104 protein-coding genes, 1 tRNA gene and 3 pseudogenes (1 of these 108 running past the window's edge) are annotated in these 115343 nt (G+C 64.0%); 47 read left to right on the top strand and 61 right to left on the bottom strand.

What is annotated here, in order from left to right; genetic code table 11:
• A protein-coding gene (gene motA, locus EDE08_RS14610) for a flagellar motor stator protein MotA (protein ID WP_165935960.1) crosses the window boundary here: on the bottom strand, positions 1–533 show its 5' portion. It extends 364 nt beyond the left edge of the window; the window shows 533 of its 897 coding nt (coding positions 1–533); its start codon is at positions 531–533; its stop codon lies off the left edge, out of view.
• 142 nt (positions 534–675) lie between these two features.
• Between motA and EDE08_RS14605 the strand changes: the two genes are divergently transcribed.
• The 4 genes from EDE08_RS14605 (at position 676) to EDE08_RS14590 (ending at position 5083) form a co-directional block, all read left to right on the top strand.
• Positions 676–1464 (top strand): DUF1217 domain-containing protein, encoded by a 789-nt coding sequence (locus EDE08_RS14605; RefSeq protein WP_131869529.1) that lies wholly within the window; start codon positions 676–678, stop codon positions 1462–1464.
• A 3-nt stretch (positions 1465–1467) separates the two neighbouring features.
• On the top strand, positions 1468–2196 hold the full coding sequence (flgF, locus tag EDE08_RS14600; protein WP_131869528.1) for a flagellar basal-body rod protein FlgF: 729 nt from the start codon (positions 1468–1470) through the stop codon (positions 2194–2196).
• A 102-nt stretch (positions 2197–2298) separates the two neighbouring features.
• Positions 2299–3639 carry a flagellar protein export ATPase FliI gene (gene fliI / locus EDE08_RS14595; protein ID WP_131869527.1) on the top strand — a complete coding sequence of 447 codons (1341 nt, stop codon included), beginning with the start codon at positions 2299–2301 and terminating at the stop codon, positions 3637–3639.
• 808 nt (positions 3640–4447) lie between these two features.
• Positions 4448–5083 (top strand): MarR family winged helix-turn-helix transcriptional regulator, encoded by a 636-nt coding sequence (locus EDE08_RS14590; protein WP_131869526.1) that lies wholly within the window; start codon positions 4448–4450, stop codon positions 5081–5083.
• A 1085-nt stretch (positions 5084–6168) separates the two neighbouring features.
• Here the strand turns inward: EDE08_RS14590 and EDE08_RS14580 are convergent.
• The gene (locus EDE08_RS14580) at positions 6169–7701 is read right to left on the bottom strand and encodes a porin (protein WP_131869525.1); all 1533 of its coding nucleotides are present in this window, start codon (positions 7699–7701) and stop codon (positions 6169–6171) included.
• 534 nt (positions 7702–8235) lie between these two features.
• On the opposite strand from EDE08_RS14580, the gene EDE08_RS14575 reads away from it, so the two are divergent.
• Positions 8236–8715 carry a MarR family winged helix-turn-helix transcriptional regulator gene (locus tag EDE08_RS14575; RefSeq protein WP_131869524.1) on the top strand — a complete coding sequence of 160 codons (480 nt, stop codon included), beginning with the start codon at positions 8236–8238 and terminating at the stop codon, positions 8713–8715.
• Positions 8716–8799: 84 nt separating this feature from the next.
• Here the strand turns inward: EDE08_RS14575 and EDE08_RS14570 are convergent, their stop codons facing one another.
• Entirely contained in the window at positions 8800–9882 is a 1083-nt protein-coding gene (locus EDE08_RS14570) for an alpha/beta hydrolase family protein (RefSeq protein ID WP_131869523.1), read from the bottom strand.
• A gap of 643 nt (positions 9883–10525) precedes the next feature.
• Between EDE08_RS14570 and EDE08_RS14565 the strand changes: the two genes are divergently transcribed.
• From EDE08_RS14565 to EDE08_RS14555, 3 genes are all read left to right on the top strand, one after another.
• Positions 10526–11590, top strand: a complete 1065-nt coding sequence (locus EDE08_RS14565; RefSeq protein ID WP_131869522.1) for a ketopantoate reductase family protein — start codon at positions 10526–10528, stop codon at positions 11588–11590.
• A 486-nt stretch (positions 11591–12076) separates the two neighbouring features.
• The gene (locus EDE08_RS14560) at positions 12077–12883 is read left to right on the top strand and encodes a CxxCxxCC domain-containing protein (RefSeq protein ID WP_502700600.1); all 807 of its coding nucleotides are present in this window, start codon (positions 12077–12079) and stop codon (positions 12881–12883) included.
• A 104-nt stretch (positions 12884–12987) separates the two neighbouring features.
• Positions 12988–14502 (top strand): helicase HerA domain-containing protein, encoded by a 1515-nt coding sequence (locus EDE08_RS14555; protein WP_131869520.1) that lies wholly within the window; start codon positions 12988–12990, stop codon positions 14500–14502.
• A 10-nt stretch (positions 14503–14512) separates the two neighbouring features.
• On the opposite strand, the gene EDE08_RS14550 is transcribed toward EDE08_RS14555, so the two are convergent.
• The 11 genes from EDE08_RS14550 to EDE08_RS14500 form a co-directional block, all read right to left on the bottom strand.
• A complete protein-coding gene (locus EDE08_RS14550; RefSeq protein WP_131869519.1) occupies positions 14513–15601 on the bottom strand; it encodes a HoxN/HupN/NixA family nickel/cobalt transporter in 1089 nt (362 codons plus the stop codon).
• 129 nt (positions 15602–15730) lie between these two features.
• On the bottom strand, positions 15731–16471 hold the full coding sequence (locus EDE08_RS14545) for an ABC transporter ATP-binding protein (RefSeq protein WP_131869518.1): 741 nt from the start codon (positions 16469–16471) through the stop codon (positions 15731–15733).
• The gene (locus EDE08_RS14540; protein ID WP_165935961.1) at positions 16468–17316 is read right to left on the bottom strand and encodes an ABC transporter ATP-binding protein; all 849 of its coding nucleotides are present in this window, start codon (positions 17314–17316) and stop codon (positions 16468–16470) included. The genes EDE08_RS14545 and EDE08_RS14540 overlap by 4 nt, the downstream gene beginning before the upstream one ends.
• Positions 17316–19139: an ABC transporter permease gene (locus EDE08_RS14535; protein ID WP_131869516.1), complete on the bottom strand. Its 1824-nt coding sequence runs from the start codon at positions 19137–19139 to the stop codon at positions 17316–17318. The genes EDE08_RS14540 and EDE08_RS14535 overlap by 1 nt, the downstream gene beginning before the upstream one ends.
• Before the next feature lie 55 nt (positions 19140–19194).
• Positions 19195–20352: an ABC transporter substrate-binding protein gene (locus EDE08_RS14530; protein ID WP_131869515.1), complete on the bottom strand. Its 1158-nt coding sequence runs from the start codon at positions 20350–20352 to the stop codon at positions 19195–19197.
• Positions 20353–20410: 58 nt separating this feature from the next.
• Complete coding sequence (locus EDE08_RS14525) at positions 20411–20986, bottom strand: alkylhydroperoxidase domain protein (protein ID WP_131869514.1); 576 nt, start codon at positions 20984–20986, stop codon at positions 20411–20413.
• On the bottom strand, positions 20983–21597 hold the full coding sequence (locus EDE08_RS14520) for a CMD domain protein (RefSeq protein ID WP_165935962.1): 615 nt from the start codon (positions 21595–21597) through the stop codon (positions 20983–20985). Before EDE08_RS14520 ends, EDE08_RS14525 begins: the two co-directional genes overlap by 4 nt.
• A 38-nt stretch (positions 21598–21635) precedes the next feature.
• Positions 21636–22670 carry a putative FMN-dependent luciferase-like monooxygenase gene (locus EDE08_RS14515; protein ID WP_131869512.1) on the bottom strand — a complete coding sequence of 345 codons (1035 nt, stop codon included), beginning with the start codon at positions 22668–22670 and terminating at the stop codon, positions 21636–21638.
• 52 nt (positions 22671–22722) lie between these two features.
• Positions 22723–23121: a carboxymuconolactone decarboxylase family protein gene (locus tag EDE08_RS14510; protein ID WP_131869511.1), complete on the bottom strand. Its 399-nt coding sequence runs from the start codon at positions 23119–23121 to the stop codon at positions 22723–22725.
• 60 nt (positions 23122–23181) lie between these two features.
• The gene (locus EDE08_RS14505; protein ID WP_245524793.1) at positions 23182–24834 is read right to left on the bottom strand and encodes an ABC transporter ATP-binding protein; all 1653 of its coding nucleotides are present in this window, start codon (positions 24832–24834) and stop codon (positions 23182–23184) included.
• Between the two features lie 223 nt (positions 24835–25057).
• The gene (locus tag EDE08_RS14500) at positions 25058–26182 is read right to left on the bottom strand and encodes a PLP-dependent cysteine synthase family protein (RefSeq protein WP_131869509.1); all 1125 of its coding nucleotides are present in this window, start codon (positions 26180–26182) and stop codon (positions 25058–25060) included.
• A 190-nt stretch (positions 26183–26372) separates the two neighbouring features.
• On the opposite strand from EDE08_RS14500, the gene EDE08_RS14495 reads away from it, so the two are divergent.
• On the top strand, positions 26373–26882 hold the full coding sequence (locus EDE08_RS14495; protein ID WP_061026987.1) for an Lrp/AsnC family transcriptional regulator: 510 nt from the start codon (positions 26373–26375) through the stop codon (positions 26880–26882).
• A 10-nt stretch (positions 26883–26892) separates the two neighbouring features.
• On the opposite strand, the gene EDE08_RS14490 is transcribed toward EDE08_RS14495, so the two are convergent.
• The 6 genes from EDE08_RS14490 to EDE08_RS14465 form a co-directional block, all read right to left on the bottom strand.
• Positions 26893–28320 (bottom strand): NAD(P)-binding domain-containing protein, encoded by a 1428-nt coding sequence (locus EDE08_RS14490; protein ID WP_165935963.1) that lies wholly within the window; start codon positions 28318–28320, stop codon positions 26893–26895.
• Between the two features lie 31 nt (positions 28321–28351).
• Entirely contained in the window at positions 28352–29185 is an 834-nt protein-coding gene (locus EDE08_RS14485; protein WP_502700609.1) for an ABC transporter permease, read from the bottom strand.
• Positions 29186–29187: 2 nt separating this feature from the next.
• Positions 29188–30168, bottom strand: a complete 981-nt coding sequence (locus EDE08_RS14480; protein ID WP_207913012.1) for an ABC transporter permease — start codon at positions 30166–30168, stop codon at positions 29188–29190.
• An 18-nt stretch (positions 30169–30186) separates the two neighbouring features.
• Positions 30187–31791, bottom strand: a complete 1605-nt coding sequence (locus tag EDE08_RS14475; protein ID WP_165935964.1) for an ABC transporter substrate-binding protein — start codon at positions 31789–31791, stop codon at positions 30187–30189.
• 28 nt (positions 31792–31819) lie between these two features.
• Positions 31820–32524: an SDR family oxidoreductase gene (locus EDE08_RS14470; RefSeq protein ID WP_245524792.1), complete on the bottom strand. Its 705-nt coding sequence runs from the start codon at positions 32522–32524 to the stop codon at positions 31820–31822.
• A 172-nt stretch (positions 32525–32696) separates the two neighbouring features.
• Positions 32697–33479 (bottom strand): MetQ/NlpA family ABC transporter substrate-binding protein, encoded by a 783-nt coding sequence (locus EDE08_RS14465; protein WP_131869504.1) that lies wholly within the window; start codon positions 33477–33479, stop codon positions 32697–32699.
• 450 nt (positions 33480–33929) lie between these two features.
• On the opposite strand from EDE08_RS14465, the gene EDE08_RS14460 reads away from it, so the two are divergent.
• A complete protein-coding gene (locus tag EDE08_RS14460; RefSeq protein WP_165935965.1) occupies positions 33930–35720 on the top strand; it encodes a peptide ABC transporter substrate-binding protein in 1791 nt (596 codons plus the stop codon).
• Between the two features lie 579 nt (positions 35721–36299).
• Here EDE08_RS14460 and EDE08_RS14450 read toward each other — a convergent pair.
• The 9 genes from EDE08_RS14450 to EDE08_RS14410 form a co-directional block, all read right to left on the bottom strand.
• Complete coding sequence (locus tag EDE08_RS14450; RefSeq protein WP_080659892.1) at positions 36300–36461, bottom strand: DUF2934 domain-containing protein; 162 nt, start codon at positions 36459–36461, stop codon at positions 36300–36302.
• Positions 36462–36791: 330 nt separating this feature from the next.
• Positions 36792–37538, bottom strand: a complete 747-nt coding sequence (locus EDE08_RS14445) for an SDR family NAD(P)-dependent oxidoreductase (protein WP_131869502.1) — start codon at positions 37536–37538, stop codon at positions 36792–36794.
• A gap of 51 nt (positions 37539–37589) precedes the next feature.
• A complete protein-coding gene (locus EDE08_RS14440) occupies positions 37590–38552 on the bottom strand; it encodes a carbohydrate kinase family protein (protein WP_131869501.1) in 963 nt (320 codons plus the stop codon).
• A 32-nt stretch (positions 38553–38584) separates the two neighbouring features.
• Positions 38585–39277 (bottom strand): L-fuculose-phosphate aldolase, encoded by a 693-nt coding sequence (locus EDE08_RS14435; protein ID WP_131869500.1) that lies wholly within the window; start codon positions 39275–39277, stop codon positions 38585–38587.
• Positions 39278–39296: 19 nt separating this feature from the next.
• Positions 39297–39956 (bottom strand): hypothetical protein, encoded by a 660-nt coding sequence (locus EDE08_RS14430; protein WP_349627653.1) that lies wholly within the window; start codon positions 39954–39956, stop codon positions 39297–39299.
• A gap of 126 nt (positions 39957–40082) precedes the next feature.
• Positions 40083–40652 carry a peroxidase-related enzyme gene (locus tag EDE08_RS14425; RefSeq protein WP_131869498.1) on the bottom strand — a complete coding sequence of 190 codons (570 nt, stop codon included), beginning with the start codon at positions 40650–40652 and terminating at the stop codon, positions 40083–40085.
• A 14-nt stretch (positions 40653–40666) separates the two neighbouring features.
• Entirely contained in the window at positions 40667–42979 is a 2313-nt protein-coding gene (locus tag EDE08_RS14420) for a molybdopterin-dependent oxidoreductase (RefSeq protein ID WP_131869497.1), read from the bottom strand.
• Positions 42976–43734: a CoA transferase gene (locus EDE08_RS14415; RefSeq protein ID WP_131869496.1), complete on the bottom strand. Its 759-nt coding sequence runs from the start codon at positions 43732–43734 to the stop codon at positions 42976–42978. The genes EDE08_RS14420 and EDE08_RS14415 overlap by 4 nt, the downstream gene beginning before the upstream one ends.
• A complete protein-coding gene (locus EDE08_RS14410; protein WP_207913022.1) occupies positions 43734–44543 on the bottom strand; it encodes a CoA transferase subunit A in 810 nt (269 codons plus the stop codon). The genes EDE08_RS14415 and EDE08_RS14410 overlap by 1 nt, the downstream gene beginning before the upstream one ends.
• A gap of 246 nt (positions 44544–44789) precedes the next feature.
• Between EDE08_RS14410 and EDE08_RS14405 the strand changes: the two genes are divergently transcribed.
• From EDE08_RS14405 to EDE08_RS14390, 4 genes are all read left to right on the top strand, one after another.
• A complete protein-coding gene (locus tag EDE08_RS14405; RefSeq protein WP_131869495.1) occupies positions 44790–45944 on the top strand; it encodes an ABC transporter ATP-binding protein in 1155 nt (384 codons plus the stop codon).
• Positions 45941–47737 (top strand): ABC transporter permease subunit, encoded by a 1797-nt coding sequence (locus tag EDE08_RS14400; protein ID WP_131869494.1) that lies wholly within the window; start codon positions 45941–45943, stop codon positions 47735–47737. Before EDE08_RS14405 ends, EDE08_RS14400 begins: the two co-directional genes overlap by 4 nt.
• Positions 47738–47762: 25 nt before the next feature.
• Positions 47763–48857, top strand: coding sequence for an extracellular solute-binding protein (locus EDE08_RS14395; protein WP_131869493.1), 1095 nt, complete (start codon positions 47763–47765; stop codon positions 48855–48857).
• A 113-nt stretch (positions 48858–48970) separates the two neighbouring features.
• Positions 48971–49786, top strand: coding sequence for an IclR family transcriptional regulator (locus EDE08_RS14390; protein WP_131869492.1), 816 nt, complete (start codon positions 48971–48973; stop codon positions 49784–49786).
• A 105-nt stretch (positions 49787–49891) separates the two neighbouring features.
• On the opposite strand, the gene EDE08_RS39655 is transcribed toward EDE08_RS14390, so the two are convergent.
• The 3 genes and pseudogenes from EDE08_RS39655 to EDE08_RS39100 all read right to left on the bottom strand — a co-directional run.
• The gene (locus tag EDE08_RS39655) at positions 49892–50878 is read right to left on the bottom strand and encodes an ATP-binding protein (RefSeq protein WP_502700608.1); all 987 of its coding nucleotides are present in this window, start codon (positions 50876–50878) and stop codon (positions 49892–49894) included.
• Positions 50876–51061: pseudogene (locus tag EDE08_RS39650) on the bottom strand (histidine kinase dimerization/phospho-acceptor domain-containing protein); the annotation flags it as partial. The gene EDE08_RS39655 and the pseudogene EDE08_RS39650, both read right to left, overlap by 3 nt.
• Positions 51062–51874: 813 nt before the next feature.
• Positions 51875–52174: pseudogene (locus tag EDE08_RS39100) on the bottom strand (response regulator); the annotation flags it as partial.
• Between the two features lie 327 nt (positions 52175–52501).
• Here EDE08_RS39100 and EDE08_RS14370 point away from each other — a divergent pair.
• Both EDE08_RS14370 and EDE08_RS14365 read left to right on the top strand, forming a co-directional pair.
• On the top strand, positions 52502–53647 hold the full coding sequence (locus EDE08_RS14370; RefSeq protein WP_207913014.1) for an aldo/keto reductase: 1146 nt from the start codon (positions 52502–52504) through the stop codon (positions 53645–53647).
• Positions 53648–53842: 195 nt separating this feature from the next.
• Positions 53843–54760 carry a LysR family transcriptional regulator gene (locus EDE08_RS14365; RefSeq protein WP_131869489.1) on the top strand — a complete coding sequence of 306 codons (918 nt, stop codon included), beginning with the start codon at positions 53843–53845 and terminating at the stop codon, positions 54758–54760.
• Between the two features lie 27 nt (positions 54761–54787).
• Here EDE08_RS14365 and EDE08_RS14360 read toward each other — a convergent pair whose 3' ends face one another.
• Positions 54788–55762, bottom strand: coding sequence for a helix-turn-helix domain-containing protein (locus EDE08_RS14360; RefSeq protein WP_165935966.1), 975 nt, complete (start codon positions 55760–55762; stop codon positions 54788–54790).
• A gap of 239 nt (positions 55763–56001) precedes the next feature.
• Here EDE08_RS14360 and EDE08_RS14355 point away from each other — a divergent pair, with 239 nt between their 5' ends.
• The 3 genes from EDE08_RS14355 (at position 56002) to benB (ending at position 58820) form a co-directional block, all read left to right on the top strand.
• Positions 56002–57339, top strand: coding sequence for an SRPBCC family protein (locus EDE08_RS14355; RefSeq protein ID WP_131869487.1), 1338 nt, complete (start codon positions 56002–56004; stop codon positions 57337–57339).
• Between the two features lie 56 nt (positions 57340–57395).
• Entirely contained in the window at positions 57396–58136 is a 741-nt protein-coding gene (locus EDE08_RS14350) for an SDR family oxidoreductase (RefSeq protein WP_131869486.1), read from the top strand.
• Positions 58137–58328: 192 nt separating this feature from the next.
• Positions 58329–58820: a benzoate 1,2-dioxygenase small subunit gene (gene benB, locus EDE08_RS14345; RefSeq protein WP_131869485.1), complete on the top strand. Its 492-nt coding sequence runs from the start codon at positions 58329–58331 to the stop codon at positions 58818–58820.
• A gap of 78 nt (positions 58821–58898) precedes the next feature.
• Here the strand turns inward: benB and EDE08_RS14340 are convergent, their stop codons facing one another.
• The 5 genes from EDE08_RS14340 to EDE08_RS14320 all read right to left on the bottom strand — a co-directional run bounded on the left by EDE08_RS14340 (position 58899) and on the right by EDE08_RS14320 (position 64027).
• Complete coding sequence (locus tag EDE08_RS14340) at positions 58899–59996, bottom strand: NAD(P)H-dependent flavin oxidoreductase (protein ID WP_131869484.1); 1098 nt, start codon at positions 59994–59996, stop codon at positions 58899–58901.
• Between the two features lie 42 nt (positions 59997–60038).
• Entirely contained in the window at positions 60039–60755 is a 717-nt protein-coding gene (locus EDE08_RS14335) for an SDR family NAD(P)-dependent oxidoreductase (protein WP_131869483.1), read from the bottom strand.
• Positions 60756–60936: 181 nt separating this feature from the next.
• On the bottom strand, positions 60937–61638 hold the full coding sequence (locus EDE08_RS14330; protein WP_245524802.1) for a response regulator: 702 nt from the start codon (positions 61636–61638) through the stop codon (positions 60937–60939).
• A 201-nt stretch (positions 61639–61839) separates the two neighbouring features.
• Entirely contained in the window at positions 61840–62742 is a 903-nt protein-coding gene (locus EDE08_RS14325) for a helix-turn-helix domain-containing protein (RefSeq protein ID WP_131869481.1), read from the bottom strand.
• A gap of 202 nt (positions 62743–62944) precedes the next feature.
• Positions 62945–64027 carry a pyridoxal phosphate-dependent aminotransferase gene (locus tag EDE08_RS14320; protein WP_245524791.1) on the bottom strand — a complete coding sequence of 361 codons (1083 nt, stop codon included), beginning with the start codon at positions 64025–64027 and terminating at the stop codon, positions 62945–62947.
• Between the two features lie 435 nt (positions 64028–64462).
• Here EDE08_RS14320 and EDE08_RS14315 point away from each other — a divergent pair, with 435 nt between their 5' ends.
• Entirely contained in the window at positions 64463–65809 is a 1347-nt protein-coding gene (locus tag EDE08_RS14315) for a glycosyltransferase (protein WP_131869876.1), read from the top strand.
• A 305-nt stretch (positions 65810–66114) separates the two neighbouring features.
• Here the strand turns inward: EDE08_RS14315 and EDE08_RS14310 are convergent, their stop codons facing one another.
• Positions 66115–66411 carry a hypothetical protein gene (locus EDE08_RS14310; protein WP_131869479.1) on the bottom strand — a complete coding sequence of 99 codons (297 nt, stop codon included), beginning with the start codon at positions 66409–66411 and terminating at the stop codon, positions 66115–66117.
• Between the two features lie 613 nt (positions 66412–67024).
• On the opposite strand from EDE08_RS14310, the gene EDE08_RS14305 reads away from it, so the two are divergent.
• Entirely contained in the window at positions 67025–67747 is a 723-nt protein-coding gene (locus tag EDE08_RS14305) for a response regulator (RefSeq protein ID WP_131869478.1), read from the top strand.
• A 148-nt stretch (positions 67748–67895) separates the two neighbouring features.
• Here the strand turns inward: EDE08_RS14305 and EDE08_RS14300 are convergent.
• The 4 genes from EDE08_RS14300 to mnmA all read right to left on the bottom strand — a co-directional run bounded on the left by EDE08_RS14300 (position 67896) and on the right by mnmA (position 70718).
• Positions 67896–67972, bottom strand: a tRNA-Met gene (locus EDE08_RS14300).
• A gap of 277 nt (positions 67973–68249) precedes the next feature.
• Positions 68250–68606: a hypothetical protein gene (locus EDE08_RS14295; RefSeq protein WP_131869477.1), complete on the bottom strand. Its 357-nt coding sequence runs from the start codon at positions 68604–68606 to the stop codon at positions 68250–68252.
• 45 nt (positions 68607–68651) lie between these two features.
• Positions 68652–69290 carry a class I SAM-dependent methyltransferase gene (locus EDE08_RS14290; protein WP_061881319.1) on the bottom strand — a complete coding sequence of 213 codons (639 nt, stop codon included), beginning with the start codon at positions 69288–69290 and terminating at the stop codon, positions 68652–68654.
• Between the two features lie 243 nt (positions 69291–69533).
• Entirely contained in the window at positions 69534–70718 is a 1185-nt protein-coding gene (gene mnmA, locus EDE08_RS14285; protein WP_131869476.1) for a tRNA 2-thiouridine(34) synthase MnmA, read from the bottom strand.
• A 351-nt stretch (positions 70719–71069) separates the two neighbouring features.
• On the opposite strand from mnmA, the gene EDE08_RS14280 reads away from it, so the two are divergent.
• The 9 genes from EDE08_RS14280 to EDE08_RS14240 all read left to right on the top strand — a co-directional run bounded on the left by EDE08_RS14280 (position 71070) and on the right by EDE08_RS14240 (position 80909).
• Positions 71070–72662, top strand: coding sequence for a flagellar hook-length control protein FliK (locus EDE08_RS14280; RefSeq protein WP_131869475.1), 1593 nt, complete (start codon positions 71070–71072; stop codon positions 72660–72662).
• Positions 72663–72675: 13 nt separating this feature from the next.
• Positions 72676–73383: a flagellar hook assembly protein FlgD gene (locus EDE08_RS14275; RefSeq protein ID WP_061881322.1), complete on the top strand. Its 708-nt coding sequence runs from the start codon at positions 72676–72678 to the stop codon at positions 73381–73383.
• Between the two features lie 441 nt (positions 73384–73824).
• Positions 73825–74100: a CtrA inhibitor SciP gene (gene sciP / locus EDE08_RS14270; protein WP_002714638.1), complete on the top strand. Its 276-nt coding sequence runs from the start codon at positions 73825–73827 to the stop codon at positions 74098–74100.
• A 181-nt stretch (positions 74101–74281) separates the two neighbouring features.
• On the top strand, positions 74282–75898 hold the full coding sequence (gene fliF, locus EDE08_RS14265) for a flagellar basal-body MS-ring/collar protein FliF (RefSeq protein ID WP_131869474.1): 1617 nt from the start codon (positions 74282–74284) through the stop codon (positions 75896–75898).
• A 45-nt stretch (positions 75899–75943) separates the two neighbouring features.
• A complete protein-coding gene (fliG, locus tag EDE08_RS14260) occupies positions 75944–77035 on the top strand; it encodes a flagellar motor switch protein FliG (RefSeq protein WP_028180684.1) in 1092 nt (363 codons plus the stop codon).
• Complete coding sequence (locus EDE08_RS14255) at positions 77035–77658, top strand: FliH/SctL family protein (RefSeq protein ID WP_131869473.1); 624 nt, start codon at positions 77035–77037, stop codon at positions 77656–77658. Before fliG ends, EDE08_RS14255 begins: the two co-directional genes overlap by 1 nt.
• 3 nt (positions 77659–77661) lie before the next feature.
• The gene (gene fliN, locus EDE08_RS14250; protein ID WP_057027996.1) at positions 77662–78012 is read left to right on the top strand and encodes a flagellar motor switch protein FliN; all 351 of its coding nucleotides are present in this window, start codon (positions 77662–77664) and stop codon (positions 78010–78012) included.
• A gap of 49 nt (positions 78013–78061) precedes the next feature.
• Positions 78062–79447 carry a sigma-54-dependent transcriptional regulator FlbD gene (gene flbD, locus EDE08_RS14245; RefSeq protein ID WP_131869472.1) on the top strand — a complete coding sequence of 462 codons (1386 nt, stop codon included), beginning with the start codon at positions 78062–78064 and terminating at the stop codon, positions 79445–79447.
• A gap of 313 nt (positions 79448–79760) precedes the next feature.
• Positions 79761–80909 (top strand): M20 family metallopeptidase, encoded by a 1149-nt coding sequence (locus EDE08_RS14240; RefSeq protein ID WP_131869471.1) that lies wholly within the window; start codon positions 79761–79763, stop codon positions 80907–80909.
• Positions 80910–81049: 140 nt separating this feature from the next.
• Here the strand turns inward: EDE08_RS14240 and EDE08_RS38450 are convergent, their stop codons facing one another.
• The 4 genes and pseudogenes from EDE08_RS38450 to EDE08_RS14225 all read right to left on the bottom strand — a co-directional run bounded on the left by EDE08_RS38450 (position 81050) and on the right by EDE08_RS14225 (position 83825).
• Positions 81050–81205: a hypothetical protein gene (locus tag EDE08_RS38450; RefSeq protein WP_165935967.1), complete on the bottom strand. Its 156-nt coding sequence runs from the start codon at positions 81203–81205 to the stop codon at positions 81050–81052.
• Between the two features lie 94 nt (positions 81206–81299).
• Complete coding sequence (locus EDE08_RS14235) at positions 81300–81881, bottom strand: flavin reductase family protein (RefSeq protein ID WP_131869470.1); 582 nt, start codon at positions 81879–81881, stop codon at positions 81300–81302.
• A gap of 33 nt (positions 81882–81914) precedes the next feature.
• Positions 81915–82127, bottom strand: a pseudogene (locus EDE08_RS39095) (hypothetical protein); the annotation flags it as partial.
• Positions 82128–82658: 531 nt separating this feature from the next.
• The gene (locus EDE08_RS14225) at positions 82659–83825 is read right to left on the bottom strand and encodes a cytochrome P450 (protein ID WP_131869469.1); all 1167 of its coding nucleotides are present in this window, start codon (positions 83823–83825) and stop codon (positions 82659–82661) included.
• 456 nt (positions 83826–84281) lie between these two features.
• Between EDE08_RS14225 and EDE08_RS14220 the strand changes: the two genes are divergently transcribed.
• Positions 84282–84533, top strand: a complete 252-nt coding sequence (locus EDE08_RS14220) for a hypothetical protein (protein WP_131869468.1) — start codon at positions 84282–84284, stop codon at positions 84531–84533.
• A 363-nt stretch (positions 84534–84896) separates the two neighbouring features.
• Here the strand turns inward: EDE08_RS14220 and EDE08_RS14215 are convergent, their stop codons facing one another.
• From EDE08_RS14215 to EDE08_RS14195, 5 genes are all read right to left on the bottom strand, one after another.
• Positions 84897–85766, bottom strand: a complete 870-nt coding sequence (locus tag EDE08_RS14215; protein WP_207913018.1) for a L,D-transpeptidase — start codon at positions 85764–85766, stop codon at positions 84897–84899.
• A 261-nt stretch (positions 85767–86027) separates the two neighbouring features.
• Positions 86028–86447 carry a putative quinol monooxygenase gene (locus EDE08_RS14210; protein WP_131869466.1) on the bottom strand — a complete coding sequence of 140 codons (420 nt, stop codon included), beginning with the start codon at positions 86445–86447 and terminating at the stop codon, positions 86028–86030.
• Positions 86448–86509: 62 nt separating this feature from the next.
• The gene (locus EDE08_RS14205; RefSeq protein WP_245524790.1) at positions 86510–87361 is read right to left on the bottom strand and encodes a VOC family protein; all 852 of its coding nucleotides are present in this window, start codon (positions 87359–87361) and stop codon (positions 86510–86512) included.
• Positions 87362–87462: 101 nt separating this feature from the next.
• Positions 87463–88182: an SDR family NAD(P)-dependent oxidoreductase gene (locus EDE08_RS14200; protein ID WP_131869465.1), complete on the bottom strand. Its 720-nt coding sequence runs from the start codon at positions 88180–88182 to the stop codon at positions 87463–87465.
• 235 nt (positions 88183–88417) lie between these two features.
• The gene (locus EDE08_RS14195; RefSeq protein ID WP_283810557.1) at positions 88418–91198 is read right to left on the bottom strand and encodes an ATP-binding protein; all 2781 of its coding nucleotides are present in this window, start codon (positions 91196–91198) and stop codon (positions 88418–88420) included.
• Positions 91199–92081: 883 nt separating this feature from the next.
• On the opposite strand from EDE08_RS14195, the gene EDE08_RS14190 reads away from it, so the two are divergent.
• Positions 92082–94580 carry an autotransporter outer membrane beta-barrel domain-containing protein gene (locus EDE08_RS14190; protein WP_131869463.1) on the top strand — a complete coding sequence of 833 codons (2499 nt, stop codon included), beginning with the start codon at positions 92082–92084 and terminating at the stop codon, positions 94578–94580.
• A 50-nt stretch (positions 94581–94630) separates the two neighbouring features.
• On the opposite strand, the gene EDE08_RS14185 is transcribed toward EDE08_RS14190, so the two are convergent.
• The 5 genes from EDE08_RS14185 to EDE08_RS14165 form a co-directional block, all read right to left on the bottom strand.
• The gene (locus EDE08_RS14185; RefSeq protein ID WP_131869874.1) at positions 94631–95992 is read right to left on the bottom strand and encodes a metal-dependent hydrolase family protein; all 1362 of its coding nucleotides are present in this window, start codon (positions 95990–95992) and stop codon (positions 94631–94633) included.
• A 170-nt stretch (positions 95993–96162) separates the two neighbouring features.
• Positions 96163–96366, bottom strand: coding sequence for a hypothetical protein (locus EDE08_RS14180; RefSeq protein ID WP_028181690.1), 204 nt, complete (start codon positions 96364–96366; stop codon positions 96163–96165).
• 31 nt (positions 96367–96397) lie between these two features.
• Positions 96398–96820 carry a hypothetical protein gene (locus EDE08_RS38445; RefSeq protein ID WP_165935968.1) on the bottom strand — a complete coding sequence of 141 codons (423 nt, stop codon included), beginning with the start codon at positions 96818–96820 and terminating at the stop codon, positions 96398–96400.
• 154 nt (positions 96821–96974) lie between these two features.
• Positions 96975–97466 carry a septal ring lytic transglycosylase RlpA family protein gene (locus EDE08_RS14170; protein ID WP_131869461.1) on the bottom strand — a complete coding sequence of 164 codons (492 nt, stop codon included), beginning with the start codon at positions 97464–97466 and terminating at the stop codon, positions 96975–96977.
• Positions 97467–97802: 336 nt separating this feature from the next.
• Positions 97803–99008 (bottom strand): LLM class flavin-dependent oxidoreductase, encoded by a 1206-nt coding sequence (locus tag EDE08_RS14165; protein WP_131869460.1) that lies wholly within the window; start codon positions 99006–99008, stop codon positions 97803–97805.
• A 258-nt stretch (positions 99009–99266) separates the two neighbouring features.
• Between EDE08_RS14165 and napE the strand changes: the two genes are divergently transcribed.
• The 11 genes from napE to EDE08_RS14110 all read left to right on the top strand — a co-directional run bounded on the left by napE (position 99267) and on the right by EDE08_RS14110 (position 108280).
• Positions 99267–99452: a periplasmic nitrate reductase, NapE protein gene (gene napE / locus EDE08_RS14160; protein WP_131869459.1), complete on the top strand. Its 186-nt coding sequence runs from the start codon at positions 99267–99269 to the stop codon at positions 99450–99452.
• Between the two features lie 26 nt (positions 99453–99478).
• A complete protein-coding gene (locus tag EDE08_RS14155) occupies positions 99479–99793 on the top strand; it encodes a chaperone NapD (RefSeq protein ID WP_131869458.1) in 315 nt (104 codons plus the stop codon).
• Between the two features lie 16 nt (positions 99794–99809).
• Entirely contained in the window at positions 99810–102323 is a 2514-nt protein-coding gene (gene napA / locus EDE08_RS14150) for a nitrate reductase catalytic subunit NapA (protein ID WP_131869457.1), read from the top strand.
• Complete coding sequence (locus EDE08_RS14145; protein WP_165935970.1) at positions 102320–102790, top strand: nitrate reductase cytochrome c-type subunit; 471 nt, start codon at positions 102320–102322, stop codon at positions 102788–102790. The genes napA and EDE08_RS14145 overlap by 4 nt, the downstream gene beginning before the upstream one ends.
• Positions 102787–103428 (top strand): NapC/NirT family cytochrome c, encoded by a 642-nt coding sequence (locus EDE08_RS14140; protein WP_131869455.1) that lies wholly within the window; start codon positions 102787–102789, stop codon positions 103426–103428. The genes EDE08_RS14145 and EDE08_RS14140 overlap by 4 nt, the downstream gene beginning before the upstream one ends.
• 161 nt (positions 103429–103589) lie before the next feature.
• On the top strand, positions 103590–104705 hold the full coding sequence (locus EDE08_RS14135) for an ATP-dependent DNA helicase (RefSeq protein ID WP_131869454.1): 1116 nt from the start codon (positions 103590–103592) through the stop codon (positions 104703–104705).
• 100 nt (positions 104706–104805) lie between these two features.
• Positions 104806–106164, top strand: coding sequence for an alpha/beta hydrolase (locus EDE08_RS14130; RefSeq protein WP_131869453.1), 1359 nt, complete (start codon positions 104806–104808; stop codon positions 106162–106164).
• A gap of 189 nt (positions 106165–106353) precedes the next feature.
• Positions 106354–107058, top strand: a complete 705-nt coding sequence (gene msrA / locus EDE08_RS14125) for a peptide-methionine (S)-S-oxide reductase MsrA (protein WP_131869452.1) — start codon at positions 106354–106356, stop codon at positions 107056–107058.
• Between the two features lie 28 nt (positions 107059–107086).
• A complete protein-coding gene (gene msrB, locus EDE08_RS14120) occupies positions 107087–107506 on the top strand; it encodes a peptide-methionine (R)-S-oxide reductase MsrB (protein ID WP_131869451.1) in 420 nt (139 codons plus the stop codon).
• Between the two features lie 106 nt (positions 107507–107612).
• Entirely contained in the window at positions 107613–107777 is a 165-nt protein-coding gene (locus EDE08_RS14115) for a DUF3309 family protein (protein ID WP_035677634.1), read from the top strand.
• A 209-nt stretch (positions 107778–107986) separates the two neighbouring features.
• Positions 107987–108280: a hypothetical protein gene (locus EDE08_RS14110; RefSeq protein WP_027560969.1), complete on the top strand. Its 294-nt coding sequence runs from the start codon at positions 107987–107989 to the stop codon at positions 108278–108280.
• A gap of 217 nt (positions 108281–108497) precedes the next feature.
• Here EDE08_RS14110 and EDE08_RS14105 read toward each other — a convergent pair whose 3' ends face one another.
• Positions 108498–109040: a DUF4112 domain-containing protein gene (locus EDE08_RS14105; RefSeq protein WP_131869450.1), complete on the bottom strand. Its 543-nt coding sequence runs from the start codon at positions 109038–109040 to the stop codon at positions 108498–108500.
• A gap of 58 nt (positions 109041–109098) precedes the next feature.
• A complete protein-coding gene (locus EDE08_RS14100; protein ID WP_131869449.1) occupies positions 109099–109524 on the bottom strand; it encodes a DUF5413 family protein in 426 nt (141 codons plus the stop codon).
• Between the two features lie 173 nt (positions 109525–109697).
• On the opposite strand from EDE08_RS14100, the gene EDE08_RS14095 reads away from it, so the two are divergent.
• From EDE08_RS14095 to EDE08_RS14085, 3 genes are all read left to right on the top strand, one after another.
• Complete coding sequence (locus EDE08_RS14095; protein WP_502700607.1) at positions 109698–109910, top strand: hypothetical protein; 213 nt, start codon at positions 109698–109700, stop codon at positions 109908–109910.
• A 37-nt stretch (positions 109911–109947) separates the two neighbouring features.
• The gene (locus EDE08_RS14090) at positions 109948–110178 is read left to right on the top strand and encodes a hypothetical protein (protein ID WP_131869447.1); all 231 of its coding nucleotides are present in this window, start codon (positions 109948–109950) and stop codon (positions 110176–110178) included.
• Between the two features lie 248 nt (positions 110179–110426).
• Positions 110427–110702, top strand: a complete 276-nt coding sequence (locus EDE08_RS14085) for a hypothetical protein (protein WP_245524789.1) — start codon at positions 110427–110429, stop codon at positions 110700–110702.
• Between the two features lie 207 nt (positions 110703–110909).
• On the opposite strand, the gene EDE08_RS14080 is transcribed toward EDE08_RS14085, so the two are convergent.
• Together EDE08_RS14080 and EDE08_RS14075 are read right to left on the bottom strand one after the other, a co-directional pair.
• Positions 110910–112502 (bottom strand): hypothetical protein, encoded by a 1593-nt coding sequence (locus EDE08_RS14080; protein ID WP_131869446.1) that lies wholly within the window; start codon positions 112500–112502, stop codon positions 110910–110912.
• Between the two features lie 37 nt (positions 112503–112539).
• Positions 112540–113832: an adenylosuccinate synthase gene (locus tag EDE08_RS14075; protein ID WP_131869445.1), complete on the bottom strand. Its 1293-nt coding sequence runs from the start codon at positions 113830–113832 to the stop codon at positions 112540–112542.
• 426 nt (positions 113833–114258) lie between these two features.
• On the opposite strand from EDE08_RS14075, the gene EDE08_RS14070 reads away from it, so the two are divergent.
• Positions 114259–115191, top strand: coding sequence for a DMT family transporter (locus EDE08_RS14070; protein WP_131869444.1), 933 nt, complete (start codon positions 114259–114261; stop codon positions 115189–115191).
• Positions 115192–115343: the final 152 nt, after the last annotated feature.

The raw sequence follows: 115343 nt of genomic DNA, 5'->3' as shown, positions 1-115343 counted from the left end.
ACGATGCCGAGCGCCGGCAGCGCTTCGGACACCGTCACCAGCGCATGATAGGGCGCCAGCTTGCCTTTCACGATGGTATGGATCTCCTCGTCCATCAGCGCCTCGATCTCGTGGGTGCGCGCGTTGCCCATGATGATGAGGCGGACATAGTCGCAGATGAACTGGAGCAGCGAAGGGTCGCCGAGCACGCTCGGAAACGCCTTGAAGATCTCGGAGGACGAGGGATCGTCGATATGCGCCTCGACCTCGTTGCGGCCCTTCCCCCGCAGCTCGCGCATCAGGGCATGCAGGGCCCCGAGCAGGTCGAGATAATAACGCTGCCCCGGCACCGCGCCGGTAATGGCCTGCATGCAGGCAACGCCGGTGTCCACGACCGTCTTCCAGGGATTGGCCACGATGAAGGTGCCGACCGCGGTGCCCATGATGATCACGAATTCCCACGGCTGCATGAGCACGGCCAGATGCCCGCCCATGGCTGCAAAGCCGCCGAGCAGTGCCGCTACCGTGATGAAAATCCCCACGAAACTGCCCAACGCGCCGCTCCATCGCCGATCCCATCGGGAACATCTAGTCGGCCACGCTTGCGCGAGGCTGGCTTCTTCGTCGCCAGCCTCGCGCAAGCAATTCGCGGCAGTTTGAGGCGAAGCCGCAACAGCGGCCAGAGGGGCGCGCGTCATGCTATCCACCATCGCGGACTACACCCGACTGACCAAGGACATGGGCAAGTCGCTGACGCAGGTCGCACAGCAGCCTGACGTCAGCCGCGAGACCGACTATTTCCTCAGCCATATCGGCAACGTGAAGACCATCGACGATTTCCTGAAGGACTATCGCCTCTATTCCTACGCGATGAAGGCCTACGGCCTGAGCGACATGACCTACGCCAAGGCGTTCATGCGCAAGGTGCTGACCGAAGGCGTTGCGAGCAAGGACGCCTTCGCCAACAAGCTGACCGACACCCGCTACCGGCAATTCGCGACCGCGTTCAATTTCGCTGCCCTCGGCGACAAGGCAACGCAGACCACGGCAGCCACGACCGGCACCGCGACCCAATACGTCACGCAGACGATGGAGGAGAAGGCCGGCGATCAGAACGAAGGCCTGCGCCTGGCGCTGTATTTCACCCGCAAGGCTTCCACGATCACGACCCCCTACCAGATCCTCGCCGACAAGGCGTTGACGCAGGTGGTTCAGACTGCGCTCGGCCTGCCGTCGACGATCAGCTCGGCCGACATCGACGCGCAGGCCAAGCTGATCGCGAGCAAGATCGATCTCGCCGACTTCCAGGATCCGGCCAAGGTCACCAAATTCGTGCAGCGCTTTGCGGCGATGTGGGACGCGACCCAGGCGCAGAACGACATCTCGACCAACCCCGCGCTGGTCCTGATCGCCGGTGCCACGACGTCGATCAGCATGGATACCAACATGCTCACGACACTTCAGAACATCAAATTCAACAGGTAAGCCATGCAATCGGCCCTCTATGTGGGATTGTCGGCGCAGGTCGCCCTCGAAAAGCGCCTCCAGACGATCGCCAACAACGTCGCCAACGTCAACACGGCGGCGTTCCGCACCGACGTGGTGAAGTTCGAGACCGTGCTCTCCAAGGCGGGCCCGACGCCGGTGGCGTTCTCCTCGCCCGGCGACAACATCATCTCCCGCGAGATGGGCAGCATCACCGAGAGCGGCAACCCGCTCGACGTCGCCGTGGTCGGACAGGGCTGGATCGCCTTCGCCGGCCCGAACGGCACGGTCTACACGCGCGACGGCCGCCTCCAGATCGCTCCCAACGGCGACCTTCAGACCGTGAGCGGCTTCCCCGTCGTCGATTCCGGCGGCGCGCAGATCACGCTCGACCCCAACGGCGGACCGATCTCGATCGCGCGCAGCGGCGCGATCACCCAGGACAACAACGAGATCGGCACCATCGGCCTGTTCAACATTCCGCCCGACGCCAATCTCGAACGCTACGGCAATTCCGGCGTGACGCCCGACCGCCCTGCCACCGCCATCGCCGATTTCTCCCGGGACGGCTTCAAGCAGGGTTATGTCGAGGGCTCCGGCGCCAATCCGATGCTCGAATTGACGCGGCTGATCTCGGCCTCGCGTGCCTTCGACGGCACCAATTCGATGATCGAGGGCACCGAGAGCTCGCTCCAGAACGCGATCCGGACACTCGGCGAACCCGGCAAGTAGACTGCGCCTCGCGCTTTAGGTTGTTATTTAAGCATGATCTTTTCGGAAAACCGCTGCACACCTTTCCGGATCATGCTTCAGGATTGAGGTTGGACGGTTTCCTTGAACGCTCTTCGGCAACTCGAGTGGGCGCTGCTGGAGCTTCAGCAGAGCACTCCCCTGGCAAGCGTCAGCGGCACGATCTCCGAGATCGCACCGACGCATTTCCGCGTCTCCGGCCTGTCGCGCTTCGTCAGGCTCGGCGAGCTCATCGGCGTCAATTCGGCCGGAAAGCGCCAGATCGGCGAGGTGGTGCGGATCGACAGCGACGGCATCGTTGCCAAGCCGTTCGACCGGCAATTTGCCGGCGGACTCGGCTCGGTCGCCTACCGGATGCCGCCTCTGTCCTTCGCGCCTGATCCGAGCTGGAAGGGCCGCGTCATCAACGCCCTCGGCGCACCTCTGGACGGACAGGGCCCACTCATCCAGGGACCCCAGGCGGTCTCGGCGGAAGCGGAGGCGCCGTCGGCCATGAAGCGCGCTCGCGTGCACAAGCCGCTGCGCACCGGCGTACGCGTCATCGACCTGTTTTCGCCGATCTGCGCCGGCCAGCGCGTCGGCATCTTCGCCGGCTCCGGCGTCGGCAAATCGACGCTGCTTGCGATGCTCGCCCGCAGCCAGGGCTTCGACACCGTCGTGCTGGCCCTGGTTGGCGAGCGCGGCCGCGAGGTGCGCGAGTTCATCGAGGACGTGCTGGGCTCCGATCGTCACCGCGCCGTCACCATCGTGTCGACGGGCGACGAAAGCCCGATGATGCGGCGGCTGGCGCCGAAGACGGCCATGGCGGTCGCCGAATATTTCCGTGACCGGGGCGAATCGGTCCTGCTCATGGTCGATTCGATCACGCGTTTCGCCCATGCCGCCCGCGAGGTCGCGCTCGCCGCCGGGGAGCCCGCGGTCGCGCGCGGCTACGCGCCGACGGTCTTCACCGATCTGCCGCGTCTCTTGGAGCGCGCCGGTCCAGGCGAGGAGGGATCCGGCACGATTACCGGGATTTTCTCCGTGCTGGTCGACGGCGACGATCACAACGAGCCGATCGCCGACACCATCCGCAGCACGCTCGATGGGCACATCGTGCTCTCCAGGCACATCGCCGACCAGGCGCGCTATCCGGCCGTCGATGTTCTGGCGTCGGTCTCACGCCTCGCCCATAACGTCTGGGATCCCGAAGAGCGCGAATTGGTGAGCAAGCTGCGCGCCATGATCGCGCAATACGAGGACACGCGCGATCTTCGCTTGATGGGCGGATATCAGTCGGGACGTGATTCGGGTCTCGATCAGGCGGTCGACATGGTTCCGAGAATCTACAACGCGATGCGGCAAGGCGCTTCGGCTCCGCCGAGCGCCGATCCGTTCCGCGAGCTCCGGGACATGCTCAAGGGTGACCAGCGAACGGAAGGGTGAGGCGGCGTATGACAGGCGCCTGCCGCCAGTCACGCTCGTGGTTTTCGACAGGAGATTGCGCATGGCGTTGCGCTTCCCGCGCATGCGTTCCCAGATCCATCACCGATTTCCGTCATGAGCCCGTCACCGTTCGGGTGAGCACCGCGCGCCGCTGGGGTGCAAGCGATCAAGCGCGACGATTCCGCGAGCACGGCGACGACAACCGCCACGTGCAATTCCTGCGAGTTCCCTTGAGCGATTCTCCACCGAAACGCACAAGTTGTGGATGACGTGCCGACACACATCATCGACGTGCACAAGCTTCGGTCAATTTGCGTCGACGACAGACAACAACATGCCCTGCAATCAGCCGTTCGCAAAGTCGAGCGCATGTTGCCGTCGGGTAGCGCATTGCGTTCACCATCATGTGTCCCGAAGAGCGCGATTGTCTTGAACGTTACGGCCGCTTACGACGACATCCAGTCTCAGCGAGCGTCTTGACTTGATTTTGTTGAGAAGCTCATTCATCGTTTCGCTCGAGTATAAGAAACGTCTGCCTGTGACTTGAACTTTGGGGGCTTCGGTTGAACCACTCCGATCCACCGTCTGCCGGTGACGGCAATCCGGGCTCCCGCGCGACGACGACGCTGCTGGCATGCCATCGACGCAGCCTCTCGTTCCGGACGATGCGTTCCGCAACGGCCAAGGTGCGGCGCGTTGCGGTCCGTGCCTTTGAACGAGAGTTCGGCACGACAGGCTCGTCGCACACTCATGGCGCAGAGCGCCCCCGGGGCGCCGCAGACAAAGTTCCGGGGACGAGGTAGATTCCATGCCGTTGGCGCGAGAAGCCGTCGAGCTGCTGGTTCAGGCGGCGAGGGCTTGGTATTTCGAAGGCGATCAGCATGGATTGCGCGATCGGGAGTGGATGGCGCTGCGCTTTCTCGGCCGCGCCAACAGATTTTCGCGCACCCCGTCCGCGCTGGCCGGCTTCATCGGCGCCACCCGAGCGACTGCATCGCAGATCGTGAAGACTCTGGAGGGCAAGTCTTTTCTGGTGCGAAAGCCGTCGCATGAGGACAAGCGTTCTGTCGTCCTGCACGTCACCGCCCAGGGCGAGAAATGCCTGAGCCAGCACGACCCGATCAATCACGTGGTGAACGCGGTCACTTCGCTCGGGACCGACGAGTGCATCAGGTTGCGCGACTCTCTCCGCGAGGTCCTCAATCACCTCGATGCAGCCCATCAGCGGCTCAATGCCAGTATCTGCCGGGACTGCATGTTTCTCGCAGAGCGCGGTCCGGGCACCGGCAAGGGACGTGCAACCGTTGAATTCATGTGCCGGCTCTATCGTGCGCCGGTCTCGCTCGAGGAGACCGAGCTGCTCTGCACCAGTTTCGAGCGTACGCGCGACCGCCCCAAGATCGAGCAGCATCTCGACCCCGCGCGCGCGGCGAGCCGAGGGTGATGCGGACGACCCGACCGCAGTCTGGGATGACGACCAAGACTTGCAGAAGATCGCAGCGGAAGAATCTCTTCGAGACGCGCACGTGTCCCTCCCGGGAGCACGTCGGCATTGCGAGCGCAGCGAAGCAGATCCGGTGTGTGTCTCTGGAGGGATTCCAAAGTTTCATCCAGCGCGCGTCTGCTCCTCAAGCCTGGTTCCAACTCGCAATTGCGGAGCACAGGCGCCATCGCAGTCCCAACACCGCATTTCAACTTGCAGACATGCCTTCGCGTTCTCGCAGCCGAATTCGCCCGAGCTTTGCTTCGTCGCTCACCCTCTTGAGCAAGAGGGCACAGGGAAGGCCGGGTGCCGGCCGGCACCCGCGGTCTGCTGCGCATAGAGCACACGCAGAAAACCGCACAGCAGCATACAGGTGAAGCCCAACACACGGCCTTCCCTGCGCGATGGTCGGACGGCTTATGCCGCGCTCTCCCGGGAGCCGAGTTCGTTCTGGCCTCCCTCACACTCGCGAAATTCACCGACCTCCGCGCCGGTTGACGCGACTGCCGCATCCGCAAGAGCTTGACCGTAGCAACGACGGCCAGGACCACACGGTTTTGCCGTACGCGCGGCCCGCCATTTCGCCGCAGTTTTTCCAGCCCTGTCGACGGAGCCGGAAACTTACAGGCGAGACGAAGCCTGGCAGCGCCGTTCGTCCACGCGCAGCCACGAGCTCACCGGGGACTACCCTCCCTGCCCGCACCTTTCGCGCCCGACGCTGCCGCGTCCACCGCAAGCCCGGCTCGCGACAATGACGACCTCATGATCGCCCCTCAAGAATGAGCCGGGATGGGCGACACATACGACAAATCCGAATTTCGGTAAAGTAGAATATTTTCGCGTCAGCCGGTTGACAGAGGGCGACACAGCAAAGCCCCCTCTCCCGGGGTCGCGCAACGTCATCCGACAATCGCGCCCGAGGCGCGGACGCCCGGATGTTCGCCGCGCGCGATCGGACACTGATCCAATTGCATGGCGCGTACCGTAGAACAAAAAAACACCCGGCGGTTTCCCGCCGGGTGTTCGTCGAAATGCTTCGACAGATCTTACCAGTTGCGCTGGGCGCGGAGCAGCAGCGTGAAGCTGTCCTGGTCCTTCAGCTCGTACACAGCGGTCGGCTTGGCCGTGTTGGCAGCCGGGCTGAGCACGGCAGTGCCCGAGTACTTCTGGTCGAGACGGGTCCAGTTGAAGTCGCCCGAGAAGGTCAGGTTCTTGACCGGGGTCCAGCGAGTGATGATACCGATCTGGCCGACGGCGAAGTCAGGGTTACAACCGGTGACACCGGCGAGACCGCCGAACACGCCGCCAGCACCGTTGGCGCCGCAGAGCGTGGTCTTGGCGAGCGTGCCGAACTGGGCCTGAGCGTAAGCACCGTAGAGCGCGGTGTTCCAGTAGGGATCCCAATTATGGGTGTAAGCACCACGGAAGCCCCAGGTCTTGACGGTTTCCTGCGAGCCGCCGGTCACGAACACGGTATCCGGAGCATTGGCGAAGCCGACGCTCTGATAGGCAATGCCCGAGCTGCCGTACATCTGGTAGGAGCTGCCCGCCAGGTTCTGGAAGTTGTAGCGGGTCGCACCGTCGGTGTAGACGCCCTGGATGTTGATCGAGTCACCCGCGCCGGTCGGGATGTTCTTGATCGACAGAGCGAGCTGAACCGCCCAACCCCACTTGTCCTCGGGGTGGCCAGTGGTCTCGGTCGCGCCGTAATAGGCGACGTGGTTGTCATGAGCGGCAACCGACGCCTGGAACAGACCCCAAGCCTGGTCGACACGGACCATACCGACGAGGTTCGGCGAACGCGAGCCGCCGACGGCGTTGGAGCCGTACGAACCGCCAACCATGCCAGCGGCAGTCGCGCCGTTCAGGTTGAGGTTGCCGGCCTGGTAGTAGGCCGTCGCATCTTCGGCCGAGAAGGCCGCCGTGATGCCCTGACCGAAGTCAGCAGTGTAGGTGAACTGGTTGACACCAGTGACCGTGCCGGAACCGCCGACGAGGCTGTCGATGTTGTTGCCGGGATAGTTGGTCCAGGGCGCGTCGAACTGCGACACGGCCTTACCCATGGTGAAGCCGGCGAACTGGATGAAGGCATAGTACACGCCGAGCGAACCACCCGAGGTGCCGCCGTCAGACGGATTGCCGACAGGAGACGCCCCAGAATAGGCCGTAGTACCCGTACCGGAGCCCGTACCGGTGTAGCCACCGGTCGTCCAGGTGAAGACCGCGTCGAAGTAGGTGCGGACGACGCCGTATTCGGTCGCGGTGCGCGTGTCGATGTTGAGATCCTGACGAGCGCGCATCGAGTAGTAGTTGCTCAGACGGTTGTGCGCACCGGCGGGAGCGCCGTTCGAGATGCCGTAGTTGCTGTTGGTGTTGAACGCGACTTCAGCGCGCAGGTAACCACCCAGCTTGATGCAGGTGTCGGTGCCCGGGATGTAGTAGAAGCCGGCGCCGTACAGCGAGCAGATCTTCACGTATTCGACGGCCTTGGCCTTCACGGGAAGATCGGCTGCGAATGCGCCGGAGACGGCCATCAGGCTGGCTGCCGAGCCGAGAAAGAGCGTCTTCGTCAACTTCATTGGTAAACCTCCACGTCGGTTCAGGGGGCTCGGCTCCTCGGCGGAGGCCGCTTAACCCTCTTTAATTTCCGTTCAATTCAGATCCGCACTGAAGGTCCGGACTGAAACGACAGCGAGGTGCCCCCCCTCCGTCGTACCTCACGTATAGTTTATAAAATTCATTGCCTCAATTTGTTGATCCAGTGAATTGAAACTTCGATTGGGGGTGTTGCCTGAGCGCAACAGGCGGGTCGGCCACATCCAATAAGTGTCTTAAAACAAAGGAAAAAGCCCCCAGGGGGCATCCCGGGGGCTTTCTTGGAGGTCTCACATCGCTGCCTGTCGCAACGGTCAAGAGCAGCAAATTCTGAGTGTGAGGAGACGTAATCTAATTAATTGTTTTTTGCAAGCATCGATGCGTCGGGTTTGGCTTTTGCGATGCGGCATCTACCGTTCCATCTTTACGCGAAGTCCGAGACGGCTCCGCAATATCCGGTTAAAACACTGCTCCAGGGCACAACAAGAAGAACGATCAGAGCAGAATGGGGCAGCTGGATGATCGAGAAGAGACTCGACAGGGCGATCATGGACTTCGTCTGGAACGTCGTCGAAATTCACTCGCAGCTGGAGAACATTCACACCAGCTGGGCCGGACTGCTGGGCATTACCCAGCCGCAATGGCTGATCCTGATGGCGATCACCGAACTGGACGAGGGGCGCGGCGTCGCCGGGATCGACATCGCCAACAAGCTGCGGGTCCACCCGGCTTTCGTGACCAACCAGACCAAGACCCTCGAAAAAGGCGGCTTTCTGTCACGACGACCGGCGGCGGACGATGCCCGCTTCGTCCTGATGTCGCTCACGGCGAAGGCGACGACCGAGATCGAGAAATTATCGAAGCGAAAGCTCGCCCTGAATTCGACGATGTTCAACGATCTGGACGAGAAGACCCTGGCTGAATTGAACGCCTCGCTCGCAATGATCGCCAAGAACGCCCGGCTGGCTGCACGATTGCTGGCTATCGACGCGTCCTGAGATCGGGCCGATACCGAGCCCAGAATGCGAGCCGGACGCTGCTGTCGTCGCGCCGCGAGGTCCTGCAATGCCGCCGGACCCAGGTTAGAGGTGGGTCACCGGGTCGAGCTTGCGGGCAGTTCCAAGCTTGCTGTCGAGCCACTCGACAATGAAGTCGTCGACGGCGACGAAATTCTCGACCTCGCCGAGGGGGTGCGGGACGTTGTTGGGCACGACGACCGAGCAATCGGCTCCAATCCGCCGGTAGTCGGCTTGCAGCTCGAGAGCATCCTGCTCCCATACCATGGAGCGACTCCCGACGACCATGAGCAGCGGGCACGGGACTCGACGCGGCGGCAGCATTGCCTCTCTCGAGACCTCGTCAGGGGAGGCCTGCCCGAAGCCGGTCATCCAGCGAAGTGACGCCTGACACATGACCGGCCGCACAAGCCCGCCGTCGCACACGGCGGCCGCGATCCTGCGATCCGAGAACGCAAGGCGGGAGGCATGAGCGGCGCCCGCCCCTTCGCCGTAGATACCGATCCGCCGCGGGTCGACATCGGGGCGGGCTTCGAGGTAGTCCAACCAGAACTGAAGCCTGTGCTCCGGCTTGAAGGAGCGATGAACGGTCGAATTGCCGGAATCGACGAGCAGCAGCGACATGGTCCCGCAGAGCGAGGCGGGCAACAGCCTGCTCATCATCGAGCCCAAGGTGGCATCGTCGTCGCTGACGCAGATCACCGCCGGCGCGGCAGAGCCGCGACGAAGCGCGGGCAGGAACAAGCCAGCCAGGGCGCCTTGATCGAAGCAGTCGATCTTGACGCGCTCAATCGGCAGACCCGCCTCTGTCTCGAGGCCTCTCAGGCCGGTGCCGACCTCGTCTGCGAGGTCGGCACTCTCGACATCTCCCGGACTACTCAGACTTCTGACGACTTCGAGGGCCGTCAGCGAGCACAGCCACGCTTCCCCGGCAATCTGAGCCGAACGCGTTTCGCGCGCGGATTCGGCCAATATCCGGTAATCGTCGGCGACCCTCAGCCAGTCCGAAATCCACAGATGCCGGTGCGACTCGTGCGCAAGCTCCATGACGGACAGGCTTTCGAAAAACTGCGAGGCTCGATCCCGCAAGTGAGCCAGATTTCGTCCGGCGCCGTCGCACGAACGGTGAGGCGAAGTTTCACCTTCCATGTCAGCCCCCGAACGCCGCCACCAACGATCGCGCGGACCTGCGTCCAGACTGGCCGGCGTCACGCTCTGCGCGGCGCCGCGCAGCAAAGCTGCTGCGCGAAGCGATCCTCATTCCAAACGAACGGGCCTGGACACAAAGTCCCGGCCGGCTCACCCCAATCGTCACGTCCCAGCTCCGTCGCTGATACACAGTTTAGCGCCACGCAACCGGCGAGGTTTACGCAGCGGGCTTTGTCGTTTCTTGTTGCGACCGGCGAGTCAAAACCACTCGTGCCGACACAAGAGTCATGCCTGTGTAAGCTTCGATTGTGAAAGCACGATGTGGTGAAGGGTGCAGCGCATTACCATCGTGTGCCAATCCCGCAGGAAGGCGCCAAGATCTTTCATTATGACAGTCTTTCGCGAAGGGTGTGTGACGACGACGGTCGCGCCCGCGAGGAGTGGAATAGCCGAAACGCCAACCCAATTCGGGAAGCTCAATCGTCTTGAAAGAACAAGGTCCGAGCCGCAGCCTCCGGGGCAGTGGCGCTCCTTGTATGCATTATCCCAGTTGCCAACTTCACGCCGTTCGCCTTACATGCCGACAACTCGCCCGCGGAGAACGGGCAGGGCTGAAAATTGTACACATTCAAAGGGACGGAGCATGGCGCGCAACATATTGATTCTGGGGGCTTCCTACGGCTCCCTGCTGGGCACGAAGCTGCTGATGGCAGGGCATAACGTGACCCTGGTCTGCCGCGCCAAAACCGCGGAGCTGATCAACCGGGATGGTACCGAGGTGCGCATCAAGTTGCGCGACGAGGCGGTCCATCGGGCGATCTTCTCGCGCGACCTGCCCGGCAAGCTCGATGCGGTCACGCCGGCCAATGTCGACCTTTCCCGTTACGATCTGGTCGGCCTTGCGATGCAGGAGCCGCAATACACCAACCACACGGTGCGCGTTCTCATGGTCAAGATCGCCGCGGCAAAACTGCCGTGCCTGTCGATCATGAACATGCCGCCGCTGCCCTATTTGAAGCGGATTCCGGCGCTCGCCGACATGGATCTCGAGGAGGCCTACACCAATGCGCAGGTGTGGGAGCGGTTCGAGCCGGGTCTGGTGACGCTGTGCTCGCCCGATCCGCAGGCGTTCCGTCCGCCGGAAGAAGCCGCCAACGTGCTTCATGTCGGGCTACCCACCAACTTCAAGGCATCGGTCTTTGCCGACGAGAAGCACAACAAGCTGCTGCGCGAGCTCGAAGCCGACATCGACGCCGTGACGCTCGACGGCCACGACGTGCCGGTGAAGTTGAAAGCGTTCGACTCGCTATTCGTGCCGCTGGCGAAATGGTCGATGCTGCTGACCGGCAATTACCGCTGCATCACGCCCAGCGAACCGCAGTCGATCCGCGATGCCGTGCACGGCGATCTCAAGCGTTCGCAGACGATCTACGACCATGTCGATGCGATCGTCCGCCGGCTCGGCGCCGACCCGCAGGACCAGGTGCCGTTCGCGAAATACGCCAAGGCAGCCGAAAGCCTGCTCAAGCCGTCCTCGGCCGCGCGCGCGGTCGCGAGCGGTGCGCCCTTCATCGAGCGCGTCGACCTCCTGGTGAAACTGATCTCGCATCAGCTCGGCGTCCCGAACGCCGAGATCGACCGCACCGTCGACACCGTGGACCAGAAGCTGAACGAGAAGATCGTGCAGGGTGGATCGGGCGCGCAATAACGCGCCCGATCAGGGACGATTGAAGCCAGATCAGGCCGGTCACGCCGACCAGCGCGACCGCGCCGAGTGCGGGATCGCCTCTTTGCATCGCCGCTCAGTCCAGCTTTGGCCCGGCACTGTTCCCGCTGTGGCGCAAATTCAACGATAGTCGTTGCACCTCATGGCTACGCGATCGGGTCGCGCCCCCGCGCGCGCGGACGGCTGATATCACGACTGCGTGAGACGGCCGCAGCTGCTCGTCAGATCCCGGCGCTTCGCGGGCAAAGCGAGCCGATTTGACGCGAAATCAGCTCCCGCACGTGCAGGTCCTTCATTCGCGCAAACGTTGCATGCGCGCAGGACGGGCACGGCGTCTTGCCCAGCCAGAGAGAGATGAGCACCATATCTTTCTAGATCAGGTTTTTATTACCTGTTAGCCGGTCCGCTTGTTCCGGCTGTTCGCAATGCACCGAGAGCCAGACAAGAACAACAAGAATGGATCAGGCGATGCGGAGCGTCGTCCGCGCAGTGGAGGCGGGCGCGACGACGATGAAGGGCGTGATCGACGCCACCGGACTATCCCGTCTCAAGATCGAACGCGCGTTGAATGCGCTGGAGAAGCAGAAGCTGCTGGTCCGCGACGGACAGGGCTTTCGCGCGACCGGCCTGCCGAAGACGATCCGGCCGGCCCGGCAATGCGGATCGTGCAACGCCTGCTGCGATATCCTCGAAGTGGCCGCGGTCGACAAGCCGGTGAACCAGCTGTGTCGGCATTGGCAGACGGGCACGGGGTGCACGATCTACGACCGCCGCCCGCAAATGTGCCGCTCATTCGCGTGCGCCTGGCTGCAAGGCCATCTCGACGACGACTGGTTTCCCGAGACGGCCGGCCTCGTCGTGCATTTCAGCCAGGACGCCGTCAATGTCACCGTCGACGACGGCTGCCCGGATCGCTGGCGCGGGGAGCCATATTTCAGCAAGCTCGCCGAATGGTCGTTGAATGGCATCAGGCGGATCGGAAACCGCGGCTATGCCACCCTCGTCGTCTCCGCCACCGAGCGATTCCTGCTGCTTGGACGCACTATCGTTCCCGATCCGACGCCGTTCGGCACCGCCTTCCTGCCGCTCACGGCCGACACATTCCGATTCTGGAAGGCGACATCGCCGGAGCATTTGCAGCGGCTGCACGAGCGAATCGCCGAGATCGAGCGGATCAGGCAGGAATTCGGCTCCTGCGCGATCCCCGAGACCGAGGACGATGATCCGCAAGCCCCCTATCGGCCCGCGCTTCTACGGTTGTCGGGGCACGCCTGAACCCCGTCGTGGGCAACACGGCATGATTCGCCCGCGCCGCTCGACGCGCCGCGACGGGATTGATAAGCCCCAGTCCGCGCATGATGGGGACTTGAGTCGGGGACATGACGGTTGCGATCGAGATGGGGCAGACCACGGCAGGCGCCGCGGCCGCCATGGACCTCGAGGAACTGCTGGCGACCCGCCTCCTGGTGCAGGGCAATTCGGGCTCCGGCAAATCGCACCTGCTGCGGCGGCTCCTGGAGCAGAGCGCGCCGTGGGTGCAGCAGGCCATCATCGATCCCGAGGGCGACTTCGTGACGCTGGCCGAGCGCTTCGGCCATCTCGTGATCGAGGCCGAGGACCATACCGAGCGCGGCCTTCAGGTCGCGGGCGAGCGTGCCCGGCTGCACCGCGTCTCCACCGTGCTCAATCTCGAAGGGCTCGACGCCGAGAACCAGATGCGGCGCGCCGCAGCCTTCCTCGGCGGCCTGTTCGACGTCGACCGCGACCATTGGTATCCGATGCTGGTCGTGGTCGACGAGGCGCAGCTGTTCGCGCCGGCCGTTGCCGGCGAAGTCTCCGACGAGGCGCGAAAACTGTCGCTCGGCGCCATGACCAATCTGATGTGCCGCGGTCGCAAGCGCGGGCTCGCCGGCATTATCGCGACCCAGCGGCTGGCGAAGCTCGCCAAGAACGTCGCGGCGGAAGCCTCCAACTTCCTGATGGGACGGACCTTCCTCGACATCGACATGGCGCGCGCCGCCGATCTGCTCGGCATGGAGCGGCGGCAGGCCGAAGCCTTTCGCGATCTCGAGCGCGGACAGTTCATGGCGCTGGGACCTGCGCTGTCGCGCCGTCCGCTGCGCCTGAACATCGGCCCGACCGATACAAGTCCGCGCAATTCGACGCCGCGGCTGATGCCGCTGCCGGAGGCGATGCTGGAAGATGCGCGCGCGGTGATCCTGGCGGCACCACCGCCCGATGCCAGCCGGCCCCAGCGCCGCCCTGCGCCGGATCTGCTGGAGCAGCTTCGCGCAGCGAAGGCGGCCGCCGCGCCGGAGATCCGGCCCGAGGTGGCCGAGGTGCCGGTCAGCGCAGAAGAACTCGCCGAGCGGCGCGAACGCGTCGCCCGCACCTTGCGCGCCGTGCTGGCGGAGCCCGATGCCGGCTTCCGCGCCATCGGCGTGCTCTATCAGGAGTTCGTGGTCCGCTGCCGCATCGAAGGCCTCGGCGCGGCGGTGCCGGACCTCAACGAATTCCGCCGCATGCTGGCGCATGCGCGCGCCGGGCTGGGGACTGATCTCACTGAAGACGACGCCTGGCAGGACGTCGCGCTGCGCGCCTCGATCCTGCCCGACGACATGCAGGGCGTGTTCATGATGATCGCGCGCGCAGCCAAGGAAGGCTGGCCTTGTCCCGGCGATGCTGCGATCGCCCGCGCCTACGGCTCGCATTCGCTGCGCCGCGCGCAGCGGCTGCTCGGCTACATGGAGGAGCAGGGCCTGATCGTCTGCCAGCTCGACGGTGGCGGACGCCGGATCGTGACCTTGGTGGAGCTCGCCTGGGCGACGGCGCCGGGTGATCCCAACGCCGATGACTTGCCGGTGGAACAAGTCCAGAGCGCGGCTTCGCTCTGAACCGGTAGAATCAGGGACGTCTTGCCACGACGGCCTCGGTCGCATCGAAGCCTTCTACCGCGTCCGCGGAACGTCGCCCGTCGTCCGAGAACATGCGGCGATAGAGCACGATCGAGGCGAGCCATGCGATCGCGAACAGCGCGATCACGGCGAAGCCGACATTCGCCAGCGACTCGTTCAGGCCGTCGACCAAAGTCCACATGCCGCCGGAGAGACCGAGCCGATCGCTGATCAGGCCGAGCGCTTCGATGCCGCCGATGAACAGGGCGACCGCGACCGAGGCGCCGGTGATCGTGAGATTGTACCAGAGCTTGCGCAGGGGATCGACGAAGGCCCAGCGATAGGCGCTGACCATCAGCGCCGAATCGGCGGTGTCGACCAGCGCCATGCCGGCGGCGAACAGCGCCGGGAAGACCAGGACATCGGCGAGCGAGGCGCCGCGGGCGGCTTCGCTTGCGGAGATGCTGAGCAGGCCGATCTCGGTGGCGGTGTCGAAGCCGAGGCCGAACAGGAACCCGAGCGGATACATGTGCCACGGCTTCGTCACCAGGCGGAACAGCGGCCCGAGCAGCCGCGCCAGCACGCCGCGCCGGGCGAGAAGCGCATCAAGGCCTGCGGCATCGTGAACGCCCTGCTCTCGCGCCATGCGAAACGTCCGCCACAGGCCGGCGAAGATGGCGAGATTGATGGCCGCGATCACCAGCAGGAACAGCGCCGACACCGACGTGCCGATCAGACCGCCGATCTCCTTGAGCAGGCTGTCACCGCCAAGACTCACGACGCCGAGCGCCAGCAACATGGTCGCGACCACGACCACGGTGGAATGGCCGAGCGCGAAATAGAGGCCGACGCTGCGCGGCGCGCCGCCCGCCTGCATCAGCTTGCGCACGACATTGTCGATGGCGGCGATGTGATCGGCATCGACGGCGTGGCGGAGGCCGAAGACCCAGGCCAGCAGCGCCGTTGCCATCACCGTCGGCCGGTCGCCGAACAGCGAGAAGGCCCAGGCCCATGCGGCGACGTTGGCGGCGACGAGCCCGCCGAGCAGCACCACCGTTCCGGGCTCGGCCGCCCGCACCAATTTCGTCACGAAGTTCATTCCGTCCCGCCACACACCCTGTCGCGCCAACGGTATGATTTTTTCATAGATTGGTCACACTGGCTAGTCCCGGAGAGGGTTCGTCATGCCCGCTCAGCCGCCCGAGGGCGCGTCAGCGCCTTCGAAGTGCTACGCTGCCTCGGAGCCGCCGAGATAGGCATCGCGCACCCGTGGATCATCCTTCAGCGCCCGCGCCGGGCCTGACAGCACGATCCTGCCGGTCTGCAGCACATAGGCTTCATGTGCGATCTCGAGCGCGAGGCTGGCGTTCTGCTCGACCATGAACACCGAGACGCCCGCCTGGTTGATGCTGCGGATCAGTTCCAGCACGCGGTCGACGTAGAGCGGCGACAGGCCCATGGTCGGCTCGTCCATCACGATCATGCGCGGCCGGCTCATCAGCGCGCGCGCCATCGCCACCATCTGCTGCTCGCCGCCGGACAATGAGCCGGCGCGCTGCGACAGCCGCTGACCGAGCTTCGGGAACAGCGTCAGCATCCGGTCGAGATCCAGCGCTACGGCCTCACGGTCGTTGCGCACGAAGGCGCCCATCAGGATGTTCTCGCGCACGCTCATGTCCGCGAACAGCCGCCGCGCCTCCGGCACCGAGGCGATGCCGCGGCGGACGATCTGCGGCGTGGAGAGGCCGATCAGTGAGGCGCCGTCGAACGTCACCTCGCCCGAGCGCGGTTTGACCAGACCGAGAATGATCTTCATCGTCGTCGACTTGCCGCTGGCATTGCCGCCGAGCAGGCAGACGATGTGGCCGCGCGCAACCGTGATCGACAGGTCGAAATGCACCTGGGCCTGGCCGTAGAAGGTGTTGACGTTGAAGAGGGACAGCAGCGGTTCGGGCGAAGGATTCGTCATGCCGCACTCTCCTGCTCCGTCGTGCCTGATAGCCCGTGGCCGAGATAGGCCTCGATCACCTTGGGATCACCACGCACCTCTTCGCCCGGCCCTTCCGCGATCTTCTTGCCCTCGTCCATGACGACGACGCGGTCGGACAGGCGCATCACCATCTCTAGCTTGTGCTCGATCAGGAGGATGGTCAGCCCTTCCGCCTTCAGCTCGGCGACGAGGCCCTGCATCTCCGCGGTCTCCGTCGGGTTCATGCCGGCGGTGGGCTCGTCGAGCAGCAAGAGGCGCGGCCTCAAGGCGAGCGCCCGCGCGATCTCGACACGGCGGCGGTTGGCGTAGGACAGGCTGTAGGCGGGCTGGTCGATCCGCGGCAGCAGCCGCTCGCCGAAGCGGGCGAGAATGGCCTTCACCTCCTCGCGCAATCGTTCTTCTTCCGCCTTGACGCCGGCGGGCCGCAGCAGCGCAAGGCCCAACTCCAGCAGCGGGCCGATCACCGGCACCGTCGGCTTCACGGCACGCAGTCGCGTATGCGCGCCGATCAGAACGTTGTCCATGACGCTGAGATTGCCGAACACGCGCCCGAGCTGGAAGGTGCGGGCGATGCCTTCGGCCGCGAGCCGTTCCGGCGAGAGACCGGTGATGTCCTGGCCTTCGAAGCGGACAGTGCCGTCATCGGGCCGATCGAGCCCGGTCACGAGATTGAACAGTGTCGTCTTGCCGGCGCCGTTCGGGCCGATGATGCTGATGAGCTCGCCCTTGCCGAGGTCGAGATCGATCGCATCGACCGCGGTGAGGCCACCGAAGCGGCGCGTCAGGCCGCGCAGGGACAACATGGGCGCCTGCTGCTCCGCCATCAGATCGTCCCCAACAGGCCCTGCGGCCTGAACCGCACCAGCAGCAGCAGCACGATGCCATAGATCAGGATGCGGTACTCGGCCGCGATGCGGAAAAGTTCGGGCAAGCCGACCAACGCGACCGAGCCGACGATCGCGCCGACGACGTTGCCGAGGCCGCCGAGGATCACGACCGTCAGCGCCAGGATGGATTGCTGCGTGTTGAAGGTCTCGTGGTTGATGTAGGAATAGAGATGCGCGGCGATGCCGCCGCTGACGCCGGCGGAGAAACCGCCGAAGATGAAGGCCAGCGACTTGTAGCGGTTCAGGCTGAGGCCATAGGCACGTGCGGCAATGTCATCGTCGCGGATGGCGCGAAAGCTGCGGCCGAGATGCGAACCGAGCAGCCGTCCTTGCACCAGGGCCAGCACGAGCATCACCGCGAAGCTGAACCAGTAGACCGAGAGCGGGCTGATCAGGTCATAACCGAACAGCGACAACGGCGGGATGCCTGAAATGCCGATCGGACCACGGGTGACGCTCTCCCAATTCAGGATCACCAGCGAGACGATTTCGCCGATGGCGAGTGTCGCAATCGACACATAGTGCCCGCGCAGGCGGAACGACGGCGAGATCAACAGCGTGCCGAGCCCAGCACTCATCAGGCCACCGCCGATGACGGCAAGGCCGACCGGAACGGCCAGCGTCAGTGACAGCAGCGCGGAGGTGTAGGCGCCGATCGCGAGCAGCGCGGCGTGACCGAGCGAGACCTGGCCCATCGTGCCCGCCACCAGCGTCAGGCTGAGCGCGAGCATGCCGAGCAGCCAGGCGTTGATCAGGGTCTGGAGCACGTAGGAGGACACCGGGAAGAACGGCAGCACTGCGAAGGCAGCAGCCGCGACCAACAGGGCCCAGCGCGGAATGCGGACCGGACGGCTCGGCGCGATGAAGGTGCCGGTGAGCGGCTCGGGCGGAGCCTGCCGCGCGCTTGCGAACAGGCCGTTCGGGCGCAGCACGAGCACCATGACCAGCAGCAGGAACGCGAACAGATTGCGATAACTGGTGCCGAACACGGCGACACCGTAGCTCTCCACCAGTCCGAGCAGCAGGCTGCCGATCACCGCGCCCGGCACGTTGCCGGCGCCGCCGACCACTTCCGCGACGACGCCTTTGAGCGTCGCCTGCAGGCTCATCGCGGTGTCGATCTGATTGTAGTACATGCCGACCAGCATACCGGAGACGCCGCCGAGCGCGGCCGCGATGCCGAACACCGCCTGATTGACGCGGTTGACGTCGACGCCCATCTGCATGGCGGCGTCGCGATCCTGCGCGGTGGCGCGCACCGCCCAGCCGAGCTTGGTGTAGCGCAGGAACACGAACAGCAGCAGCGCGCTGGTGAGCCCGACGCCGGCGATCAGGAGGTCAAGGGGTCCGATGGTGCCGCCACCGAGCTGGAAGCGAACGTCCGGCAGCTGGCTCGGCAGCGCGCGCGGATTGGGCGAGAAGGTCAGCATCACCAATTGATCGAGCACGAAGCTGATGCCGATGGTCGCGAGCAGCGGCGCGATGCGCACCGAGTTCTGAAGCGGACGCAGGCCGAACCGCTCGATGATCAAGCCGACCATTGCGGCGGCCGCCGCCACCACGATGATGGTCAGCGGCAGCGGCGTGTGCAGCCGCACCACCGCGACCCAGCCGATATAGGCGCCGACCAGATAGATCGATCCTTGCGCGAAGTTGATCAGCCGGCTGACGCCGAAGATCAGCGCGAGCCCGACCGCAACGAGGGCGTAGACATTGCCGACGATCAGCCCGTTGATCGTGTAGTCGAGCCAGGAAGACACGCAGCGTTCCTATTGAAGGGAGAAAGCGGCCGGAGCGCCCGCTCCGGCCATCAGGTCAGGTCGGCTTGCCGTCCCACAGCGTGAACTGGCCCTTGCGCACCACGAGCTCGGCGTTCATGGCACCCTTGACGCGGCGGCTCTCGACGTCGAACGTCGCCTGGCCGTAGATGACGCTGGAGACGTCCTTCACCTTGGCGAAGGCGTCGCGGATGGCCCGGCGGTCGGTGCCGCCGATCTTCACCACGGCAGCGGCCATGTTCATCGCGTCATAGGAATAGGCGTTGAAGGCGTCGGGCTCCTGTCCGTTGTACTTGGCCTTGAAGCCCGCGATGAACTTCTTCACCTCTGGCCGCGGATCTTCCGGGAAATAACGCGTGCCGAGATGGACGTCCTCGACCGCTTCGCCGCCGAGTTCCAGGAATTTCGGCGAGTACACCGAGCTTGCCGCGCAGATCGTCTGCTTCAGGCCGACCTGGCGGGCCTGGCGGGCGATCAGTGCACCGTCGGAATAATAGGAGATCAGGATCAGCCCGTCCGGACTGGCGTCGCGCACGCGCACCAGCGTCGAGCGGAAGTCGCGCTCCTCCGCGATGTAGCCCTCGGTCACCGCGATCTCGGCGCCGTACTCCTTCGCCGCCTTGACGAAATGGTCGCGGCTGGTGCGGCCCCAGTCGGTGTTGAGGTGCAGCACCGCGAGCTTCTTCAGGCCGAGGCGCCTGACGGCATAGGACGCCAGCAGCGGCTGCTCGTCGGCCTGGCTGACGGACGTGCTCCACATGAAGTCGCCGCCCTTGGTGAAATCGGGGTGTGAGTTGGTGAAGCCGAACTGCACGAGGCCGCCGCGCTGATAGATCGGCGAGGCCGCCATCGAGGCAGGACTCGAGAAATCGCCGAGCTCCATGACGATGCGGGGATCGGAGACGAATTTCTGGGCGATCGCCACCGACTGGCGCGGATCGCTCTGGCTGTCCTCGAACTGGTAGGCCAGCTTGCGTCCGTTGATGCCGCCGGCGGCGTGAATCTCATCGAGCGCGAGGTCAAAGCCCTGCTTCCACTGGGCGCCATATTGCGCATTGGGCCCGGTCAAGGGGCCGCTGACGCCGAGCAGGATCGGTTCGGCGGATTGCGCCAAGGCGGCGCGCGAAAAGGCGGCTCCCGCCATCACGGCGGCGAGTGAGCCCCTGACCAGGGTACGGCGATCGATGTTGCTCATGCACGGCTCCATCCATTCAATGTTGAAACAGCAGCAATTCTCGTGCCGGTGAGATTGCCTATTTCGAGGGCTCGCCGAGCGACAGCATCAGCCGGTTCGCCCAGTTGAAGAACGAGGCGCCATTGATGACGTCGACGATCTCGGCATCGTCGAGGCCCGCACGGCGCAGCTCCTCGATATTGTCGGGACCGAACGCGATCGGCGTCGCGGCCAATGCCACGGACGCCTTGACCACGGCATTCCAGCGTTCGCCGAGATCGGCCTTGATGCCTTCGTCGAGCAGGCGCTGCACGTCGTCGCGGCGTTTGGAGTAGGTGCTCGCGAACCGCGCATGCACGGAGGCGCAGTAGATGCAGCCGTTGTAGCGCGAGGTCGCAGCCGCCGCGAGCTCGCGCTCCGCGCGCGGCAGGCCGTCGGCGACGTTGTAGAAGATGTCCTTGTCGGTCCTGGTGCGGGCCTCCAGCACCTCGGGATCGCGCACCAGGAGCCGGAAATATTCCGACTTGGCGCGGGCGCGGTCGACCAGACCGGCGAAGTGCCGTTCGGTCAGCTCGGTCTCGGGCAGCGGATCGATCCACGAGACCCAGCCGAGCTCGTCCTGGGTGAAGACGACCGGCGGATTGACGGTGCTCATGATGCGACCTCCTGGGCGTATGCCGCTGCGAGCGTGCGCAATCCGCTGACGACGCGCACCTGGAACGACAGGAACGCAACGAGCTGGGAGAACGTGACGATGCCGGTGGGCGACCAGCCGGCCGTCAGCAGCGCCTTCATGTCGGCGGACGCAGCATCGCGCGGGTGGAACACCAGGAGATGCGCGTGCTCCAGTGCCGCGACCAGCCGGGCGCCGAGGACAGGTTTGCGCTCGGCGCTGACGCGATAGATCAGCCCGGCCTTGTTCTCGATCGACAACGGACCGGCCGGATAGGCGCCGTACGGCCCGGACGTCCTGCCGCGCGCGATCTCGCCCTTGATCGCTTCGAGCAGGGGCGCTCCATCCGCGCTCGTGGCAAGCTTCTCGCGATAGAAGGCGGCGACGGGGGACTCGCCATGAAGCCCGGTCACGAAGGCCGCGACCGCCGCGCGCTCGGAAAGCGAGAACTCGCTCGAATCGGTCGGATCGAACAGCGAGAGATAGCTCTTCTGCGCGTTCTCGCGCGCCTGCGGACGCCGCGCGCGGATGGCGTCGAGAACCGATCCCGGCTCGATCCCGGCGAGCGTGTCGATGATGTCCAGTGTACCCATCAGTCAGCCTCGTGCAGCGCGAACATGTTTCATTCCGGCTAGCCCGCCAGCGCCACTTCGGGTGCCGTCCGGGTCCAGCCCAGCGCCGGCGCGACCTTGTCGGCGACGAGCTCGATCGATCGCAGCACATAAGGATGCGGCGCATCGACCGAGTGCACCTGGAAGACGAGATCGGTCACCCGCTCGAGCGTGGCATCGGTGCGGAGCGAGGCGATCACCTCATCGGCGGCGCCGACATGGGTGTCGAACGCAGTGATCATCTCCTCCAGCGTCTCGCCCGGCCTGGCGTGACCTCCCTTGAGGAACTGCGGCAGCGCGCGCCGCAGTCCGATGTCTGCGAAGCGCATCGCCTCGCGATGGTCGTCGGCGACGAAGACGCTGCGCGAGGCCATGATGCGGGGCTCGCATCCCGGCGGCAGCGCTGCGAGATAGGCATCGATGATCGGGTTCTGGATCTCGGCGAGCGTGGCTTTCGGCGCCTCCTTGGCCCGCGGCTGGGTGCGCGACAGCAACAGGCCGTCGCCGGCCTTGCCGGCGCGGGCACCGCCCGCGACCGAGAATGTCGCCTGCCAGATGCGCTTGTCCAATTGTGGCCGCAGCGGATAGAGCGTGTCGCCCCCGTCGAGCGGCTGGCCGACCAAGGCCGTGCGAACGATTTCGAGATTGCGCGCAAAGATCTCGTTGCGCTGCGCGCTGTCGAGGCCGAAAGCGGCAAAGGCCGAAGGATTGCCGCCGGTGCCGACACCGAGCTCGAAGCGGCCGTTGCAGAGCAGATCGAGCACCGCGGCGTTCTCCGCAACCCTGACCGCATTCTCCAGCGGCAGCGTGACGATGCCGGTGCCGAGGCGGATGCGCGAGGTCTGCGCGGCGACGTAGCCGAGGAACGTGAAGGGCGATGGCAGGCCGCCCTCGCGCTCGTGAAAATGATGCTGCGCGATCCATGCGGAATCGAGCCCGGCCTTCTCGGCGTGCACGATCTGCTCGGCCGCAAAGCGATAGCGGTCCGCCGGCGGCGCCTCGTCGAGCAACCGCGTGAAAAATCCAAGTCTCTTCGGCTTTGCCGACCGTGTCATGCCCACCATCGTTCGCTCACGAGCCTCCGGAGTCCAGTCTCTTGCCGTGCCATCACTCAGCCTTGCCCCCGGTCTCTATTTCCGCGAAGACGCGCCGTGCGACGCGGACTGCGTCCAGAGTCGCCGGCCAGCCGCAATAGGGCCCGGTGTGGATCAGGATTTCCCGGATTTCCTCCCGCGTAAAGCCGTTCCGTATTGCGCCGCGCAGGTGGATCGCGAGCTCGTGAGGCCGGTTGAGCGCCGTCAACATCGCGAGATTCATCATCAGCCGCGCCTTGATGTCGATGCCCGGGCGCTTCCACACCGTGCCCCATCCGGCCTCGGTCATGACCTCCTGCATGGCCATCGCGAAATCGTCGTTCTGCGCTTCCGACCAGGCGCGGTCGACATAGTCGTCCCCGAGCACCTTGCGTTTCAGCGCCATGCCCTCGTTAAAATGAGCCGACGTCATCTCGTCCATCTCCTTGCGGAACCCTGCCTCGCGCAAACCTGTGTCGTCGTCCCGGACTGCCTATGCATTGCCGACCGCCACATGTGCGGAAGGCTCCACCCAGCGCTGCCCCGGGATCGAGCCGAGCAGCAATTGCGTATAGGAATGCTCGGGCCCGGCGAACACGGACGCCGTCGGCCCCTGTTCGACGATCCGTCCGTTCTGCATCACCGCGACGAAGTCGCAGATTTGCGCGGTGACGCGCAGATCATGGGTGATGAACACCAATGAAATGCCGAGCCGCTGACGCAGCTCGGCGAGCAGATCCAGCACCTGCGCCTGCACGATGACGTCGAGCGCGGAGACCGGCTCGTCGGCCACAACCACCTTTGGCTCGAGCGCCAGCGCACGTGCAAGGCCGATGCGCTGGCGCTGGCCGCCGGAGAACTCATGCGGATAGCGCTCCAGCGCGGCGGGATCGAGACCGACCATGGTGAACAGCTCGGCCGCCCGTGCGTAAGCGGTGCTGCGGGGAACACCGAGCTCGAGCAAGCCCTGAGCCACCAGATCGCGCGCCCGGCGCCGCGGATTGAGCGAGGCGAAGGGATCCTGGAAGACCATCTGCATGGCCTGCGAACGCTTGCGCAATTCGCGCGGCTTGAGCGCGCCGTAATCGATGCCGTCCAGCCAGATCTTGCCTGCGTCGGGTTCGAGCAGGCGGACGATGCAGCGCGCCAGCGTCGACTTGCCCGATCCGCTTTCGCCGACGACGCCGATCGCGGCGCCGCGCGGCAATTCCAGACTCACCTCGTTGACGGCCAGCGTCTGCCGTTTGCCGAAGCCGAACAGGCCCGGTGAGGCGTAGACCTTCGAGACCTTGTCGAGCACCAGCACGTTGTCCTGAGCCTGCGGGCGCGGCGGCGGCGCGATCAGCTTCGGGACCGCGGCGATCAGCCGGCGGGTATAGGGATGCTTCGGTGCCCCGAGCACCTGCTGCGCCGTGCCCTGCTCGACGATGCGGCCGGACTGCATCACCGCGACGCGATCGGCGATATCGGCGACGACGCCGAAATCATGGGTGATGAAGAGCACGCCCGTGCCGGTTCTGGCCTGAAGCTCGCGGATCAGGGCGAGGATCTGCGCCTGCGTGGTGACGTCGAGCGCGGTGGTCGGCTCGTCGGCGATGAGCAGGCGCGGCTTGAGCGCCAGCGCCATCGCGATCATCGCGCGCTGACGCTGCCCGCCGGAGATCTGGTGGGGGTAGGACCGCATGACGCGCTCGGGATCGCGGATGTGAACGCTTTCGAGCAACGCAAGGACGCGGGCGCCGATCTGCTCGCGGCCGAGATCGGTGTGAAGCTCGAACACTTCGGCGATCTGCCGTCCGATCCGCTTGATCGGATTGAGTGTCGTCATCGGGTCCTGGAAGATCATGCCGATGCGCGCGCCGCGAATGCGGCGCATCGCGCTTTCCGGCAGGGAGGCGAGATCCTGCCCTTCGAACAGGATGCGGCCGCGCGCAATCGAAGTCGAAGGCGGCAGCAGGCGCATCACGGCGCTTGCCGTCATCGACTTCCCCGAGCCGCTTTCGCCGACGACGCAGACGACCTCGCCGGGCTTCACGTTGAGCGAGACGCACTCGGCGGCGAATGCGCGATCGGCCCCGGGTGGAAGGCTCACCGCGAGGTCGTCGAGTTGGAGCAGCGGCGCATCGCGGTCCGCACTGACTGACAAGCCCATCGCACTCACGCCGCAACCCCCGCGATCGTCATAAGCCTTTGATGATCTCCAGCAGGCCCGGGTCCGATGATGTCCATAGCTTCCGCCCTGCACAAGGCGGCATTGTGCAAGGCTGCTACGTCGTTATTCGGCCCTTCGCAAGCCGGAGGCCGGAACACGCGCCGTGCGGCTGAAATCGGAAAATCCATTCTCTGCCCGGCGCCGCGCATGGAAGCGATCAACCTCCGACACGGGCGCGCGGCGGCGACGCTTGAATCGGCTCCGGCCGCGCCGGATCGGACGACACGTCGGGCACCGCAAGCATGGCTTCGAGCTGCCGTTGATAGGGCGCGCAAGACAGCTTGCGCTTCGCAAGCCAGGTATCCTCGAACAGCGTGCTGCGATAGCGTTCGCCGGAATCGCACAGGATCGTGACGAGCGCGCCGCGCTCGCCGGCCGCGGCCATCTCTTGCATGATCAGCAGTGATGCCCAGAGGTTGGTGCCGGTCGATCCGCCGCAGGACCTCCCGATGAACCGGGACATCACGCGCGCCGCGGCGATGCTCGCCGCATCCGGCACCGCGATGGTACGCTCGATCAGGTCCGCGACAAAGGAGGCTTCGACCTGCGGCCGGCCGATGCCCTCGATCACCGAACGGCCCCGCCACGTCCGCACGTTCCGGTCGGCCATGTGTCGGTGGTAGACCGATTCCACGGGATCTGCGAGGCAGAGCCGCGTGGCGAGACCGCGATAGCGGATGTAGCGGCCGATCGTCGCGGCCGTGCCGCCGGTGCCGGCGCCGCACACGACCCAGGTCGGAACGCGATGCTCTTCCTCGGACATCTGATGGAAGATCGACTGGGCGATGTTGTCGACCCGCCAGTCGACCGCGCGCTCGGCAAAGGTGAACTGGTCGAGATAGCAGCCGCCGGTCCCATCGGCGATGCGGATCGCAGCGGCATAGATCTCGCCGGGCTCGTCCACGAGATGGACCTCTCCGCCGTTCGCGACGATCTCGGCCTGCTTCTCCGCCGTCGTCGTGCTCGGCATCACCGCGATGAAGCGCAGGCCGAGGAGGCGCGCGAAATAGGCTTCGGACACGGCCGTCGAGCCGCTGGAGGCCTCGACCACCGTCGAGTTCGGGCCGATGCGCCCGTTGCAGAGCGCATAGAGGAACAGCGAACGCGCAAGGCGATGCTTGAGGCTGCCGGTCAGATGCGTCGTCTCGTCCTTCAGGTACAACGTGAGGCCGGGCATGCTGGGCAGCTCGACCTTGAGCAGGTGCGTCTCGGCGCAGCGTGTTCGTTCCATCTCGATGCGGCGTATCGAGGCGTTGACCCATTCACGACAAGGCGGCGTCATCGGCGAAACTCTTCCAGCTATGTCGCGAGCGTAGCGAAGCCGGGCCGCAGTTTGCTTGCTTCCTGCCGCCTTTGACGGCAGCGTGACGAATTTTTTTGCTCGCAAATGCGAATATCCAGCAATAGCATTGTCGTGGAATTGAGCTCGGCAACACGAAACTTCCACTCCCTTCGCTGCATTCGGAGACCGCATGCTCGACGAACTCGATCGCAAGATACTGGCGACGCTCCAGGTGGACAGCAGCCTTTCCGTGCAGGAGGTCGGAGACCGGGTCGGACTGAGCTCGACGCCGTGTTGGCGCCGGATCCAGAAGCTGGAAAGCACGGGCTACATCCGCCGCCGCGTCGCCTTGCTCGACGCCGACAAGCTCAATCTCGGTGTCAGCGTCTTCATCGCGGTCAGGACCAACCAGCACAACGCCGAATGGGCGGCGCGCTTCAAGAAGACCGTGATCAGCTTTCCGGAAGTGGTCGACTTCTTCAGACTCAGCGGCGACGTCGACTATCTGATCCGCGCGGTCGTGCCGGACATCGCCGCCTATGACGACCTCTATCAGCGGCTGATCGCGAAAATCGATCTGCACGACGTCTCGTCGATGTTCGCGATGGAGCAGATCAAGTCCACGACCGAACTGCCGCTGATGTATGCCTCGACCGGCCGCGGCCGCGAGGGCTCGTCGCGGCACTCGGCGGCGATGTGAGTTCGCCGCTTCAGCGCGCGACGGCGGCCGGCTTGTAGCCTTCGTTCGGATCCGACACGTCGTAGGCGGCGAACTGCTCGTAGAAGACGTCCGCGTCGGCCTGGAACAGATCGCGCGATATCGCCTGCACCAGCGCCGAGACGCCCCAGGGCATGCCGTTGATGCCGGTGCAGATCGGCCCCTCACTCATGAGGCCGGCACCGTTGAGCAGATGCAAATTGCGCAAGGCCCGATCCGCCTCCGAGGTTCGCCCCACCGCCTGGATGCCCGGCGTCAGGTACGGATAGTTTGCGATGTGGGTGTCGACCCGATCGGAGCCCGGCGTGAAGCGATCCCTCCAGAACAGCATGTCCGGAACGAGGGGCGCCAGATAGGGCACGTTGGCGAGGTCGACCTTGAAGCCGGTGCCGAGGATGGCGAAGTCGGCCTCGAAGGTGCCGTTCGGCGTGGCGATCGCAAGTCCGTCGCCGGCCGCCTGCATCGCAGTCCAGCCGTCCGAGAGCCTCAGGTCAAGATTGGCGTGCGCGCGGCAGCGCTCCAGCGTGTCGGCAGGCGGCGGGGTCGGGAGCGCGAAATAGCGGCGCATGAAGCGCAGCTTGCGCGCATCGTCGAGCATGCGGAAATTGCGGAAGAAGCCGGCGAATTCGAGATAGCGCAGTGCGCTCACCTCCGGCAGGCGCGGCCGCCGCACCGAATGCCGGACTTCGCGCGCGCCGGCCTCCAGTGCAGTCGCGGTGTTGTCGAACGCCGAGGCGCCGGCGCCGAGCACGGCAACTCGCTTGTCCTTCAACGCCGCAAAATCGACCGGCTCGGAACTGTGCGCCCATAGATGCCGGGGCGCGCCATGCGCGAAATCCGGGATGTTGGGGCCGCCGGCACCATCGATGCCGGTGGCAACCACCACCTTGCGCGCCACCACGACGCGCGAACCGCGCGGCGTCTCCAGCGTCACACGCAAGGCCTCGCCCGCGTATTCGATCCGCTCGACGCTGGTGTTGTTCTCAACCGGCAGCGCGAGATAGTCGCGAAGCCAGAGCAGATATTCCATCCACTCTTCCTTCGGGATGCGCACCAGTTCGTCCCACGCCCCGGCGCCCTTGCGCGCTTCGTACCAGGAACGGAATGCGGCCGCGGGCAAGCCGTTGTCCGGCCCGGTCAGCTCCTTGACGGTGCGCAACGTCCGCATCCGCGCCCAGGTGACCCAGGGCCCCTCCTGGCCGGGATCGCAGCGATCGACCAGCAGGACGTTGGTGATCTGCTCGCGCAGCAGCCCGAAAGCCGCCGCGATACCCGCCTGCCCGGCGCCGACGATGAGAACGTCGACCATCGAGGTGCCGTCCTCGGCCTGGTGCTGCAACGGCCAGGCGCGCGCCGGGTAGGAAAACAGCTTCATCTCGTGGCCGAGCCTGTCTTCCAAAGCCTTCAGGGAGCTGTTCATGTCGATGCCGTCTGTTCGGATGGGGTTTCGATCAACGGCGCCTGCGCCTTGGATCGAAGGTTTCATTGAGCGCCTCGCCCACGAGATTGATGGCGATGACGGTCACGAAGATCGCGATTCCCGGAAACACCGAGAGATAGGGCGCGCTACGCAGCGCCGGCCGGCCGATGGCGACCATGCCGCCCCACGAGATCACGTTGGGGTCGCCGAGCCCGAGAAAGGACAGCCCTGCTTCGAGCAGCACGGCGGTGGCCACCATGATCGAGCTCGTGACGATCACCGGCGACAGGCAATTCGGCAGGATCTCGGCGAAGATGATCCTGGCCGGGGGCACGCCGACGAGGCGACAGGACAATACGAATTCGCGGTTACGCAGCGACATGAACTCGGCACGCACCAGACGCGCGATCGGCGGCCAGGACACCACCGCAATGGCGCCGATGATGGCGCCGATCGACGGCTCGAGGATCACCACGAGCGCGATCACGAAGATGAAGTTCGGCGGGGTCTGGAAAATCTCGGTGATGCGCATCAGGAGATCATCGACCCAGCCCTGCACATAGCCGGCGATGGCACCGATCAGGATACCCACCGCGATCGCGGCGGCGGTCGCGGCGACCGCGACGATCAAGGACACGCGCGCGCCGTAGAGCAGGCCGGCGACGACATCGCGCCCGAGCGTGTCGGTGCCCAGAGGCGTCGCCGTGCTCTGGAACGGCGGCGTATAGGGCGTGCCGACCGCGGGCCAGGGTCCCTCGGGAAACAGCAGCGGCGCGAACACCGCCGCCGCCAGAATCGCGAGCAGGATGGCACAACCGACCAAGACCTGCGGCCGCCCCCACGGCGTCTGCCGGAATGCCCGCAAGGTCATGCGGACACCTCGATGCGGGGATCGATCCAGGCCGAAACCAGATCGGTGACGAGATTGGTGATCACCACCAGCAGCGACGAGCAGAACAGGATGCCGAGCAACAGGTTGACGTCGCGGGCGAAGATCGCATCGAACGTCAGCCGCCCGAGGCCGGGCCAGCCGAACACGGTCTCGACCACGACGGAGCCGCCAAGGATGCCGCCGGCGTTGACACCGAGCATGGTGATCATCGGCAGCAGCGCGTTGCCGACGACATGGTTCGTGTAGGCCTGCCGCCGGCTCATGCCCTTGGCGTAGGCGGTACGAACGAAATCGAGCGAAGCGACGTTCAGCACGGAGGCACGCATCAGGCGGATGAACACCGCCATGTAGAATACCGTGAGCGTCAGCACCGGCATCACGGCGTGGCGGGCGACGTCGAGGACGCCGGCGAGGCCGGAACCCGGCACGCCGATCGTGCGCATGCCGCTCGACGGCAGCCAGCCGAGCTTGACCGTGAACAGGAGAATGAGAAGCAGACCAAGCCAGAACAGCGGCGTAGCGTAGCCGATCAGCGCCAGGAGCGAGATGACGACGTCGGACAGCGAGTTTTGCCGGACGGCCGCGAGCGTGCCGAGGCCGATCCCGAGCAGGAACGCGGTCCCAAGCGAGGCAATCATCAGGATCGCGGTTGCCGCCAGCTTGTCGGCAATCAGAGCGGCGACCGGCATGTTGTCCTTGAAGGAGTAGCCGAGATCGAGACGCAGCAGGTTGAAGGCGTAGCGCTGGAACTGCACCCACAGCGGCTGGTCGAGACCGAACCGCTCGCGCAGCAGCGCGACATAGCCGGCATCGCCGCCGCCGCCCTGCCCGGCCATCACCTCGGCGAGATCGCCTGGCGCGAGGTGAACCACCGCGAAATTCACGCAGACGATGCCCACGACGATGACGCAGGCCTGTGCGAGCCGACGGAGCAGAAATATGGCGTAGTGGGACAATGGCGTCTTGCGTCCTTGCTAGCGGGCGAGATAGGCCTCGGCGAAACTGCCGTGAGCGCCGAGCGGATCGACCTCGATATTCATGACCGTCTTGCTCTTGATCGTGATGTAACGTGCGTCGGCGATCGGAAACAACGGAAGGTCCGTCATGACGATCTTCTGGAAATCGCGGAACAGACCGGCGCGCTTCGCCGGATCGACCTCGGTCTGGGCGTCTTCCAGCGCCTTGTCGGCCTCCGCGCTGTTGTAGCCGCTGCCGTTGGAGAAGGCGACGCCGGGCACGATGTTCTTGGACCAGTAGAAGCGTTGGATCCCCACGGTCGGGTCGGTCAGCCCGAATGCTCCTGTCGAGGTGGTGTCGAAATTATAGTCCTTGTAGACGCGGCGGTAATAGGTCGGAAAGTCCTGGTTCCTGATGTCGACGGCGATGCCGAGCTGCGCCATCTGCTGCTTGAAATAGTCGCCCGTGCGCGAGAAGTGGTCACCAGCCGGCAGAGGATCATGGGTGATCTTGAAGCGCAGCCCGTCGCTCTGACGCTTCATGCCGGCCTCGTCGAGCAGCGCATTGGCCTTGGCGATGCTGAACTCATATTGAGGGACATCGGCCGTATAGAACTTTGCGTTCTCGTAGGAGATCGGCCCCGTGGCCGCCTTGGCGAAGTCGAAATAGATGCTCTTGCGAACGAAGTTGCGATCGATCGCGTGGTACATCGCCCGGCGCACGCGAACGTCCTGGAAATAGGGACGCCGCAAATTGAGCTCCATGAAGGCCTGGAACGCCAGCGCCTCGCTGCCTTGCACCGGGATTTCGAGCGTCGGCAGGGCCGCAAGCCGGTGCGCATCGGCCAGCGGTACCGGGATCGCACCGGCAACGTCGAGCTCGCCCGCCTCCAGCGCGACCGCACGAGACGCCGCGTCCGGTATGATCACCATCACCACACCGTCGAGATAAGGCTTCGGCGCATCCCAATAGTCCGGATTTCGTTCGAAGATGATGTACTGGCCGCGTTGCCACTCCTTGAACTTGAAGGGACCAGTGCCGATCGGCTTCAAATTGGCGGGATTGGTGAGGATGTCCGTACCCTCGTAGAGATGCCGCGGCAGGATCTGGGATTCCACGGAGGCGAGAGAGTTCATGACATAGGGAGAGGGGCGCTCGAACTTGAAGATCGCCGTCAGCGCGTCAGGCACCTCGACGTCGGCCAGATAGCGGTAGGTCGAGCGTCCGCGCGGATGCAGCTCCTTCCAGACTTTCAGCGCCGAGAATTGGACGTCGGACGCCGTGAACGGCTTGCCGTCGTGCCACTTCACGCCGGGCCTGAGCTTGAACGTGATCGACTTGCCGTCGGCGGAGACATCCCAGGATAGCGCGAGCTGCGGCTTCGGATTGAGGTCGAAATCGTAGCGCGCGAGCCCGTCGAACAGCTTGCCCGAGATCTCGTAGATCTGCCCGGTCGAATTGAAGGCGCCGGTCAGCATCACCGGTTCGGCGATCCACATCTTGAGCAGGCCGCCTTTCTTCGGAGTGGCGGCGTACGCGCGAGTTACGACGGCGGGCATCGCGACGCCCGCAAGTCCGGCCGCAGCAAAACCGGCGACCACATTCCGTCTGGTGAACGACATCGGCAAAACCTTCTCGCGTTGAATTTCGTCAGTCGGAGTAGACAAATCCGCCGGATGCCTGACGGGTCGGATAGGCATCGATGCGGCTGATGTTGACATGCGGCGGGGCCGACAAGGCGAACATGATCATGTCGGCCATGTCCGCCGGCTGCAGCGGCTCCTTGCCGTCGAGAAACTTTTCCTTGGCGAGTTTGGCGTCGCCGCTCGACACCGCGAAAGCCTCGGTCGCCACCCGGCCCGGCACGATCTCGGTCCAGCGAATGCGCGACCCGTTGGTGTCGAGCCGCATCACGTCGAGGAATTGCGACACCGCCGCCTTGGTCGCGGAGTACATCGCCGAGCCGAGCATCGGATAATGGCCCGCCATCGAGCTAACGATGACGACGTGCCCCTTGTTGCGGCTCATCATGCCCGGCAGAACGCAGCGCGTCAGGTGCGCCACGGCTCGGAAGTTCAGGTCGATCAGCTGATCGATCTTCTCGAAGGGGTAATCGTATAGCCGGGCATTGTGCGAGGCGCCGGCATTGTTGACGAGGATATCGACATCGAGGTCGCCGATCGCCTTGCGGCAGGATTCGGCGTCGGTGATATCGAGCGCGTGCGCGATGCAGCCCGTGCGTTCGCTCAGTTCCTTCAGCCGCTCGGCGCGCCGGGCGATGGCGTGCACCTCAAATCCCGCGGCGGCGAGTTTTTCGACCGTCGCGGCCCCGATGCCGCTCGATGCTCCCGTCACCACAGCCGTTCGATACGATCCCTGACCCGGCACAAATCTCTCCCAAATGGCCTGCTCCGGAATGAAATGATCGCATCAGCGCATTGGAATTTTTTTGCCTTTTTGACAGGAGAGCGAATGACTGATCGAGTTTTCATCTCAGCGGGGCGGATTTCGCGCCGTTTGCGCCCCCCTACCAGCTCGGCAGCACGGCGCCCTTGAACTTGGTCAGCACGAACTCCTTGACCTCCGGGATGTGATAGCTGTCCACGAGGATCTTGACCCAGGGCTTGTCTTTGTCGGCGGTGCGGACGGCGATCAGGTTGACGTAGGGGCCCTTCGGATCCTCGCGCAGGATCGGATCCTTGACCGGATCGAGGCCGGCCTGGGTTGCATAATTGGTGTTGATCGCGGCGGCGTCGACGTCGTCGAGCGCGCGTGGCGCCTGCGCCGCGTCCACCTCGACGAACTTCAGCTTCCTGAGATTCTCGGTGATGTCGAGCACCGTGCGCTTGAAGCCGACATCGTCCTTCAGCTTGATCACGCCCTCGTCGCGCAGCAGCAGCAGCACGCGGCCGCCATTGGTCGGATCGTTCGGGATCGAGACCTTGCCGCCCTCGGGCAGGTCGGCGAAGGCATTATGCTTCTTCGAATAGACGCCGATCGGGAAATTCACGGTCAGGCCGACGGCCTCGATCTTGTAGCCGCGGTCGGCCTTCTGGTTGTCCAGGTAAGGCTGGTTCTGGAACGAATTGGCCTGGATGTCGCCGGAATCGAGCGCCGCGTTCGGCACCACGTAATCGGAAAACTCGAGCAGCTGGATGTCGAGCCCCTGCCTGGCGGCGATCGGCTTCACGGCCTCGAGGATCTGCGCATGCGGACCCGGCGTCACCCCGATCTTGATGGTCTCGGCGGTTGCTGCGGCGGACCAGACGGCGAGCACGGCCGAGAGGATCAAAGGGAGGCGAAACGACATTTTGGTCTCCGTAGGTCGACACACAAATATGGAACCGTATTCGCTTCCCCGCCGCGCGAAATCAATGAAATGGAAAACCATATTGGCAGGCCCCCGCGGACGCACGTTCTCCATTCGACATCAAACGGAAAAGAAATCACGCCGGGCATTTCATGTGTGGCGATTTCCCGGCCGCGGCAATGATTCTTTCGCCAGCGCAACACTCCGAAACTTGATGGATCTGCGCCTGCCGGGTTAGCGTTTCGGTGCGGCCTTAGAACTTCCCCAAGTTCACCTAGATCGCACCGGATCGCCGCCTGGGTCTCTCAGGCAGGCGATCCGGGTCCCCGCCAGGGGCGCGCTCTCCGCATCGTCATTTCGTCGCATCCCCGCCTTGCCGGCATTGCCGCCCCGGCCGTCATGAAACATGATGGGTTGCCGGAAACGGTTTGTGCAGGTGGAGGTCGTCCGATGAACGAGAATGAGATCCGCGGTTTGATCGCCGAGGTGAAGCAAGGCAGGCTGTCGCGACGCTCGTTCATCCGGAAAGTCGCCGCGATCGGGATCGCGGCACCGGTCGCGAGCCAGATCCTCGTGTGGCACGACGTGGCGATGGCAGACGCCAGGCTTGCCTACAAGCCGACCAAGGCCGGCGGCGGCGGCACGCTCAAGATCCTGCTCTGGCAGGCGCCCACCCTGCTCAATCCGCATTTCGCGATCGGCACCAAGGACCAGATCGCCACGCGCATCTTCTTCGAGCCGCTCGCCGGCTGGGACAAAGACGGCAATCTCATTCCCTGCCTGGCCGCCGAGGTGCCTACCAAGGCGAACGGCGGCCTTGCCGCGGACGGCATGAGCGTGATCTGGAAGCTGAAGCGGGGCGTCAACTGGCACGACGGCAAGCCCTTCACCGCCGACGACGTCGTCTTCACCTGGCAGTACGCCGCGGACCTCGCGACCGCGGCCTACACCACGGGCTCCTACAAGGACATCAAGGTCGAGAAGATCGACGACTACGCCGTCAAGGTGCTCTTCAAGGCGCCGACGCCGTTCTGGGCCGACCCGTTCGTCGGCGGCTCGGTTGGCCAGATCCTGCCAAAGCATCATTTCGGCGACTATGTCGGTGCCAAGTCGCGGGAGGCTCCGGGCAATCTCAAGCCGGTCGGCACCGGTCCGTACAAATTCGTCGAGTTCAAGCCGGGCGACATGATCCGTGCCGAGCGCAATCCCGACTATCACGTCAAGAACCAGCCGCATTTCGACACGCTCGAGGTCAAGGGTGGCGGCGACGCGGTGTCTGCGGCGCGCGCGGTGCTGCAAACCGGCGAATACGACTTTGCTTGGAACATGCAGGTGGAGGAGGAGGTCCTCAAGCGCATGGAGGCGGGCGGCAAGGGCAAGCTCGACATTACGCCGTCCGGCAATGTCGAGTTCATCATCCTCAACACGACGGATCCCTGGACCGAGGTCGACGGCGAGCGCTCCAGCGTCAAGACCAAGCACCCGACACTGTCCGATCCCGCGGTTCGTCGCGCGATCAATCTCCTGATCGACCGCGATTCGATTCAGAAATTCATCTACGGGCGCGGCGCCCTCGCAACCGCGAGCTTCGTCAACGCGCCCAAGCAGTTCAAGTCTCCCAGGCTGAAATACGAGTTCGACATCGACAAGGCCAACAAGATCCTCGACGAGGCCGGCTGGACCAGGGGCGCGGACGGCATCCGCGAGAAGGACGGCAAGAAGCTCAAATACGTCTTCCAGACCTCGACCAACGCCCCGCGCCAGAAGACCCAGGCCATCATCAAGCAGGCCTGTCAGAAGGCCGGCATCGAGATCGAGATCAAGGCGGTCACCGCATCGGTGTTCTTCTCCTCCGACGTCGGCAACCCCGATACCTACTCGAAATTCTATGCCGACATGGAGATGTACAACACGACGCAGCCGCAGCCCGATCCGGAGCGCTTGCTGAACCAGTGCGTCTCCTGGGAGATCGCCACCAAGGACAACAAATGGCTGGGCCGCAACAACTCACGCTATTCCGATCCCGAAGCCGACAAGGCCTACAAGGCCGCGCAGAAAGAACTCGACCCGGTCAAGCGCGCCGCGCTGCTGATGAAAGTCGACGAGATCTTCTGCGGGGCCAACGTGTTCCTGCCGCTGCTCTCGCGCCACATCGTCAACGCAAGCGTCAACAGCCTCATGACCGACATCTCCGGGTGGGACACCATCACGTGGAACCTGGCGGCGTGGTATCGGAGCTGAGGGGAAGTTCGCCGAAATCTCTCGGGTCCCGGACAAGCTCCAGCGCGGATAAGCGCATCAAGAACGCGCATGAATACGCTTATCGCGGTGCAGCGCCGGGATCCGGAAGACGACATGGACCGAATCCCTTCCATTGTGTGCTCCAGATCACAGCCGAAGCACGCGCCTTCCCCTACAAAGACCAGGCATGGCCGCAAACAAGGTAACGGCGGTACGCACGAGCTGCGGAGACGATCGACAGCTACGGACTTTCGAAAGCCGCCGGGGCGAGGAACCCGGCGGCTTTTCTCCTTCTTTCGAGAGGTACGGGCAATCAAGCTCTCAGGAACGGTAGAGCAAGCGAGACCCATCAACGCCCCAAAGCGCGATGACGATTGATCGCAATCGCATCGCGCCTTAGTGCCACGTCGTGTCCGCTTTCGACGATCACCACCCTGGCTTCGGGAACTTCGGCCGTGTTGCAGGTGCGGGGCATGCCCTCGCCTCAGCGGCGGCCGGCCAGCTTCTCACTCCAGACCCGGAACCGATGGTTTTCGCAGACCTATCCCGGTCCGTGGCAGGAGAGGCAGGTCTTGTCGGTCACAGCGTATCCGGCGTCCGCAACGTGTTCGACTTGTCCTCGTTGCGCAGCTCCTGCTCGGCGGCGTGCCAGAACTCTTCCTCGCGGCCTTCAGGCCTGCCGGCTTGCTCCCACAAGCGATGCGCGCGTTCTCTGATCTCTTGCTCGGTCGGCTCGGACAATTGCACCTCCTGCTTTGGAAGCACGGCCCCACCCTTGGGGGTCTGGGGGGCTTGGAGGCGGGGCCGTGCAGGCCAGCCATCGGCGGCGACGCTGGCCCGCCGAGTCAAGCTTCGACCATGTGCAAGAGTTCCTGCGCGCCCGTCCACGCCGGGCGGAATCCATTCTCACCAGCGAAATTGCGGCTGGCCCCGGCTATCAAATAGCGGCTGCGCCGTCGCGCTCTCGCGGCGCAATCCGCCCAAGCGCACTCGGCCTCCCTGCACGATGGTTGCACGGCCTATGCCGTGCTCCCGGAGCCAGAGACTTGCTGGCGGCGCACGATCCAGCTGCTAGCTGTAGAAGATGCCTCCGTCCACGTTGAGGGCCTGGCCGGTCACGAACGCGGAATCATCCGACGCAAAGAACGCTACTGGACCGACGACGTCCTCCGGTTGGCCGAGCCGGTGCAGGTCGGTGACCTTCTCGAAATAGGCAACTCGTTCGGGATCGCGGAGATTGTTGAGCCCCATCTCCGTCACGATGATGCCCGGGCATACGGCATTGACCGTGATGCCGTGGCCTCCGAACTCCATGGACGAGACGCGCGTGAAGCCGACCACGGCCGACTTCGATGCAGCGTAGTGGGACTGTCCCGGACCGCCCGTTCGTGCCGCGAGCGAGGCGATGTTGACGATCCGTCCGTATTTGCGCTCCTTCATATGGGGCACCACGGCCTGGGTCATCTGGAACACACCGCGCGTGTTGACGGCGAACGTCTGGTCCCACGTGTCGGTCGTCAGTTCGTCGATGGTCGCCAGTCTGAGGATTCCCGCATTGTTGACGAGGACATCGATGTGCCCAAGTCCCTGGATGGCTTCAGCCACCGCCCGCCTGCAATCGCCGACATCGCTCACATCGCCCAGCACCGGGATGCATCGGCCGCCAAGCTTCCCGACCTCTGCAACTGTCTCGAGAAGGACCTTCTCCTGGGCAGCGATGTCGGTCAGCGCGAGATCGTAGCCGCGCCTTGCAAGGCCGATGGCTATCGCGCGGCCAATTCCGCGGCTTGCTCCCGTCACGATCGCATGTCGGGCCATGTTGCGTTCTCCCTGTTGTTCGTATGAATAGTTTCTGCCGGTGTGAATGGATCAGGCGCGAGCGGCCTTGCGGACCGGGAGGGTGTTCATGGCCTTCACGGTCTCCTCGAACGAGACGAGGTTGGCGCCCGAACCCAGCCCCGTCGCGACGATCGCGGCGGTCGCGGTCGCGAGCCTGGCGCAGTCGAGCAGGTCCCAGTCGCGGGCGAGACCAACGATGAAGCCGCCGGTGTAGGAATCGCCGCATCCCGAGGTATCGCGGACCGCGACCTCGAACGCCGGCACCGTGAACTGACGTCCGTCGCGTGTCATCACGAACGAACCATCGGCACCGAGAGAAATGGCGCAGGCCCCCGCGCCCTTGTCGATGAAGAACCGCGCACACGCGGCGGGATCGTCGGTTCCGACCATGGCACTGGTTTCATCGATGCTCGGCATGAAGAAGTCGACATAGGGCAGCAGCGGCTCGACCAGCGCCAGGGTTTCGCGCCGCGCCTGGATGAGATCGAGCGTCGTCGTGCAACCGGCCGCCTTCGCATCGCGCAGCAATGCGACGGAAGGCGCTCCATCCATCGCGAGCAAGGAACCGACCCCGCCGAGATGCAGAATCTTGCTCCGGCAAGCGGCCTTTTGCGTGTCGGGCGCGATACGCCAGCGGGCGGAGGCGCCCCTTGCGTGCATGACCGGACGCGAGCCGTCGGGCCGGATCGGCAGGATCGTGGCCGAGGTCGGACTGCCGGCCATCCGCTCCATGAGAGAGATGTCGATGCCTTCACGCTCCAGCGCGTTCAGCATCCAGTCGGCCTTCTCGTCGGAGCCGACGGCGCCGACCGCGAGCGCCTTCAGACCGAGGCGCGCGCAAGGGACGACCGTTCCGCCGGCAGTGCCCGCGACCGCGAGCCGAATTTCCTCGATCAGCAAGCGACCGCCACCCGGCGGAATCTCGGTGACCGGGACCCCCAGAATATCCAGAATATAAGTACCGCAGACGCTGACGTCGTGAGAGTGAGCCATGATTTCTCGCAGGACAGTGGTTTGATCGTGATCTAGCTCGAACGCTGGGGGATCTTGGGCGCGCCGTCGCTATCGCGCAGGCCGTACTGCCCCCATCGCTTCAGGATGCTGTCGATCTCCTCGTCCGGCAGCAGCGGAGGAGAGCCGAGTTGAAGACAGCCGTGATACTGCTTGGCCAGCACCTCGACCTCCACCGCGAGCCACATGGCCTTGCGCAGGTTGGGACCGACGGCGATCAGCCCGTGATGCGCGAGCAGGCAGGCGCGGCGATAGCGAAGCGCGTCCAGGGCGGCCTGCGACAGCTCGGCCGTGCCGTATTGGGCATAGGGCGCGCAGGGAATGTCGTTTCCGCCGGCAGCGGCGATCATGTAGTGAATCGCGGGGATCGAGCGATTCATGATCGCGATGATCGTGCAGAAGATCGGATGGGCGTGAACCACGGCGCCAACCTCCGGCTTCGACCTCAGGATGTCGAGGTGAAAACGCCATTCCGTCGACGGAACGTTGCCGGCCGACGCGGTCCACGAGCCGTCCCACTTCATGGCCACGATGTCCTCGGGCCTCATGCGGTCGTAAGGAAGACCGGACGGCGTGAGCAGGATGCCGTCGTCGGTTCGGACGCTGATGTTTCCGGACGTTCCCTGGTTGATGCCCTGCGCCGCCATCTCGCGACACGCGTCGATGATGGATTGACGGAGTTCGAACTCTGCTTCGCGGCCGGTCATACGTTGCTTCCACTCTGGTTCATGCACTTGCTCCGAGCTGGACCTGCCGGTCGACCAGCAGCCAGGTGGCGCGCGCGGTTGCCAGCACCTCCTGCTCCGCATCAAACAGGGCGCTTTCGGCAAAGAGCTTGCGGCCTTCCCGCCCCGTCGGCCACGCCACCACCACACATCGATCGCCGGGACGCGGCCGGCGATCGATCCGAGCGGCCATGCGTCCGAGCAGAACCGTCTCGTCACCGTTCAATCCGAGGTGACGGGCGCCCACGCTGCAATAACCGGTCGGGCAATCGAGAGCGGCCCAGACGAATTCGGGCGCGACATGACCGTCCTCGCCGGACAGACTGCCGTGAGGCACCCAGGAGGCCGCGAACACGACGGGCTTGCCCGGGACTGCCCCCGCCTGCAGCGGACCTGCGAAAATCCGGAGACCGTCGCCATGGCCACGTGCGGGGCCGCAGACGAAGCATCCCGGAAGGTTGTGGGTCTGCTCGTCATAGGGTGTTCTACCGACCGCCTCTTCGGCCGCCGCGTAGCCCACCCTGGGAACGTCCGACACATCGATGCCTGCTGCACGCGCCGTCGCGAGCAGTTCGTCTTTTTCGCGCAACTCGATCCCGCCGTCGGCCTTCGTCAGCACGTCGAGCGGCCGCTCCAGCGGCGGCGGGGCGCGCAACGTCACTTCGGCGTCTCCGGCGACGTGCCTTGCGAGACATCCGCAAACGTAGCCTCCGTTGCCGGAATTGGGCGGGCCCCGGAAGCGTCTGTCGATGACCAACGATGCCATTTCAGTTTTCGTCCGCGACGTTCAGCGTCCCATCGCGAAGAACTCGTCGTTCGGACGCATGCTGGTGACGTTGGCGAGGCGGTTCGACATGCCGAAGAAGGCAGCGATGGCGGCAATGTCCCAGACGTCCTCCTCAGAGAATCCGTGTCCCTTGAGATCCTGAATGTCGGAGTCGCCCACCTCATAGGCGCGCGCCGAGACCTTCATCGCGAAATCGAGCATCGCTCTTTGCCGCGCGGTGATATCGGCCTTGCGGTAATTGGTGGCGACCTGATCCGCGATCAGCGAATTCTTCGCGCGCACGCGCAGGATGGCTCCATGTGCGACGACGCAATACTGGCATTGATTGGCGCTGCTGGTTGCGACGACGATCATCTCGCGCTCGGCCTTGGTGATCGGCCCGGGCTTGTCCATCAGAGCGTCGTGATAGGCGAAGAAGGCCCGGAACTCATCAGGACGATGTGCGAGTGTCAGGAAGACGTTGGGGACGAAGCCGGACTTCTCCTGAACCGCCTCGATCCGCGAACGGATATCCTCTGGCAGCGTTGCGATGTCGGGAACGGGAAAGCGGCTGATGGCGGGCGCAGACATGTTGCAAGCTCCTGTTAGACTGCCGCAAGCGCGACGAGCGTTTCCTGATAGGCCTCGAACGCATCGCGCCGATCGGCGGCGTACGGCTCGACTCGCACGAGGCAGGTATGGGCCGAGCAACCCTGGCCGAATTGAGAGGTGCCGATATCGAGCGTGAGCACGTTCGGATTGCCGGCGACCTCGAGGCCACTATTGCCCGTCGGCGTGAACCAGGCACCGGTCGGAAGCACCAGCACACCTCGACGGACCTTGTCGGTGACCTCTGCCGTCGCGAGGCACTCCCCGCGGCCGTTCCAGATGCGGATGGTCTGGCCGTCCTCGACGCCGAGGGCAGCCGCGTCGTCAGGATGAAGGCGAGCCTGTTCACGGCCATTGCGTTTCATGGCCCGGCTCGATGCGCCGGTTTCGAGCTGACTGTGAAGACGGCCGGCCGGCTGGTGCGAGATGAGGTGCATCTGGCCGGCGTCGGAGGCATTGCCGAGCCATTCGGCCGGCTCGATCCACGCGGGATGCGAGCGGCAGTCGGCATAGTCCAGCCTGGCCAGAGTCTCGCTGCCCAGCACGATCTTTCCGCTTTCGGTCCCGAGCGGGTGCGCCTCCGGCTCGTTGCGGAAGTCGGCCAGGAACGTATGCCCTGCCATGACCGGGCAGCGGGCATAGCCGGCTTCCCAGAACGCATCGAAATCCGGCATCGCGAAGCCGAAGCGCTGCGAGGCATCGCTGCGGCAGGCTTCGTAGAGATGCCGGACCCAGCCCATTTCGTCCCGGCCCTCGTTGAACCGATCGGCCACCCCGAGCTTGCCTGCGATCGCGTCGAAGATCTCGAAGTCGGAGCGGGATTCGCCCAGCGGCTCGATCGCCTTCTTCATCGCCAGGATGAAGTCGGAGCGCCTGTTGCCGGCAAGATCGTTGCGCTCGATCGACGTGGTTGCCGGCAGCACGATGTCGGCCCGCTGGGCTGTCGCCGTGAACATCGGGTCCTGCACGATGATCGTTTCCGGCCTCGTCCAGGCTTCCGACAGGCGATTGAGGTCCTGGTGATGATGGTAGGGATTGCCACCCGCCCAATAGACCAGCCTCGTATCCGGATAGGTGCGGATCTCGCCTTCGTAGCTGAACGGCCTGCCGGGATTGAGCAGCATGTCACTGATCCGCGCCACCGGAATGAAGCTGTCGATCGGCCTCGTCAGCTGTGAAATGGCAGGAGAGCGGCCCAGATTGAGCGGTGCCCCCACGCCTCCCAGCGAGGCGTAGCCGTAGCCGACGCCGCCGCCCGGCAATCCGATCTGGCCGACCACCGATGCAAGCCCGAGCGCCGCCCAGAACGGCTGTTCGCCGTGATGGGCGCGCTGCAGGCTCCAGCTCACCGTCAGCATGCTCCGCGTGTCGACAAGGCGCCTTGCGAGCTCGGCAATCCGGCCTGTGTCGAGCCCGCAGATGCCGGCGGCCCACGCGGCGTCCTTGCGTCCGCCATCCGCCTGGCCTTCGAGATAGCGAAGAAGGCGATCCGCGCCGCTGGTGCAGCGCGCGAGGAAATCCGCATCGTGCCGGCCCGCCTTCACGATCTCGCCGGCAAGGCCGAGCATCAGCGCAGCGTCGGTGTTCGGCCGGATCGGCCACCATTCGGCGCCCACCCAGAGGGGCAGATCGTCCTTCAGCGGCGAGACGTGGACGACCTTGACGCCGCGTTCGACGATTTTCCTGAGATAGGTTTCGAGCCGGTGGCTGCCAATTCCTCCGGCCTCGTTTTGCGCGGTTCGCGGCGAGAGAGCACCGAACACCACCAGCGTCTCGGTGTGTTGCGCGATCGTGTCGAGCGTATTGGCGCGGCCGCCGCATGCGTCGTCGCTGCCCAGCGTGTGGCGCAGGATCACGGGACCAGCCGCGATTGAATAGGTGTCGACGTGCCTGGTGAAGCCGCCAACGAGATTGAGCATGCGCTTCAGAAGCGAAGAGGCATGATGCAGGCGGCCGGAATTGGTCCAGCCATAAGAGCCGGCGAAGATCGACGCGTTGCCGAACGTGCCGGCCACGCGGCGTACTTCGTCGGCGACCAGCGTCGTCGCCTCGTCCCAGCTCACCGGCACAAATTTCTCGCGGCCGCGGCCCCGGCGATCGCTTTTCTCGCGCTTGTCGAGCCAGCCCGAGCGGACCATCGGCCGCAGCACGCGCCGCTCGGGGTTGGCCCATTCGGCAATGGAATGGATGATCGGGGACGGCGCCGGATCGTGCTCGAACGGCTCGACGCCGACGATGCGATCGTTCTCGACGAGGATCGTGTAGGCACCCCAATGGCTGCAATGCGGGACCCGCTTGATCCTGCTCATGCGTCGACCGCTCCAAGCTCGCGGCGCATCTGCGCGGCGAATTCGGGATAGGTCTCGGCGAGTTCGTCGAAGACTCGGCCGCGGAGCAGGTCGAGCGTTGATCGATCGGGCAGCGGGGTCTGCCGCGGCTCAGCGTCATGAACGAAACGAAAGCCGGTCGCTTGCTTGATCTCGGCAAGATCGTGCCCGGGGTGAACGCTCTCGAGTTCGAATCCGGGCCGGGTCTTGTCGAACCTAAAGAGCCCCTTGCCGGTCAGGAGAGCCACGGGGCCGCCGCTGCGAAATACGCCCTCGGGACTGACGCCGGGGGCACTGATGAAATCCACCTTCTCGACGAAGACGCGCGGCGTATGCTCTTCGCGGAACAGAATGACTCGGGGCACGACGAAATAGAGATAGGCCGATCCGAACGAGCCGGGCCAGCGCACGCTGGAGCGCGGATAATCACCGGTGCCGACGAGGTTCACGTTGCCGAAGCCGTCGATCTGGCCCCCGCCGAGGAAGAACGCATCGATCCGGCCCTGACCGGCACAATCGAACAGCTCCGCCGAACCGTTGGTGAAGAAATTATGCTCGACAGAACCGAGAATGGAGATGCGTGGGCCGACGGTGCCGCCAGCCTCCTTCATTGCGCGCAGCAGCATCGCGCCGGCGGCGGGAATCGGAGAGGAGGCGCCTACGGCGACGTGCCTGACCCCGTCGAGCAACCGCGCGATCGTGCAAATCAGCACTTCGCGAGGGAGAACGTCGGCCATCACGCGGGCTCCATCTGCGCCTGCGCCATATAGGCAGAGAAGCCGTCGGCCGTTCGCGCGGCCTTCGCGTAGCGTGCGATCTCTGCGCTATCGGCTGGATATTCGCCCCACAGACCGTAGGGCCACGCCCCCTTCGGAGCGCGCGCGACTGCCGTGACGTAGAGTGCCGGCAGCACGCCGGCAGCGCTCATCTCGTCGGCGAGCAGGTTTTCCTCGACGATTCGCTCCACCGTGACGAGAACGGTGCGCGAAGCGTAGGCCATGGCGGTAAGCTCGCGTCGACGGCCGATCCAGACGTTGCCGAATCGATCAGCCATGGGCACGTGGAAGATCGTGACGTCGGGCTTGATGGCGGGAATCAGCACGATCGGATCGCCTCCGTCCGCCAGCGGATTGTCGACGACGCGCCAATCGTCGCGATGGCGGAGCAGATCCGTTCCGATCAGCCCCCGGAGCGGCATGAAGGGACTACCCTTCTGCGCCGCCACGAGGCCTGCATGGATGGCAGGGCACGTTGCGTCCTTCAATCGAACCGCCCCATCCTTGACGGCCGCATTGAACCGGGGCGCTCCACCCGCTTCACCCAGCGAGACGGCGCTGGTCTCCACCGTCCGGACCAGACCTGCGCCGATGAGCTGGTCGACCTGTAATCCGCCGGTTGGCACGCAGACGAGATCGAGATTGCCCGCGCCATGCTCGATGATGGGCCGCGTCATGGCCATGGAGACGCCGGCGTAGTCGACCGGCAGCGCCACGCGCATCCCCGGCTCGATGTGCTTCGCCATTGCGCGAGGCTCACTCAACACCATCATCCTCCCTGCGATATGTTCTATATTGTAGAACGCTATTCCAAGTTTATGTTAGGCGGATCGGGATGACACTGTCAATCTGGCTTCACGAATGGAGCCTTTGTTTGCAGGGGATCCCGGCTTCGCATGGATCGCAGCGGCGCGCCATCGCGCCGCGATCGGGTGTCTCGACTTGACAAGACGGCGCGCTGCGCCAACAATAATTGGAATAGCGTTCTACAATATAGAACAATTTGGGAGGAGAGAATGGGTGAGCCCGCGGCTCTGCGCGCAATGCGCTCCGGCGATGCGAACGCTGGGACGTCGCCGACCGGCCGCCTCCGGGAACGCGACGCGATCGGATCGAGCATCGCGGTCCGCGACGCGGTGAAAAGATACGGCAGCTTTCACGCGGTCGACCAGATCAGCATCGACATCGAGCCGGGCGAGTTCATCACGCTTCTTGGCCCTTCCGGCAGCGGAAAGACGACGCTGCTCAACCTCGTGGCGGGATTCCAGAGCCTCGACAGCGGCGAAATCCTCGTCGACGGCAAGCCTGTCCACAACGTTCCGACGCACAAGCGCGGCTTCGGCATGGTGTTCCAGAGCTACGCGCTGTTTCCGAACATGACGGTCAGCCAGAACGTCGCGTTTCCACTTCGCATGGCCGGTGTCGACCGGGCGACTGCGGAGCGACGCGTCGCCGAAACGCTGGAGATCATGCGGCTGACGGAGCATGCGACGAAGTCTCCTTCGCAAATGTCGGGCGGACAGCAGCAGCGCGTCGCGATCGCCCGTGCGATCGTCAGGAGGCCCAAGGTCGTGCTGATGGACGAACCCCTCAGCGCCCTGGACCGGCGGTTGCGCGAGCAGATCCAGATCGAGATCCGCGACCTTCACCGGACCATCGGCAGCACGATCCTGTTCGTGACCCATGACCAGGGCGAAGCCCTGACGATGAGCGACCGCATCGCGGTACTCAACGCCGGAAAGATCGTTCAGATCGGCCGCCCGCTGGACATCTATCGGCATCCGATCGATCGCTTCGTCGCCTCATTCGTCGGCGAGAGCAATCTGATCGAGGCTGAGATTCTGCAGAAGCGCGGATCGACGCTGACTATGAAAAGCCGCGCAGGATACGTGTTCAACGCCAAAAGCCGGGACACGATCGACGTTGGGCGCGCAACGGTGCTCGTGCGTCCGGAACGCATCGCCGTGTCGAACGAACCGACTGCGAATTCCGCGCCCGTCAGCGTCACGTCTGCGATCTTCCTCGGCGAGATCCTGCGGATCGAAGCCCAGATGGACGGCGGAGAGCCGCTCCTGATCAGGTGCACCGACATGGCCGACCGGCCCCTGCCGACCGTCGGGGATCGTCTGCACGTGAGCTGGAGCGCCGCGGACTGCTGGGTGCTTGCATGACCTCGGCATCGTTCGGCGTCCAGGCGGAGCGTCCTGCGGATCTCGATCTCGTCAGGAGGTTGAAGGATCCGGCGCTGCTGCTCCTGCCCGCGCTCGCGTTTCTCGCCTTCATCTATCTCCTGCCGCTGATCGATCTCATCCGCATCAGCGTGGGCGGGCCGTCGTGGTCGTCCTACTTCGAGCGGGTGTTCGCCATACCGCTCTATTGGGATTCGCTCGTCCGCACGATGCAGATCTCGGTCACAGTCGCGGTCCTGTGCCTGCTGTTCGGATATCCGACCGCGCTGCTCATTCACCGCAGCCGCGGCATTACCCAGGCCCTGATCGCGACTGCGATCGTGCTGCCCTATTTCATCGCCATCCTGATCCGGACCTACGCCTGGATGGTCCTGCTCGGCCGCAACGGGCCGGTCAACAAGCTGCTGGTTTCGATCGGCATATTGAGCGAGCCCGTGCAGCTGCTCTTCAATCGCGGCACGGTGCTTCTCGGCATGACCGCGGTGCTTCTGCCGTTGATGGTGCTGACAATCTATTCCAGCGTGGCGCGGCTTGATCAAAGCCTGACGCGCGCGGCGCTGGCCAGCGGTGCCGGACCCATTGCGGCGTTCTGGCGCGTGATGCTGCCACTGACCTTGCCCGGCATGGGCGCCGGCTTCCTGCTCGTCTTCGTCGCCGCGATCGGCTTCTTCATTACGCCAACCCTGCTCGGCGGACCCGGCGACCAGATGTTTGCCATGCATATCACCCAGCAGGCGGACTCGGTCACATCGGAGGGATTCCTGCAGGCGTTGGGCGTGGTGCTGCTGACGATCACACTGGCGGTGGTCGCGGTGGCCGGACGCTTCCTCGGATTCGAGTTCATCTGGGGCGGCCGCAAGCTGACGGAGGCCACACCGAGGACGACAGACCGCCACGCCGCCGATGTCGGACGCCGCAGCCTCGGCGCCGCAGCCGCCGACGTGATCGGCTGGCCGCTTCTGAGGCTGTTCGGGCGCCTGCCCGCGAGCTGCGGGACCTGGACCGTCCGCATCATGGGCGGCCTGGTCATTGCCATACTGATCCTGCCGATCATCGTGGTGATGATCATTTCGTTCAGCAGCGCAAGCTATCTGACCTTTCCGCCGCCGGGCTTCTCGCTGCGCTGGTATGAGCAGTTCTTCTCCGACTCAAACTGGATGCGGGCGTTCTGGACATCCCTGGTCGTGGCGGCGATGTCCGCCGGCATCGCGATCGTGCTGGGCGCCTCGGCGGCCCTCGGCATCGTCAGGAGCAGCATTCGCGGCAAATCAGCCATCATGCTGCTTCTGGTGAGTCCGATCATCGTCCCACCGGTCGTGCTCGGCCTGTCGCTCTACAGCCTGTTCCTGCGCTTCGATCTCGTCGGCTCCGTCTTCGGCCTTGCCGCGGCGCATGCGATCGGCGGCCTTCCCATCGTCGTGGTGATCCTGTCAGCATCGCTTCAAGGCGTCGATACCAGGCTCGAACAGGCGGCTGCCGTCCATGGCGCGTCGTCCCTGACTGTGTTCCGTCTGGTGACGCTGCCGGCCATCATGCCGGGCCTGGCTGCCGCGACATTCTTCGCCTTCCTGCACTCGTTCGACGAACTGGTGCTGACGCTGTTCCTGTCGAGCGCGGAGCTGAAGACGCTTCCGCTCATGCTGTGGGGCGACGTCAACTATCGGCTCAACCCGGTGCTGGCCGTGGTCTCGACGCTGGAGGTGCTTCTGGTGGTCGCCGGGCTCGCCCTTGCACGCCCCGTTCTCGCGACGTCGCGGAAAGCGGCGTCACAATGATCGATTTCAACAGGAGGAAAGAGAAATGCTGGGAATGAAACGCTGGCGACTATCGGCTTCCGTATTGGCCTCGGCCCTGTGCATAGCGATGGGGACGGGTCTGGCTCAAGCGCAGAGCAACGTCGTGATAATGCAGGATCCGGGCGGCGGGTATGGCGATGCATTGCGCAAGGTCATGTACGACCCGTTCGAGAAGGAGACCGGCATCAAGGTCGTCACCGTCCAGGAGGCCCGCAGCGGCCCGCGCATCAAGGCTCAGGCCGAAGCCGGCAAGGCGCAATGGGATCTGACGTTCATCTTCGACCAGGAGACGAAGCTGCTCGGCGACTGCTGCCTGGCCGATATCGACTATTCCAAGCTGTCGGACGGGGCGAAGCAGACGCTGGCGGCGATGCCGGACAATCTGAAGCGCAAGAAGGGCGTGGCCTTGCAGGTGATCGGCGTCGGCCTCGTCTACAACAAGGACAAGTACAAGGGAGAAAACGTACCGACGAGTTGGGCCGACTTCTGGGACGTGAAGAAATTCCCCGGCCGGCGCTGCATGCCGGCCTGGCCGCGCTTCGTGTTCGAAGCGGCGCTGATGGCTGACGGCGTCGAGAAGAGCAAGCTCTACCCGATCGACATGGAGCGGGCGCTGAAGAAGGTCAAGGAGATCAAGCCGCACATCGCCAAATGGTGGACGACGTCGGCACAGCCGCCGCAGCTCCTGCTCGACGGCGAGGCCGACATGTGCATGGCCTACACCGGCTCGATGAGCAAGCTCGCCCTGGAGGGAGCGCCGATCGACCTGACCTTCAACCAAGGCTTCGTCTACTACGACTTCTTCTCGATCCCAAAGGGCGCGCCGAACTACGACAACGCGCTGAAACTGCTGTCCTGGCGACTCGAGCCCAAGCGCGCGGCGCAGCTCACCTCGACCTTCCCGGTGGCCCTCCCCTCCCGGGTCGTGTTCGAGGCCGCGACCGACAAGAAGCTCGCGCGCTACTGGGCCAACAACCCGGACAACGTCTCGAAAGCGATCGAATGGAGCCCGGATTATTGGGGCGCGGCTTCGCCGGCCGGAAATTCCACCAATGAAGAGTACGGGCAGGAGAAGCTCAACGCCTTGCTGGCCCAGTAGGCAGGCTGATCGGCCCCGATCCGAAAGGATCGGGGCCGATTCCACACCCGGGCTATTGCCGTTCGCGCGGCCATGCTAGATCGAGTGAAAGATCATTCTATTTTGGCTGGTGGATGGATAAGGCTTTTACCAAGGGACTGCGTCTCCTGGAAGCACTTGCTCTGAGCGAGCAGCCCCGCGGGGTCACGGACCTCGCGAGCGAGCTGAAGCTCACCAAGAGCAACGTGCATCGGCTGCTGATGACTTTGCAGTCCCAAGGCTATGTGCGCCAGATCCCCCCGCACAGCACCTACGAGCTCACGACCAAGATCTGGGCGCTCGGGAGCCATGTCATCCACCGGATGGATCTCATCAACGTCGCGCGACCGGCAATGACCAAGCTTGCCGAGATCACCGGCGAAACCATTCACCTGTCCGTGCTCGAAGATACCGACGTCGTCTACGTCGACAAGATCGAAAGCGCTCACCATATCCGCGCCCATACGAGCGTGGGCATGCGCGCACCCGCTTTCACCATGGCGACAGGCAAGGCGATGCTCGCGCATATGCCTGATGACTACCTGGAACGATTCCGGCCGCATCTGAGGCGCTACACGGAAACGACGCGAACGACGATCGAGGAGCTGCGGGAGGACATCGAGCTGGCACGCGCGCAGGGCTACTCCTCCGTGCTGCATGGCGAGTGGCGCGAGGGCATCGCGGCCTGCGCTTGCGCGATCCTCGGCCGCTCCGGCGAACTGGTGGGCGCGATCGGCATGTCCGGCCCCGACACCCGCGTCAAGCGCAAGCAGATCAAGGAGTATTCGGTTCACGTCATGGAGGCGGCCCGGACCATCGGCGCCGCCCTCGGCTATTCCAGCAGGCCGGCGGCGTACCCTGCCGTGAGAGGCGATTCTACACCGTCACATCAATTGCGACGCGCCCGTTGATCTTGTTTCCTTTTGGAGGGCATCCTGGCTCGTACCCTTGCGCGCCGAAAAGCGTCAGGTGACAGGAAAGTCCGCCGGTCCCTCCGTCTCGCCAATTGCTCCGCATCACGACAGCGCCGGAAGTGTCGCTGACGCCTCCGATATCAGTCGCCTCGAGACCTCGCGCCTGCCGACGCGGGAGATCTGCGACAGGACAACCGCAATCTCCTCGGCAACAATGGGCCATCGCACGACGTCAGAAATGCCGGCCCCCAATAGCGCATCGGCACCGATCTCGAATGCCGTCTTCGTCGCAAGGACGATCGGAATCAACGGAAGCTCGCGATGCAGCACGGTGGCCAGTTCAAGGGATTGCCCGAGCGAGCCGACCGGACCCACGACCACGAAATCGAACCGGTCGCGAGCTGCTTTGGACGCGGAACGTGCGGCCTCAGCCGTGGCGAAGCCCACGGCTTCGAAGCCGAGCGCAGCAATCATTTCCTCGTCACCGCGAAGGCGGTGAACATCGCCGGCTACGAGCATCACGACCTTGCCCGGTCCTGTCGTATGCTCAGGCAGACGCTGCTCCGGGAAGGCCGCCGCCGTAGCCCGCGGCAACCAGACGTCGAAATGGCTGCCTTCGCCCGGACAACTGCGCACATTGATCCCCCCGCCGTGGTCGAGAACGATCTCCTTCACCGTTGCGAGTCCCAATCCGTTTCCGCTGGACCTCGTCGTGAAGAACGGCTCGAATATCCGGTCCAATGTCGGCCCGTCCATGCCCGCCCCCGTGTCCGAAACCGAAATTCGCACGTACTGGCCAGGCTCGATCTTGTCGTGGCTGAGGCAGATCGGGTCGAGCACCTCATGCAGCTCGATCTCGATCTCAATTCGTCCTGACTCCGGCATCGCGTTCGCCGCGTTGTTGCACAGGTTCATGATGACCTGTTGCAGCTGCACGCTCTCGCCAATGACGATCAATCCGGCCGGATGCTGTCTGACCACCATTTCAATCCGGGGCGGCAGCGCAACGCGCAACAGCGAGACCGTTTCGGCGACGAGCGCACCTATGCTGACGGAGTCGCGACGAATGTCGGAGCGACGGCCGAACATGAGGATTTGACTGACGAGATCGCGGGCCCGGTCTGCGCTTCGCCGTATTCCGGCGAGATGGCGCACCAGTGCCGGGCTGGAGCGGGCGTGCTCCTCCATCACTTCGGCATATCCGAGGATTCCTCCCAGGATGTTATTGAAGTTGTGAGCGATGCCGCTGGTGAAAGTGCCGATCCTCTCCATGCGGCGCGCCTGCTGCAAGCGCTTTTGCAGGCGATTTCGCTCCTCGTCGACACTTTGCCGCTCGACTGCATGGATGAAAGTGTCCAAGGCCATACGCAGGAGAACGAGTTCGCCAGCGTGAGAAACGCGACACTTGCAGCCGACGGCATCGAAGCCGAACGCGACCATGCGGCCTTGACGATCGCTATTGATCGCACATGCCCATCCCCCGAGACCCATGCCCTCCAGGAAGAGCTTGTTATCGCCCACGGGCATACGGCGCACGTCGGGCACGTGGACAACTCCTTCCCCGTCGACCATCCGGCAGGCCAGATCGACCGCGGCTTCAGGCCAGCCCGGCGGGAACTCCCTGCCCGGCTGATGCCAGACATACGACCATGTCGTCGCGCCGGACACGACGACATAGACGCGATCAGATCCCGCAAAAGTTCCGAACGAAGCGATGGCTCGCTGGATTTCCGCCTCGACGCCTTGCGGTGTCGCATTGATGAAATTCATCGATATGTCCGCAATAATGTGTTCCAGCGCCGCGCGTCGATGCAGCGCGTTGGCACGTGATCTCAATCGGAGACCGAGATAAGTCAGGAATGCTATCAGCGCGATCGAGGAGCCGTAGAGCATTGCGCGATAGAAGCGGGCCGAATTTCGCGAGGCGACCTGCAGGTCCAGGATAGTCGCGCGCAAGGCCGCCTGATCCTGCTCGTGTCGCCGCCGAACTCGAGGGCTACAAGACCTTCAAGGCTTTCGGTTGCAGCGCGTGCCATCAAGGCGTCAACGTCGGGGGCAATCTGATCGCCCGTCAGGGCATCTTCCGTCGTCGCGCCGATGCCCCGTCGTGATGATGACCGGCACGTCCGATTGAGCGCGTATCTCGCGTAGCAGATCCAAACCGTCCTCTTGACCAAGGCGAAGATCGAGCACCACGAGGTCCGGTGAATTGCGGAGAAGAGCCGGGACCTCCTCTCGTCGCGAAGCAGAGAGGGTCCGAATGTCATGGTCTTCGAGATAGTTGGTCACCAGATGCCGCATAGTCATGTCGTCCTCGACGACAAGACAGAGTGGCACCCGGCGCTTTGAGGTGTCGCTTGGGGGCAATGGAAGATCCGACCGCATCAATTCCGAGGATGGGTGGCAAGCGCGGTCGGTCTTGCAGTCTTTTGGGTGTTCCATATCGCGGCTCCCCCGAAGATATAGGAAGCCCCCCCGAACCGCAGCACACGTTTTTGAGAGTTGCTGTCAGAACGCATCTGATGTCCGGCCTCCGCTCGCAGCGAAGCGCCCCAGCTCGCGACGATTACAATGGTAACAAGGCGCCTCGCGCATGAGCATTGGGATCACAACCGATCACGCCGATATCAAGGCGGCATTGAGCTCAACTCAACGAACGTAACCTTCTTTCGATTGTTAGCCGAACCATATCACTCGCGAAGGAGGAGTCTCGTGCCTGACAAAACGAACAGCCGTCGTGATTTCCTGACAATCGCCGGAGCCGCCGCAGCTGGGACCATCCTGGCGCCGTCGCCGGCAACTGCCGCGCAGCAGCCCCCTCACGGAGACAGAACCATGACCAATCGCGCAAAACAGATCTTCACATCGGGACACCGCTTGGGGCTCGGCGGTGTGCCACTGGGCAACGAGTTCGAGGTCGTCACCGACGAAGACGCCATGAAAACGCTGGAAGCGTCCTGGAAAGCCGGCATCCGCTACTTCGACGTTTCGCCGTGGTACGGGTTGGGCGCTGCCGAGCGGCGCTTCGGCATGTTCTTGCACAATCAGCCTCGCGACAGTTATCTGATCTCCACCAAAGTTGGAAAGTTGCTCAAGGCATCTCCAAAAAACGATGCCAAATCGAATTTTCCTTACGGAAATTCGCCGAACAACGTCGTTTTCGACTATTCGGCTGACGGCGTGAAGCGTTCGATCGAAGACAGTCTCCAGCGACTCGGCATCGATCGCATCGACGTCGTGTTCGTGCACGATATATCCTCGGACAACAAACTGCTGCCCCGCCCGTGGCAGGAGGAGTTCGCGATCGCAATGAAGGGTGCCTTCCCCACGCTGTCCAGGATGCGGGAAGAGGGCATCATCAAGGCGTGGGGGATCGGGGTAAACACGCCGGAACCGATCCTGCGCGTCATGCAGGAGGCGGACCCTGACGTGTGCCTGCTCGCCTCGCAGTACTCCCTGATCGATCACGCCAATGCGCTGAACAATCTCTTCCCAATCGCACGGCAAAAGAACGTGAGCTTCGTCGTGGGATCATCCCTCAATGCCGGCTTCATCTCTGGTAGTTCGCGATACAATTATGGCCAGAACAGCTGGAAGATCCCGACGGAGCACATCGTCAAGCGGGACAAGCTGCGTGCCATCGCCAACCAGTTTGGCGTTGATCTTCGCACGGCCGCGCTGCAATTCTCGTCGGCACCGGATGTCGCCGTATCGCTGGTCGTCGGTGCCCACACGGAAGCTCAGGCCCTGGCCAATGCCAGCTCGATGATGGCAACCGTTCCTCCGGGCTTTTGGGAAGAGCTGAAGCGCCAGCGGTTGATCGAAGACAACGCGCCGCTGCCCCGGCTCCCCGCCTAGCCCCCGCCAACAACTTGACGCCTCTGCAACGGCGGCCCACGATGCCTCCGTTGTTGCTGGGCGCCCCCGGCCCTCGGAACCGAGCCGCTGCCGCTGCCGAGACATCGCTGGTGCCGGCGCCGCCTCAGCGAAACTCTGCTCTTCCCAGCCAGTTTATACTCCGAGAGGAAGAAACGATCAGCAAGGCAAGCCACCGTGCGCAGTCTGGACCGAGCGACACTCGCGGACCTGAACATCTTTCTGACCATCGTCCGCCACCGCAGCATGGTCAAAGCCGCAGTCGAGCTTGGGGTCACAACATCGGCCTTGAGCCATAGACTACGCAAGCTGGAGGCTGCCCTTGCCGTACGATTGCTCAACCGTACCAGCCGCTCGATCACACCAACTGAAGCGGGCGAAGGTCTGGCGCGCGAGCTGACGAACGGCTTCCAAATGATCAACGACGCTCTTCATTCGCTCGAACACCATCGCGATCTCCCGGTTGGGACCCTTCGCATCAACGTTCCGCGAGACGCCGCGCGGCTGGTGCTCGGCCCGGCACTGTGCACTTTTTTCGCGACCTTTCCCGACGTGCATCTGGACGTCACTGTGGACGATCATTTCGTCGACATCGTCGCCCAGGGTTTCGATGCCGGCATGCGCTATGGCAACCGCGTTCCGCAGGACATGATTGGCGTTGCCCTCACCAGACCTTTAGAGTGGGTGGTAGTGGCCTCCCCGGCCCTGATCGAGCGCATCGGCCTTCCCGCGCATCCGACGGACCTCTTGCACTTGCCTTGTATCCAAATGCGCGTTGGAGACAACAGCAACTATCCCTGGGAGCTAGGAAATGGCCCGAACCTCCTCCGATTGCCCGTTCGCGGCCCAATGACAGCGAACGAAACAGAACATGCTGTCGATGCCGCCGTGCGGGGAATTGGCTTTGCTTACTGCCTGAAGCGCAGGGTCACAGCGGAGCTCGAGGCAGGCCTTCTGCAATTGGTGTTGCCGGAATGGGCCTCCGAGGGGGCCCCACTGACAATCTACTACCCGGGCCGGCGCCAGACGCCGCCGGGGCTCCGGCAGTTGATCGACACGATCAGGGACATGGAGCGCCTGCCCAAGCTGGCCTGATCGTCCCCATCCGCGTCGCGAAAACAATCATCGCGCGGCGAGCTCCATTCCATCGCTTCCGCCGCGGCCTTCGCCGCCGATCGAGCCCGGCGTCTGACCGAACCGGCAGCGGAACCTGCGATGAAAGTTGGTATAGTCGCTGTAGCCGGAGGCGTAGGCGATATCACTGATGGACTGGCTGGTTCTCAAGGCCGACCTGCGCTTCAAGAGGGCCAGGGCATGATCGAGACGCACTGCGTTGATGAACTGAGTGCACGTCGAATTTCTCTGCGTGAAGAGTTTCTGGAGATAGCGCAACGAAATTCCGGCCTGGTCCGCGACATCGCCGGGGCCGAATGCCGGATCCGCAAAGCCATCCCTGACGATTGCACAAATTCGCGCGAACAGCTTGTCGGTATGCCGGAGAACGTCCTTGCCCTCGAATGGCGCAAAAAGCGCCCCGGTCAAATCATAGATTACCAGACGCATATAGGCATCCGCCGAAGTTGAGGCCCCGTTCTCGACGCCCTCATGGAGCAACTGGCGGAGCAAACGCGCGGCGGTCGCGCCCCTGCCCTCGCAAGGGCATCGCGGCTCCGACCCGAGATGAGACGTCACCGATCGACGCGACAGCTGCAGTGAAGCCCAATGGCCGCCCGCCTCGGCCAGATATGTGGTGGGCAGCGCCGCATCGACGAGCGCAACGCCACCGACGTCAAGCTCCGTCGTCCGATCGTTCTGCACGATCATCGATCGGCCGATCATCTGAAACAGGACGTAGTAGTGGTCGACTGCGTCGGCGCGGACGTCGCGATGCGTGCGCTCGAGTCTTCGGGCATTGAAACTCACGTCCACGGTCTTGAAACCGCAGATATTTCGCGCGCGCGCCCGGCCCGAGAAGGCCTCCGGATCGATTCCGCCGGGACTGTAGCGGCCGCAAATCGTACGGACCGCATCCCGCCACGCATCGTAATCCAGACTTGGCGCGCCGAAAAAGTCGTTACTCACACTGCCCGAATGCATGGCCATCCTCCTGGGACGGCCAGAGTCTAGTCAGCAGAGCACCCGGACCAAAGTGGACATCGCATCACGATCGTTCACGACACAGGCACTCCGCGCATCAAGCGGTCGTCTCCGTCCAAGCAGAAAGAGCGCGACAGTCCAGTGACGTGGGTCTGGCGCCGTCCCTATTCTGGTCACTCGCCAAGGTCGCCGTGCCAGCTTCGACGGCGACATATCGCTCATTCTCGGGGAGTCCCGTCATGTCATCGATCATCCTGGAACGCCTGGAAGCGGCCGTTGTCGAGGACGGCGCCAATGGGCTGTTTCGTTGCGACCGCGAGATATTCACTTCCGCCGAATTCTTCGAGCTGGAGATGAAGCACATATTCGAGGGGAACTGGGTCTATCTCGCGCACGAGAGCCAGATCGCCGACAACAACGAGTATTTCACCACGTGGATCGGGCGCCAGCCCGTCTTCGTCGCACGCAGCAAGGACGGCGCGATCAACGCATTCATCAATGCGTGCAGCCATCGCGGCGCAATGCTCTGCCGCTACAAGCGTGGCCGCAAGATCACATTTACCTGTCCGTTTCACGGCTGGACCTTCAGCAATTCGGGCAAGCTGCTGAAGGTCAAGGATGCGGACGATGCCGGATATCCGGAGCAGTTCAACACGGCGGGCTCGCACGATCTGAAGGCGATTGCCAGGCTCGACAATTATCGCGGCTTCATCTTCGGCAGCCTCAACCCCGCGGTGAAGCCGCTGACGGAATATCTCGGCGAGGCCAGAAAGATCATCGACCTGATGGTCGATCAGTCTCCCGATGGCCTCGAGGTCCTGCGCGGTTCATCGACCTACGTCTACGACGGAAACTGGAAGATGCAGGCCGAGAATGGTGCCGACGGCTATCATGTGTCCTCGGTCCACTGGAACTACGTGGCGACGACGAGCCGTCGCAACGCGGCGACGGACAGCATCAAGGCAGTCGACGTCGGCAAGTTCAGCAAGCAGGAGGGCGGCTACTACTCATTCGCAAACGGCCATCTGGTGCTCTGGTCCAGATGGACCAACCCTACATCACGTCCGCTTTACGCGCACCTCGACGATCTCACGGCGAGACATGGACGGGCCAAAGCGCAATGGATGGTAGAAAACCTGCGCAATCTCTGCGTCTATCCAAACCTTTACCTGATGGACCAGATGAGCTCGCAAATACGCGTAGCCCGACCGCTGGCAGCGGACAAAACCGAAGTGACGATCTATTGCATCGCGCCGAAGAACGAGCCGCCGGCAGAGCGGGCACGACGCATTCGTCAGTATGAGGATTTCTTCAATGCCAGCGGCATGGCAACGCCTGACGACCTCGAGGAATTCCGGGCATGCCAGCAGGCCTACATGGCAAGAACCATGCGTTGGAACGACCTGTCGCGCGGCTCGTCACAATGGATCGAGGGAGCGGACGAAGAAGCCAAGGCCATTGATCTTCACCCACTGAGGAGCGGCACCAAAACCGATAGCGAAGGTCTTTTCCTCGTCCAGCACCGCTACTGGCTGGACACGCTGCGACAAGCGGTGCTGCACGGAGACGGAACTTGAGCACGCCACGGCGGCACCAGCCGTCTTCATGACTATCAAGGCAACAGGAGCACGACATGTCAAAGAAGATCGAAGGAAAAATCGTCGCAATCACCGGCGCTTCGAGCGGGATCGGCGCGGAGACGGCCAAGCTGCTGGCGTCCAAGGGGGCGATCGTGGCGATAGGCGCCCGCCGCCGCCAACGGCTCGACGCAATCGTCGCAGAGATCGAAAGAGCGGGCGGGAGAGGCAAGGCCTATACCGTCGACGTGGTGAAACGGGTCGACGTCGCCAACTTCATCGAGGGCACAGTAAAGGATTTCGGCCGCATCGACGTTCTCGTGAACAATGCCGGCGTCATGCCCATCGCTGCGTTGTCCGAGTGCCGCATCGACGAGTGGGACCGCATGATCGACGTCAACATACGTGGCGTCCTCCACGGCATTGCGGCGGCCCTGCCCGTCTTCCAGAGGCAGAAGTCAGGACAGTTCGTCAACCTGAGTTCCGTACTGGGTTTCAAGGTCTTCGCGCCGGGCGGGACCGTCTACTCGGCAACGAAATTTGCGATCCGGGCGATCTCCGATGGCCTGCGCGTCGAAGCTGGGGATGGGATCCGGGTCGCATCGATCGAGCCCGGCATCGTCGATAGCGAGCTCAAGCACAACACCACCGGCGCCGCAAAGGACATGGTGATGGGCTTCTACCAGCAAGCAATTCCAGCGGAGTCCGTAGCAAGGGCGATCGCATATGCGATCGAGCAGCCGGCCGACGTGGATATCAGCGAGATCGTGGTCCGCTCCACCGGTCAGCCGCTGTAGATGGCGGACAATCGGCGCACGGCTGCCCGCCACGCCAAGAGCAAGGGTGGCCGCGCCGGCAGACAAGAGAGCTTCAACCTCGTCGCCGGTCGCTCGTTGGCGGCCGGCGACACCCCACACAACTCAGCGCAGCGCTGCTGGAAAGCCGACAGACTTGCGACAGCGCTCGGCGCGACTTCATGGCGATGACGCATGACCACCATCACCCTACCCGAACTCGAAGCATTTCTTTATGCCGAGGCCCGCACCCTCGACGATCGCGACTGGGACACCTGGCTGACCTTCTATGCTCCGGATGTGCGGTTCTGGATGCCGGCCTGGGATGACGATGACTGCCTGGTCGAGAATCCTCAGACCGACGTTTCCCTGATCTACTACCCCAGCCGCAGCGGCCTCGAGGATCGGGTCTTCCGCATCAAGACCGAGCGGTCGAGCGCCAGCACCCCGGAGCCGCGCACGCTCCACAACATCTCCAATATCGAGATCAACGCTCAGGCCGACGGAATCGTCGAACTCCGGTTCAACTGGCTGACGTTGAGCTATCGGTACAAGACGATCGACAGTTATTTCGGCGTGTCGTTCTACACGATCGACGCGACGGGCGATCGTCCGCTGATCAAGGCGAAGAAGGTCGTGCTGAAGAACGACTACATTCATCACGTGATCGACATCTATCATATCTGACGTCGCCGGGCAGGTCGACGGCGCATGCTTCGACGTGAAGGGAGATGCCGTCCGGCTTAGCCCTGGCGGCACCCGAGTTCAGGATTTCCTCCGCAGATCCCCGATCGTGCCAAAGCTTGGTTCGGCTTGGCCATCCGACAGCCATCTCGTCAACGCGGCAGCCGAAAGCGCGCGGCCCAGGCGCGCTGACTGACCGCACCACAGCGGGGTGAAATCCGTGCGCCCTTGACCTTCGGATGCAGCACGCAACGGCGCCAGCGGAACCGCCGGAACGGGGAACTCGGGCATGTCGATCCCGATCGGGCCAAGCTCTCGAACGACCCGCGTGTCGCATACGCGCGCCGCCCGTCCGGTGAAGATGTTGGTGATCACCGTTTGCTCGGGCGGCGTCGAGCGCGCCGCCTCTCTATACAGAGGGGAGACGTTCGCTTCCTCGCAAAACAGAAAGGCGGTACCGACCTGGACGCCCGAAGCTCCGAGGGCGAATGCTGCAGCAACTCCCCTGGAATCGGCGATGCCCCCGGCTGCTATGACGGGCACCCGTACTGCATCGACGATTTGCGGAACGAGGGCCATGAGACCGACCTGCCGGGTGGGATCCCGGTGCAGAAACGTGCCTCGATGCCCACCGGCTTCAAATCCCTGGGCAATGATCGCATCACAACCGGAATCCTCGAGCCACAACGCTTCTTCGACGACGGTTGCCGACGACACGATCTTCGCACCCGTCCTCCGCACTCGTTCGAGCAGGTGCTTCGGCGGAAGACCGAAGTGAAAGCTGACAACCTCCGGCGAGATCTCCTCCAGCAGATCGCAATGTGCGTTCTCGAAGACCGGAATGGGAGAGCCGGAGGCGGACTGCTCGGACGCCAGCCCGAGCTCGCGATAGTACCGCGTCAGACGCTGCAACCAGACCTCCTCACGCCGCCGGTCCCGTGTGGGCGCCTCATGACAAAGAAAATTCATGTTGAGCGGCTTCGGCGTGCGCCGCCGTATTTCACCGACGACGCTGCGGGTTTGTTCCGCACTGAGACCGGACGCGGGAAGCGAGCCGAGACCACCTGCTTCGGCAACTCCGATGACCATGTCGGTTGTCACTATGCCGAGCATCGGAGCCTGGATGATCGGCAGATCAATTCCGAACAAGTCGAGTATGGGTCGAGGATAAACGCTCAACACTCTCTCCCGTATCCTGACACCCGGAGATCCCTCCGGTGGTCACCAACGTCCGGCGTTGGCGCCGCCATCGACGTGCAATATCTCCCCGGTCACGAAGGATGCATTGTCGAGATAGAGGACCGCGTCGACGATATCCTGAATTTCCCCAATGCGCCCGATCGGGTGCATCGTCGCGAGAAACCCATGGCTCTCGGGGGCATGCATCGGCGTGCGAACCACGCCGGGAGCTACCGCATTCACACGGATGCCCTTATCCGCGTATTCGATCGCAAGCGACCGTGTCGCCGCGTTGACGCCACCCTTGGTAATTGCCGTCAAAGCCGCGGGCAATCCTTTCACCGGCTGCTCGGCCAGGAGACTGGACGTGATGTTGATGATGTGGCCGCTCGCCTGACGAAGCATCTGGGCAATGGCCAGCTGCGAGATGTGAAAGAAACCTCCGAGATTGACCTGAACGAGGTTCGCAAACTCGCCTTCCGTGTACTCGGTGAAGGGCCTCGACAGGAAGGCACCGGCATTGTTGATCAGGGTATCGAGGCGGCCGAAGCGCTCTCTTGCCGCCTGGATCACGAGCCTGGCGGTTTCGGGCCGTGAGACGTCGCCGGCCACCTCGACAAGGTCTGGCCGGCCGCTGCTGGCGATGTTTCGCGAGCAGGCGACGACGCGGTAGCCGTTGTCGAGGAATTTCTCGACTATTCCGGCGCCGATGCCCCGGGATGCCCCGGTCACCACAGCCACTTTCTCCGAATTGCTCATCGTTCCTCTCTCATCGCGACAATCGCACCCGGGCCAGGGTGACAAGATCGGCGATATCCGTCTTGGTAGTTTCGGACGGCTGCGTCAGGTTTACGTGATCGACGTAAGTCGCTCACGTCTCGGCGCGCTCCCGTGGTGCTTGCGGGACGCTGCGACCGAATCAAAGCCCGCGCTTCGCCGGTCAGAAGGCCTCAACCGGGGGAGTGAACAGATAGCCGATGGCGCGTTGGGTCTTGATGATCTCCGGCGCGCGCGGATCGATCTCGAGCTTGCGTCTGAGACGCCAGACCCGCACATCGATGCTCCGATCGAACACATCCTCGTGGATTTGGGTCGCGTGCAGCAATTGCTCGCGCGAGAGCGTCTGCTGCGGTGCTTCGAGGAAAGCGACGAGCAGGACGTATTCGGCTTTCGTCAGCACCAGGGGACTGCCGTCGGGCCTCACCAGCCGCCGGGCGCGGCGTTCGAGCGTCCAGCCGCAGAACCTGAACCCGCCGCGCTGCGAGCCGTTCGTCCGAGCCGTCCGACCGCAGTTCTGTCGCCGAAGCACGGCGCGAGCGCGCGCGAGCAACTCCCTCAGGCCGATGGGCTTGGCGACATAGTCGTCGGCCCCGAGCTCAAGGGCAATTACGCAACTGATCTGGTCGCAGCGGTCGCCGATTGCGATAATGGGAACGTCGAAGCGGGATCGAAGCTCCCTCAAAAGGTTCAAATCGCTGTCCTGGCCCAGTTGCAGGTCGAGAATGAGCAAGTCTGGATGATTGCAGGCGAAGTATCGACTGATCTCATGCCGGCGGCAGATGGCGTGAACGGCAAAATGATGATCTTCGAAAAGATCGACGACCGACGAGCGCGTTTCCGGGTCGTCCTCGACAAGGAGGATATTGTGCGCGGCGCTGATGGTTGCCCCGCACTGTCGCGAATCCGAGGTAAGCCGGAGTGGACGGAGGGCTTCTCCGCCACATTCTCAGCCGGTCCAGGGTCTCTCAGGGGAGCCAACATGTTTCACCTTCGCTCGAAACGACCAATGCGTTTCAGCTAGGTGAACGTTCAAGTTCGTTCTTGGCCGTTTCGGAAGTCCGCATCAACTAATTGCGATCGACCGTTCTGGCCGTTGCTGGATGATGAGGTTGGCTTCGTCCATTCCGTCGGCGCCGATGCGTAGCTCGCGCGTGAAGAATTGCGTCGGTACCTCGCCCACGAGATCATGGAACTCGCCGATGAGATGGGCTTGATCGGAAAGACCACAGACATGGGCGACCTGCGCCCAGGAGCGGTCGAGGCGCCGCTCGGCGAGAATTCTCTGAAACCGCGCAAGGCGCGCAAACCGCTTCGGGCTGAGGCCGAAGGCTCTCTTGAAGCCGCGTGACAGGTTGCGCTCGCTGGTGCCGAGCAGCGCGGCCAGCGCGCTGACGGGCATGCCCGGATTTTTTCGGAGATACCCAGCCGCGCGGTTGGCGAGACTGTCTATTTGGGGACTCAGCTGCCGAAGCAGGAAGGCCTGGACACCGGCGATCCGCTCGTGGCTCGTCCTCGCCCCGACGAGCAGGTCGTCACACATCTCGACTTCCCAATTGCCGAACAGATCCCCGAGATTGAGACTGGCGTTCGCGAACTCCCTGAACGGAGCCTTGACGATGCGGCTGGCTGCGTCCGGCCTGAGGCAGACGATGACGGCTCCGAACGCTCCCGTGGGGAACAGAGTGAGAGCATGCGACTGAACATGGGTAGCGCATTTTGACGGAAGGACCGTCTCGCTCTGTGCAATTCTGGCCGGCTTCCGGTACTGACCGATCAGCTGCAAGGATGTGCCGGGCGGGCACTTGATCGTAAGCGACTTGGCGAAATCGCCATCGGGAATGTCACAGTCCCAGATTGCTTCGATGATGTCGGATAGTGGGAACGATCGAAAACACCTCAGAACACCAGGCTGCTCCTGCACCGAAATGGTCGCACCGCCACCGATCGGATACTCCACAACGTTCATTCAGTAGGAAACTCCGTTATCGCAGAAGGCGGGGCTGAGGAACTGGTGAGACTGTCGACGCTTCAGGTAGTTGCGGCCGCGACCGCGATCAACTCACGTCTCTGTCAGGCAGGGAGGGATACGAGGCCGCTCCCGGACAGAGGCAGGGCGGTCGGATCGCGGCCGGGACGGTGGAGCCGCCAAAGACGCGATCGAGGTGGTCTCACCGCAACAGTTCGGCAACGGCAGCACGCGTCGCCGCGTTCTCGTGCGGCAGCCCGATCGTGATACGGACCCAGCGCTCAAGCGGCGGAAAGGCGCGGCCAATGTCGATACCTTTGCTCCGCAGGGCCGCAGCTATCTCGGTCTGAGGACGGTCGGCCTCGAAGAAGATGAAGTTTGCCCGCGCGTCGGAGTGGCGAAGCTTCAGACTGGCGAGCAACTGGTGCCATTTGTCTCTCTCGGCGGCGACCTTTGTGCGCGTCGTCGCCACATAATCGATATCCCGTATGCTTGCTGCCGCCGCCACGAGTGCGAGCCGATCAAGTGCGTCGACCCGGCCGAACCCGGCCCGCTTAAGCGACGTTGCGAGCGCCGGAGGCGTCGCCGCATAGCCAAGCCCGAGACCGGCCAATCCGAACATCTTGTCGAAGGTCCGGAACACGACCACGTTCTCGCCCGCGCGAACGAGGTCCATGACCGTTCGCTTCTCGAAATCAGGATCGAACTCCAGATAGGCCTCGTCGACAATGACGGCCGTTTGCTTCGACATCGCGCGAACGTGAGCGCGAAAAGCTGCCGGATCGCTGACAGTGCCCGACGGATTATGAGGATTGACGAGGTAGATCGCCCGCGTCCGTTCGCTGACTTTGGCAGCAATGGCGTCAAGATCGTTCTCAAGCCTCGAATTGAGAGGAACGCCGACCACGACCCCGCCACTTGGACGCGCCGCATCCACCAAAGCCGCATAACCCGGCTCGGAATAGATGAACTCGGCTCCGAGCGGCGCGCCCTGGGCGAGATGTAATCCGAGAGGCTTGAGAATATCGCCGATCACGATCTGGTCGTCCGGCACGCGTTCGCGCAAGGCCAGCAGCTCCGTCAGCGCAGCTCCGAGATCCCCTCCATAGCGGCACAGTTCGCCAAGCTGATCGCGGACCGCCGCGAGCGCGCGGGGCGATGGACCGAACGGGTTCTCGTTCAGTGAAAGCCGGATGAGATCCGACTGTGCAACGCTGGCAGCTGCGGGTTTTGCGAGCCCGCTCAGTGCAAGGCAGCTGGTGATCAGACAGTCACGACGGTTCAAGGATGCGGTTCCCATTTTCTGTTCGCCAGGCGCCACCCGGCAGGTGACGTTTGAGGCTAGGGAACCTGAGGCACCGCGATGTCCGCATCATTGCGGATCGGCAAAATCATGCTACGGCTGCAACATTCGCAGCCTCTTTGGCAACATCGTCGCCTGTCGACTGGGGCGACTGGCATTATGCCGTACGTGGCGGAGCGTTCCGAACGGCACCGCTGCGAGCCTGCCGCTGCGAGCCGCAGCTTTCCGCCGTTGAGTCGGTAGCCGCCGCGCACTGGGACGCGCAGCCAAGCTGGGCTGCATCCCGAATTAGCCTTGCTGCGTTGCCGCCGTAACCAATTGGAGGCACGCCGAAGCTTGTCCGTAACAGGCAGCTTAGCACCCTCCCTCTGCTCGTCTGACCAGCCACGGTCGAGGTTCGACAATCAGAGGCCAACCATGAAGATTCTCATCGCTTCGACGCCTGCGGCGGGCCACATCAGTCCGATGCTCGCGATCACGCGGATACTTCTCGACGACGACCACGAGATCGCCTTCCTGACCGGGACCGCATTTCGCGATCGCATCGAAGCCAGCGGCGCGCAATTCCTTCCTCTTCCGGCCGACGCCGATTTCGACGGGCGGAATCCGCCCTCGCCGATTCCCGAACTGAAGGATGTCCCACCGGGATCCCAGTGGCTTCGCATCGTCTGCGAACGCCTCTTCGTCGATGCCATCCCTGCGCAGGACCAAGGCCTTCGCGAGGCGCTGAAGCACTTTCAAGCCGACGTCATCGTCAGCGATGACCTGCTGTTCGGCGTCCTGCCGATGCTGCTCGGACCGCGCGAGACGAGGCCACCGATCGTGCTATGCGGCACATCGTTCTTGCACTGGAAGCGCGATGACGGCGCACCGGATTTCGTTGGCCTGCCGCCTGCGACGACGAAGGAGCAGCGCGAGCAATACGCCGTCCTGGCGGGAGAGCACGACGCCAACGTCGACCAGCCCGTCCTGCGCAAACTGAACGAGGTGCTGAAGACCTGCGGCGTGGGACCGGTGTCGGTGCCGCTCTTCCATTCCGTCGTCGGCCTGGCCGATGCCTACTTGCAGCTGTCAGTGCCGAGCTTCGAATTCCCGCGCGAGCTTCCACCCACGGTGCATTTCGTCGGAACGCCGCCTATCATCCGAAATCAGGCCCCGTTGCCGCCTTGGGCGCACGAGCTGGATGGTTCACGCAAGGTCGTCCTGGTCACGCAGGGTACCGTGGCCAACCTCGATTTCGGGCTCCTGCTCGCGCCAACATTTGCGGCTCTCGCCAACGAGCCCGACCTGCTGGTTGTCGCCACCGCCGGCGGCCGACCGATTGAAACGATCCCCGGACCCATACCCTCCAATGCGCGGCTCGCCAGCTACCTGCCGTTCGAATGGCTGCTCCCCCGCGTGGATGCACTCGTCACCAACGGAGGCTATGGCACCGTCAACCAGGCACTCAGCTTCGGAATCCCTCTGGTTACGGCGGGCCTGATCGAGGACAAGGCCGACGTCAATGCACGCGTGGCGTGGTCGGGCGTCGGGATCAACCTGGCGACCAACGCACCGACATCAGAAGCACTGCGAGAGGCAACGCGAACAGTGCTTGATCGTCCTTCCTACCGCATGCGCGCCACCCAAATGGCCGACGAATTCGCCAGCATCGACACACGTTTGGAGGTTCTCCGGATCATCCACCGTCTGGAAAGACAACGACGCGCGCAGCCGCGCGCCGCCACCATGAAGCCCGCCCGCTCCCGCCGAGCAACAAGGTGACATAGCCCTGGGTTGGGAAACGATCCCCTCCCTTGTCCGGGCTATCGCATAGGAGAGAAACCCGATCGAATGGCCCTTGGTGAGCCATTCCCTCAGGGCGCCCGCTTCCGGCGGGCGCCTGGTCTTGTTCTGCGCCAAGGTAAATCCTTCGGCGCGGAATGGACACGAGTACCACGCGAACGGGCGCTGTCATCCCCACGCAATCAAGCGTGAGGCATCAAGTTCGACAGCGTCAACTCTTGACGCAGTTGACGCATTGCCATTGAGGCGCTCGAGCGCCGCGTCCGTCCTGGATGGCTTGGGCTTCAACAGCCGCGGCAGATGATCAGTCTGCGATCGACCTCCTCATCGATCCGTCGCAGCTCCAGTTCAAGCGGCGACAGACGCATCCCCTCCGGAATGTCGCCTGGCCGCGGCTGCCGATGACCTATGGGAGCCTGGCGGAACGCGCCGGCATGCTCCGAGGCTTGATTCTGGCCGAGCGAGCCGGCTGCGATCCCGTGAACCGCACTGGTCGTGCTTGCATCGGCCGCAAGGGCGGGCATCCAGTTGAACAGCAACGAAGCGGCGACTGCCGTCCACCGCCCAAATCGTTTGTACATCGGCATTCCCCTATCTCGATCACGTCGATCGTCCCGGTTGCGAACGACCGCCTGTCATGGATAGGACGTGCGCGCTACATCAGGACTTCGCGTGCGCGACATCGCGCTACCGCTGAAACCGCCTGGTCGTTCGGACCGGCCATAGTCGCTCCTGCGCGGGCGCGACACGAAGCACGCGGCTCGCCGATGATGTGGAGAAGTCTCTCCGCTCGAGCGTGGGCTCATTGCCGGGGAGATTGATGCCGAGCCGCACCATGCGCGAGCCGCAATGACGCAATTGGATTACGATTGTAACGCGGGCTGCCGGGCCTGAAATGGGACGGTAATTCTGCGCTCGTAGTCGGAAGAGCGCCGTTCGGCGCGCCGCAGAGATCCGGCGGCGACTTTGGTCGGAAGCGACAATTGATGACCGAGACATCACGCCGCTTTGATCGTGCGAGTTGAGGAAGGGCGAGACCGCTACGCGATGGCAAGTGCCTCTTATTCCATGAGGATGGTCGTGAATGTCACGGCCATGATCTCGCTGGCGGCTTTCCGGGAGAATTGCGCTCGTTTGGATTCGACCCTGGTATCCTCAGGGATCAGGATGCGATAGCGGATTTTTGAGTGAAGTATGCATGCAGTTGGCCACGTCGTAGTTGTCGATGACGATCCCACCTTGCGACAGATGGTGATCAAGTATCTGGAGGAGCACAATGTCCCGACCAGGGCGGCGTGCAACAGGTCCGAACTCAAACATCATTTCGAGGCCGGCCGGCCCAGCCTGATCATTCTCGACCTTCGCCTTGGTCAGGATGACGGTCTGGATGTGCTGCGGGAGATCCGTTCTCATTCCGATGTGCCTGTCATCATCACGACGGGCCACCGCCCAGACGAAATCGATCGCATCGTCGGGCTCGAGCTCGGCGCCGATGACTACATCGTCAAGCCGTTCTCGCTGCGCGAGCTGCTGGCACGCGTTCGGGCGGTGTTGCGACGGCAGGAGATAGGCCGAGCCGCGCGCGCCCGCGATCCCGAGCGCGGAGGCTATCGCTTCAATGGGTGGAAGCTGGAGCGGCGTGGTCGAAAGCTCATCGATCCCAGTCAAGCGCAGGTCCCGCTCAGCAAGGGAGAATATGCCTTGTTGCTAGCGTTCCTCGAAGCGCCGCAGCGTCCCCTGACCCGCGAGCATCTGCTTCAGGCGACCCGCATTCATGAAGACATTTTCGACCGCAGCATCGACGTTCAGGTGCTGCGGCTGCGGCGCAAGCTGGAGGTCGATCCAAGTGCGCCGCGCGTCATTCAGACCGAACGCGGCGTCGGCTATATCTTCGCGGTTCCCGTAGATCCGTTCTGAAGCGCGATGCGCATCTGTGCCGGGAACGGGGTTTCCCGACCGTATGCGCGGCCCTTTCAGCCGACGCCAATTCACACATCGGCTCGGCTTCCTACCGTCGGCGGACGAGATCGCAGGAAATCGTAGCTTAGGGGCAAGATCGAACGATTGGTAGCGGGGGAGGGACTCGAACCCCCGACCCCAGGATTATGATTCCCGTGCTCTAACCAGCTGAGCTACCCCGCCACAGGGATCGCGGCGGCGACTGAGGCCGATCTCGCGAACGCGCGGCATATAAAGAAGGGGGCGGCGGGAAGTCAAGCAAAGTGGGCCGCCTTTTTCCGGCCTCGCCGAGGCTACGTCGGGACAAGCCGCCTTGCGAATACGGCCCCTTTTTCAATGCGTTCGTCATCGCCGGGCTTGTCCTGGCTTGTCCCGGCCATCCACCCTTCATTCGCAGCCCCGGGAACGTGGATGCCCGGGACAAGCCCGGGCACGACGAGATTCTGGGGGGACGAAAGGCCTATTTCGGCCTCACATTCGGATCGCCGCCGGGGCTGCCGGGGGGCGGGATCACCGGGGTGTTGCTGCCGGTGTCGGGGGCCGGCGCGTGCATCTCGGGGTCGATGCCGGAGGGCGGGCAGAGCACGCCGTCGGATTTGGCCAGCTTGTCGCCGAGCGGTTCCCGGGACTGGCCGGTGGTGGTGCCGTCGACCTGGCGATTCGGACGGTCCTGCGGCATGCAATTGACCGCGTGCTGCGGGGACGGCGGCGCCGTCTGTTGCGGCGGTGTCGCCGGGGCGGGCGGGGCCTGCGCGATCGCGCTGCCTGAAGCGGCGATCAGGAGGCCGGCCAGAATGATGTGTGATGTCGTGCGCATGGAAAGGAAACGCCCGCGCGGCGTCCCCTGTTCCCATGTCACGCATCACGATTTGCGGTAACGGATCAGCGAGAAATGGCCCATCGGCGGCATGGGTCGGCGCTCGGTGAGGGTGATGCCGCCGTGCCTGGCGGCCCAGCCCTCGAGGCGGGCCCACGGGAATTCCGGGCGCCAGCCGAGGCGGCGGGCGATGGGGGCGAAGGCGAGCTCGAACAGCTTTCGGGGGCCGCTCTCGGCGCCGATGTGGTTGACGAGGATCAGCTCGCCGCCGGGCTTGAGCACGCGGACGAACTCGTCGAGCGTGCCTTCGGGATCGGGCACGGCAGTGATGACATATTGCGCGACCACCGCGTCGAAGAATTTGTCGGGGAAGGCAAGGTTCTTCGCATCCATCACGGAGAGCACTTCGACGTTGCTCAAGCGAAGCGCGCGCACGCGCGCCTGCGCCTTGCGCAACATCGGCTCGGAAATGTCGACGCCGCAGATCTTCGTGGTGCGCGAATAATCGGAGAGCGAAAGCCCGGTCCCGACGCCGACGTCGAGAATGCGGCCGCCGATGCGGTCGGCCTCGGCGATGGTCGACTGCCTTCCGGCGTCGAACACCTTGCCGAACACGAGATCATAGACCGGCGCCCAGCGGCCATAGGCCTTCTCGACCCCGGCCCGCGAGATGTCTGCTGCCATGCCCCCTGCCCTTACTTCACCTCTCCCATAGGGAGAGGCATAGGCCGCCTGCGGCGGCCGTTCCGTCAAAAAAAGACGCCGAAGCAGAGCTTCGGCTTTGTCGCATCGCAAGGTGCGATCCGGGTGAGGGGTTGTGTCCCGATAGTAGCTGCGGCCCCTCCCCCGGATTGCTTCGCAATCCGACCTCTCCCCGTCGGGGAGAGGTAAGCCCAGCCCTACCAGTTGCGCTTGATCTCGTCATCCTCAGCCGCGCACGGCTTCCGCCAGCGGGCGCGAGCTGGCCGCGCCGACCTTCTTCGCCGTAGCGCTCTGGATGAAGCCGCCGCCCAGCACGCGGGCCTGGCCGCTGGCTGCGTCGTAGAACACGCAGGCCTGGCCGGGCGAGACGCCCTCCTCGCCGGCAACGAGCTCGACCTCGTATTGGCCATTGCCGCCGCGCAGCCACGCCGGCTGGGGGCTGCGGGTCGAGCGCACGCGCACGAACATCTCGAGGCCGCCGCCGATCGCGCTGTCGATGTCGCCATCGCCGATCCAGTTGACGTCGCGCAAGCTGATGCGGTGCATCTTCAGCGCATCGCGCGGACCAACGACGACGCGGCGATGCGCAGCATCGAGCCGCACCACGAACAGCGGCGAGCCGGAGGCGATGCCGAGGCCGCGGCGCTGGCCGACGGTGAAATTGGCGATGCCGTTGTGCCGGCCGAGCACGCGGCCCTCGAGATCGACGATGTCGCCGGGGTCCATCGCGTTCGGACGCAGGCGCGTGATGATGTCGGTGTAGCGGCCCGTCGGCACGAAGCAGATGTCCTGGCTGTCGTGCTTGTCGGCGACCGCGAGCCCAAAGCGGCGCGCCAGCTCGCGGGTCTGCGGCTTGGTCATGTCGCCGAGCGGAAAGCGCAGGAAGTCGAGCTGCTCGCGCGTGGTCGCGAACAGGAAATAGCTCTGGTCGCGGTCGGCGTCGGCCGCGCAGACCAGCGCGCGCGAGCCGTCGCCGATACGGCGCGAGGCAACGTAATGGCCGGTGGCGAGCGCGTGCGCCCCGAGCTCACGCGCGGTCTTCAAGAGGTCGCGAAACTTGACCGAACGGTTGCACTCTATGCACGGCACCGGCGTCTCGCCAAGCGCATAGGAGTCGGCGAAATTGTCGATGACGGACTCGCGAAAGCGGTCCTCGTAGTCGAGCACGTAATGGGGAATGCCGAGCTTGGCCGCGACATCGCGGGCGTCGTGGATGTCCTGGCCCGCGCAGCAGGCGCCCTTGCGGTGAGTCGCCGCGCCATGGTCATAGAGCTGCAGCGTGATGCCGACGACGTCGTAGCCTTCCGCCTTCAGCAGCGCGGCCGTCGTCGAAGAATCGACGCCGCCCGACATGGCGACGACGACCCTGGTGTCTTCGGGACGGCCTTCGAGATCCAGACTGTTCAGCATGGGCCTTAAAGCGTTGTGACGGCGGCGTAGCGCGATCCGCGATTGCTGTGCCTTCTGGCGGGACATCGGCGATCCCCCGGAACTTTAGTTCCCGAAGGGGCACGGCTGCCCAAGTCGAAAGCGGCTGAGAGTGACCTCTTTAATATAGGCGGCATTCCGGTGAAGCAATCACGCGGGCAGCCAGCTTAGGGCAATTCTTGCCGGGGCCGGCAGAAATGGCGGGGGCGCGGCGCGCTGCCGGGCGACGACATAAACAATCAACACATTGATTTTATTGTATAAATCTACATGGCGGGACGCTGGCCCGCTCCTTGCTCCCCCTTGTCCGAAGTTGCTTCCAAGGGGTCGCCTGTGGTTGGTCGTACGTCAGATGTCGTGGCAAGCGTGCAAGTCCAGAGCGCGCAGCAAAAGCCTGCCCGGTCGCAAGCCTCGAAAGACACGCCCGCCAGCGACGCTTTCGGCTCGCTGGTCGACAGCAATACCCAGGCAATCGCCAACAAGGCGCAGGACACAGCCCCGCGCCGGAGCGATTCGACGTCATCCTCCACGGCATCCGACCGAAGTCCGCGCGACACCTCTTCCACGGAGCAGCCTTCGCAGAGCAAGGCGAGCGACGATACCGAGACGTCTGCGCCGGCGAAGAACGACAAGAGCGACGCGGCCAGCGATTCTGCCAAGGACGCCGACAAGATCAAGGACAAGTCCGAGACATCGGACGCCAAACCGGCGGACGAATCCGACGAGACCAAGGGCGACAAGACCGACGGCGCCGATGCTCCTGCCGCCGCCGCCGATGCGGCTGCCGCCGTGTCGGCCGATGCTGCGCAGCCCGCCCTGCCCGATCCGAACGCGATTGTCGTTGCCGCGCCCGTCGTGCCGGCCGACCCGAATGCGGCTGCGAGCCAAGCCGGCGATGCCGCCGCCTCGCCGCTGACGATCGCCGCAGCAGGTCTTGCCGCCAGTGCCTCCACTGCGGCGCAGATCGCCGGCAACAAGACCGATACCGCCGGCGACAAGAGCGCCAAGGCCGCGGGCGCCGAGGTCGATGCCGAGACCACGACGACGCTCGGCGAGACCGCGACCGGAGCGAGCGAGGCGACCGCGACCGATGCAAAGGCCAATGGCGGATTGATCGCCACCGTCAGCCAGGGCACGCCAAAAACCTCGTTCAAGGACGCCGCAACCGCGCAGGCCCAGACCGACGTCTCGAATATCGGCCAGGACACCGGCAAGGCGAACGCCGAGCAGGCTCCGGCGAGCGCGACGGCCGCGCATCCGCAAGCCGCAAAGCCGCAGGCAGATGGCGGAGCGACCGAGGCCAAGGCAGTTCTCGCCGACCACGCCGCCGACCCGACGCAAGGCGCGCCAGCCACGCACGCGGGCGCGCAAGCCACCATCGCGCCGACGGATACCGGCGCGCAGGCCGCTTCCGCCGTGCAGGCGCCGCTGACCAATACGACCTCGGCCGCCACAGCATCGACCGCGACGCTCACCGCGACAGCCGCAACCCATGCGGCCGTGCCGATCAGCGGCGTGCCGATCGAGATCGCGGCTGCCATTCGCGCCGGCAAGTCCCGGTTCGACATCAGCCTCGACCCGGCCGAGCTCGGCCGCATCGATGTCCGCATCAATGTCGACCGCAACGGCCAGGTCACCTCGCATCTCACGGTGGAGAAGCCGGAGACGCTGCAAATGCTGCGTCAGGACGCGCCGCAATTGCAGCGCGCGCTCGACGATGCAGGTTTCAAGACCGGCGGCAACGGGCTGTCCTTCAGCCTGCGCGACCAGAATTCATCGGGCCAGCAGTCCGGCCAGAACAACGACAATGGTGGCAATGCCCGCCGGCTGATCATCAGCGAGGACGAAACCGTTGCCGCCGCGCCCATTGGACGCGGCTACGGCCGCATGCTCGGATCGAGCAGCGGCGTCGACATCAGAGTGTGAGGAGTATTCGATTATGACCACCACGAATGCCGCCACCGCCCCTTCCGTCGTCTCCGGGACGACCGACATCCCGAAATCCTCCTCGTCGAACTCGATGAGCTCGACCACGGGCTCGACGCTCGCAGGCAACTTTCAGACGTTCCTGACGCTGCTGACGACGCAGCTCCAGAACCAGAACCCGCTGGATCCGCTCGACACCAACCAGTTCACCCAGCAGCTGGTGCAGTTCGCCGGCGTCGAGCAGCAGCTCAAGACCAACGATTCGCTGGCCCAGCTCGTCACCCTCCAGCAGACCACGCAGGCGACCCAGGCCCTTGGCTTCGTCGGCAAGACCGCGCTGGTCGACGGCTCGACGACGAGCATGACGAACTCGGCCGCGATCTGGCATCTCAATGTGCCGACGGACTCCACCGTCGAGATCTCCATCGCCAATTCCAGCGGCCAGACCGTGTTCACCGGCAAATACAGCTCCTCCGCCGGCACCGACATTCCCTTCACCTGGAACGGCATGGGCAATGACGGCACGCAATGGCCCGACGGCAAGTACACGATCTCGGCCACGGGCAAGGACGTGGCGAACAACAATGTCGGCATCGCCGCGCAGGTGCAGGGCGTGGTGTCGTCGGTCGACCTGACCCAGTCGCCGCCACTGCTCACCATCGACGGTGCCAGCTACACGCTGAGCCAGGTCAAGAGCATCATCGCGACAAGCGCCTATTGAGGGAAAACGCTGCAACGACAGATTCAGTGTCATCCCCGCCTAGTGCGCAATTACGCACGGGGGGCGGGGATCGATAACCCCAGGAAGTCGTTTTCGCGTGAGGTCATAACCCCGAGTCGTCATCAAACTACTCCCTGGGGTTATGGGTCCCGGGCTCGCGCGGAGCCTGTCATCGGGCCGCGCTTCGCGCGGACCCGTTGGCCGCCTCGGGACGACAAGAGAGAGCCTTGCGTCATCCGCACAGGCCCCGTTCGTTAGTAAAGTATTTACCCTTCTGCCCCGCTTGGCCCGCCGGAATCGTGTCACCCGCCGGCCGAGACGGCCGTGTTCCCGCAAGTTTCAACGAGAATTGTATTGAAGCCTTAGGCTTAGCGGATTTTTAAGCCGCGGGGCGTAGGGTTACGGGCGTGAGTTCAGTGGTTGAGAGTTTGTGAGTACGCCATGACAGAACCCCATCGCCCGAGGGTAAAATACGTCATCGGGCCGGACGGCAGTCCGTTGACGATCGCGGATCTGCCTGCTCCGGGCACCAAACGCTGGGTCATCCGCCGCAAGGCCGAAGTCGTCGCCGCTGTCCGTGGTGGACTTCTCTCGCTCGAGGAGGCCTGCAGCCGTTATACCCTGACGGTCGACGAATTCCTCTCCTGGCAGTTTTCCATCGACCAGCACGGTCTGGCGGGTCTTCGCACCACCCGCATCCAGCAATATCGCCAGTAGGCGATCCGGAAATCTGCGGCTTTTGAAGAAAATCGGCCTCGCTCTGCGAGGCCGATTTTTTTGATGATGCAGTTTTGTCCGACCTCTTAACTCTCGTTAACCATATCGAAACCATCACCTAGGCAATAATTGCCCACTCGGCCTTTCCGGTGAAAGCGGCCGAATCTGTTGGGGCGGTTGCTTGCAAGGGCTTGCGGACTTTCTGAAGAGTATCGGCGCCGCCAGGTTCGGGGCGATGATCGCGGTCACGGCCGCGCTCATCGGCTTCTTCGCCTTCGTCATCATGCGCGTCACCACGCCGCAGATGACGACGCTGTTCACGGACCTCAGCGTCGAGGATTCCTCGAGCATCATCAAGGACCTGGAACGCCAGGGCATTCAGTTCGAGATCCGCAATGAGGGCTCCATCATCATGGTGCCCAAGGATAAGGTCACGCGTCTCAGGATGAAGCTCGCCGAGGGCGGCCTGCCCAAAGGTGGCGGGGTCGGCTACGAGGTGTTCGACAAGTCGGACGCACTCGGCACCACCTCCTTCGTCCAGAACATCAATCATCTCCGCGCACTGGAGGGCGAGCTCGCCCGCACCATCCGCGCCATCGACCGCATCCAGGCCGCGCGCGTCCATCTGGTGCTGCCCGAGCGCCCGCTGTTTGCGCGCGAGGCGCCGGAGCCATCGGCCTCGATCGTGGTCCGCGTCCGCGGCTCGCTGGAAGCCCAGCAGATCCGCGCCATCCGCCATCTCGTCGCCTCCGCTGTCAACGGGCTGAAGCCGCAGCGGGTCTCGATCGTCGACGAGGCCGGCCAGCTGCTCGCCGACGGCGCGGCGACCGATCCGGAGCAGACGATCGGAGACGAGCGCCGCATCGCCTTCGAAAAGCGCTTGCGCAAGCAGGTCGAGGACATCGTGTCCTCCGTGGTCGGCTCGGGCCGCGCCCGCGTGCAGCTCTCCGCTGATTTCGACTTCAACAAGATCACCCAGACCTCGGACAAGTTCGACCCCGAAGGCCGCGTGCTGCGCTCGAGCCAGACCCGCGAAGAGCAGAGCATGACCGCCGACAACAACGGCCAGGTCACCGTCAACAACGAGTTGCCCGGCAACCAGCAGAACAACGCCGCCGCCGTCGCCAAGGACCAGAGCAAGAAGTCCGAAGAGACCAACAATTACGAGATCTCCCGCACCACCAAGACCGAAGTGACCGAAGCCGGCCGGGTCAACCGCATCTCGGTCGCGGTGCTGGTCGACGGCATCTACAGCAAGAACGACAAGGGCGAGCTGGCCTACCAGGACCGCACCAAGGAGCAGCTCGACAGCATCGCCACCCTGGTTCGCTCGGCGATCGGCTTCGACCAGAAGCGCGGCGACCAGGTCGAGGTCGTGAATCTGCGCTTTGCCGACGCGCCCTCAACCGCGCCGATCGGCGAGTCCTCAGGCTTCCTCGGCATGCTCCAGTTCACCAAGGACGACGTCATGTACTTCGTCGAGCTCGGCGTGATGATGCTGCTCGGCCTGGTCGTGCTGTTCCTGGTGATCCGCCCACTGGTCAAGCGCATCCTCGCCTCCGACGAGGTCGCCGCCGCCATCTCCGGCGTGCTGACGGGCCCCGCCGCGTCGGAAGAGGCCGCGCCGGCCTCCGGCCAGCCGCTGCTGCCGAGCGGCGCCGCCAGCGCCATCGACGTCGCCACCATCCAGGGCCAGGTCCACGCCCAGTCCGTTCATCGCGTCGGCGAACTCGCCGAGCGCAACCCCAACGAAACCGTCGCCATCATCCGCCAATGGCTCACCGAACCCGCGAAATAACCCAAGCCACGCAACTCTGCCAAGTGAATCAAGAAGTGATCTGACATGGCCGCCTCCCTGCAAAACGCCAATTCCAACGACATCACCAGCGTGATCTCCACGCTGGGCCAGCGCGCCGGCAGCCGCGGGGGCAGCAAGACCGAGGCGCTGGCCGGGCCGAAGCGTGCCGCGATCCTGATGCTGGCGCTGGGCGAGCAATATGGCGGCAAGATCTGGAGCTTGCTCGACGACGACGAGGTCCGCCAGCTCTCGCTGGAGATGTCGACGCTTGGCACCGTCGAGGTCGAAACCGTCGAGGACATGCTGCTGGAATTCGTCTCGCGCATGTCGGCTTCGGGCGCGTTGATGGGCAATTTCGACGCCACCGAGCGCCTGCTCCAGCAATACCTGCCGCCGGAGCGCGTCAACGGCATCATGGATGAGATCCGCGGCCCCGCGGGACGCAACATGTGGGAGAAGCTCTCCAACGTGCAGGAAGAGGTCCTCGCCAACTACCTCAAGAACGAATATCCGCAGACAATCGCCGTGGTGCTGTCGAAGCTGAAGTCCGAGCACGCCGCCCGCGTGCTCGGCATCCTGCCCGAGGAGCTCGCGCTCGACGTCGTCAACCGCATGCTGAAGATGGAGGCAGTACAGAAGGAGGTGATCGAGAGCGTGGAGAAGACGCTGCGCACCGAATTCATGTCCAACCTGTCGCAGACCCGCCGCCGCGACGCCCACGAGGTGATGGCGGAGATCTTCAACAATTTCGACCGGCAGACCGAAACCCGCTTCATCACCTCGCTGGAAGAGGACAACCGCGAATCGGCCGAGCGCATCAAGGCGCTGATGTTCACCTTCGACGACCTCGTGAAGCTCGATTCCGGCTCTGCCCAGACCCTGATGCGCAACGTCGACAAGGACAAGCTCGGCGTCGCGCTGAAGAGCGCCAACGAGGACGTCCGCAACTTCTTCTTCGGCAACATGTCCTCGCGCGCGGCCAAGATGCTCCAGGACGACATGGCGGCGATGGGCCCGGTGCGCCTGCGCGACGTCGACGAGGCACAGGCGCTTCTGGTCAATCTCGCCAAGGACCTCGCCGCCAAGGGCGAGATCATGCTGACCAAGAACCGCGCCGACGACGAGCTGGTGTACTGATGGCCGCTCCGGCAAAATTCCTGTTCGATACCGACTTCGCGGCGCCCGAGCGGACGACGCGCGAGAAGGCCGCGACGGCAGCCGAGATCGCCCAGAAGATCGCGGAAGCCGAGGCGCGCGCCTACCAGCAGGGCTTTGCCGCCGGCCAGCACGAGGCCAAGGCCGAGAGCGACCGGCGCGTCGCACTCGCCATGGAGGAGATCAACATCGCAATTCGGGGCGTCGCCTCCGGCATCGGCAACATCGAGACCAGGATGGAGACCGAGGCGGTCGAGGTCGCGGTCGCGGTGGCGCGCAAGCTGTGCGCCGATCTCGTCGCCGCCGAGCCGCTCGGCGAGGTCATAGCGCTGGTCAAGGACTGCTTCTCGCATCTGGTCGCGACGCCGCATCTCGTCGTCCGCATCAACGATGCGCTTTACGACGCCGCGCGCGAGAAGATCGAGCGGCTCGCCAAGCAGAGCGGCTTCGAGGGCCGGCTGGTGATCCTGGCCGAGCCGGAAATCGCCACCGGCGACTGCCGGATCGAATGGGCCGATGGCGGCGTCGTGCTGGAGCGCGGCGCCATCACGGCCAAGATCGACGAAATGGTCGGACGCTATATCGCGTCCCGCAGGGGAAATTAAGCCATGAGCGACACAGACGGACAGGTCCCGCTGCCCGATCTCAACGGCCCGATGCCGCCGACCGGCACCGACGTCGGCTACAACGAGGACGAATATGCGGCGCGTGCCGCCGCCGACCTCGAAGCGGTGTTCGACGTGCCGGTGCAGGTCTCGGCCGTGCTCGGCCGCTCCAAGATGGATGTCGGCGAGCTCCTGAAGCTCGGACCAGGCACGGTGCTCGAGCTCGACCGGCGCGTCGGCGAGGCCATCGACATCTACGTCAACAACAAGCTGGTCGCCCGCGGCGAGGTCGTCCTGGTCGAGGACAAGCTCGGCGTCACCATGACGGAAATCATCAAGGCCGAACGCGGCTAGAACAAGGACATGACGCGCGGCAGCGCGAACAGACGGACAGGAGACTGACATGCGGCTTCTCATCGTTGGCACATTGAAGGGCCAGCTCACCACCGCCACCAAGATCGCGATGGAGAACGGCGCCACCGTGACCCATGCCGAGGATCACGAGCAGGCGATGCGCGTGCTGCGCGGCGGCAAGGGCGCGGACCTCCTGCTGGTCGACGTCGCCCTTGACATCCGCGACCTCGTGCTGCGGCTGGAGGCCGAGCACATCCACGCCCCGATCGTCGCCTGCGGCATCACCAACGACGCCCGCGCCGCGGTCGCCGCGATCCACGCCGGCGCCAAGGAATACATCCCGCTACCGCCGGACCCCGAGCTGATTGCCGCGGTGCTCGCCGCGGTCGCCAACGATTCCCGCGAGCTGGTCTATCGCGACGAGGCGATGGCGAAGGTGATCAAGCTCGCCCAGCAGATCGCCGGCTCCGACGCATCGGTGATGATCACGGGGGAATCCGGCACGGGCAAGGAGGTGCTGGCCCGCTACGTCCATACCCGTTCGGCGCGCGCCAAGCGCCCGTTCATCTCCATCAACTGCGCCGCGATCCCCGAACACCTCCTGGAGTCCGAGCTGTTCGGCCACGAGAAGGGCGCCTTCACCGGCGCGGTCGCGCGCCGCATCGGCAAGTTCGAGGAGGCGACCGGCGGCACGCTGCTGCTCGACGAAATCTCGGAGATGGACGTCCGCCTGCAATCGAAACTGCTGCGCGCCATCCAGGAGCGCGTGATCGATCGCGTCGGCGGCACCAAGCCCGTGCCGGTGGACATCCGCATCATCGCCACCTCGAACCGCAACCTCGCCGAAGCCGTGCGCGAGGGCACGTTCCGCGAGGACCTGCTGTTCCGCCTCAACGTCGTCAATTTGAAGATCCCGCCCCTGCGCGAGCGCCCTGCCGACATCCTGGAGCTCGCCCAGCATTTCGTGAAGAAGTATGCGGAGGCCAACGGTGTGCCGCTGCGCCCGATCTCGGCGGAAGCCCGCCGCGTGCTCTCCGGCAACCGCTGGCAGGGCAACGTCCGCGAGCTCGAAAACACCATGCACCGCGCGGTGCTGATGGCGCACGGCGACGAGATCGGAGCCGACGCCATCATCACGCCGGACGGCGACCGCCTCGATCTCGCCAAGACCGCGCCGGCGGTGGCGCATGCCACCATGGCCGCCGAGCAGGTGACGCGCGCACTGGTGGGGCGCACCGTGGCCGATGTCGAGCGCGACCTCATCCTGGAGACGCTGAAGCACTGCCTCGGCAACCGGACCCATGCCGCCAACATCCTCGGCATCTCGATCCGCACGCTGCGCAACAAGCTCAACGAATATGCCGACGGCGGCATCCCGATCCCGCCCGCGGGGACGCCGGGCGAATATCCGCGGATGCCGATGATGGGGGCGTAAGGGCCTCTTGCAAGTATCGACGATGCAAGTGCCTGGGCCTGTCCCGGGCATTTTCGTTTGGCGCGCACCGATACTCACCCCGTCATCCTGAGGTGCGAAGCGCGCGATGCGAACGCATCGCGTGCGGAGCCTCGAAGGATGAACGGCCACAGCCGGGCCGTCGCCCTTCGAGGGCCGCTGAAGAAGCGGCCAACTCAAGGTGACGGCGAGAGAACTTCGGCTGCTTCGAATGCAAGGGGGAGCCGCATTCGGCGACTAGGTCAAGCCCGCACAACGCCCTATAACCACGCCCGAAAACCACACGAGGGACCACATGTCTGAAGCTCAAATCACGGATTGGCTGACGTCGCAGCGGCAGGCGATGATCGATCTGCTCCGCGACGTCGTGAACATCGATTCCGGATCCTACGACAAGGAGGGCGTCGATGCGGTCGGTGCGCGGTTCGAGCGGCACTTTGCCGAGCACGGCATTCCGTTCCGGCGCGAGGCCAACGCCACTTTCGGCGATGCGATTCATGCCGAGGTGGCAAAGCCCGGCAGCAACGAGAAGCCCGTGCTGTTGATGGGGCATCGCGACACCGTGTTCGGCAAGGGCGAGGCCGGGAGGCGTCCGTTCACGATCAGAGATGGCCGCGCCTATGGACCGGGTGTCGCCGACATGAAGTCCGGCCTCGTCATGAACGTGTTCGTGGCAACCGCCTTCCACAAATTCGGCGGCTCACCGCACCCGATCAAGGTATTGATCACCTCGGACGAGGAGATCGGCTCGCCCTCCTCGCGCCCGGTAATCGAACGTGAGGGCCGCGCCGCCCGCGCGGTGTTCAATTCAGAGCCGGGCCGCCCCACCGGCAATATCGTCACCGGCCGCAAGGGCGGCATCTTCATGCATCTCGGCATCACCGGCAAAGCCGCGCATTCCGGCGCCAATTTCGCTGCCGGCATCAGCGCGATCGGCGAGCTCGCGCACAAGATCGTGCAGATCCATGCGCTGACCGATCTGGACAAGGGCATCACGCTCAATGTCGGCCTCGTCTCGGGCGGCCAGTCCGTCAACACCACGGCGCCCTACGCCGAAGGCCAGATCGACCTGCGTTACGTCGATCCGGCGGATCGCGCGAGGGTGATGGCCGCAATCGAGACGATCGTCACGACCTCCTACGTGCCGGGTACGAGTGCAACGCTGACGATCAAGGGCGAGTTCGTCCCGGTGGTGCAGAGCGCGGATTCGAAGGCGCTGTTCGAAAATTATCAGGCCGCCGCAAGACAGGTCGGCCTCACCACGCTCCAGGGCGAGTTCTCCGGCGGCTGTGCCGATTCCGGCTTCACCGCCGCGGTCGGCACGCCGACGATCTGCGGCCTCGGGCCGGTCGGCGGGCTCGCGCACACGCCGGAGGAATATCTCGAGCTCGACAGCATCGTGCCACGCGCACAGGCGCTGGCGCTGGCGATTCTGCGGGGATAGCCGCCACGCACTCCCTCGTCATGGCCGGCTTGACCCGGGCATCCACGTCGATCCCAAATTGCCGATGCACGTGGATGGCCGGGTCAAGCCGGCCATGACGAGGAGAGAGGGCGGCGCGCACCCGCGCGCACGCATTCAACTCACGAATAACTCGGCGCGTCGGGCTTGCGGAAGATGTGGATGGGGTCGCCCGGCACGATCGGAGAGCCTGAGAACATCGCGTAGGCGTAGAGCGCGAGATAGGCGATCGCAAGCACGCCGACGGCATAGAAGGCCCAGGTCGCAACGCGTTTCATCGATCCGCTCCATTGCCGTCCCGCATGGGGGTTCAGGCGCTTCTAGAGCGATGACGGAGAAAAGGCCAGCCTTCCGCGCCGACACGCGTGGCGATCATCTGCCGCGCCGGCCGCGCGCGGGAAGGCTGACGTCCGCAAGCCTGGCCGCGTCCTCGTCCTGGTCGACCGCCAGATACTGGCCGTGCCAATAGGCAAGAGCCGCGGTGCGGGCCGAGCTCCTGATGTCCCTGACACGGCCGATGACGATGCCGTGCGAGTGACGTTCGACGATCTCCTCGACCTCGCAATCGAAGGCGGACAATGCGCCGAACAGCAGGGGAACGCCCGAGACCGCCGTCACCCATTTGGCGCCTTCGAAACGATCGGCGCCCTTCAACCCGCCCTTGCCGGAAAAGCGCTCGGCAATCTCGAGCTGGTCAGCGTTGAGGATGTTCACGCCGAAGGCGCCGTGGCGCTTGATCAGCGGAAAGGACGACGCATCGCGGTTGATGCTGACCAGCAGCGTCGGCGGCTCGACCGACAGCGAGGTGACCGAGGTCACCGTCATGCCCGTAATATCCTTGCCCCGCCCGGCGGTGATAACGCTGACGCCGCCGGTGAGGTGGCGCATGGCGCCGCGAAAATCGACGGACGAGACGGGGATTTCGGTCATGAGATCGCGGGGCACTACATTCATGGCATTGCTCCCCGAAGCGGGGATCCCTCTTATTTAGGTACGATCGTCCGCCGACAAAAGGTGGCTGAGGATCGAGCCTTCAAGGCTTGCGAGTTCGGCCGAGCCGCGCTGGCGCGGCCGGGCACCGTGCAGCTGCGCCATGCGCTGCTGGCCGACGGAATCCATACGGGCAAAGTTCTTCTGCGCCAGCGCGATGGTCTGGTCGCTGACATGCCTGATCAGCTCGTTCGCGGCCTGCCAGGCTTCATTCACGTTTGAGGAATGATGGTGCGCGTCATCGGAGCTGTCGAGATGTCCGGGAAAATAGCGATGCGAGCACTGCGGTGCATGCTGCGCGCGTGATTAATCTTTCGAGCGGCGAAGCGAATGAGGATGGAATTTTTCTGCACGCGAATGTGAGAGATGCACGGATCTGGTCGAGCGCTCCTCGGTGGAACACAAAACGTGAAAAACAACCCCATGCACAGTAGCCGGGGGCGTGCGAAAACAATAAATTGCGCATTATCCGAAGTTCGTTTGACCCGTCGGGCAAAACAGGGGCATAATGGCATCATCGCGAACTGGGGGTGCTGGGGCGCTCCCTCCACCCTCTCGCCGTCATTCCCCGCCACCGGGTCTCGCCTGCGGCGAGCCCGATGACAGGCTCCGGCGGGGAATCCAGTACGCCGCGGCGTTTCCGCATCAAACGACTGTCTCTGGAATACTGGATCGCCCGCCTTCGTGGGCGATGACACTGAAGCCGTGGCGGGCGCGTGCCTCGCGCAGAACCGTTTGCAACTAGTGCAACCACCTCACCGGCAGATTCTGCAGCCCGCGGAACGCCCAGCCGCCGATCCGCACCGGCTCGTCGCCGGCGATCTCGATGCGTCCCGCGCGCGCAAACACGGTCGGCAGCGCGACGTCGGCGATCATGGCGCGGGAGGCGAAGGCACCGGCGCAGAAATGCGGGCCGGCGCCGAAGGCGACGCTCTTGGTGGTGTCGCGCCGCACATCGAACTGGTCGGCGCGCTCAAAATGCTTCTCGTCGCGGTTGGCGGAGCCGAACATCAGGAACACGCGCTCGTCGCGTTCGAAGGACACATCGTGAATGGTCCAGGGCTTGGCGATGCGGCGCGGCGACATGCCGATCGGCGAGATCCAGCGCGCATATTCCTCGAAGGCCTGCAGCCAGGACACTTTACCGCGCAAGACCAGATCGAGCTGCTCGGGATGGGTGAGCAGCGCCCACACCGTGCCGGCGATCGCCTTGCGCGGCTCGTTCTGCCCGCCCGAGATCGCGAGCTTGACGTTGGCGCGCACGCTCTCCATCGGCATGCCCGAAGCGAGCAGCACGCCCAAAATGCTCTGGTCCGGGTGCTTGCGCATCACCGGCAGGATGTCGTCGATCGCGGCGTCGATGCCCGAGGTCGCCGCATGGCAGCGCGCCTCGACGGCGGGATCTCCGGCGTAATTGGCGATGCCCTCGATCATGCCTTGCGACCAGGCGTCCATGTCCTCGAAGCCGATATTGGTGAGGCCGGTGATCGACTTCAGGCATTCGCCGGAGAACGGCAGCGCGAAGTCGCGCATGAAATCGATCCGGCCAGGTTCGATCGCATCGAGGATGCGGTCGGCATGAGCCTGGAACAGCGAGGTCCAGTGCGCCTTCACCGTCTTCGGCGATACCGTCGGAAACATCGCGCGCCGCTCGACCTGATGCGCCTCGCCGTCCTTGCGCATCATGTTGTGGCCCATCAGCCGGTTCATCAGGCCGGCGGGCTGGTGCGAGGAGAACACGTCGATCTGCTTCTCGGAGATCGAGATGTCGTCGCGGCTCGTCAGCAGCGTCGAGCCGAGCTGCGGCACGAACGCGATCGGCGCCTCCCGCCTCATCTTCGCGAGCATCGGATAGGGATCGGCCCAGAAGGCGGCGGGGTCGATGTCGATGCGCGGCGCGGTGCTCAAGGCGGTCCCTCCTGATTTCGTATGCTTCAGGGCAGATTAGCGAACTCCGCGGCCGCCGTCTGTCCCTAGCGATAGGGACGGGCGGCATTGGTCTGTTTCGTGAGCCTCCGGCAATGAACTATTAATCGTGAGCACGCGCCTCACGTGCCAACTGATCGATTATCGCCTAAGTTGCAATCGACAATCATCGAAGAGCTCAGGCGCGAAATCGCATGCAACCATCCGATTGGGCCGTTGTCCTGTACTACGCGTGGCCAGCCATCTTGATACCTGCGGGATGGCTCGTGTTAGGGCGATTATGCCGGGAACGCGCAGCTTCCGGGGCATCGATGATGGAATTGCGGGAGCAGCACCTTGCAGAAACGCACCGGATGAGCGCTGTGATGGAGAGGATCGCAGCTGTTCTCGAGAAGAACAACAGGCATTAGTCAGAGTTACTGGCTTGGAAGGTTGAGGATGACCGTAGCCGATATACTGCTTGCGATGTACTCTTGGTGGCCGTTCATCCTGATCGTGGGTGGATCGATCCTCGCGATGCGTACGCTGCGCCAACGCACCTCGTCGGGCGCCACGATGATCGATCTGTATGAGCAGCAGATTGCCGAAACGCGCCGAACGAATGCCGGATTGGAGCGGATCGCTGCTGCCCTCGAGCTTGGGATGGGCACGGCCGGATCCCAGGCCAATAAGGGTGCCGGAACCGCTTGAATACGCAAAATGTCCGCGAGACCAAATCGACGGCATCACGGTGAAGCACCCCAATCCAAAATGGCATCGATCCAGTTGGCGATTCCGCTGGACTCCGGATCGCGCGGGCACTGCATGGATGCTGATGTCAGCAATTATCGCTGTCGCCATCTTTGCGGCCGTCGTGATTCATTATCCATTCCTGCCACAGCGAAACGCCGGTGCCGGCTTTGGACCCGACTGGGATTGCACACCTCACCCCCGTGGCGAACCCACTTGCATCAAGAAGGTTGATCGGTAAATCGGCCTGGACTTGTCGTCTGGACAATCAAGCAGTTGCTGTCGCGGCGCCTGGATCGCCGCCCGTCGGGACCGGGGACTGACCTACCGGACCTCGGCGACCTTCGGTCCAGGTGACATCATCTGCGCGTTTGCCGCCAAGGGCCGCTTTGACGGCGATGCCGGATCCGGCAATCGGAAGGCGGCGTCGGGCGGCGTTCCCGGACGCCGGGCAGCGGTTGCCGGAAGCACGATCACTTTCGCTCCGACCTTCACCCGCTCGTAGAGATCCGTGACGTCCTCGTTGGTCAGCCGGATGCAGCCAGACGACACCTTCTTCCCGATCGTCGCGGGATTGTTGGTGCCGTGAATTCGATATTCGGTCTCGCCCAGATACATCGCCCGGGCGCCGAGCGGGTTGCCGGGGCCGCCCGCCATGAACCGCGGCAGATAGGGCTGACGCGAGACCATCTCCGCAGGCGGATGCCAATCCGGCCATTCGGCCTTGCGGGCCACGGTCTGCTCACCGGACCATGTGAAACCTTCGCGGCCAACGCCGATGCCATAGCGCATCGCCTGCCTGTCGTTCAGGACGAAATAGAGGAACGTGTTTCCGGTATCGATGATGACGGTGCCCGGGGCCTGGCGGCTCGTATAGTCAACCACCTGGCGGACGAGTGCTCCGGGAGCATCAGCATCGGCTTTTGGCGGTTCGACCAGCGGAGCCGGGACCGGAATCGGAGCTGGAGCCGGGGTGAGAGCCGCCGCGGACGCATGAACTGGAGGTGCCACGTAAACCGGCGTTGACGATGCCCGAGCTTCGCGCGCGGACGGTGTCCGTGCCGGTTGCACGCTCGCCGGGCGAGACAGCAAACCGTACCCCAATGCGGCGACGGCCACAGCGCCAATGGCAACTCTCGCAGCCATTGGCAGCGCGAGCGTTTCTGCCTTTCCACGTTTGGCCCGCTTGCTCACGTCTCTCCCCAGGTCACCATGCCCAAGAGAGGTACCCAGCAAAATTTAAGAAACTTCCAAGCAATTTCGCTCAGACTGGAACCGCTAGCCGTGGTTAACGCCGAACTCGCGTCGATTTGGCTTGGGTTCTGCCAAGTCCGATCTAACCTCGACCGCTGACACGGCCAGATGCCGTCACAATCTTCGGCTTAGGGTCAAAATGCGAAATACTCAGGTTGAGAATCTGGTACGCCGTGCCGCCAGAAGCGGACATGATCGACTCTAGCGGTTGGCGTTCAAAACCTTCATTCGCGTCACCGTGACACCGCCTTCGGCAAGTTCAGGCAGCTTGGCGAGCCACGCCTTTACGTAGGGCATCTCATTATGAGCCTCGAAGTCTTCCTTACTGGCGAAGACCTCATAGAAGATGAACTGGCCAGAAGCTGCGCGGTCTTCCTGAAGAAAATATACGAGGTTCTTTGGGTCGCTGCGCACGAGAGCGACAAGCGGCAGCGTGGCAGCGCGCAGTTCCTCTTCCCTGCCCGATTTGGCCCGGACCTGCGCAACCACCGAATAGGCGCCCTCTGGAATCCCGGAATAGTCTCTGCCCGGCCTCTCCTGCGCGACGGCAGCAACCTTCGCCGCAAGAACGGCGAGGAATACAACTGTCGTCAGTGACAGACGTCGATGAGTCGAATGCATTGCTGAGAACCCTTTCGTAGGGTCAACTGGATTGATGCGCTGCCGCTCGCATTCCTTCCTGCTCAGTTGGCAGCCAATTTACTCCGGCGTGCGCTCAACGCCTCCTCGAATGTCTTCTTCACGGGCCCCAGCGCTTGCACGAATTCGAGTTGTTCGCCTTCCGGCCCCTTGCAGTAAATCAGTGACCAGCCGTTGGATTTTCCCGCGGTGATCCGGTTGGTATTGGCCGACATCGGAGCCGCCAACCGCTCCTGTTCCGAGGTTACGGTGATCACGCGGTTGGCCCTTACCTGGGTCATCCCGCGGCGCGCCGATTCCGCCTCGAGATCGCGGACGAACTGATTGAAGTCGACATCCTCGCGAATGTAGAAGCAGATGTGCATCGATCGCGGATAGGCCGGGCTCATATGATCATGTGGTTCGGCGAAACTATCGCCTTTTCCCATCGGCTGAGTGGCATCCCGATACTGCAATAGCTCGATCACCACATTATCGAACTGAATGAATCGCACGTCGAGGCGCTGGCCGCCGCCCTTGAGATCGGGCACGCCCATCGTGCGCGGATTAACCCGCCGCTTGCGCGCCTCGATCTCCTGATCGGTCAGTAGAGTATTGTGTATCGCCTCACCCTGGAAGTCGCCATCTCGCATCACTTCGCTGCCGCCAAGGACTTCTGTATAGAACTCGAATGCACGATCCATGTTCTGTACGGTGACGCCAAAATGCTGGATGCCTTGTAAGCGCGCCCCCAGAGGGGCGCTATTTCGCGACGCCGCAGGCATTTCGCCAGCAGTCTGCGCCGATGCGGGGACCGCGCTGGTCGCCGCCATGCCGACAACCAGTGCGGCTCCGGCAGCCTGAAGGACGGTCCTGCGATCAGGATCATGGGGATTGTTCGCCTTGTCGTCACACACTTCCTTCACTCCTGTTCACCGATCAGAATCCCCCGTTGGCGCGTCGCGCGCTCGGGCGATCACTGTCACACCATGTTGGCTGCCGTCATAGTGGCGCGCTGCTATTGGGCCAGGTAGCCTCCGTCAATCACCAGTTCGGCACCGGTGACGTAGCTGGCTTCATCGGAGGCGAGAAAGAGGCAGCCATATGCAATTTCGCTCGGCTTGCCTCCGCGCTTCATCGGCGTTGTTGCGATGACGGCTTCATTGAGGCCCGCGTCTTGTGCGTCGGTCAGCGGCGTGTGGATGAAACCTGGATGGACTGAGTTGACGCGAATTCCGTCGGCAACATACGTCATTGCGGCGTTCTTCGACATGATGCGGACTGCACCCTTTACGGCATGATAGGAATGCGCGCCTGCGACTGCAGAATTGCCCCAGATCGACGAGATGTTGACGATCGAACCCGACTTCTGCTTCCGCATAACCCGAATTGCCTCGCGCATGCCGAGAAAGACGCCGGTCTGATCGACCGAGATCATCTTCATCCACGCCTTCATCTCGAGTTCATGCAGCGGCTCGTACGCAATGATCCCCGCATTGTTGATCAGCACGTCGAGCCGACCGCGTTTTTTGACAACGATGTCCACCGCTGTTTTCCAGTCGCCTTCGCTGGTGACGTCGAGCGGTATGATCTCGATACCATCGGAATGTGGTTTCACGGGTGACGCAATATCGCTGGCGAAAACAGTTGCGCCCTCCTTGGCAAAAAGTTCCGAGACGGCATAGCCGATGCCACTTGCTGCCCCGGTGACCAACGCCACTTTCCCTTGAAGTCTCATTTCGCATCCCTTTCCAACTGGTATGCTGCGCCGTTGGCGTGCATCCGGGCTCGCTCAAACCTTACGACAGTCGAGGCGCTAGCGGGAGTTAAGCGTGGTTAAATCCGGTGAACCGCCTTGGGCTTCTACGCTCACTTGTCAGCCCCATATTTCGGACCCGGCGGACGAACTGATCGCTTGTTTGGGCAAGTCGGGGCGGTGAGCGGGCGTCGGAGCAGACCCTTCGAACGTCGGATCAGACCCTTCGAAGTTCTTCGATGATCGAGCGAGCCTTCTTGAGGTCTGCCGTCTCGAACCCTTCCGTGAAACGATCGTAGACGGAACTGAGAAGCTGCTCGGCTTCCTTGGCGATGCCCTGCCGCCGCCAAAGCTGCGCCAAGCAAATGGCCGTCCGCAGTTCCCACGACAACGCACCTTGAAGCCGAGCCCATTCAAGGCTTTGCCGATAACGAATCTCGGCTGCCTTGATCGCCGACGCCGCTCCATCCGCTTCCAGTAAATGGCCCTGGATGCGCAGCAACTCCGCCATGCACCAGCGCTCGTCACTTTGCTCGCACCACTCGAGCGCTTGCTCGATGGCCGTGCGCGCGGCTCCCGTCTGCCCGGCGGCGTGCAAACCCATGCCAAGAGTGCCCAGATAAAGCGGATATCGCAGGCGGTATCTCACATCCGTCAGCCTGTCGATGCCGTCCCGCAGGAGCGGCAGGCCCCCGCGGTCGCCTTTGGCGACCAGCAGCATGCCCTTCAAGCAATCGCCTTCGGCTCTTGAGACGGCTCTAGCGTGCACTGTCAGGTGGTCCTGCAGCCGGTCCATCAAGCGCTGCGCGGTCGCCAAGTCTCCGACGTACAGCGCGAGAGGGCACGCACCGTGGATCAGCACATTGCACACGGTGAATGCGTGGCCGGTCGCCTCGGCATCCTCGAGGGCGCTTTGAGTCATGCCAAGGGCTTGATCCGGAAATCCCAATAGCCAGAGGATGTGCGTCAGGTTGTACTTTGCTGCCACACGCTGGTCGTACTGGAAGCGGGCGATGTGCGAGTGCTGAAGAGACAGATGCTGGCCGAGCGTGTGTTCCAACTGGCGGCGTGCCTCTCTCTGGTCGCCCAGGTAATGCAATGTGCTGCCGATCAGCCTATCGCAGCTCAGCAAATCCGCGACATCGCTTCTCTCTTGTGCAACGCTCCGAAATCGCCTCAGCAGATCAAGGGCCAACCGATAGTCTCCAACGTAGAAGCGACCGATGGCCAAACCCCAAAGCGGGCGCAGTTGGTATTCTCGATCCCCGAGGCGCTCAGCAATCTGAAGCGCCTTCGTCCAGACAGCGTCCACTTCCGGCAAAGGGCCCCTCTCGTGTAACAGCGCGGCCGCCAGCCCGGCATAAAGCTTCATGTCGTCGTGGTCGTTTCGAAAAAGTCCATTGCTGGCGAGGGCGCGGTCGATGCCGACCCGACATTCGTCGATCAATGACATATGCATCCACAAAGGAATGGCAGCAACGGTAAGTGCAACGCCTATTGCCGTGTCGCCATCGGCGGAAAATGCCCAGCTCAGTGCGTTCCGAACATCGTCGATCGCGTGTCCATAGTCCGCCAGCCAATCTGCGGTGGGGCGCGCCTCGACTTCGCTAGCAGCACGTGAAAAGATTTGGCGATGGTGCTCCGCGTGACGTCGCACAAGCATCTCGAGTTCCCCACTCTCATTGAGCTTCTGCAGAGCGTAAGACCTCGTGGTATCAAGTAGCCGATAGCGCACGATCGCACCGCTTGCATCGGCCACGACGAGCGACTTGGCGACCAGGCTCTCTATTCCGTTGATGACATCGCGGCCGGTTATGCGGCTGTCCGAAGCTACGGCCGCTGCGCACTCTAGACCGAACGCGCCAGCAAACACGGACAGGCGATTCAGAACCGATCGCTCGCCCATCGACAGGAGCTCATAGCTCCAGTCAAGAGCAGCCGCCAAGGACCGATGGCGCGGCAGGGCGGTACGCCTGTCCTGCCTCAGCAGCCGAAAGCGGTCGTCAAGAAGCTTCGACAGTTCCCTCGGCCCAAACGCATCAATGCGAGTCGCCGCTAACTCGATGGCAAGCGCAATGCCGTCGAGCTTGCGGCAGATCCCTGCCACAATGGGAGCATCCGCATCGTGCAGCACATAGTCCTCGACGCTCGCTATTGCACGTTCGACAAAGAGCTGGACAGCCGGAAACGCTAGCGCTTCGGCTGCAGTCAGTCGGACAGAAGCCGGCGCGTTCCCCAGGGGCGCTAGCCGATGCACGCGTTCGCCTCTGGCCCGCAACGGTTCACGACTCGTCGCGAGGATGTGGATGCCGGACGCGCTGCTAATCAGTTCCTCCGCCAACGTGGCCCCCGCGTCGATCAGATGCTCACAATTGTCGAGCACGATCAGCATTCGCCTATCGCGCAGATAGTCTTTCAGCGCAGCCACGGGATCCTGGAAGGAAATCGCGAGGCCCAAGCTGGAAATAAGCGCCCTCGATACCAGGGACGCGTCGCGCAACGGCGCCAGATCGACAAACCAAACACCGTGCTCATAGGAAGCGATCAGCGCTTCAGCGGCAGCAAGAGCGACCGTTGTCTTACCGATACCTCCGGCTCCAACGACCGTAATGAACCGGTGTCGCGACAGTTGCTTTAGCAGAGCATCGATGGTGCTGGCGCGGCCGATCGTTCTGGTCGAAGAGGCGGGCAGATTGTTTGGACCCGCCGCCGACACTGGAGGGAGTGAGGTATATTGCGCTGAAATCTGGACCGGTGCCGCGAAACGATAACCCCGACCGATCACCGTCGCCACATAGCGGCGGCCGGGCTGGCCCTCACCGAGCGCTCGCCGCAGCGCCGACATGTTGACCTTAAGATTGCTGTCCTCGACGACGGTGCTGGGCCATACCCGAGCCATCAACTCCGCCTTGCTGACGACTTCGCCGGGACGCTCGACCATCGCCTCCAGAATCGCAAGCGCGCGACCACCGACTCGAACGGCAGTCGTGCCCTCCAGCAGGAGCTGCCGTGCCGGGAAGAAACGAAAAGGCCCAAACGAGTACTCGCGTTCGGTCAGGTCGGTCGACTGGACGGTCAGATCCTCTTTACCTCATTTCACCTTACTTAACTTGACAAATTCTATCGTCGCCAAAGGGCCCTTGTCCATACACCGCGGGTGGCGAATCCTGGGCGTGGCCGGGCTTGAGGATGGCGAGCTCCGACGAGGCACCGCCCCATCGATGCGCCGGAGGGCCTCGCAACTCCCCTACGGAAGTGCGTCGCAGTAGCGCCGCGCAGGCGAGCACGGCCGCGTCGTCTCATACAGCGCCATCAACAGCAAACACGCGGCGAATAGCACGGCGCCTCAAGTGATTTAGGCCACATTTTGAATCGTGGCCTAAGCGCACTAACACTACCTTTAGAGCCCAGCATGCAGATGTCTGCTTCGGGTCAAAGGCGCCGTTTAGCAGTCAGTCGAGTACTTCCGGTCTACCCCAATGAACGGACATCTTCAGAGCCGGTCGCCATATCTCAAAGGTGCCACTTCCAGGGTTCGCAGCACGCCGCAGAAGTAGACGTTCGCGTTACGCGGACCTGCCGCGACGGACTTGCCGCGACACTACCTGTTCTCAGGCCCTGCCGCAGGACATCGCCGCTGGTGGCAGATATTCGCCACTCACGATGAACATGCTGCCGCTCGGCGGCCCGCGCTTGAACTCCTGAGCGTCTTGGCGGCCAAGCTGGAGACCCAGCTTGCGTACTTGCAAGATTCCGCTCTACACTCTTAGACAGCATCGACATACTAAAGTATCCACAAGTTGTGTTCCGCGATTAACGGGACATTAACCTGCGGCTCAAGCGCGTACCGTGGCCTTGTCGGACAGGAGTGGACCAGCCCCATGTGGAAGGACCCCATCGAGAGCACGCCTTCGATCATCCAGACCGATTTCGGGCCCTTCGGGCAGAGCCTGCCGGGGGACGGCGAAGCCTATTGCGGCCCGACGTCGATGGTCATGGGCCTTTACTGGCTGTCGGCAAACGGCTTCACGCAGGTTGCTCCTGCGGTCTACAACGGCGAGGACGACCCCGTGGCAATCAACCTGGAAAGGGTGGTCGCGGGCTTGATGCAGACGTCGAGCGAGAGCGGCAGCTTCGTGGACGGCATGACAAGCGGGATGGCCGACTATTTGTCCGCCTGCGGAATCGGGCCTGATCTCTATCATTTGACGAGCAGTTCCAATCCGGACCTCGCGTGGCTCGCCGATCAATTGGCCCCGAACGTGTCCGAGAGTCCGCAGACGATCGTCTTGGCCAATTTCGCGGTTGGCTGGTTTTCCGTTTCCCAGACGACAAAGGGATACATGGAAAATATCGGCGGCCATGTCCTCGCGCCGCTCACGGTGAACCTGACGGGCGGCACGATCACCATCAACAACGCTTTCCCCGCCTCGTTCGAGAACGTACCCAACCTCCCGTCCAGCAATCCGCAGACTGTCCAGATCGCGCAGATGCCCAGCGGATGGAAGCTGCAAAACCAGCCGCTCCCCTCCGAAGACTACAGTCAGGTCGTCACCGACGCGCTCACCGGGAGGGGCGTCTACGCCGTGCTCTGGCAGGGGCAAGCCTGGGCGATCTCGCCGTCGGCGCTGCCCTCGACATCCGGATATGAGCCCAGCACCTGGACGATCAACCAGCCTAAGGTCATCAACACGAACGGCGGCACGCTGACCGTCGTCGCGCCGATCTCCGGGCTGGGCGGCCTCCAAAAATACGGCGAAGGCACGCTCCTGCTCACCAACACGAACCAGCTGATGGGATACAACACCGTAGGCGCCGGGACGCTGGCAAGTACCCGGACATCCGGCACACCATTTGGCAGCTTCAGGGTGATGGTGACGAACGGCGGAATACTCGAGCTTCGTTCGGACGGCGCGACGGTCGATGTGCAGATCGCCTCGGGATCTCTGGCGACGTTCGTCATCGGCTCTACGGGAGGCGCTTTGCAGCTTTCCGGAAGCGGCGACTATCGCGTCGTCATCGGGGGCAATGACGACGGTACCCTGACGAACATTGTCCGCAACTCCGGCGGGACTCTCGTTATCGTGCCGGGCGGCGGCATGGCCCAGCTTGGGCTGACGCAACAGGTGTTCGTGGCAGGAACGGGAGCAAACCTGCCCGTCGTCACGAACGGGATCGTCGCTCCCTACATTCTCGGAGAGGACGACGACGCGGCCAGCTCGGGCAAGTTCCTGACCTATTCGCCCTCCGACGGCTTCGCGAGCGCGGCGACAGTGTCCTCGACGGATGTCGGCATCAACGACGTTCCGGCCGATGCCGTCTACGAGGTCGTCGACAGCCAGGCGGTCGAGAGCGGCGGCGTGCCGCAGGTGGCGGCGCTCGAAGTGAACGGCGGAGCGATTACGGGGGGCGATGCGAGCATTCTGGTCGGAAGCCAGGCGAGCGGCGACGCCGCGGGCCTCATCATGAACGGCGGCAGCATCGCTACTGCGAGCCTTTCGTTCGGCGCGGCAGAAGGCCTGATCTACAGCAATGCCAGCGGCGGTGGTTCGCAGATCGCAGCCGCCATCGAGGGATCGGCGGGCCTGACGATCTTCGGTCCCGGCACGCTGACCCTGAGTGCAGACAGCAGCGACACGCTTTCCGGTCCGATCAGGGTCAATGGGGGTACGCTGATTGCCGGCGGAACCGGTGGATCAGCAACGGGTGCCGGCGAGGTGCTGGTATCCTACGCGGCGACGCTGGAGGTCCCCGGCACGGTGACCGGCGCGGTTGTTGTCGGCGAGTCGGGCACACTGTTCATGAACGGCGGGACGGTCTCGGGCCCAGTCACCATTGCAGCGACCGGCACCGATACGCCTGCTCCCGGCGGCATATTGCAAGGGAGCGGAACAATCAGCGGGACCACCTCCATCAGCGGCATCATCCAGTCAGGCCCGCAGGCTGGCCTGATCACGTTCACCGGCGAGACCACTATGGTCGGCGACGCGAGCTTCTATTGGCGGCTGCAGAAGCTCGTGGACGATGCTGATCCCGGAGCCGGACCTGGGATCTACTGGAACGCGCTGCAGTTCAACTCGCCGGATACGAACCTCGGCACCAAGAATGCACCTCTCTGGCTCTTCATCGACTTCAGCGCCCTCGACGGGGACCCGGACGGCGGCAACGCGTTCTGGCAGAAGCCCCATACCTGGACGCTCTTTACCTACGCAGCCGATGCCGGCCGCTTTTGGCCGGCGTACGAGAACTTCTCGTACCAGTCCGGGAGCTTCAACACGGTCTTCGACAACTGGGTCGTGTCCCTGCAGTGGAAACCGGCCGCCTCGCCGCAGAGCCTCCCCGAGCGATGGCGCGCGAACGCTCGTGCGAGAAGCAGGTAACCTTGGGATCATGCGCGACCTCGTCCATCGAACAGGACGATGCGTTGCCGCTAACGGGCAAGCGTATCCTTGTAGATAATTCCATCTTTCATGATGATCTTGAAGTTGTTGGCGGGGTCGGCAAGAAGGCCGATATTGTCCAGGGGATTTCCGTCGACGAGCAGCAGATCCGCGAGTGCGCCCTGTTCCACGACGCCGAGTTTGCCGGGATAGGGATTCCGCTTGCCCGACAGCGCCAGCAGTTCGGCGTTCGTCGATGTCGCCATGGTCAGCGCCTCGGCGGGCGTGTACCAGCGAGCGAGTGAGGCCAGGATGGCCCCCTGTTGGCGCGCCAGCGCTGCAGAGAACAGGACGTCGGTGCCCCACGCCGTCTTGATCTTGTACTTCCTCGCCAGCTCGTAGGATCTGGCTATGCCGGGCCAGACCTCATCCGCCTTGGCTCGCTGGACGGAGCCTACGGGAAAGCCCAGCCTCAGATCCTCGGGGAGAGGCTGCGTGCTCAGCCAAACACCCTTCTCCGCCATCAGTTTCGCCGTTGCGTCGTCCATCAGGAAACCGTGTTCGATACACTTCACCCCAGCCGCAATGGCTCCCCTGATCGCGGCAGCCGTAAAGGCATGCACAGTGACATACGTGCCCCAATTCTCGGCCGCTTCAACGGCGGCGCGTATTTCGGGTTCGGTGAACGTGGTCACGTCGATCGGACTGAAAGGCGACGACACTCCGCCGCCGGCCGTCAACTTGACCTGGGAAGCGCCTTGCATGAGCTGCTCGCGGACACGGACGCGGACCTCGTCGGGGCTGTCCGCAATCATTGCCCCACCGGTCTGCTCCATGCGGGTGAGCATGCCCCCGATCGTCCGCGGCAGGTCGGTAAGCTGGCGGAAGTCCCCATGCCCACTCGTGACGGTAATGACCGCGCCGGACGGATAGATGCGCGGACCCTTGATGATACCTTCGTCGATGGCGCTTTTGAGCCCGAACACCGGCCCGCCCACATCGCGAACGGTAGTAAAGCCGCGCATGAGAGTGTTGGTGGCCTCGTCGCCGGCGACGAGATTGACGTAGCCGACGTCGCCGAACGACTGTGCCGGCGTGACCCGGATCAACATCGCATGCCAATGGTTGTCGATGAAGCCGGGCATCAGTGTGCGTCCGCCGCCTTCGACAATGCGAATGTCCGCCGGGCTATTCACCGCTATCGGCTGTAGCGAGATTGATTCTATCTTGTTGCCGCGCACCAGGACGTTGGAGGAGGCAGACAGCGTGGCGCTCTTGCCATCGAAGATGCGGACGTTCTGAAAGAGCGTGGCCGCGCCACCTGCCTGAAGCGCTTGCTGCGCCAGGCTCGCTCCACCGAGCCAGGTCGAGAGCGCCACCGCGATCGACAGCGAACGGCATGTTCCGCTCATCGACGGTCGAATCCGCCGCGCGCTGTACAATTTATTCAAGAGAGCTCCTGACATCATCGCGCACGGCCCTCTCGTTGCGTATCGGCTGCGTTCGGTTGAAGCGGCCAGACTTTCGCGATTGCGATGCCGTGCATGGCTCTCGCAGCGACAGACCGATCTCGCGGCCTCGGTCAGAGCGGATCGCCCTGGTTGCGCCTCATGATCTTGAGAACCAGGAAGATCGCGCCGGCAACAAGGAAGGCAACACCGATCGCGGTGACTCCGCTGGACTCGCTGCTCAGGCCGAGCGCCGTGAATAGCAACCCGAAAAGCAGGAGAAGGATACCCGCGAGTTTCTTGATCAGGAGGATTGGTCTTTCAGCTGCGATCGCCATCAGCGCACTCCTTTTTATCGACTCGTTTCCGCTATGCCGTTCTCGCCGCCGGCGGCCATGCACTGGTCAGCAAGGCTATGCCGTGAGAGATCAGGTCGACGCCGAGCACACATCCGAGCACCCAAAGGCCTGTCATCCGGAATCCACTGAGGATAACGAGGCCAGCCAGGATTCCGAATGCGCCGGGCAGCAGCAGCATCCGAGTGGCTGCGAAGGTCGCGCAGCCCTTCCAACGCGCGGCAAAGAACGAGGCCATCGCTTCCAGCTCGCGAAGAGCTACTGTAGCGTGTAGACATTCACAATGAAACGACAGGTAAACTGACACAACGGAGCTGTCGAAAGGCGTCGCCGAAGCTTGCGTCAGCAGCCATGTGATTTCAGTCCGTAAGTTCGATCCCGCATCGCACGATCGCCATTGGCGACCGGAAGTCGCGGTGATGCCGCGGGCGGCCATCGACGGCGACCGTGTGCGCCTGACCGGTGTCCGTAACTTCGACTACCGCAGTCGAAGCGATTTCACGGTGCGCCACGAGGAGCGCTTGGCAGGCCTGCTTCGGGTCCGGCAACGGAAGTCGCCAACGCAGGTGCAATACAATCGCGAGCGATGTTCAGCCCACCGGCCCCGGTGTCCAATAGTCGCCTGAAAGCGGGCTAACTCGCACGTCATCGATGACTCCGAGCTCGAGGCTCGGATCGAAATGGCGCATCGTGCGCTCGTTGAAGTCGATGATGCGGCCGGGCCTGAGTGGTCCGACGTCATTGATCTTGACGATGACCTTCTTGCCGACGGCCTCGACGAGGGCATATTTCGGTCTCGCACCGAATTGGACCCCACCGAATTTCCGACGAAGGCTCGTCTTGATGGCAGCCGACCAGACGGAGGGATCATAACGCTCGCCGGAGGCCGTCTTCGGACCGCCCTCCTCCTTGCCGGGCTTGAACGGATTGTACATGGATGCAGCGCCAACGATCGCATCCCCGGAGGCGGCATCGACGACGGCATTTGAGTGAACTCCACGCGTTTCACTTCGGGCAACGGCAACGGAAACGGCAAGCGCAACCAGGGCGCCGCAAAGTGCGGCGCTCGAGCGGAACAGCATTATATCTCCTGTGATTTTCGATCGTCGGTTCCGGGAACCGCAAACAGGCAAGCGAACGCGGCAGCGTTCATGAAGCTTGCGCCGTTGTTTTGCGGGTTCGAGCCTTGGCTATGGAACCGCTGTGCGAACCGGGGTGGTTCCCACGCAGTGTTTTGAGTTGCCGCCGACTAAGACAGAGATTGCGTCAGCAACATGACTGACGGACAGCCTAAAGCGCGATGAGATCGGGATGAATCGTCATCGCGCTTTGGGTTGTTGTTTGCGCGTGATCTCCGCGCAAACGCGTTCCGCGTTTGTCGCGAGGGAAAACCGCTTCGCACTTTTCCGGATGATGCTTTAGCCCGCCGCCGCCTTCACCGGCGCAACATTGTTGGCGAGCTTGCCGTAGCGATCCGTAAAAGCTCGGGTGTCGATCTCTTCGAGCTTGATCTCGCCGTTCATCACGCCTTGCTTCCAGGCTGCCTGCGTCGGATCATTCTGGAACTCCGGCATCACCTCGCGGCCGAACAGCTCCAGCGATTCGCAGATGTGTTCGTGGCTGTTCTTGCCGGCCTGATTGAGCAGGATCACCTGGTCGATATGCGAGGACTGGAAGCGCTTCAGCTTCCTGCGGATGGTCTCGGGCGAGCCGATCAGGCCGCCGCGCAAGGCCGCCTCCTGGGCTTCCGGATTGTCGCGCTTCCACTTGTTGTATTCGTCCCACATGTTGACGGTGTAGGGCGCGGGCCGCTGCCGGTTCTGCGCTGCGCCGTAGAAGCGCAGCGCGAACTGGAAGAAGGTGGCGCCATCGGCACGCGCCCTCGCTTCCTCGTCGGTCTTGGCGCACATGAAGAACGAGACCAGCGCCATGTTCGGGTTGATCTCGTAGTCGGCGAGCTTGTGCAGCCGCTTGGTGATGGCGTTGTAATAGGCGTGCACCCAGGCGTGCGCGGCATCGGCGCTGACGAACTGGAAGCCGAGCGCGCCGAAACCGTGACGGCCGGCGCGCTCGATGGTCGGCAGCTGCGAGCAGGCCATCCACAGCGGCGGATGCGGCTTCTGCACCGGCTTCGGCACGACGTTGCGCAAGGGGATGTCGAAATACTTGCCGTGATGCTCGCTGCCGGCGTCCCTGAACATCGGGAAGATCGCAGCGACCGCCTCCTCGAACACCTCCTTCTTGGTCTCCATGTCGCGGCCGAACGGCTCCAGCTCGGTGATGGAGGCGCTCTCGCCCATGCCGAATTCGCAGCGGCCGTTGCTGAGCAGATCCAGCACCGCGACACGTTCGGCGACGCGCGCCGGGTGATTGGTGGTGAGCTGGAGGATGCCGTGACCGAGCCGGATGTTCTTCGTGCGCTGGCTTGCAGCTGCCAGGAAGGATTCCGGCGAAGGCGAGTGCGAATATTCCTCGAGGAAGTGATGCTCGACCACCCAGGCATGGTCGTAGCCGAGACTGTCGGCGAGTTCCATCTGCGAGAGCGCGTTCTGGTAGAGCCTGAGCTCGTCGCCGGGCACCCAGGGCCGTGGCAGTTGCAGCTCGTAGAAGATGCCGAACTTCATGACGCCTCCCGCTTATTGTTGTTGATCGCATCTTAGTGGGTGAGGCGCCGCTGTCTACGGAGCGACAATTCCGCCGTGCGGGAGAACGATCCCACACCCGTGCGTGGCATATCGCACTGCCGCGACGCAGCGCTGCGACATCGCGTAAGCCGACAGATTGATCCAGATCAACGCCGCGGCGGCCGGATTGCATCAGAAGTGCAGCAAGGCAACGGCCCGGATGCCGTCCCAATCCCCACATTTCAGACGAGACCGAACATGTCGGCACCAGACGACGCGACGACGCGCGTGCGCCGTAGGCGCATGGAGATCTTCGCCTTCCTGTTCCTGACCGCGGTCGTGATGCCCGTGCTCGCGGTCGGAACGGTCGGCAGTTACGGCCTTGGCGTCTGGATCTACCAGATGTTTGCCGGCCCTCCCGGCCCGCCGCCCTCCCCACATTGATCCGCAACCAGCGAAAGACAGGCATCATGGCTCACGCCACACTCAACCGCCGCGCCTTGATCACCGGCCGGGTGCTCAGTGCCGACCGCGTCATCGCGCCGCCTGGCGCCGAGATCGCCAGCATCCTGGTGCAGGCGCGGCCCGAACGTCTCGCCGAGCTCGAAGCCGAGATCACCGCGCTGCCCGGCTGCGAGATTTACGGCCGCGACGCGCGCGGCAAGCTCGTCGTCGTGACCGAAGCGCCCGATGCCGGCAGCCTCGGCACCCTGCTCAACACCATCCAATCGCTGCCGAACGTCTATTCGGCGGCGCTGGTCTTCCACGCCATCGAAACCGCCTGAGTCAGGAAGAGCCATCATGACATCGCCCAAGCTCGACCGTCGCCAGATGCTGAAGTTGGAGGCGGCCGCGATCGCCGCGGCCGCCGCCGGCATGCCCGCTTCGGCGCTCGCCGCCAATCTCGTGGCCGAGCGGAACATCAGCGAAATGAAGTGGGACAAGGCCGCCTGCCGCTTCTGCGGCACCGGCTGCTCGGTGATGGTCGCGACCAAGGAGAACCGCGTCGTCGCCACCCATGGCGACACCAAGTCCGAGGTCAATCGCGGCCTCAATTGCGTCAAGGGCTACTTCCTCTCCAAGATCATGTACGGCCACGACCGCCTGATGCAGCCGCTGCTGCGCAAGACCAACGGCAAGTACGACAAGAACGGCGAGTTCACGCCCGTCACCTGGACCGAAGCCTTCGACATCATGGAGCTGAAGTGGAAGGAGGCGATCAGGAAGCGCGGACCGAACGGCGTCGCCATGTTCGGCTCCGGCCAGTGGACGATCTGGGAAGGCTATGCCGCTTCCAAACTGTTCAAGGCCGGCTTCCGCACCAACAACATCGACCCCAATGCCCGCCACTGCATGGCCTCGGCGGTCGCCGGCATGATGCGCACTTTCGGCATCGACGAGCCCCCGGGCTGCTACGACGACATCGAGGCCACCGACGCCTTCGTGCTGTGGGGCTCCAACATGGCGGAGATGCATCCGATCCTGTGGACGCGCCTGGCCGACCGCCGGCTCTCTGCGCCGCATGTCCGCGTCGCCGTGCTCTCGACCTTCGAGCATCGCTCGTTCGACCTCGCCGACATCGGCATGGTGTTCAAGCCGCAGACCGACCTCTACATCCTCAACGCCATCGCCAACCACATCATCAAGACTGGCCGCGTCAACAAGGACTTCGTTGCCGCGCATACCGTGTTCAAGCGCGGCCAGACCGACATCGGCTACGGCCTGCGGCCCGAGCATCCGCTGCAGAAGAAGGCGACGGGCGCGGCGAAGCCCAACGACGCCACCGACATGAGCTATGACGAGTTCGTCAACTTCGTCTCGGAGTACACGTTGGAGAAGGCCGCCGAAATGTCGGGCGTGCCGCTCAACCGTCTCGAAGCTCTCGCCGAGCTCTACGCCGATCCCAAGACGAAAGTGGTCTCGTTCTGGACCATGGGCTTCAACCAGCACACCCGCGGCGTCTGGTGCAACAACCTCGTCTACAACATCCATCTTCTGACCGGGAAGATCTCCGCGCCCGGCAACAGCCCGTTCTCGCTGACCGGCCAGCCTTCGGCCTGCGGCACCGCCCGCGAAGTCGGGACCTTCTCGCACCGCCTGCCCGCCGACATGGTCGTCACCAACAAGGCACACCGCGATCACGCCGAGCACATCTGGCGGCTGCCCGAAGGCACCATTCCCGACAAGAACGGCGCCCACGCCGTGCTGCAGAGCCGGATGCTGAAGGACGGCCTGATCAACGCTTATTGGGTGCAGGTCAACAACAACCTGCAGGCCGGCCCCAACATCAACGAGGAGACCTATCCGGGCTTCCGCAACCCCGAGAACTTCATCGTGGTCTCGGACGCCTATCCCTCGGTGACCGCACTTGCAGCCGACCTGATCCTGCCCACCGCAATGTGGGTGGAGAAGGAAGGCGCCTATGGCAACGCCGAGCGGCGCACCCAGTTCTGGCATCAGCTCGTCTCGGCGCCGGGCGAGTCGAAATCCGACCTCTGGCAGCTCATGGAGTTCTCCAAGCGCTTCAAGATCGAGGAGGTCTGGCCCGAGGAGCTGATCGCCAAGAAGCCCGATGTCCGCGGCAAGACGCTGTTCGACGTGCTCTACCGAAACGGCCAGGTCGACAAATTCCCTGTCACCGACATCGAGGCCGGCTATCTCAACGACGAATCCAAGGCGTTCGGCTTCTACGTGCACAAGGGCCTGTTCGAGGAATATGCCCAGTTCGGCCGCGGCCATGGCCACGACCTCGCGCCGTTCGACACCTATCACCGCGAGCGCGGCCTGCGCTGGCCGGTGGTCAACGGCCAGGAGACGAGGTGGCGTTTCCGCGAGGGCAGCGATCCCTATGTCAAGCAGGGCACCGAGGTGCAGTTCTACGGCCATGCCGATGGCAAGGCCCGCATCTTCGCGCTGCCCTACGAGCCGCCGGCGGAATCGCCCGACAACGAATATCCTTACTGGCTCTCCACCGGCCGCGTGCTGGAGCACTGGCATTCCGGCACCATGACGCGCCGCGTGCCCGAGCTCTACAAGGCGTTCCCCGAGGCCGTCTGCTTCATGCATCCCGACGACGCGCAAGACATGAAGCTCCGCCGTGGCGACGAGGTGAAGGTGGTCTCCCGCCGCGGCTTCATCCGTGCGCGCGTCGAGACGCGCGGCCGCGACCGGCCGCCGCGCGGCCTCGTGTTCGTGCCGTGGTTCGACGAATCCAAGCTGATCAACAAGGTGACGCTCGACGCCACCGATCCGATCTCGCTGCAGACTGACTTCAAGAAATGCGCCGTGCGCATCGAGCGGGTGAACATGTCATGATGAAACGATCCGCAATCATCCTGCTCACCTTCGCGATCGCAGCGGGCACGAGTTCGCTGACGGCGCAGACCGTGACCTCCGGCCTGCGCGGCCCGACCCCGCTCAACGACGAGGGCCCGGCGCCGCCGATGCTGCCGAACCGCAACACCTCCGAGAGAGAAGTGCGCAACTATCCGGAGCAGCCGCCTGTGATCCCGCACAGCATCGACGGCTACCAGGTGGACCTGAACGGCAACAAGTGCCTATCCTGCCATGCACGGGCGCGCACCGCGGAGTCGCAGGCGCCGATGGTCTCGATCACGCATTTCATGGACCGCGACGGCCAGTTCCTGGGCTCGGTCTCGCCGCGACGCTTCTTCTGCACGGAATGCCACGTGCCGCAGAACACCGCCAATCCGCCGGTCAGCAACGATTTCATCGACATCGACACGCTGCTGTCGCGCGCGAGCCCGGGTGGCCGCCGATGACGACGACCGCTGACGAGCCCGAGGTCAAACGCGGCTTCATCGCGCGGTGCTGGGTTTTCGCCCGCGAACTCTGGCAGGTGCTGACCCGGCCGAGCTCGGTGTTCGCTCTCGGCACCCTGGTGCTGGCCGGGTTCGTGGCCGGCGTAATCTTCTGGGGCGGCTTCAACACCGCGCTGGAAATCACCAACACCGAGAAGTTCTGCACCGGCTGCCACGAGATGAAGGACAACGTCTACGCCGAGCTGAAGTCGACCGTCCACTTCACCAACCGCTCTGGCGTGCGCGCGACCTGCCCGGACTGCCACGTGCCGCACAACTGGACCGACAAGATCGCGCGCAAGATGCAGGCCTCCAAGGAGGTCTGGGGCAAGATCTTCGGCACCATCGACACCCGCGAAAAATTCCAGGATCACCGCCTCGAGCTGGCTGCGCACGAATGGGCGCGCTTCAAGGCCAATGATTCGCTGGAATGCCGCAACTGCCACAGCGCCGATTCCATGGACATCACCAAGCAGTCGCCGCGGGCCTCGGTCGCGCACCAGCGCTTCCTGTTCACCAAGGAAAAGACCTGCATCGACTGCCACAAGGGCATCGCCCACCAGCTGCCCGACATGCGCGGCGTTCCCGGCTGGCAATAGCCGAGGCCTGAGCAGACGCCTCGTCCTTCGAGAGGCCCGCCGAAGGCGGGCGTCTCGAAGGATAGGCCGCGGGAACGATCTACCCGCCTTGAACCGGCGGAGCGAATCGTTAGTTTTGGGGGACGGCGAATCGCCTCATTTCGCCCTTCCTCAAGACAGACATGGCCACTTTCACCCCGCATCAGGATGCCGCGCTCAAGGCCGTCGGCGACTGGCTCAAGGCCAAGCCGGGCCGCAACGGCACGCCGCCCGTGTTCCGCCTGTTCGGCTTTGCCGGCACCGGCAAGACCACGCTGGCGCGGCACATCGCCGATGGCGTCGACGGCGAGGTGAAGTTCGCCGCCTTCACCGGCAAGGCCGCGCTGGTGATGCGCAACAAGGGCTGCGACGGCGCCTCCACCATCCATTCGCTGATCTACCGCGCCCGCGAATCCGGCGAGGAGCAGCCGAGCTTCGAATTGTGGGACGACGCGCCGGCGTCGAAGGCGAAGCTGATCGTGATCGACGAATGCTCGATGGTCGACGCCGAACTGGGGCGCGACCTGATGTCGTTCGACTGCCCGTTGCTGGTGCTGGGCGATCCCGCGCAGCTGCCGCCGATCCAGGGCGGCGGCTTCTTCACCAACACCACACCGGACGCAATGCTGACCGAGGTGCACCGCCAGGCCCAGGACGACCCGATCGTGCGGATGTCGATGGACGTCCGCGAGGGCCGCGAGCTCGACATCGGCCGCTACGGCGAGAGCGAGGTGGTGTCGCGGAAGGAGCTCGACCCCGATCGCGTCATGGGCGCCGACCAGATCCTGGTCGGGCGCAACAACACCCGCCGCGCCTACAACATGCGGGTGCGCCAGCGCCAGAACATCGAGGACGCCTTTCCGGTCGCCGGCGACAAGCTGGTGTGCCTGCGCAACAACCGCAAGAAAGGCCTGTTCAACGGCGGCCTGTGGCGCGTGAAGTCGCGCAACACCTCGCGCTCGAAATCGCGCATTCTCAGCATGCGGCTCTCGCCGGACGAGGATTTCGGCCACAAGGTGACGAAGGTCTCGGTGCGCGCCGATTGCTTCGAGGGCGGCATCGAGCAGATCGGCTGGGAGCAGCGCAAGCCCTATGACGAGTTCGACTACGGCTACGTGCTGACCGTGCACAAGTCGCAGGGCTCGCAATGGGACGACGTCGTGCTGTTCGACGAGAGCTTCGCGTTTCAGGAGTCCCGGGCGCGGTGGCTCTATACCGGCATCACGCGTGCGGCGAAGCGGCTGAGCGTGGTTGTGTAGAACTCGCCAATCTCCGGGTGAGCGGCTTTACCGAGATGCATTCACTGCCCGCTAGGCTTTGCGATGTATCCCGTACGAAAACCGCACTGGAGTGGAGCGAATGACGGCGCGCGCAACAAAGCCTGAGCATCCCGAAACCGATCTCGATAGTCTCGCTGCGAGCCGCCGGGACTTCCTGAAATCGGCGAGCGCGGCAGCCGGTTCGCTCGCGCTGTCGATCACGGCTCCAGGGATTGCCCTTGCGGCGCCGCGCGGGTCGGTGCGAATCTCGAAGGAGCGGCTCAATACGCTGGCGGCAAAATTCTATGCCGTCTTCAACGAAGGCAATATTCTGCCAGCGAGCTTTGCCGACAAATATGCGGCGCGCCATGACGTCGAGCTGAGGCGCATCGTCACCTTCACGCGCATCCCCGAGACGGGCGAACGCGTCAAGGTCAGCGGCCTGCTTGCGGTCCCGGCGGGCGCGCGCGGCGCTGTTCCAGTGTTGTCATGGCAGCACGGCACGATCCTGTCGTTCGACCAGGTCCCCTCGAACCTGCTGCGGCTGGAGGACGAGACATACGAGCTGCGCGACAATGTCGATTCGATCGAGACCTTGTTCAACGTGCAGCGTTTCGCAGGCAACGGCTATGCCGTCGTCGCGGCCGACTATGTCGGCAAGGGCCCCTATCGCAATGGCCGGAGCGAAGCCTATGCCGTGAAGGGCGCGACCGTGCAATGCTGCCTCGACATCCTGAAGGCGGGGCTGCTCGAGCTGCGGACACTGGGCCTGCGCCAGTCGTCCCTGTTCCTGAACGGTTGGTCGCAGGGCGCCCTGAACACGCAGTGGCTGAAGCAGGAGATGCAGCGCCGCGGCATCAAGGTGCGGGCGGCTGCGGCAGAAAGTCCGTTCAACAATCTCGCCGAGAGCTTTCACTACTGGGCGAACCCGGCGGCTTTTATTCCGGCCTCGGACAGCTCGTATCCGATGCCGCCGGCCTGGATCACGCCTTGCATGATCGTCCTGCTCGGCAGCTATCGGCGCTATTACGGGCTCAATGATCTGTTCAAGACCGCGATCAAGCCGCAATATCAGGCGTTCGCGGAGAAGTACTGGTCCGATTACAGCCTCGAGGGCGAGATCGCGAAGAGCATTCCTCCCGCCGGCGATTTCCTCGTCGATGGCTTCTTCGATCGCTTCACCAGCGATACGAACAGCGCCCTCCAGCGCCGCCTCGGCGCCAACGGCGCGACCTTCTGGGATTATGATTCCCCGATCAGATTCTATTACGGGCTGGCCGACGAGGCTTTGCATCCACGCCTGGTGCGGCCCGCAATCGCCGCCGGCGGACATTTCGCAGAGGGCGTTCCGGTCAAGGGCGCAAGCCATCGCGGCACGTTCCTGTCGAGCCTCTATGGCGAGGCGAACGTCCTGAACGGACAGCCGACGGCGTTCGACTGGTTCAATTCGCTGGCGTGAGCGGGTGAGCGCGGCGTGCTGACGTCGCCCGCGACGCCGGGCGATCGCGCCGTCACGATCTCGTGTCCGCCCCGACGTAACAATCGGCGGCTGCGTCCGTATCTCGGATGGTACGAAAACGCGGCCGGGCAGGCTGTTCGCCTGGTCCCGGCCGCCCTAGACTGTCAGCCCTTCCGAAAGAGGATTGCCATGCGCCGAACCGCCATTGCCTCCCTGCTTGCCGCAACCACCGCCCTGACGCTGGCTTTCACGATGCCGTCCCGGGCCGCGGAGGATGCGGTCGTGATCCCCGCCCCCGCTGTGGACGCGGCGCCCGCGAGCAGCATCCAGACCGCCGTGATCGCCGGCGGCTGCTTCTGGGGCGTACAGGGCGTCTTCCAGCACACCGCGGGCGTCGTCAACGCGGTCTCCGGCTATGCCGGGGGCACCAAGGCGACCGCCGACTACCGGACCGTCTCGAGCGGGCGCACCGACCACGCCGAGGCGGTCGAGATCAAGTACGACCCGAAGAAGATCTCCTACGGCAAGATCCTTCAGATCTACTTCTCGGTGGTGCACGACCCGACCCAGCTCAATCGCCAGGGCCCGGACGTCGGCCCGCAATATCGCTCGGCGATCTTCACCACCTCCGACGAGCAGAAGAAGGTGGCCGAGGCCTACATCGCCCAGCTCAACGCGGCCAAGGTCTTCAAAAAGCCGATCGTGACCAAGCTCGGCGCGCTGGAGGCGTTCTATCCGGCGGAGGCCTATCACCAGGACTATCTGACGCTGCACCCGAACCAGCCCTACATCGCCTACAATGACATCCCGAAGGTCGAGAACCTGAAAAAGCTGTTCGCGGATAACTACATTGAGAAGCCGACGCTGGTGAACGCCAGCAAGGCCACCAACTGATCGAGATCACCAAAGAAACGGGAGACCCATGCCCGACACCAAGACGAAGATCACGGACGACAAGGTCATCAAGAGCGAAGAGCAGTGGCGGCGCGAATTGACGCCGATGCAGTACGCCGTGCTGCGCGAGAAGGCGACCGAGCGTCCCTTCTCGGGCGAATATGAGCACGACGAGCGCGCCGGCACCTATGTCTGCGCCGGATGCGGCAATGTGCTGTTCGCGTCCGACGCCAAGTTCGATTCTGGCTGTGGCTGGCCGAGCTTCACCCAGCCCGCGATCGAGAGCCATATCGACGAGGAGCGGGATACGAGTCACGGCATGATCCGCACCGAGGTGCTCTGCTCCAAATGCAGCGGCCATCTCGGCCATGTCTTCCCCGACGGTCCCGGGCCGACCGGTCTGCGCTACTGCATCAACTCGGCGGCGCTGAAGCTCGAGCCCAAATAAGCTTGCGCGTTGGCGGGTTCCCCCGTGGAACCCGGCAGCGCGATGTGCTTTTCTCCTCTGGCGGTGCGGCCGATCAACGCATTCGGCGGCCGCCAGGGAGGATGCCATGACGCTTGGGACCATCCTGATCATCCTGGTGATCATCTATCTGCTCGGCGGTCTGTCCGGCCGGTTCGGCGGCTACGGCTATGGTCTGGGCCATTCCGGCATGGGCATCGGCGGGGTCGTGCTGGTGGTGCTGATCGTGCTGCTGCTTCTTGGCAAGATGTAAACCAATTAAGCCGTTGAAATAATTTACTTTATTTCGCTCGCGGAGCTGCCATGCGTGGATTCATCATCTCGCGTCGCAGGGGTCGCATTTCTGTCAAATCGGCCTATATTAGAGGACGAGAATGACATGCGGCGGGCCCGCTTGGCGGCTCCTGCCCTCCCCAACCCCACGCGCTTAAAGCCCCAGAGAAGATCACGAGGTCTTTGACCATGCGTCCACTGCGTCCGTTCAACTTCAACACCTCCGCCGAACTCTTTCCCGCCGCGATCCGCAAGAAGAAGCGCGCAGGTTTCACCTATCGCCGGTTCGGCACCGCGGCCGAGGCCGTGCAGTTCGCGATGGAGCAGTTGCCGACGGATTCGCTGAACGGCGCCTATCTCCAGGTCGAGGAAGCCCGCTTCGACCAGAACGGCATCCGCTCGCTGTACGAGAGCGAAGCCTTCCCGCTGCCCCGTCGGCCCAAGCCCGCACCGGCCGCGGAGACCGACGCCGACGCGGCGTAAGCTTTTCGCTGAGCCTTACGATGTGCGCAGAAAGCGCGATGGCCGAAAGGTCGTCGCGCTTTTTGCGTTTGGGGCTTTCATGCTTCCACAGCGTCATGGCCGGGCTTGTCCCGGCCATCCACGCCTCGCGCCGCGGCACAAAGAACGTGGATGCCCGGGACAAGCCCGGGCATGACGACCGTTCGAGCATATGCATCAATTGCGGAGAGGAGCGATCCTACATCCGCGGCTGCTTCTCCAGCCAGCGGCGGAGCAGGCGCACGTTGCGCATGTTGGCACGGAACATCACGTCGAAGGCGTCGCCCGCGAACGGGACCAGGCCGACCACGCCGTCGAGCGCGACATTGCCGAGCATGCGCCCGGTGATGTACCAGGGCGCGCCCAGCGCGCGGGCCTCGCGCACCAGCCACAGCGAGATCGCGGTGGTGATGATGTCGCCGACGACGGGGATCAGGCCGATCAGCCCGTCGATGCCGTAGCGGATGTTGGTGCCGGGCAGGATGAAGGCGACGTCGAGCAGCTTCGCGATCGCCTCGATACGCGCGATCCGCTGCTCGCGCGTCAGGTTGCCGAACGGATTCCCTTGCCCGAACTCGAAGCCAAACTCGCGAAATCCCTGCTCCAGGCTCTCGGGCCTGATCTCGTGGCCTTCCTGGTCGATGATCGGCCCGCGCGCCTCCTTGCCGGAAAAGGGCGCATGCGAGCTGCTCCCCGTACGGGATCTGCGAGGAGCAAGGATGTCGTCGTCGGACATGGTCATGATCTCTGGACAACGCGCCGCGGCGGCGGAGGTTGCCGCCGCGATCGAATGCCGCGCGTCAGGTCGGCGCCGCCGCCGCCTGCGGCTCCTCGACATAGCGATGCACGAGCCACGATGAAATCGCCGCCGGCACGAATCCGACGAGGCCATACAGGATGAACTGCACCGCGCCCGAATCCGGCCCGCGCGAGCTGTAGGTGAGCGACGCCAGGACGAAGGCGAACAGGCCGACCAGGAGCATCCGCAGGCTCGGACCGATCCGGCGGATATGGATCAGGATGTCGTCGACCGCGCCGATCATCAGCGCGGGCAGGAAGCCGAACAGATAGCTGTATTGCAGGGTCTTGAAGAACACCGCGAACAGCTTGCCGACCTCGCCGATATTGGTCTGGGCCCAATAGCCGGACTGGTAGGTCGTCGTCAGCAGCAGCAGGAACCCGCCCACGAACGGCCCGACCAGCGCAAACACCAGATAGCGTTTCATCAGATACCCTCACCTTCGCCAATATTATAGCAGCGCAGCGGGAACCTTGAATAGCGGGGCGCCGGCTCCACCCGGGGGAACAAGTGGCAAGGCGACGAGTTCATGCTGGACCTGAACTTGCCCCTGGCAGATTGGAGCCGCCGATGTCCCCTCACCTCGTTCTGGCGACAATCATGCTGGCAGCCCTGGGCGGCCTCTCGAGTGTCCCCGCATTTGCCCAAGGCCATATGGGCACGCCGCAGGAGCAGAAGGCCTGCTCGCGGGATGCATCGCGCTTCTGCCGCAAGCAGCTCGGCAACGACATGGCCGTGCAGGGCTGCCTGCAGGCCAACCGCGCCAAGCTGTCGCGCGCTTGCAGCAAGGTCTTTCAGAGCCACGGCATGTGAGGATCGGAACCCATCCCCGCGAACGGAGAGTGATGCCATGTTGCGCGACGAACAACTCTCGATCCTGCGGGACATCAGCCAATCCGTTGCCTTTGCCGACGAGCGGCAGGGCAAGGTCGGGCAACTGATCGCCGACGGCTATGTGATGAAGGACGGCGATCTGTTCGAGCTCACGGCGAAGGGCGTCGCCGCCGTCGAGGAACACGCTGCCGCTCTCGGCGTGAGCGATGCGGAACAAGCGGGCGCATCCTCCGATCGGCGGATCTGATCGCGCGCGACGTGACTCGCGCGCAACAATTGCGAATTCCTTCGCGCCGGCCATTGCAGGCTCGTGACAATGGCGCATACTTCGCTCGGGCGGCGCAGCACTTTCGATTCGGGCATCAAGAGATCGAGCGACCACATGCGGGACCAGAGTTCCCGGCGTGAAGGCTGTGACGTACGGCAGATCAAGCCGCGTGCGGCGCCCCAAAAACCAAGTGGCTCAAGCCCTAGGGAAATCGGGGACCCATCCGCATGACACGCCATCAGACGATCGCTTCGCTCTTCGCTTTCGCCGTCACCAGCCTCGCATTCCAGACCTCGCCCGGCCTCGCCTTCTCGTCCGAAGCACAGCAGATGTGCTCAGGCGACGCGATGCGGCTGTGCTCCAGTGAGATCCCGGACATTCCACGGATCACCGCCTGCATGGTGAGGAACAAGTCGCAGGTCAGCCCCGGCTGCCGCGCCGTGATGGACCGCGAGCACGCCGCCGCCACGGCCGCGCGCAAGCGCGAAGCGGCGGCGCGGTAAAACGGTTCAATTTCGACCAGGTCACTGACCGCGAGACGACTTGCTTCACCTCTCCCGTAGGGAGAGATCGGAGCGCATCGATAGATGCGATCCGGGTGAGGGGTTGCGGTCTCACAAGATGATGCGGCCCTCACCCGGATTGCACCGGACGATGCTTCGCATCGCGGAGGCAATCCGACCTCTCCCCGCTGTGGAGAGGTGAAGAGCCTAATCGCCCCACTGCGCGAAGGCGTCGTTGAAGGCGCGCTCGCCGGGGGCGCCCTTCTCGATGGCGATGATGGCGCGGCGCTGGTTGGCGTAGACAAGGGGCACGTCGAACCAGGAGCGCTCCTTCAGGAGTTGGACGTTGCGGGCGCGGTCGGCATCGACGTTGGAGAGGCCGACCAGGAAGAAGCCGTCGGTGACCTTGACCGCGAGGCCTGCGAGCGGCGTGCCGCGCGCCTGCTCGTTCGACTTCATCAGGATGCCGGGCACGTTGGAGACGCTGCCGCCCGGAAAATCCGGCGGCAGGATGAAGGTCAATTCCGCGGTGTGGCTCGCCGGCAGCGAGGAGTCGGTGTTGCGGCGGAACGACATCGTCATCTTGAACTTGCGGTCGGGGATCTCGATGTCGGCGCGCACGGCGACGTCGGCTTTCTGGTTGCCCGAGGCCTTGATCGGCTCGAGCCGCCACACCACCGAGCCGACATATTGCTTGCCCTTCGGATCGGACGGATCCTCGTCATAGAGCACGACCTTCTGCGCCACCGGCGCGACAGGCTGGTCGCTGGCCGAGGGCTGGCCGACGCGATCCGGAATCTTCGGCTTGCTCTGCGGTTGTGCCGGGCTCGGCGTCTCCACGACCTGAGTAGCGGACGGTTTGAGAAAGCCGTTGACGATCTGAACGGCCTGCTTGCCCCAGAGGATTCCGGCGCCGACCAGGATCAGCACGATGCCGACGGCGATCGCGCTCTTGAACGGAAATGCCGAGCCGGCGCGGACGCGCTTCTTGGCCTCGCCCTCGGACGCGGCGCGCGGACGCGGCGACGGCGGCGCGTAGCGCTCGGCCTCCTCGATCGCTTCGTCGTAGGAATAGGGCGCTTCGGACTCGCCGGCGCGGTTCTCCAGGCTCGGCTCCAGCCGGTCGAATTCCGGCGAGGGCGAGGGCACGTTGGCATAAGTGCGGCGCGCGGCGCGGCTGGCCTGCGCGGCAGCGCCGCCGAGATCGTTGGCATCGGCCGTGATGTCGCGGAAGCCGCGCACGCCCGGTGCCGGCGGCGGGGGTCCGACGTCGGGCGGACGGCGCGCACCGGCGCGATCGCGCCCGGCGGGCGGCGGCGGCTCCGGCGGCGGCGGGACGGACGGTCCCGGCGGGCGCGGGGCATCGAAACGGGGAGCGCGGGGCGGGCGCGGGACCTCGCCCTGCTCATCGACGCTGATTGACGGACGGTCGGCCCGCGGCGGCGTCGGGGCCGGTCGCGTGCGCGGCGGAGCCGGCTGAGATGCGGGAGCGTTGGCTTCGGCGGCGCGGGTGCTGGCCCGGCGAAAAGCATCGCCGCTGCTGCTGGAGCGGGCGCCGCCACCGGGGCGCGCGGCCTCGCGGGCGCGCTGGGCGGCCTCCGATTCGACCTTGCGAACGGCCTCTTCCAGCGACAGCCGTTCGCGCGTGATCTCGGATTCGGAAAGCGGCGGCTGCACGCTCCGCAGCTGCGCGATCAGGGCCGTGCGCGCCCTCTCATAGAGCGCGCGACGGCTTTCGCCGGGAGCGTTGGGGTCCAAGGCGGCAATAGCGCGGGCGATCAGCGGATAGTAATCAGCCATTTCTACTCAACTATACGCGCGTCCCGGTAAGATATCGTTAAGCCTCAAACGGATTTTGCACGAGGATAGTATCTTCGCGTTCGGGGCTGGTGGAAAGCAGCGCGACCGGGCACCCCACCAATTCCTCGATCCGCCGGACATATTTGATGGCCTGGGCGGGCAGGTCGGCCCAGGACCGCGCGCTCGCGGTCGGCTCCTTCCAGCCCTCGATGGTCTCGTAGATCGGCTCGACCCGGGCCTGGGCGCCCTCGCCGGCCGGGAAATGGTCGATCTCCTTGCCGTCGAGCCTGTAGCCGGTGCAGACCTCGATCGAATCGAAGCCGTCGAGGATGTCGAGCTTGGTCAGCGCGAGGCCATTGATGCCGCAGGTCCGGACCGCCTGGCGGACCAGCACGGCGTCGAACCAGCCGCAGCGGCGCGGACGGCCGGTATTGGTGCCGAACTCGCGGCCGCGCTCGCCGATCTTGCGGCCGATCTCGTTGTCCTGCTCGGTCGGAAACGGGCCCTGCCCGACGCGGGTCGTGTAGGCCTTGCACAGGCCGAGCACGTAGCCGACCGCGCCCGGCCCGAGGCCGGCGCCGGTCGCGGCCTGCGCCGCCACCGTGTTGGACGAGGTGACGTAGGGATAGGTGCCGTGGTCGACGTCGAGCAGCGCGCCCTGGGCGCCCTCGAACAGCATGCGCTTGCCGGCGCGCCGCTCGATGTCGAGCAGCCGCCACACCGTCTCGGCATAGGGCAGCAGCTGCGGCGCCAGCGCGGTCAGTTCCTTCAGGATGTCCTTGCCGTCGAACTCCGGCAGATTGAGCCCGCGGCGCAGCGCGTTGTGGTGGGCAAGAAGCCGGTCGATCTTGTGCGGGAGCGTGTCGAGGTCGGCGAGGTCCATCAGGCGGATGGCGCGGCGGCCGACCTTGTCCTCATAGGCCGGCCCGATGCCGCGACGGGTGGTGCCGATCGCAGTCGCGGCGCTGGCGGATTCGCGGTGCGCATCGAGCTCGCGGTGCAGCGGCAGGATCAGCGTGACGTTCTCGGCGACGCGCAGATTGTCCGGAGAGACCGCAACGCCCTGCGCCCTGAGCTTGGTGACCTCGTCGAGGAAGGCGGAGGGATCGAACACTACGCCGTTGCCGATCACCGACAGCTTGCCCTCGCGCAGCACGCCGGAGGGCAGCAGCGCGAGCTTGTAGGTCTTGCCGTTGATCACCAGCGTGTGGCCGGCATTATGGCCGCCCTGGAAGCGGACGACGATATCCGCCTGCTCCGACAACCAGTCGACGATCTTGCCCTTCCCTTCGTCGCCCCACTGGGCGCCGACGACGACAACATTGGCCATGCGCGGGTAATCCTTCGAAGATTTCTCTGTAAGTGGCATGATCCGAACGGAAAACCGGGATCCACTTTTCCTAAAATCATGCCTGCGCCCAGCCCAATTCCCGGCCGAGGCCGTTCGCACGCGAGGCAGCCCAACCGGATAAAGGAAGCAGCCCCTCTAGGCAAGCAAGAACGGGGCTTTTTTCAGGCTCAACGTGCACTCCAAGCCTTTGATATCCCCCGAAAATCCAGAAACCTACCGGACCGGCGCAATGGCTTCGACCAAAGCGTGAGAGGCCGCCTTCGCCGCTGCATGGTCGCGATGCGTCCGCCCCCCATTGATGCAACCTCGATTTCCGTGTCTTTGGACAGCGCCGGGTGATCAGCCGGCCCGGGCCTCGCCGGGCCGGAGGCTTCGGCGTACTCCACGCGGGGCCCCAACAGCCACATGTCCGCCACCGGCCACACCACGAGCGCGGAAGCATCCGGACACAGCTGGATCGCCAACCAGCCTTACCTGCTGCTCAGCATTACCGCGCTGTGCTGGGCCGGCAACGCCATCGTCGGACGGCTTGCCGCCGGACACATCCCGCCGGTCACGCTGTCGTTCCTGCGCTGGTTCTTCGCCTTCCTGCTGGTGCTGCCGTTTGCCTTCAAGCACCTCGTGCAGGATTGGCCGGCGATCCGCGGCAAGCTCGGCCTGATGGTCACGCTCTCGGTCACCGGCATCGGCGCCTTCAACACGCTGCAATATTGGGCGCTGGAGCATACCCAGGCGCTCAATACGCTGCTGCTGCAATCGGCCGCGCCGCTGCTCGTGGCGCTGTGGTCGCTGGTCATTCTCGGCATCCGGCTCACCGCGGCGCAGGCCTTCGGCGTGCTGCTGTCGATGTGCGGCGTGCTGACCATCCTGCTGCATGGCGATTTCACCACGCTGTCGAACATCGACTTCAACAAGGGCGACCTGATCTTCCTCCTCGCGCTCCTGATCTTCGCGCTCTATTCGGTGCTGTCGCTGAAGCGGCCGCCGATGCACGGCCTGTCCTTCCTCGCCTTCACCTTCGGCTGCGGCGCCGCCTGTCTCATTCCGCTGGAGATCTGGGAACTGTCCGCACGCCCGGTGATGAAGCTCGACGGGCCGAACCTGCTGACGCTGTTCTACGTCGCCGTCTTCCCCTCGGCGCTCGCCTATCTCTGCTTCAATCGCGGCGTGCGCCTGATCGGCGCCAACCGAACCGCGCCGTTCTTCCACGTCGTGCCGGTGTTCGGTTCGATCATGGCGATGGCATTTCTGGGCGAACATCCGCAGGCGTTCCACTTCATCGGCTTCGCGCTGGTGCTGGCGGGCGTGTTCGCAGCGTCGAGGAAGCAGGCGACATAGCGTTGGGTTACGCGGATGTCGCTCTTCCTTCTCCCCTTGTGGGAGAAGGTGGCGCGATGTCCAGACCGGATAGATAGGTAACACAGTAGACCGGATGGATGGGTGACAGTTCTCTGTCGGCTGGGAGGATCAGCCGATGCCTTGGCGGGAGA

Origin of the sequence: Bradyrhizobium sp. R2.2-H (genome assembly GCF_004346455.1) — a bacterium.
In the GTDB taxonomy this organism is placed as follows: domain Bacteria; phylum Pseudomonadota; class Alphaproteobacteria; order Rhizobiales; family Xanthobacteraceae; genus Bradyrhizobium; species Bradyrhizobium diversitatis.
This window is presented reverse-complemented; position numbering and strand designations above follow the sequence as displayed.

Bases quoted from the DNA above. Each gene is read 5' to 3' on its own strand.
- EDE08_RS14335 (WP_131869483.1), bottom strand. From the start codon at position 60,755: ATGAGCAATTCGGAGAAAGTGGCTGTGGTGACCGGGGCATCCCGGGGC.
- flgF (WP_131869528.1), top strand. From the start codon at position 1,468: ATGCAATCGGCCCTCTATGTGGGATTGTCGGCGCAGGTCGCCCTCGAA.
- EDE08_RS14240 (WP_131869471.1), top strand. From the start codon at position 79,761: ATGTCTGAAGCTCAAATCACGGATTGGCTGACGTCGCAGCGGCAGGCG.
- EDE08_RS14155 (WP_131869458.1), top strand. From the start codon at position 99,479: ATGGCTCACGCCACACTCAACCGCCGCGCCTTGATCACCGGCCGGGTG.
- msrA (WP_131869452.1), top strand. From the start codon at position 106,354: ATGCGCCGAACCGCCATTGCCTCCCTGCTTGCCGCAACCACCGCCCTG.
- EDE08_RS14105 (WP_131869450.1), bottom strand. From the start codon at position 109,040: ATGACCATGTCCGACGACGACATCCTTGCTCCTCGCAGATCCCGTACG.
- EDE08_RS14115 (WP_035677634.1), top strand. From the start codon at position 107,613: ATGACGCTTGGGACCATCCTGATCATCCTGGTGATCATCTATCTGCTC.
- EDE08_RS14180 (WP_028181690.1), bottom strand. From the start codon at position 96,366: ATGGCGATCGCAGCTGAAAGACCAATCCTCCTGATCAAGAAACTCGCG.
- EDE08_RS14355 (WP_131869487.1), top strand. From the start codon at position 56,002: ATGTCATCGATCATCCTGGAACGCCTGGAAGCGGCCGTTGTCGAGGAC.
- EDE08_RS14130 (WP_131869453.1), top strand. From the start codon at position 104,806: ATGACGGCGCGCGCAACAAAGCCTGAGCATCCCGAAACCGATCTCGAT.
- EDE08_RS14580 (WP_131869525.1), bottom strand. From the start codon at position 7,701: ATGAAGTTGACGAAGACGCTCTTTCTCGGCTCGGCAGCCAGCCTGATG.
- EDE08_RS14605 (WP_131869529.1), top strand. From the start codon at position 676: ATGCTATCCACCATCGCGGACTACACCCGACTGACCAAGGACATGGGC.
- EDE08_RS14440 (WP_131869501.1), bottom strand. From the start codon at position 38,552: ATGGCTCACTCTCACGACGTCAGCGTCTGCGGTACTTATATTCTGGAT.
- EDE08_RS14325 (WP_131869481.1), bottom strand. From the start codon at position 62,742: ATGAACGTTGTGGAGTATCCGATCGGTGGCGGTGCGACCATTTCGGTG.
- EDE08_RS14495 (WP_061026987.1), top strand. From the start codon at position 26,373: ATGCTCGACGAACTCGATCGCAAGATACTGGCGACGCTCCAGGTGGAC.
- EDE08_RS14100 (WP_131869449.1), bottom strand. From the start codon at position 109,524: ATGAAACGCTATCTGGTGTTTGCGCTGGTCGGGCCGTTCGTGGGCGGG.
- EDE08_RS14565 (WP_131869522.1), top strand. From the start codon at position 10,526: ATGGCGCGCAACATATTGATTCTGGGGGCTTCCTACGGCTCCCTGCTG.
- EDE08_RS39655 (WP_502700608.1), bottom strand. From the start codon at position 50,878: ATGTTCGGCCGTCGCTCCGACATTCGTCGCGACTCCGTCAGCATAGGT.
- EDE08_RS14520 (WP_165935962.1), bottom strand. From the start codon at position 21,597: ATGGGTACACTGGACATCATCGACACGCTCGCCGGGATCGAGCCGGGA.
- EDE08_RS14310 (WP_131869479.1), bottom strand. From the start codon at position 66,411: ATGTACAAACGATTTGGGCGGTGGACGGCAGTCGCCGCTTCGTTGCTG.
- EDE08_RS14410 (WP_207913022.1), bottom strand. From the start codon at position 44,543: ATGGTGTTGAGTGAGCCTCGCGCAATGGCGAAGCACATCGAGCCGGGG.
- EDE08_RS14445 (WP_131869502.1), bottom strand. From the start codon at position 37,538: ATGGCCCGACATGCGATCGTGACGGGAGCAAGCCGCGGAATTGGCCGC.
- EDE08_RS14460 (WP_165935965.1), top strand. From the start codon at position 33,930: ATGAACGAGAATGAGATCCGCGGTTTGATCGCCGAGGTGAAGCAAGGC.
- EDE08_RS14525 (WP_131869514.1), bottom strand. From the start codon at position 20,986: ATGAGCACCGTCAATCCGCCGGTCGTCTTCACCCAGGACGAGCTCGGC.
- EDE08_RS14465 (WP_131869504.1), bottom strand. From the start codon at position 33,479: ATGTCGTTTCGCCTCCCTTTGATCCTCTCGGCCGTGCTCGCCGTCTGG.
- fliN (WP_057027996.1), top strand. From the start codon at position 77,662: ATGAGCGACACAGACGGACAGGTCCCGCTGCCCGATCTCAACGGCCCG.
- EDE08_RS14255 (WP_131869473.1), top strand. From the start codon at position 77,035: ATGGCCGCTCCGGCAAAATTCCTGTTCGATACCGACTTCGCGGCGCCC.
- EDE08_RS14515 (WP_131869512.1), bottom strand. From the start codon at position 22,670: ATGACACGGTCGGCAAAGCCGAAGAGACTTGGATTTTTCACGCGGTTG.
- EDE08_RS14435 (WP_131869500.1), bottom strand. From the start codon at position 39,277: ATGACCGGCCGCGAAGCAGAGTTCGAACTCCGTCAATCCATCATCGAC.
- EDE08_RS14305 (WP_131869478.1), top strand. From the start codon at position 67,025: ATGCATGCAGTTGGCCACGTCGTAGTTGTCGATGACGATCCCACCTTG.
- EDE08_RS14185 (WP_131869874.1), bottom strand. From the start codon at position 95,992: ATGAGCGGAACATGCCGTTCGCTGTCGATCGCGGTGGCGCTCTCGACC.
- EDE08_RS14170 (WP_131869461.1), bottom strand. From the start codon at position 97,466: ATGCTGTTCCGCTCGAGCGCCGCACTTTGCGGCGCCCTGGTTGCGCTT.
- EDE08_RS14295 (WP_131869477.1), bottom strand. From the start codon at position 68,606: ATGCGCACGACATCACACATCATTCTGGCCGGCCTCCTGATCGCCGCT.
- EDE08_RS14165 (WP_131869460.1), bottom strand. From the start codon at position 99,008: ATGAAGTTCGGCATCTTCTACGAGCTGCAACTGCCACGGCCCTGGGTG.
- EDE08_RS14475 (WP_165935964.1), bottom strand. From the start codon at position 31,791: ATGTCGTTCACCAGACGGAATGTGGTCGCCGGTTTTGCTGCGGCCGGA.
- EDE08_RS14390 (WP_131869492.1), top strand. From the start codon at position 48,971: ATGGATAAGGCTTTTACCAAGGGACTGCGTCTCCTGGAAGCACTTGCT.
- EDE08_RS38445 (WP_165935968.1), bottom strand. From the start codon at position 96,820: ATGGCCGCCCGCGGCATCACCGCGACTTCCGGTCGCCAATGGCGATCG.
- EDE08_RS14220 (WP_131869468.1), top strand. From the start codon at position 84,282: ATGACCGTAGCCGATATACTGCTTGCGATGTACTCTTGGTGGCCGTTC.
- EDE08_RS14110 (WP_027560969.1), top strand. From the start codon at position 107,987: ATGCGTCCACTGCGTCCGTTCAACTTCAACACCTCCGCCGAACTCTTT.
- EDE08_RS14545 (WP_131869518.1), bottom strand. From the start codon at position 16,471: ATGACGAATCCTTCGCCCGAACCGCTGCTGTCCCTCTTCAACGTCAAC.
- EDE08_RS14210 (WP_131869466.1), bottom strand. From the start codon at position 86,447: ATGCATTCGACTCATCGACGTCTGTCACTGACGACAGTTGTATTCCTC.
- EDE08_RS14415 (WP_131869496.1), bottom strand. From the start codon at position 43,734: ATGGCCGACGTTCTCCCTCGCGAAGTGCTGATTTGCACGATCGCGCGG.
- EDE08_RS14135 (WP_131869454.1), top strand. From the start codon at position 103,590: ATGGCCACTTTCACCCCGCATCAGGATGCCGCGCTCAAGGCCGTCGGC.
- EDE08_RS14490 (WP_165935963.1), bottom strand. From the start codon at position 28,320: ATGAACAGCTCCCTGAAGGCTTTGGAAGACAGGCTCGGCCACGAGATG.
- EDE08_RS14405 (WP_131869495.1), top strand. From the start codon at position 44,790: ATGGGTGAGCCCGCGGCTCTGCGCGCAATGCGCTCCGGCGATGCGAAC.
- EDE08_RS14590 (WP_131869526.1), top strand. From the start codon at position 4,448: ATGCCGTTGGCGCGAGAAGCCGTCGAGCTGCTGGTTCAGGCGGCGAGG.
- flbD (WP_131869472.1), top strand. From the start codon at position 78,062: ATGCGGCTTCTCATCGTTGGCACATTGAAGGGCCAGCTCACCACCGCC.
- EDE08_RS14315 (WP_131869876.1), top strand. From the start codon at position 64,463: ATGAAGATTCTCATCGCTTCGACGCCTGCGGCGGGCCACATCAGTCCG.
- EDE08_RS14420 (WP_131869497.1), bottom strand. From the start codon at position 42,979: ATGAGCAGGATCAAGCGGGTCCCGCATTGCAGCCATTGGGGTGCCTAC.
- EDE08_RS14510 (WP_131869511.1), bottom strand. From the start codon at position 23,121: ATGACGTCGGCTCATTTTAACGAGGGCATGGCGCTGAAACGCAAGGTG.
- EDE08_RS14190 (WP_131869463.1), top strand. From the start codon at position 92,082: ATGTGGAAGGACCCCATCGAGAGCACGCCTTCGATCATCCAGACCGAT.
- EDE08_RS14425 (WP_131869498.1), bottom strand. From the start codon at position 40,652: ATGTCTGCGCCCGCCATCAGCCGCTTTCCCGTTCCCGACATCGCAACG.
- mnmA (WP_131869476.1), bottom strand. From the start codon at position 70,718: ATGCTGAACAGTCTGGATCTCGAAGGCCGTCCCGAAGACACCAGGGTC.
- EDE08_RS14235 (WP_131869470.1), bottom strand. From the start codon at position 81,881: ATGAATGTAGTGCCCCGCGATCTCATGACCGAAATCCCCGTCTCGTCC.
- napA (WP_131869457.1), top strand. From the start codon at position 99,810: ATGACATCGCCCAAGCTCGACCGTCGCCAGATGCTGAAGTTGGAGGCG.
- EDE08_RS14095 (WP_502700607.1), top strand. From the start codon at position 109,698: ATGCTGGCAGCCCTGGGCGGCCTCTCGAGTGTCCCCGCATTTGCCCAA.
- EDE08_RS14085 (WP_245524789.1), top strand. From the start codon at position 110,427: ATGACACGCCATCAGACGATCGCTTCGCTCTTCGCTTTCGCCGTCACC.
- benB (WP_131869485.1), top strand. From the start codon at position 58,329: ATGACCACCATCACCCTACCCGAACTCGAAGCATTTCTTTATGCCGAG.
- EDE08_RS14350 (WP_131869486.1), top strand. From the start codon at position 57,396: ATGTCAAAGAAGATCGAAGGAAAAATCGTCGCAATCACCGGCGCTTCG.
- EDE08_RS14090 (WP_131869447.1), top strand. From the start codon at position 109,948: ATGTTGCGCGACGAACAACTCTCGATCCTGCGGGACATCAGCCAATCC.
- EDE08_RS14290 (WP_061881319.1), bottom strand. From the start codon at position 69,290: ATGGCAGCAGACATCTCGCGGGCCGGGGTCGAGAAGGCCTATGGCCGC.
- EDE08_RS14070 (WP_131869444.1), top strand. From the start codon at position 114,259: ATGTCCGCCACCGGCCACACCACGAGCGCGGAAGCATCCGGACACAGC.
- EDE08_RS14395 (WP_131869493.1), top strand. From the start codon at position 47,763: ATGCTGGGAATGAAACGCTGGCGACTATCGGCTTCCGTATTGGCCTCG.
- EDE08_RS14530 (WP_131869515.1), bottom strand. From the start codon at position 20,352: ATGAGCAACATCGATCGCCGTACCCTGGTCAGGGGCTCACTCGCCGCC.
- EDE08_RS14400 (WP_131869494.1), top strand. From the start codon at position 45,941: ATGACCTCGGCATCGTTCGGCGTCCAGGCGGAGCGTCCTGCGGATCTC.
- EDE08_RS14575 (WP_131869524.1), top strand. From the start codon at position 8,236: ATGATCGAGAAGAGACTCGACAGGGCGATCATGGACTTCGTCTGGAAC.
- EDE08_RS14145 (WP_165935970.1), top strand. From the start codon at position 102,320: ATGATGAAACGATCCGCAATCATCCTGCTCACCTTCGCGATCGCAGCG.
- sciP (WP_002714638.1), top strand. From the start codon at position 73,825: ATGACAGAACCCCATCGCCCGAGGGTAAAATACGTCATCGGGCCGGAC.
- msrB (WP_131869451.1), top strand. From the start codon at position 107,087: ATGCCCGACACCAAGACGAAGATCACGGACGACAAGGTCATCAAGAGC.
- EDE08_RS14540 (WP_165935961.1), bottom strand. From the start codon at position 17,316: ATGGCGGAGCAGCAGGCGCCCATGTTGTCCCTGCGCGGCCTGACGCGC.
- EDE08_RS14080 (WP_131869446.1), bottom strand. From the start codon at position 112,502: ATGGCTGATTACTATCCGCTGATCGCCCGCGCTATTGCCGCCTTGGAC.
- fliG (WP_028180684.1), top strand. From the start codon at position 75,944: ATGGCCGCCTCCCTGCAAAACGCCAATTCCAACGACATCACCAGCGTG.
- EDE08_RS14075 (WP_131869445.1), bottom strand. From the start codon at position 113,832: ATGGCCAATGTTGTCGTCGTCGGCGCCCAGTGGGGCGACGAAGGGAAG.
- EDE08_RS38450 (WP_165935967.1), bottom strand. From the start codon at position 81,205: ATGAAACGCGTTGCGACCTGGGCCTTCTATGCCGTCGGCGTGCTTGCG.
- EDE08_RS14550 (WP_131869519.1), bottom strand. From the start codon at position 15,601: ATGAACTTCGTGACGAAATTGGTGCGGGCGGCCGAGCCCGGAACGGTG.
- EDE08_RS14200 (WP_131869465.1), bottom strand. From the start codon at position 88,182: ATGAGACTTCAAGGGAAAGTGGCGTTGGTCACCGGGGCAGCAAGTGGC.
- EDE08_RS14140 (WP_131869455.1), top strand. From the start codon at position 102,787: ATGACGACGACCGCTGACGAGCCCGAGGTCAAACGCGGCTTCATCGCG.
- EDE08_RS14560 (WP_502700600.1), top strand. From the start codon at position 12,077: ATGCGGAGCGTCGTCCGCGCAGTGGAGGCGGGCGCGACGACGATGAAG.
- EDE08_RS14500 (WP_131869509.1), bottom strand. From the start codon at position 26,182: ATGACGCCGCCTTGTCGTGAATGGGTCAACGCCTCGATACGCCGCATC.
- napE (WP_131869459.1), top strand. From the start codon at position 99,267: ATGTCGGCACCAGACGACGCGACGACGCGCGTGCGCCGTAGGCGCATG.
- EDE08_RS14275 (WP_061881322.1), top strand. From the start codon at position 72,676: ATGACCACCACGAATGCCGCCACCGCCCCTTCCGTCGTCTCCGGGACG.
- EDE08_RS14570 (WP_131869523.1), bottom strand. From the start codon at position 9,882: ATGGAAGGTGAAACTTCGCCTCACCGTTCGTGCGACGGCGCCGGACGA.
- EDE08_RS14555 (WP_131869520.1), top strand. From the start codon at position 12,988: ATGACGGTTGCGATCGAGATGGGGCAGACCACGGCAGGCGCCGCGGCC.
- EDE08_RS14360 (WP_165935966.1), bottom strand. From the start codon at position 55,762: ATGCATTCGGGCAGTGTGAGTAACGACTTTTTCGGCGCGCCAAGTCTG.